Source organism: Haloarcula sp. H-GB5 (genome assembly GCF_054850705.1).
In genome coordinates this window covers 999,003-1,108,661 of sequence record NZ_JBTWBG010000001.1, presented here as the reverse complement: position 1 = coordinate 1,108,661, position 109,659 = coordinate 999,003, and the positions used below count along the sequence as shown (strand labels likewise).

The window sequence follows — 109,659 nt, the reverse complement described above, 5'->3', positions numbered from 1 at the left end:
CGCATGAACGCCCTGGCGGTGGAGTGTAGCTCCTCGATAGCACGTTCGCGCCGCGTGTTCTGTACGTGTTTGATGTCATCGACTGTCCGCTCGACGGCGTCGACGACGGTGTGTGCGAGTCGTGCGTACGGCTCGGCACCGCCGTCGACCCGGAGATAATCGGTGACACCGGCGGAAATCGCGTCGCTGGCGGCTGCTTCGTTCCCCTCGCTGGTGAACAGGATGAACGGAAGGTCCGGCGATCGCTTGCGGACCGCGTCGAGGAACTCGACGCCGGTCTGTTCCGGCAGGTCGTAGCCGGCGACGACACAGTCGAACGCTTCACTGTCGAGCCGTTCGATGCCGTCGGCAACGTTCGTCGCTGTCTCGACCGTGATGCCACAGTGCTCCTGTTCCAGAGCACTCGTGGCTGCTTCGACGACAGCCGGGTCGTCGTCGACGTGGAGAACGCGGATCCGGTCGGGCATTGGCTGCTAGCAGTGACAACTCCCCTATACACCTTCCGCCGTGAGTATCTCCGTTGAAAATCGGGTCGCGTCCGCTACTCGTCGTCCAGTTCGGCCTGCCACTCCTGTACTTTCGCCATCAGCTCGACCGGCGGCGTCTCGTTGACGTCTAATTCCGTCAGCTCCGACAGGACAGCCTCGGTCTCCGGGTCGAGCGACGCTGTTGCCTCGTCGCCCTCGGAGGCCCCAGCCACGGACTCGCCGGGCGCGTGTTCGGGGTCACCGTCGGTCGCAACCGGCCCAGCAGTCGAACCGGTCGACGTGCCCGCCGACTGGGCTGCACCGTCCCTGAACTGCCCCGAATCCAGATCGAAGACGGCCTGTGTCGTCCCGCCGTCGTCCCGCTCGCTACCCCGAATCTCGATAGCCTTGTCGTCGCGTAGCCGGTCGAGTACTTCCTGTGAGCGGTCGACGACTGGTTCGGGGACGCCGGCGAGGTCGGCGACGTGGACGCCGTAGGAGCGGTCGGTCGGCCCGTTCCGGACCGTTCGGAGGAACGTCACGTCGCCGTCGCCCTCCGCGGAGCGGGGCTCGCCGTCAACCGCGACGTGGACGTTCTCGACGGTCGGCAGCTCCTCGCCCAGCGCGGTCAGTTCGTGGTAGTGGGTCGCAAACAGCGTCTTCGACTGGATGGCGTTGACGATGTACTCCGTCGCCGCCCAGGCGATTGAAATGCCGTCGAAGGTAGCCGTCCCACGGCCGACTTCGTCCAGAATCACCAGCGACTCGTCGGTGGCCGAGTGGAGGATGTTCGACAGTTCCTGCATCTCGACCATGAACGTCGAGCGGCCCTGTGCCAGTTCGTCCAGCGCGCCGACGCGGGTGAAGATGCCGTCCACCAGTCCGACCGTCGCCGACCGCGCTGGGACGAAACTGCCCACCTGGGCAAGCAGCGTGATGAGCGCGGCCTGGCGCATGTACGTCGACTTCCCGCTCATGTTCGGCCCGGTGACGATGAGGAACTGCCGGTCGTCGTCCATGTAGAGGTCGTTCGGGACGAACTCCGTGGTCTGCTCGACGACTGGGTGGCGGCCGGCCTCAATAGACAGTTCGTTCCCGTCGACGACCGTCGGACGGGTCCAGTCGTTCTCGACGGCGTGGACCGCAAGCGACGCGAACGCATCCAGTTCCGCCAGCGTCCGGCCCACGTCCTGCAGCAGCGTCGCACGCTCGGCCACCCGCGCCCGGAGTTCTTGGAACCGGTCGTACTCCATGTCGTGGCGGCGCTCCTCCAGACGCAGCACATCCCGTTCTTTCTCGTCGAGTTCTGGCGTCGTGTACCGTTTTGAGTTCTTGAGCGTCTTGATGTGCTGGTACTTTTCAGGGACAGCGTCGGTCTCGCTCTTGCCGACCTGAATGTAGTAGCCGTCGGTCTTGTTCCGGTCGACCGAGAGGTGGGTGATGCCGGTCCGCTCCTTCTCGCGGTCCGGCAGCGTCTCCAGCCACTCCAGCGCGGCCTCGTGTTCGTCGATGACCTCGTCGAGGTCCTCGTCGTACCCCCGTTTGAACAGGCCGCCCTGACGCACCGTCCCCGGCGGGTCCGCGACCAGTGCGCTGTCCAACTCGGTGGCTAGCGAATCGGCCGCCTCGCGGTCGGCACCGTCGAGGGAATCAGCGAGGGGCGACCCGGCCAGCCGCTCGGTTTCGGTCACGGCGTCGGCGACCTGCCCCAACAGTGCCAGCGTCTCCTGCACTGCTCGCAGGTCTCGCGCGTCGGCGCTCCCCGACGTGGCCCGGGCCGCCAGCCGTTCGAGGTCGTACGCATCCGACAGTGTCTCCCGAATCCGCTCGCGGGCCATCGCCGCCTCCGACAGCGCCGCCACGCAGGACTGCCGGCGCTGGAGTTCGGCCCGGTTTCGCCGTGGTCGCTGGAGCCACTGTTGGAGCAGTCGCCCGCCAGCGGCCGTGACCGTGTGGTCGATAGTGTCGAACAGCGACCCCGAGCTGTCGCCCTGCATCGTCTCGGTGAGTTCGAGGTTCCGCTGGGTCGTCGCGTCGAGGTCGACGTGGTCGCGCTCGCCGTACGATTGCAGGCGCGTGACCGCTGCCAGCGTGCCGACACCGGTGTCCTCGACGTAGGACAGCACCGCGCCGGCGGCCCGCAGTGCCACGTCCTGATCGCCGATGCCGACGCTGTCGACCGTCTCACTACCGAACTGTTCGCGGACGGTGTGGCTCGCCCGCCCCGGCTCGAACGACGCCGAATCGTGGAGCGTCAGCGCCGCGTCAGTCCGCTCGCGCAGGCGGTCCAGGAATTCGTCGTCGTTCCGGAGTTCCGGGCCGGGGAGAATCTCGGCCGGCCCGAACGTGTACAGTTCGGTCAGCGCCTCGCCCGCGTCGGCGTCGTCCAGTTGCGTGACCTGAAACTGGCCCGTGGTCACGTCCGTCGCGGCGATACCGTAGGTGTCGCTGCTGTCCCGGCTGGTCTCCCGAACCACCGCGGCGAGGTACTGCGCCGACTCGTCGCCGGTTTCCAGATGGGTGCCGGGCGTGACGACCCGCGTTATTTCGCGAGCGTGGCCGTTTTCCGTCTCGTGCTGGTCGGCGATAGCGACCCGGTAGCCCCGTTCGACCAGCGCGGAGACGTACGGCGTCAGGTCGTCGACTGGAACCCCCGCCATCGGGTACGACGAGCCGTGCGAGGATTTCTGGCTCACCTTCAGGTCGAGTTCGTTGGCGACGATCTCGGCGTCCTCGGCGAAAAATTCGTAGAAGTCGCCACACTGCATCGCCAGCAAGTCCGCGTCGGTTCCCTCCTTGAGCGTGAGGAACTCCCCGACGATTCCCGTCGCCTCTGTCATACACGTCCGTGTGGCCGTCCGCGGCGTAAGGATTGCGGGTCGGGAGAGTGGCCGCCGGGCGTGGCCAGTGAAGGGGCCACAGGCCGTAGGGCCGAGTATGAACGCAGCAGAGACTATCGCGGCCTACTACGCCGCGCTCCGAGCCGGCGAGCCGCTCGGCCCCTTTTTCGCCGATGACGCAGACCGCTCGGTGGTCAAGTTCGGCATCTCTGAACAGCTGCTCGGGACCGACGCTGTCAGGACCGGACTGCGGGAACAGACCGAGACGACGGCCGACTGGACTGTCGAGAGCCATGCACTCCGGGTGACAGAACGCGAGGGCTACGCGTGGTTCAGCGACGACGTGGAACTGTGCTGGACCGACACCGAAAGCGGGGTCCGCCACGAGTACGACACCCGCTGGAGCGGGACGCTGGTGGCCACAGACGGGGCCCGCCCGTGGCAGTTCGTTGGGATGCACGTCAGCACTGCCGACGAGCTGGGGGAGTAGTGAGTTGCTACGCGTCGGCGAGCGTGGCGAAGACGAACTCACTATCGCTCCCGAGGGGGTCCGTCGCAGTAACTGTCTCCGTCTCAGTGAAGCCAGCGTCTGCCAGCTGGTCGAGCGTCGCCCGCCGACCCGGCGCTGAGAAGAACATCGACCCGCCCATCCAGCCGCGACGGACGGTCTCGAACTGGCCGCTCGGCAGCGTCATCAACACAGTGCCGCCCGGCCGGAGGACGCGGGCGAACTCCCGGTAGACGGCGGGGTGCTGGTCTCGCGGGACGTGAAAGACGGCGTGATAGGCCGTGATCGCGTCCACGCTGTCGGTTGCGATGGGGAGCGCCGTCATATCACCCTGCACGAGCCGGCTGTCCGGCACCGTCTCGGCGGCGAGGCGCAGGCCGACACGGGAGAAGTCCAGACCGACACTATTCGACGGAAGGTTTGCAAGTGTCCGCGCGCCGTCGCCACAGCCCACGTCGAGCACTGTCGGCGCTTCGGGGAGCCGTTCGAGCAAGTCATCGAGCAGGGCTGCGTCCGACCCGGTCGGGTCGCGCCGCTCGGCGTAGGCCTCGGAGACGCTGTCCCACGCACGGCGCACCTCGTTGCGGTCCATGTCTACACTATGTGTGCGAGCCGGATAGGCGTTCAGCTACCTCTCTACAGCCACCTCCCTATTTCGACTGCAACGCGGTATTCCGATGGTGTTCACTGATTCGTTGACCAACTGGTGTGTAATATAGGTGAACTTTTATTACTTATCCGGGGGAGGGACGAATCGATGTTTGAAGAAAGATCACAGCCCAAATCGAACCCGAGCCGCAGACAGTTCCTCGGTGGTGTCGGTTCGCTGCTTGCCGCGTCGGCGTTCTCGGTTTCCGTCTCCGACGACGCTGCCGCACAGGTGACAGACGGCAACGAATCGGCCACACAGACCGTCTCGTCACCCAACGGGGCAGTAACACTCACTGTCGATGTCAGCGACGGTGTAGCAACCTACGAGGTTGCACACGACGGGACGGCCCTCATCGAGAAGTCGGAACTGGGCTTCGAGTTCCAGAATCAGGACACGTTCCGCTCGGGTCTGGCAGTCACCGGGAGCGAGCGAACCGAGGTCGATATCACTTGGACGCCGGTCTGGGACCGCTACGACGAGATTGAGGAGCGGTACACGGAACTCCGGCTGGGGGTTGTGGAATCGACCGGGGCAGAGCGGTTCGGGACGCTCGTTTTCCGGGTGTTTGACGACGGCGTCGGCTTCCGGTTCGTCTTCGGGGAGCCGTTCGGCGACCAGTTCGTACTCACGTCTGAGCGGACCGAGTACAACTTCGCCGGGGACCACACTTCGTGGTGGATTCCCAACGACTACAACAACTTCGAGGTGGAGTACGAGGAGACGCCGCTGAGCGAGGTCGCCGGCAAACTGGACGGCACCGGCTTCGACGGCATCCACACGCCGCTGACGATGCGGACCAACGACGGCCGCTACCTTGCCGTCCACGAGGCCGACCTCACGGACTACGCCTCGCTCGCGCTCACGCCGTCGGACGCCGGCGATACAGTATTCGAGTCAACGCTCGCACCGCTACCCGACGGTACCAAGGTGTCAGCCTCGGCCCCGCACGTTACCCCGTGGCGAACGGTACAGGTCGGGACCAGCGCCGGCGACCTCATCGAGTCGAACCTCGTCGTCAATCTCAACGAGGACTACGACGAGGCGGTGTTCACGCAGGGTGTCGACTGGATTGAGCCACAGAAATTCATCGGGGTCTGGTGGCTGATGATTACCGGCCGAGCACAGTGGGAGTATCAGGGTCCACAGACCGGCAACCACGGCGCACAGACCGACCGCGCCACGCAGTACATGGACTTCGCCAGCGAGCACGACATCCCCGGCGTCCTCGTCGAGGGCTGGAACGAGGGCTGGTCGAGCTATCCGGGCGATGGCAGCAGTTTCGATTTCTCCACACCGTATCCGGACTTCGACCTAGCGGAAGTGACCGACTACGGCGCGAGCCTCGACCCGCCGACCCAGATGACGATGCACAACGAGACGGCTGGGGACTTCCGGAACTACGAATCACAGCTCGACGAGGCATTTTCCTTGTACGACGAGCTGGGTATTCGAACAATCAAGAGCGGCTATGTCTCCGACAGCGGTGACCTCGCGGGCGAGAGTTACAGCCACCACAACCAGATACTGGTCAACCACCACACGCTGGTCGCCGAGACAGCAGCAGCCAACCGCCAGATGCTCGACATACACGAGCCGATTCACCCGACTGGCCGTCGGCGAACCTACCCGAACCTGATGACCCGCGAGGGCGTTAAGGGCCAGGAGTACGACGCCTTCGGCGACGTGAGCCCCGAACACCACGTCACGTTCCCCTTCACACGGATGCTGGGCGGTCCAGTCGAGTACACGCCGGGCATCTTCGACATGGACTCGGGGTCGGGCGGCATTGAGACCACCCGTGCCAAGCAACTGGCGATGTATCCGACGTACTTCAGCGGCCTCCAGATGGCCGCCGACCTGCCCAGTTCCTATCTGGCCGACCAGCCGTCGACGACCGCTGTTGGCGAGGTCGCCCAGGCCGAGTGGGGTGACCTCGACGGGTTCTCGACGGCCGCCCGCTGGGCCAACGCCCAGGGCGAGCAGTACGTCGCCATCGACCCCAACAGCGCCGCGCCCGGCGCGACCGTCTCCTGGACCGTCGAGGACGCCAACGAGGGCGAGTACGACCTCCACTTCCGGTACGCCAGCGACGCCGAGGAGAACGCCGTCGGTCCGGATACTGACCGCACCGCAACGGTACTGGTCGACGGCAGCGAGGCCAGCCAGCTAACGTTCCCACCCACCGAGTACTGGGACATTTGGGAGAGCGTCTCGACGACCGTCTCGCTGTCCGGCGACGAGGACGAAATCGCGCTCTCGCTGACCGCCGAGGACACCGGCGGTTTCAACCTCGACTCGGTGGCCGTTACCGAGTCCGGCGAATCGATGCCCGAACCCGAGACGGCTCCCATCCGCGGCGAGACCGTCGACGCGTTCCAGTTCATCGAGGACGTGCCGGCCGCCGGCTGGGACGACACGCGCGTCATCGACGCCGAGATCGGCGACTACATGGTCACTGCACGGCAGAAAGACGACGAGTGGTACCTCGGCGCGATGACCGACGAAGATGGCCGTGCTATCGACGTGCCCTTGGAGTTCCTCTCGCCCGCCTCGGACAGCAACGGGCAGGGGCCGGGGAACGACAACGGCGAGAAGAACGGGACGAACGGGGCCAGCGGCAACGAGAAGGGTAACGATACCGGCCCCAACGGCCCGAAGTACGTTGCCGAAATCTACTCGGACGGCATCGACGCGGCCTACGACGAGAACCTGACCGACGTTCGCGTCGACGAGGCCATCGTCACACCGGGCACGACCCTGCTCGCGTCGATGGTCGGCAGCGGCGGGACGGCTGTCCGCTTCCGGCGCGCAACAGGTCAGGAGACCAACGACCTGCCGGAGTACGAGCGGCCCGAACAGAACGTCGATGTCGATATCAGCGACGAGGTGTTCATTCAGGAGCCGTTCATCCGGGCTACCGGGCGCAACGACGGGGCGTTCATCGGCGGGACTACGGTAACGCTCCGCGTCGACGGTGAGGCTGTCGGGACGGAGAACGTCCGCTTCCCGCCCAACGCCAGCGACGCCACCTACGACTTCGGCTACAGCATCGACGCAGCCGGCGACTACGACGTGTCAGTCGCGCTCCCGGACGGCACGACGCTCGCCAGCGGAACGGTGACGGTCAAGCCGCCGGCGACGGTGGCCGAACTCGCTGACCCGTCCGGCGACGACACCGGTCCCGGCGGCTACACGTATCCGACCAGCGGTGACTTCGAGGACGGCGCGTTCGACCTGGAGTCGCTGACGGTCGAACAGACGCCGAGCCTCCATCGCTTCACCTTCGAGGTGGCGACTCTCTACAACGCCTTCGGCAGCAGCCGCGGTTTCTCGCCGCAGTGGTTCGTCCTCTGGCTGCGCGACCCGACCGCCGACAGCGGGTCGACGAGTAGCCTCGACGACCTCGGCGCGAACGTCGACTTCGAGGACCCGTGGCAGTACCGCATCGAAATCAGCGGCTTCTCAAAGAGCGCGGTCGACGCCAGCGGCGCGGCGCTGACCGACGCCGACGGGGACGCGGTCTCACTCGGCGAGGCCGTCGACGTGGACGCTGGGACAGTCACACTCACCCTCGATAGGGAAGCCGTCGGCGGCACTGACGCGGAGGATCTGGAAGTCGTCGCGATGGTGCAGTCCGAGGACCGCGGGTCGCTGCGCCCCGTCGCCGAAGAAGCTGAGGGCTACGTCTTCGGCGGTGCGAAGCCGGACGCGGTCGAGAACGCTCCGCGTATCATGGACCTGACGACGCCTGAGGGCGTCAGCCAGTCTGACGCGCTAGCCTACAGCGCCGATTCGCAGGCGACGCTGCCGTTCGTCTCGCTCGATTAGTCCTCGGCGAGCGCGTCAATCGCCGCGTCGAGGGTAAAATTCCCCTCGTAGAGCGCGCTGCCGACGACCACAGCGGCGGCTCCGGCCGACCGAAGCGCGAGCACGTCGTCGATGGTCGCGACGCCGCCGCTGGCGATGACCGGGATGTCGACGCTGTCGACCAGCCGGCGGACCGGGTCGGTACGGACCCCTTCTAGCTGTCCCTCCACGTCCACGTCGGTAAACAGGATGCCGCCGGCCCCGAGGTCGGCGTAGCGCTCGGCGGCGTCGGCGGGGTCCAGACCGGTCCCTTCGGTCCACCCGGAGACGACCACCTCGCCGTCCTTCGCATCGAGGCTCACGAGTACACTGCCGGGGTGTTCATCGCTGATCTCGCCGACGATCTCCGGCGTCTCGACGGCAGCGGTCCCGAGGATGACGCGGTCAAGCCCGCGGTCTAACAGCGAGATAGCGTCCTCGGCGGTCCGGATGCCGCCGCCCAGTTGCACGTCCACGTCGGCACCCACCGCGTCGAGGACGGCGTCGATGGCCGCCGCGTTCTGTCGCTCGCCCTCGAACGCGCCGTCGAGGTCGACGAGATGGAGCGTCCGTGCACCGGCGTCTACCCACCGCTGTGCGGCCTCGATCGGGTCGCCGTAGGTTTTCTCCGTGCCGCGTTCACCGCCGACCAGCTGGACCACCTGTCCGTCCTGCATGTCGACCGCGGGGATGACCTCGAACTCGGGAAACATGGCCGGTGGTCCGGCGGCAGCCGTCGAAAGCGTGTCGGTCCGATACGTACAGGCGGCTGTCTGACCCAGTGTACCCCCATGCTTTTACGCCGTGATAGGAAAGGTCAGCTATGGTTCTGGCAACAGCTGTCCTCACACCGCTCGCCCGTCGGCTCGAAGCGATCATGTTTGGGCGGTACGAGCGCGAATACCAACTCTTCGAACAGGCCGTGCTGGTCGTCGCTGTCGGTCTGGCGCTGGCCTGGGGACTGGCCGCGTTCGGTGTTTTGCCGCTCGGTGCTGGCACGGAGTCACTACTTGCGACCGCTGCGAGCATCGCTATTTCAGCGTTCGTCGTTGTTGGCTTGCTGCAGTTCCTCGTCCTCGCGAACGTTCTCGAGCGGACAAACGAGGATGTCGCTACCAAAGCCGCTGAACTCGAAGAGGCAGCCGAGCAACTAGAGACGACTGCCGAGGAGCTAGAGACGACCGCCGACGAGGTTGAAAACGCCGCTGAAACGGTTGACGAGGCTGCAGAGGACGTCGAGCAGACAGCGGACGAAGTCGAGCAGACGGCCGACGAGGTGGAACAGACCGCGGGCGAGGTGGAAGAAACCGTCGACGAGGTCGAACAGACAGCCGAGGAGGTCGAGCAGACGGCCGACGAAGTCGAACAGACTGCGACCGAGACCGGCGACGAAGACGCCGCCGAGAAGGTCACCGAGGTCAAGGACAAGACGACCGAAGTCAAGGACAAGACAACGGAAGTCAAAGACAAGACGACTGAGGTCAAGGACAAGGCGACGGAAGCGAAAGACAGGACGACCGAAGTGAAAGACAAGACCACGGAGGTCAAGGACAAGACCAGCGACGCGAAACAGACCGCCGAATCCGTCACTGACGAGGTCGAAGCGGCCAAGGAAACGGCGAGCGAGGTCGAGGAGACCGCGGCGGAGGTCGAAGAGACGATGCCGGCCGACGACGAGCACCTTGCTGACGAGGCCGGCGAGGCCGACACCGACGACGAGGGCTCTGACGAGCCATCGCCGTAGCAGCAGCCGCTACGTGATGAATAACCTGTTCGGTACGTTTTAACCCAGTGAGGGACTGGCACCTGTATGGTCGAAGTCCTCTTTGCACTCGGTGTTCTGGTGGCCATCTTCGTCGGATTCAATATCGGGGGATCTTCGACGGGTGTCGCGTTCGGGCCTGCAGTCGGGTCAGATACGCTTTCGAAACTGTCCGCGGCGGCCCTGATGACTATCTTTGCCTTGGCTGGCGGACTCATCGTCGGGCCGGAAGTCGTCGAGAGCCTCGGCAGCGACCTCGTCGAGACTGCCTTCTCGCCGCTCATCAGCATCGTCGTCCTGTTTTTCATCGGCGTCGCGCTGTTTCTCTCGAACGTGGTCGGCGTTCCGGCGTCGACCTCGATGACGGCCGTCGGCGCAATCGCCGGTCTCGGACTCGCTCGTGGGACGCTAAACGCCGCCCTGATGCTCGAAATCGTCTCGTGGTGGCTTGTCTCCCCAATCATCGCCTTCTGGGTCAGCGGCGTCATCGGCCGGTACTTCTACCCGCGGCTCGTCGAGTGGTTCGCTGTCTCCCAGAGCGAGGGGTCGCTACTGGATGTCGACCGTTCGGGCGCGATACCTCGCCTCGGCCTCGGTGAGAACACGACACAGCGGGAGTTCGTCGGAACCGTCGTCGTCATCGGTATCGGCTGTTACATGGCCTTTTCTGCGGGCGCATCGAACGTCGCCAACGCCGTCGCCCCCCTCGTCGGGAACGGCTCGCTGGAAATGTACCCGGCTATCCTGCTCGGCGGCGGTGCCATCGGACTCGGTGCGTTTACAATCGCCCGCCGGACGATGGACACGGTCGGCAACGACCTGACCGACCTCCCGCTGGTCGCCGCAATCGTCGTCGCGGCAGTCGCCTCCACCATCGTCACCTTCCTCTCCGCGCTGGGTATCCCGGCGAGTTTCGTCATCATCGCCACGATGAGCATTGTCGGGCTCGGCTGGGGCCGTGCAACGCGAACGACGAGCCTCTCCGACACTGTGCAGGGTGAGGCACCCGTCGCATCTGTCGGCGCGCTGACCACCGACGCGGAGGCCGCGGATGCGCCAACCGTCGGCGGAAAAAAAGGGACGCCGAAGCCGGCCGAGACCGAACCCATCGGCGAGGAATCGCGGGAGGACATCCCGTCGGCGTCGGATCTATTCGAACCCGGGACCACTGCCAGAGTGATCTTCCTCCAGAATGTCGTCCCCTCGATTGCGACGCTCGCGGCCTATCTGGTGTTCAAGTTCCTGCCGATCGCCTGAGCAATAATCGGCCCCGAACAACTGCCGTCAGTTCTCGACGAATCCCCGCGTTGTCCCTCATTATTTTGCACGGCCTAAAACCGAAGGGCAAAGTCTAACAGGGCGGGGTTCGAACCAATCAGGTGATGCCCACGGTAGAGTACCTTAACTACGAAGTAGTGGACGATAACGGCTGGGACATGTACGACGACGACGTCTTCGGAGAGGCGTCGGATATGGACCTCGACGACGAGGACTACGGGTCCCTCGAGGTGAACGAAGGCGAGTACATCCTGGAAGCCGCCGAGGCACAGGGCTACGACTGGCCCTTCTCGTGTCGCGCCGGTGCCTGTGCGAACTGTGCCGCCATCGTTCTCGAAGGCGACATCGACATGGACATGCAGCAGATCCTCAGCGACGAGGAAGTCGAAGACAAGAACGTTCGCCTGACCTGTATCGGCAGCCCGGACGCCGACGAGGTCAAGATCGTCTACAACGCCAAGCACCTCGATTACCTGCAGAACCGCGTCATCTAACGCGGCTCCTGCAGCGCACTACACTTTCTTCTTCCAGCAGCGACTGCGTCAGACAGCCGTCGTACCGGAACCATTAGGGGTACCGCTGTACTGCGTATAGCCGTGCTCGGGTCGATACCGGACCTGCTTCGGCTGGTCGCCGTCCCGGTGTTCGGGTGGGCGGCCTACCGCGACGTGAAAACCCGCCGGGTGCCGAACCGGACCTGGACCCCGCTTGCCGTGCTGGCGGTCGTCCTCCTGCTGTGGGACGCCTACACCGTCTGGGCCGGCCCGACAGCGGTCGGCCAGCGGCTGTTCTTCATCAGAGTCGCGATCAGTCTCGGCTTCGTCATTCCGCTGTCGTACGGCTTCTGGCTCATCGGCGGCTTCGGCGGTGCTGACGCGAAGGCGTTCATGCTCGTCGCCGTCCTCTTTCCTGTCTATCCGGTGTACTATCTGCCCATGCCAAGCGCCGCCCTCCCGCTTCAGCAGACCGCTATCGGCGTCTTCTCGCTGACAGTGCTCTCGAACACCGTGCTTGCCGGCGTCGTCTACCCGCTAGCCGTCGCCGCCGGGAACCTCGCCCGGGGTCGTTTTTCACTGGCGATGTTCATCGGGCGCCCCGTCGCCGCCGCCAACGTCACCGAGGAGTACGGCCGGCTGCTCGAATCGCCCGCCGGGTTCGACCGCGGCGGCCTTGACCTCGACGCGCTCCGGATGTACCTCCAGTGGCGCGGCTGCTCGCTCGCTGACATCCGTGCCGACCCCGAACAGCATCGGCTCCCGACCTCGCTGCCGCGGGTCCCGAACGACCCCGGCGACGGCTCGCTGGCGACCGACGGCGGCGACCCGGTGGCCGGCGACGGGACAAGCGGTCGTGGTGACGATGCCACGACGGAAGCAGTGACTGACGCCACCGACCAGATCGACGATCCGTGGGGTGCCGAGCGGTTCCTCGCGGACATCGACCACTCGGCATACGGCACGTCGCCGGCTCAGCTCCGTGATGGGCTGGATGTGCTTGCCGAACAGGACGAGGTGTGGATTTCGCCGGGGATTCCGTTCCTCGTCCCGATGTTCGCCGGACTGGTCGTCTCGCTCACCTACGGCGACGTGCTGTTCTCGCTGTTGCAGGCGGTCGGGCTGGCCTGACTCCTGACAGCAGAAGACCTATTTTGCGGACACGCCTCGGCCCGAGTATGACCGATGTCGACCTCGCCTTCGACGAGCAGGAGTACATCCCGGCGGTCGCTCAGGACGCCGACTCCGGTGAGGTACTCATGCTCGCCTACGTCACCGAGGAAGCGCTTCGGAAGACCCGCGAGACGGGGGAAGCCCACTACTACTCGCGGAGCCGGGACGAACTCTGGCACAAGGGCGGGACGAGCGGCCATACACAGGCCGTCGAAGAAGTGCGGGTCGACTGCGACGGGGACGCGCTGCTGTATATTGTCGACCAGACCGGCGGCGCCTGCCACACCGGCTACGAGTCCTGCTTCCACCGGACTGTCGACGGCGAGACGGTCGGTGAGCAAGTGTTTGACCCCGACAATGTGTACTGATGGTGCGACCTGACACTGAGATCGAAAGCGGCGCGGGACCCCCCGACGCCGTGGAGCAACTCGAACAGGCCGCCGACGCGTACGCCCGGGCACAGGCACGCGTCGAGGAAATCGGCGCGGACGCACTCCGTGACTGCCGTGAGATCTACCGCGAACTGTGGAACCTGCTCGAAAGCTACGACGGCCGGGCGACCGGTGGTGGCGACTTCGAGGCGTTCATGGAGTTTCAGGGTCAGGTCGGGACGCTGACCGATGACCTCCCCGAGGAGTTGCCCGAACGGGAGACCTTCGAAGAAATCGACGATTTCCTCCAGCAACGGCGGCTCACCGAGGATGATTTCGAGCAGGCCCGCCAGATGCTCTCCCCCATCGGCGACCTCGTCGGGCGACTGGACGAACTCGACGACGCGCGTGAGCAGTACAAGAAAGCCCGGACCGTTGCGAACCGTCGGCGCGACGAACTGCGCGACCGCATCGACGACCTCGAACGCCTCCAGCGGCTCGGCGACGCCGACCTCGACGCGCCGGTCGAGCGTCTTCGTGAGCCAATCGAGCGCTACAACGACGCCGTCACCGAGGCGTTCACCGAGTTCAGGCGCAACACGCCGGCCAGAGACGTTCTGGCCGTCATCGAACGGGCGGACGCGTACCCGCTCGTCGAGTTCCAGTCCCCGCCCTCGGAGCTGCTGACATACGTCCGCGGCCACGACGCCGGGACCGAGCCGATTCCGAAACTACTGGAGTACGCCGACTACTCCGCCTCGAAACTGGACCACTACGTCGACGACGCCGCAGCGCTCCGGAGCGCCGTCGCCACCCGACAGACGTACCTTCGGCGGCTCGACGCCGAACCGGTGCGGATCGACTGGCCGCCGCCGGCGGCCGACGCCCTGCCGTGGTATTGCCGCGAGTACCGCTCGGTCGTCGCCCGGTTCGCCGACGAGTCGGTCGTCGCGGCACTCCGGGACGTGCGTGGACTCGCAGAGCGAGACGACTACGAGCGACTCCGGGAGAGCGCCGTCGCTCGCTCGGAACTCACAGAAACGGAGCGCGAACGACTCGCAAGCGGTGCTGTCGAGCAAGAACTGTCGGCTGCCCGTGAGGCCAGAGCAGCTATCGAGGACGCGCTGGAAACTTATTCGTCGCTGTAGGTATTCGTCTGCTGGGTCGCCCGGCTGACCATCGTCTCGGCGAGTTCTTCGGCGCGGTCGAGCGTGCGCGCTTCGGCGTAGACGCGGACGACGGGCTCCGTCCCGGACGGTCGGGCAAGTACCCAGCCGTCGCCGTAGTCGAGGCGGTAGCCGTCTGTCGTATCGAGGTCGGCCGTCGCCTCGTTCGCATGGGCCTCGATACCTTCGAGCATTGATTCGCGCTCTTCCTCGGTCTCGTATTCGAGGTTCCGACGGACGTTGTAGTAGTCGTCGTAGTCCGCAGCAACCTCGCTTGCAGGCCGGTCAGCGACGAGTTCGAGGAACTTCGCGGCGGTGAACGCGCCATCTCTGGCGATGCGGTAGTCGGGGAAGAGGATGCCGCCGTTGCCTTCGCCGGCAATCGCGACGTGGGTCCCCTCGTTTTGCAGTTTGCGGATGCGGCTGACGATGTACGTCGAGCCGATAGGCGTCAGTGAGAGGGTCGCGCCGGCGTCCTCGACCACGTCGACAAGTCGCTGGGAGGCGTTGACCGCCGAGACGACGCCGTCGCCGGACTCGATCTTCGCCGCCGCGAGCGCGGCCAGCGCGGCGTCGCCTTCGATGTGTGTGCCGGTCTCGTCGACGAACATCCCACGGTCGGCGTCGCCGTCGTGGGCGAATCCGAGGTCGGCGTCGGTCGCGCGAACGAACGCCCGCAGGTCTTCGAGGTTTTCGGCGACGGGTTCGGGGTCGCGGCCGGGGAAGTGACCGTCGGGCTGGCTGTTGACGGTGTGGACTTCACAGCCGAGCTCGCGGAACAGGTCGGGGCTCGTGAGGGAGCCGGCACCGTGGCCGGAGTCGACGACGATGGTGAGGTCGGCGTCGGCAATGCGGTCGCGGTCGACGGCGGCAAGCACCTGTTCGCGGTATCGGCGGCGAGCGCTGTCGATGGCGGTGTCGGACCCGACAGTCTCCCAGTCCGCGTAGTTTGGAGTGTCGTCTCGGAGCGACTGTTCGACGTGGTCGAGCGTACTCCGTGTCAGTTCGACACCGTCCGCGCCAATGAGCTTCACACCATTGTACGCGGCCGGATTGTGACTCGCGGTAATCATCACGCCCGGAACTCCCTCGCGCTCGCAGTAGGCCTGCAACCCAGGTGTCGGCACGACGCCGAGCCGGTCGACATCGAACCCAACGGTCGTCAGGCCGCTGGTCGCGGCGTTGATGAACGTCCGCCCGGTCGTCCGCGTGTCCCGGGCGATTGCCACGCGGTCGTGGTCGTCACGCCAGACGTCCCCGGCGGCCTGTGCAACCCGAAGGACGTACCGCGGTGTCAGCTCGTCGCCCGCGACACCCCGGACGCCACTCGACCCGAACACTTGCATTCGAGCGAGTGTCTGATGCGGAGGGGCTTAGGAATGTCGCTGTCCGAATTCAACAATCATTAGCCCCGTGACCGTGCAGTAAGCGTAATGGCAAACGACGAACTCATCACGGCGCTGCGAGACGCTGACGCCGTCAAATTCGGAGAGTTCGAACTCTCCCACGGTGGCACGTCGAACTACTACGTCGACAAGTACGTCTTCGAGACCAACCCCGACTGTCTGGACCTCATCGCCGGGGCCTTCGCCGAGCGCATCGCCGAGTGGGACACGGACGCCACGCTGGCCGGTGTCGCCCTCGGTGCAGTTCCGCTGGTCGCGGTCACCAGTGTCGAAACCGACATTCCATACGTCATCGCCCGCAAGCAGGCCAAGGAGTACGGAACGGGCAACCGAATCGAAGGGGACCTGACCGACGGTGAGGAGGTCATCATCCTCGAAGACATCGCGACGACCGGCCAGAGCGCGGTCGATGCCGCTGAGGCGCTCCGCGAGGCCGGCGCTGTCGTCAACCGCGTGCTCGTCGTCGTCGACCGCGAGGAAGGGGCCAGCGAGAACCTCGCCGACCACGACCTCGAACTGTCGTCGCTCGTGACCGCCTCTGACCTGCTCGCCGACGCGCCCGACGACATCGACGTGTAGCGCTGGCCGGAACGCTTTCGCCCCTGCGCAGCCGGGACACACCACCGATGTGTTCTTGACGCTGGCTCGCCTACACATGTGTGCAATGGCCAATCTCGAACTCTACGAACTCGAAGGCTGTCCGTACTGTGCAAAGGTAATCAAGAAACTCGACGAGCTGGGCCTCGACTACGAATCACACATGGTTCCGCGGTCCCACGGCGAGCGGACCGAAGTGAAGGAGGTTTCGGGCCAGACTGGCGTGCCGGTTCTCGTCGACAAGGACAACGGCGTCGACGGGATGCCCGAATCCGACGACATCGTCGAGTATCTCGAAGAGACATACGGGCAGTAAACCCGGCGCTTGCGGTGGTTCTCGTTTTCACTTGGCAGCAACGACGGTAAGCGACCGCTCAGGCGACCTCTTCGCGGTCCTCGCCACGCTCCATAATCAGGTCGCGCAGATCGATGGCGTCCTCAATGTTCTCCATCTCCTCTTTCTCGATGAGCGCGGTCCCTTCGACAGACTCTCGCCGAAGTTCGTCGACGACGTACACCGACCGGGTCCGGGTCACCTCGCCGACTGAGGACATGATTCGGGCCCGTTTCTCGGCCGTTTCGGTGAACGCCGAATGGCCGGCAAGGACCTGCCCGTGCTCGTCCTCGCTCTCGTTGACGCTCTTGAACGGCGCGCGGTCCGTCGGGTGGACCTCGAAGCCGATACGGGTGAACACCGTCACAATCGGCTCGTCCTCCGGTGCGACATCGGGGTCGTCTGGTGTCGGCTCGTCGTCTCGGACCTCTTCGGCGCCTTCGAGGACGCTCACCGGCGAGGTCAGCGGCGCGTCGAACAGGTCTTCGAGTTCGGCGGCCACCTCGACGGACGCGTCCATCCCGTCCTCGTATTTCGAGACTGTCCGCCGGGAGACGCCCAGTTCCTTCGCCAGGCGGCCCAGCGACCAGTCACGGTCCTCGCGCACGTCGGCGAGAATCTCGGAGTCGATGTTGACGTAGAGTCCACCCGGTGCGGCGTAGATGAGCGGCGGGACCTCCTCGACGAACAGGTCCATCGCGGTGTCGGGCGACAGCACGGGGACGCCGTGCCGGAAGTAGACGACACCGGGTTTCAGCTCCTCGTCGCGCGTTCGGAGGCCGATCACGATCGGGGTGGCATTCAGATACGTGCCCAGTCGCCGCATCTCGCCTCCGGTCTGTGCATCGAAGGCGTCGATGTTGCCCAGTATCTTCAGGAGCAACACGTCCTCACCGCGACGGGCAGCGATGTCGAAACTCTTCGGCCGAATCGCACAGCGGTCGCTGACGAGGAAGCCAGCGTCTTCGAGCATCGCCATGACGTTTTCCACCAGCGCCGACCGTGACATAGTACTCTGTACCTCTACTGAGTCTAGCCCGCTCACCCATTATATGTATTGCGCCGTCCGTTTCCTCTCAGGCTGAATCGAGGCTGGGCGTGACGAAAGGCGTTTGACTGCTTCGGGGCTACAGCGTAGCGTGACCGTCGTCGGCCTCGATGATACGGACTCGCGCGAACGAGGAATGTGCACGACCTACGCCGCCGCGACCCTCGCCGAGTCGATACGGAACGCTGGGGGGACCGTCGAGCGGCTGCTTCTCGTCCGGCTGAACCCCGCCGTCGAACACAAGACCCGCGGGAACGCGGCGCTGGCGGTGCATACGGACCTCGACGCCGACACAGTGCTTGGACTGGCCGAGGACACACTCGACATGGCTGAAACCGACGACCCACGGACCAACCCCGGCGCGATCGTCGCCGACTGCGACCCCGAAGACGTCCCGCCGCAGGTCGCAACGTTCTCTCGTGAGACAATCCAGTCGATACAGGACCCGATGGCCGCGACGACGTTAGCTGACGTGGTCGGGTTCGCCCGCTGCCAGCGGGGCAACGGCCGCGGACTCGTCGGCGCGCTCGCGGCGGTTGGAGCTTGGGCCGCGCTATCGGACTGGACGTACGAACACATCGCCTACCGGGAGCAAGACCGGTGGGGCACTGAGCGGTCGGTCGACGGCGAGAGCGTCCGCGCCGCGGCTGAGGAGTACTATCCGGACGTGTGGGACACTGTCGACCGAGAGTCGGGGTATCCGGTCTGTGTGCCGCGGACACCCTGTCCGATTCTCTACGGTATTCGCGGTGACGACCCCGACGCCTGTCGCGCCGTCGCGGATGCAATCAATAGCGAGCCCATCGCTCGCCGGGCGACGTTCGTGACGAACCAGGGGACCGACGTGCATCTACAGGACGCCGCTGTCGACGCAGTCACAGCCGACAGCGCTTACCGCGTCACCGGCGACGTGATCGAAACGCCGGAGACGCGGGCGGGGGGACACGTGTTTTTCACCCTCGAAGGCGACGGTGCGGCCCTCGACTGTGCGGCCTTCGAGCCGACGAAGGGCTTTCGCGACCGGGTCAGATCGCTCAGGGTCGGCGACCGAATCACCGCGTGTGGCGAAGTGAGCGACGGGACGCTCAAACTGGAGAAGTTCGCGGTTCGGGAACTCGTTCGGACGGAAGCCGTTACGCCGGACTGTCCGGGCTGTGGCCGGTCGATGAAATCCGCCGGCCGGAACCAGGGCTATCGGTGTCGGGACTGCGGGACCAGCGCTGACGGCAAGACTGAACAGTCCATTGAGCGGGGACTGGAACGCGGCTGGTACGAAGTGCCGCCGGTCGCGCGCCGCCACATCGCGAAGCCGCTGGTTCGCGGCGGGTTCGACGCACCTACCCACCCATCTCGTTGAGACGGAGCGGTTCGAACCGGCTACCGGTGAGTAAGCACCACGAATATTCCGGTAATACGGGGATATACCTCGATTTAGACTACGGATAACAATATTGATATGCCGTTATGTGTGGCCATGAGCACTGAGAGGTCGGATACCCAGCAGCGAAATACGGCAGACGGCGAAGTCGCCGAGAAGCTACTGACTATCGAACACGAACCGGCTGCGGGTGGCGGCCAGCGCTCGATCCTGTATCCGCCCGGCAGCACGGGCTCCGAACTGGAAGCGAACTGGCTGGCTGTTTCGTCGGACCTTCTCATCTCTCTCGACGACGTTCAGTAGTCCTTACGCCCGATAATCGACTGGTAACAATAATAACACCTGTCGTGAATCGGGACATGGACTCCGATACCCGGTCGACGAGCGAGGTGACGGCGGCGACTGACGCCGACGAGGGAACGCTGCCTGCCGTGGTACGCTCCCGTCCCGACGGCAGCGAGCGACTCATCTGCTACGCCCCGGATGTCGACACGGCAGACGTTGAGGAGCAGTGGCTCTCCGTCGATGCCGAGTTCCCGGTTTCGACGCTGCTAATGCGTTAGTCGTTTCGTCCGGTCAACGCGACAACTACGTCGTCACCGTCCTGGAGTTCTCCCCGCTCTCTGAACTGGGTCAGCGCCGCTGTCGCCGTCGCACACGTCGGTTCCACGTGAAACCCCGCTGCACCGAGCCGATCACGTTCCCGCGCCGTTGCCACCGCGGAGACGGCGACGGCGGCCCCATCGGTCTCATCGATAGCGTGCCGTATTTGCCGGCCGCGCGGCGGGTCCCGGATGTGAATCCCGTCGGCGAGGTCGTTGGCGGCAGCGTCGTCCGAACCACTCCCGTCCTCGTCGGCGATGGGACTGTACCCGACTGCCTGCGTTCCAAGTATGCGCGGGATGGTGTCTGTCCACCCGGCTTGCTCCAGTGCCCGGAATCCACGATAGAGGCCGAGAAACAGTGTCCCATGACCGAGCGGCGTCACGACGGCGTCCGGGACGGTCCAGTCACGCTGGGCGGCGATTTCGTAGGCGGCCGTCGCCGTCCCGGCGAAGAAGGCAGGGTTCCAGGCGTGGCTGGCGTACCAGCCCGCCCCGCTCTCCACGGCGTCGATACAGGCGTCGGTTACGGCCGCTCTGCTCCCCTCAACTGGGACCACGTCTGCGCCGGTCCGCTCGATGCGGCGAACTTTCGCGTCCTTCGCGCTCGCGGGGACGTATATCTCCGCGTCCAGACCTGCCCGTGCCGCGTAGGACGCGACTGCCAGCCCGGCGTTGCCCGAGGAGTCTTCGAGCACGCGGTCGGCCCCGACTTCGAGCGCTTCGGCGATGACCGTCGCCGCGCCGCGGTCCTTGAAGCTCCCCGTCGGGTGGAGATACTCTAGTTTGAAGCTGGCGTCCCACCCGGGTGCGTCGACCAGCGGCGTCCAGCCCTCACCGAGGCTGACTCGCTCGTCCATCGGGAGGAACTCATCGAAGTCCCAGACGCCGGTGGTCCGTGAGAACTGTTCCGGTCGGCTATCGGGCAGTGGCTGCGTGGCGTAATCGAGCGGTGCCCCGCAGGAACACCGCCAGGGCTTCTCACGCGGATACTCCCGGTCGCAGACGCTACAGGTGCGCATAGAGGTACTGGGGCACCGACCGTTCAAAAACCGGCGACATCTTCGGCCGCAGTCGTCGGTGTCTGCGGCCGCGGCGGAGCGCACGGCGGGCCGGGCGGCCGCTCCGTCGGCCGCCACGGGGAAAGGCAGGTCTGTGAGCGGGCATACGCGGCGCTTTGCGCCGCGTTTCACGGGACTGAGCGAAGCGAGGTCCCGCGTTTTTCCCAAGTTTTTGCGAGGGGGGGTGCCCACAGGCCGCATCGCGGCCGAGGACACCCTCCGAAGTAAAAAGTGGTTAGTAGGTATCGATGTTCGTCCCCACCGAGCAGACGTACTCGCCGGTTGCGACCTGCGGGAGCCGGCGGGCACGCCAGAACACGCCGCTTGAGTCGGCAGTGATTTCGGCCTTCGGCTCGCCGAACACGTCGGTCACTTCGAACAGCGTCTCGCCGCGGGCGACGCGGTCACCGAGGTCTGGCTTGAGGTCGATGAGGCCGCCGACGGGAGAGCCGTACTGTTCGAACCCGGTGGCGCGGGTCTGGGGGCGCGTATCGTGGTGGCCATCGAGGAAGCCGTAGTAGTGCAGTACGTTGAACACACCGTCGACGCCCCGCTGGATGGAGTCCTCGTCCCAGCCGACACAGCCGCCGAGTTCCGGGTCGATCGTCGGCACGCCCTCGTCGGGGGCGGCGCGGGCCAACTGCCCGTCGGGGCCTTTCTGATCGAGGATGTAGCCGCAGCCGAACACTTTCGCGAGCTCGAGACACTCCTCGTGGAGGCGATGGCGGGTGCCACACCGGACCCGCACCTCGTCGATCATCTGCGAGGTCGACCCCTGATGCAGGTCGAGGACGTAGTCGGCGCTGATGGCGGCGTTGAACGTCGCCGCGGCGATGCGCTCGCTCGATGTGCCTGTCTTGTCGCCCGGGTACGCCCGGTTCATCTTCGTGTCGTCGACCGGATTGCGGTGCTCGGCAACTTGGAACGCGTGGTAGTTGACGACGCCACAGACCAGAATCGTCCCGGACAGTTCCGTCGGGTCGAGTTGCGGGAGTGTCCGCTGGATGACGCCGACACCGTTCAGTTCGTCGCCGTCGCTGGCCGCCTGTATGTAGAGCGTCCGTCCGTCGTCGACACCGTTGACGACGGCGACCGGTAGCCCGAACGTCGACCCATCGCGGGTCTCACCGACCTCCAGCCGCCCCGTGTCTTTCTCACCGGGAGCGGCGGTCGCCGTACCGAAAGTAACCATTGTTCCCACGTTTGCCTTGGGAGCCTTTACTGGTTCGGATTTCGCCAACAGTTGCGCCGGACCGACGGCATCTTGGGGCCGCCGACCCTACCAGCCGGTGTGTCCCAGTCCGAGCCACAGAGCGGCAAAGCGGCGATGGTTGCGGCACTGAACGTGCCACGCAACGCGAAAATCGGTTTTGTACTCGCTGGCCTGTTCACCGCGGGGCTGTTCGCTCTGTTCGTCCTGCCGGGAGCGCAGCGGCCGATCGGATTCTACGTGGCGCTTTCGTTCGTCCTTGTGACATCGCTTGGCGGGCTGCTGACAGCGCTGTTCACTGCTGTATCGGCCGTGCGACTCGCAAGGCGGTAACAGACCGCTACGTGTCCTTAGCCAGGTCGGTAAGCCGGTCGCCGCCGGTTCGAGTCCCTTTTGCGATAAGCACGTCGCCCGTCTGGATCTGCGTTTCCGGACCCGGTGAGACGACCCAGTCGCCCCCTTCGCGTCCGGTCCGCTCGCTTTCTCCAGCGCCGCGCCGTATCGCGATGATCCGCATACCCGTCGCCGTTTTGACTTCTGCGTCACCGATGGTCGCCCCGGCGAGGTCGCTATCGGGGTACACCGTCGTTCGGACGATGATCTCGTCGGACTCCTGTACGGCCTCGGCGACGACCGGATGTGTCGATAGTCCCCGCAGGACACCCTCGCTCATCTCCAGTGCAGCGTCGGAGATGACCTCCGTCGACCGGGCCAGATGGACGAGGCCCCGAAGGGAGACTGGGTCGTCGATGTCGGCGGCGGCCCGGAGCGTCCAGGCCTCGAACCGTGACTGCAGCGCATCGACCTCGGCTTCGAGTTCGACGACTTCCTCGGCGACCTCCGTGCTGTCGAACAGGACCGCGCCGTAAGCTAGGTCGACAGCTAACTCACCCATGTCCTTCATCAGAACGATGGAGTCGACGGCCCGTTCGAGGTCGCGGACGCCACCTTCCCGGGGCTCCGGTGGTTCGTACACTTCGCCCGTCGCGTTCTGATACACTTCGGCGATACCGTCTTCGGGCCCCCGGAACAGCACCACGTCGCCCGCTTCGAGGCGCGTCTCCCGGTCGGGGTTGAGCAGCCAGTTCCCCTGCCGACGGATCGCCAGCGCCCGGACACCCGTCTCGGTTTCGAGATTCAGGCTCCCCAACGTCTCATCGGCTAGCGGAGAGCCTGAACCGATCGTCGCCCGCACGAGTGTTTCGACGGCCTCGGGCAGGGCCGCCCGCATCGTATCCGGTAGGCCGATGTCCTCTAGCACTATTTTGGCGATATCACCGGCCGCGTCGCTGATCTTCTCGGCGGCCCCGACCATCCCCAGGACTGGCGCGAGCGACTCCGCGTCCGCTGTCGACCGGCAGGCCATCAGGAGACTCATGCGTGCGCGCAACTGGAGCACGTCCATCTTCTCCTCTAATTCCAGCACCTCCGCGGCCACGTCGTCGCTACCCAGCAGAACGGCCGAGTACGAGAGGTCAATAAGCAACTCGGCGGTGTCTTTCATCTCGGCCAGCACCTGCTTGACGCTGACCGGTTCGTACTCGACCGTCCCTGTCGGGTCCATAGCCGCCGGTTCGATGGCCCCGAGCAAAAACGTTCCTCACCGTGTGGCGAGATAGCGCGGACCGCTAGCAGCCGTGATTGGCCGTTTGCATACCAGCGTGGGTGCTACGTTGGGATATAGACGCAGATAGACCGGTAATCAGCTGGACAGTCGTCCAATAACGGTTCCTGACATTGTGCCACACACGCTCAGAAAGAAAATGTTTTTCCCGGAAGGTAGGGAACTGATTGCGTATGTCCGACGACCTCAAGAAGGGACTCGAGGGTGTCATCGTCGCCGAGTCCGAACTCAGCGTTATCGACGGCGACGCTGGCAAACTCGTGTATCGGGGGTACACCATCGAGGACCTCGCGAAGGGTGCCAGCTACGAAGAGGTGCTGTACCTGCTCTGGCACGGCCACCTGCCGAACCGGGACGAACTCTCCGAGTTCAAGCAGGCGATGGTGGCGGCACGCGACGTAGACGACGACGTCATCTCGACCGTGCGACAGCTCGCCGAAGCGGACGAGGACCCGATGGCAGCGCTCCGGACTGCGGTGTCGATGCTTTCGGCGTTCGACCCTGCGCCCGAGGACGCCGAACCGACCGACGAGACGGTCAACCTCGAAACTGGGCGGCGGATCACGGCCAAGATCCCGACCATCATCGCGGCGTTCACTCGTATCCGCGACGGCAAGGAGCCCGTCGAACCCCGCAACGACCTCGACCACGCCGCGAACTTCCTGTATATGCTCAACGGCGAGGAACCGGACGACGTGCTCGCCGATGTGTTCGATCAGGCGCTCGTGCTCCACGCCGACCACGGCCTCAACGCCTCGACGTTCTCGGCTATCACGACGGCGTCGACGCTGTCGGACGTTCACAGCGCAGTCACCTCTGCCATCGGGACCCTGAAAGGGCCGCTCCACGGCGGGGCCAATCAGGATGTTATGGAGATGCTAAGGGAGGTCGACGACGCCGAATCCGACCCGCTCGACTGGGTCAAGAACGCCCTCGACGAGGGCCGCCGCGTCTCCGGCTTCGGCCACCGCGTCTACAACGTCAAGGACCCGCGCGCGAAGATTCTCGGCGAGCGCTCGAAGGAACTCGGCGAGGCCGCCGGGACGCTCAAATGGTACGAGATGTCGACCACCATCGAGGACTACCTCATGGAAGAGAAGGGACTGGCCCCGAACGTCGACTTCTACTCGGCGTCGACGTACTACCAGATGGGCATCCCCATCGACATCTACACCCCCATCTTCGCGATGTCCCGCGTCGGTGGCTGGGTCGCCCACGTCTTCGAGTACATCGAGGATAACCGTCTGATCCGCCCGCGCGCCCGCTACGTCGGCAAGAACACCGACGAGACGGAGTTCGTGCCGCTGGACGAGCGATAGCTGCCCGACCGCTGTCAGTCGTCCGTAGCCCGTGACTCCCGTGGCCGTGAGCGGTTTCACTGCGCGAACCGCCGTCAAAGAGCGCTCTGACGGGCCGCGTGAAAACCGAATATTTTCCGCATACTGGGGAGCGGCGACGCTACAAACGGTGGGTGTTAGAACGTCGACTTGAACCGCGTCACGCCGTCGTCGGTGCCGGCGATGACGAGCTTGTCAGTCGGTTCGATAGTCACGTCAGGGCCGAGGTCGGTGATGACGGCACCGTCGCGTTCGATAGCGACCACCGTACAGCCCGTCCGTGAACGGATATCGGCTTCGCCGATTGTCGTATTACCGAGGCCGTCGGCAGCGACGCGGATGACCTCGACCTGCTGGTCCATCGAGATGACGTCTTCGTCTTCGAGAATCGTGGAGGCGAGCATCCGGCCGCTGACCGTCGACAGCGCGAGGACGTAGTCCGCGCCCGCACGGTACATCTTCTGGACGTTCTCGCTTTCCTCGGCGCGGGCGATGATTTCGACGTCCGGGTTGAGGTCACGGATAACCAGCGTCGCGAATTCGGTGTCGGTATCCTCCGATAGGGCGAGAATAACCGTTCTGGCGGCGCTGACGCCAGCGTGTCGCAGATCGTCGGGCTCCGTGGCGTCGCCGACGACATCGACGCCGGTCCCGTCGGTTTGATCGAGCACCGTATGCGGTACCCCGGCGTTCGTGAGCGCCGACGTGATCGTCTGGCCGACCTCGCCGGCACCGATGATGACCGTCTCCCCGCGGCGAAAGCCACGCACGCTGGAGAGGGTCATCTCCTTGAGCCGCTCCAGTTGGCGTTCGGTTCCCGAGACCAGCAGGACCGTGCTGCCGTCGAGTTCGGCGTCGGGGTCTGGCGGACTCACGAACTGGCCGCGGAACCACGCGCCGATGACGTTGACGCCGGTTTCCTCGCGGATACCGCTGTCGGCCAGCGTCGTTCCGACGAGGTCGCTCCCGCGGTGGATCGGCAGTTCGGCGATGTCGAAGTCCTCACCGATCTCTATCGAGTCCCCGAGTGTCGTCGAGACGCCGGTCGTCACCTTGCTTGCGAGGCTCTCGCCGAGCAGGCCACGCGGCGACAGGACAGCGTCAGCTCCGGCAAGGTCGTGGTACTTCGCGCGGTCGGGCTCTTTGACGACGCTGACAGTCTGGACGGATTCGTCGACTTCGCGGGCGGTGAGGATGATACTGGTGTTCACTTGGTCGGACGCGTCGGCCACGACTGCCCGGGCGGACGACAGGTGGGCTCGTTCGAGCCCGTCGACGGACTGCGGGTCGGCGTGGATGACGTAGTACCCGTCTTCGTAGAGGTCGTTGGCCCGGTCCCGGTCAGGTTCGACGATGACGTAGTCGACGTCCCAGGTGTCGAGTTCGGTGACGAGCGTCTCACCGCGAGGGGAGAACTGACAGATGACGACGTGGTCGCTGAGGCTGTTCTCGACTGTGTTCGGGGCTTTCGTCGCCATCGCCTCTTCGAACAGCGGAAACAGCAACACCGGCAGCGCGAGGAAAATGAGCACGACGCCTGTGATATCCATCACGATGACGAGCAGCCGCATCTCCGTGGTACTCCATGGGGCGTCCGAGCCGTACCCGGTCGTGGTGAACGTTTCGACCACGACGCGAAGCGACCGCAGGAACGGTTGCGGGTCGTTTTCGAACGCCGCCATTCCGTAGTCGTATGCGAACGCATACCCCAGAATAATGCCGCCAAGCGCGACGATATACACTAGCGTCCGTCGCAGCCAGGTATCCATCTACTACGTTCTGGGATACCGAGTGTAAAACAGTTCTGTCCGGCTAGCCGACGGTCGCTTCCCGTGACGAGCAGTAGCGGTGCGCAACCCTGTCCGGTTGCTGTCTTGCACTTTCACTTTCACCGCGCTACGACGGGATTTAAGTCAATCGCGTTCGTTCTCCCGCGTGCAGTCACACGCTCCCCCTTTCCGTTTCAGGCCACTACCCGTGTAGTTGCGACTGTAACACCTGTCGAGACTGCATAGTCGGCCCACAGTATAACATGGTCCGGTGAATAGCCACTCCCATGCTCTCATTTGAGGATGTCCTCGCGGCACAGGACACCGTCTCCGAGACGGCCAGACATACACCGCTTGATTACTCGCACACGTTTTCGGCGATGACGGGCGCGGATATCCATCTCAAGCTCGAACTGTTCCAGCGCACGGGGTCGTTCAAAATACGGGGTGCGACCAACCGTATCGCGTCGCTTTCAGATGCTGAACGGGAGGCTGGTGTCGTCACTGCGAGCGCCGGCAACCACGCCCAGGGGGTCGCACTGGCCGCCACGCGAATCGGCGTCGATTCGAAGATCGTGATGCCGGAACGGGCCCCGGTCTCGAAAGTCAAGGCGACCCGAAGCTACGGTGGTGACGTGGTCCTCCACGGTCGAGACTACGACGCGGCCGCCGAACACGCCCACGAACTCGAGCGCGAGGAGGGCCGGACCTACGTCCACGCCTTCGACGACGAGAAAGTGATGGCGGGCCAGGGGACCATCGGACTGGAGATATACGAGGACCTCCCCGGCGTAGACACGGTCGTCGTCCCTATCGGCGGTGGCGGGCTCATCAGCGGCATCGCGACGGCGCTCAAAGGCAAGGACGAACGCATCCGCGTCATCGGCGTGCAGGCCGAGGGGGCGTCCAGCGTGGCGGAATCCCTGGAGAAGGGCCACCGCATCGAGCGCGACAGCGTCGAGACTATCGCCGACGGCATCGCCACTCGTACCACGGGCGAGCAGACGTTCGAGGTCATCAGCGAGCGCGTCGACGAGGTTGTGACGGTGTCGGATTCCGAAATCGCTGTCGCGCTGACGACGCTGTTAGAGCGCTCGAAAACGCTCGCCGAGGGCGCGGGGGCCGTCGCGCTGGCCGCCGTCATGGAGGAGAAGTTCGACTTCGAGGACGACGAGACGATCGTCCCCGCGCTGTGTGGCGGAAACATCGACCTGAACATGCTGACCAACGTCATCATGCGTGGCCTCGTCGAGACCGGCCGCTATCTCAAAATCCGAACCGTCCTTCAGGACCGCCCCGGCGCGCTGGAGGAACTCGTCGAGGTCCTGTCACGCGAGCAGGTCAACATCTACGGCATCGAGCACGACCGGACCAGTCGCGATGTGGCGATGAGTTCGGCCGAGGTCGAACTGGACCTGGAGACTCGCGGCCACGACCACGTCGATGAACTCATTGACGCGCTCACGGACGAGGGGTACGAGGTCGACGTACTCGTCTGACCCGAAGCAGCCGCGTCGCGGCTCTCCTGCTGTCAGCTTCCTCTTGATGCAGGCTCTCGCCATCGTCCTGCGCTGATTCCGGCGGGGTTTTAGCCGCGGCGGCCACCGCTTCGTGTATGGGACGGCCCGCACGGACAGTACCTGCCGAGACAACAGCACGGAGCGGAGGACGCTGATGGACCCACGAACAAAGGCCAGCCTCCTGTGGGGCGTTGTCGGGGGCCTCGCGTTTCTGGTTCTCATTCAGGGCTACGAACTGCTGGCCGGGGCACCGGTGTCGGTATCGGCCAAAACTGGTGTGGCTATGGCGGTCGGCGTCGGGGCGACACTCGCATCATACCGTATGCAACCCCGGCTGTTCGGAAACGAAAGCCCTTAATCGCCCGCCCTCACACTCTCGAAGTACGAGCCAGGATGGCCGAACGGTAAGGCGCACGCCTGGAAAGCGTGTTCCCTTTCGGGATTCTGGGTTCAAATCCCAGTCCTGGCGTTTTCTGTGACTGACTGTGAGTGAGGAGCGACAGCGACGACCGAGCCAGCAGTCGTGAAACGCTGACGACTGGGATTTGAGCACGGTAGTCGCAGCCCCGGAACGGCCGAACGAAGTGGAGGCCACACGCCCGGAACGTCTACCATCTGTTCAAATCCCAGTCCTGGCGTAGCGAGGTTCGAACGACGTGAGAACCTCGGAGAACGCGAACGGTGAACGAAGTGAGCCGTGAGCGGCGTCTTCTGCGACTGACTGCGAGTGAGGAGCGTCCACTTCTGGCACATTGGTGCGTCTCTCACCGCCGAACCACCGTACCGTTTTGCCGCCCCGGTACTGATACTCGGCCAATGGTCGAACAGCGCGACGGTGACGAGATAGACCTGCTGGACTCCTCGATTCGGACGACCAGCGGAGCGCTGGTATCAACGACGCTGTTCGTTCTCAGCGGCATCGTCTACGCGTTCGTTACGTCGCCTGCGGCGACCGGGACGTATTTTTTCATCGCCCTCTCTGTTTCGCTGGTCCTGCGTCCGATTCGAGGTATCAGCCAGGCGTTGAAGAAGGTCGGCAGCGAACGGGGGGAGCTCGTCGGCCCGTATCTCGGTCTGGCGGCGCTGTTTGCCCTCGGATATCTCCTCATCGTCGGTGTGATCGTGGCCGCGCTGGGCGGTATAATCGTCCGGAACACGGTGATTTCAACGGGGCTGCTCGCCCCAATCGGCCTGTTTGCGGTTTCGGTCGCGCTGTCGATGATTGTGTCGAGTCTGGTCGGTGCCATCGGCTATCCGAGCGTGGAGACATGGCTCACCAGTACGCAGAGCGCTATCCAACTCGTCATCTTGCTGGCGCTGGCCCCGACACTGGCGAGCGCCGTCGACCTGTTGCTGATCGTCGCCGGCGTCCGGCTGGCGGTGCTCGGTCCTGTCGCCGTCGCGCTGGGTGTCGTCCCGACCCTCCCGGACCGACACGCTGTCGAGCGCGCCTGGGACTTCGCCAAGTGGAGCATCCCGGACCAGATTTTCGACCGCCTGTCGTACAACATGCCGGTGTACGTGCTGGGCGTCGTCGCGACGCCAGCGGCCGTCGGTATCTACGAGGCCGCCGACCGGTTCGCCGACTTCGGCGCGACGATCTCCTGGCATCTCTCTTCCCCGCTGCTCACGAAGGTCAGCGGGGACTCCTCCGCCGGCGACACACAGCTCGCCTATCTCGACGGTGCAGTCACCGGCGGGACGGGCATCACCTTCGTGGTCTTTGGCTACTTGCTGGCTGCACACGACGTGGTCGCGCGGATCGCCTTCGCCGGCTCGGAGGGCGTCTTCTCGGCGACTGTCCTGCTCGTCGGGGGTGTGAACATCCTCCGTGGCTTCTGGACGCTTACATCACACGCCATAGAAGGTATCGGAAAACCAAGCGTGAGCTTCCGCACGAAGCTCTACGGACTGGCGTTCAGTGTTCCGGTCCCAGCGATATTCGGTGCGGAGTTCGGGGCCCTTGCTGGGGCCGCCGGGTACGGCGTGATGAACTTAGTCATCTTTGGGTACGTCCTCTATTACTCCCAGTCTGTCTTCGGACGGATTCCGCTCGAACCGCGGGTAGCAGCATCTCTCACTGTCGGCCTTGGCGTCTCGTTCGCACTCACGACCGGCGCGGTCGCCGGCCTCACGCGCACTGGCTTCTCCCCGATTGCCGTCGCCAGCGTGGCCGCTGTGACGTGTCTCGTCGGCTTCGGTGGCTTCCTCGTTGCCGTGTCAACACCGGCCAGGCTCGTCGCTGTTCGGACGGCAACGCTGTGGCGCAGTCGCGCCCGCTCTCTGTTCGGGTGAGCGCCGCTGTTCGTCGCTGCCGCCGCGGCTCAGAGCCAGCGGTAGAACTCCAGCGTGTACCCTTCGGGGTCCTCGACGAAGGCGGCGAAAGCGTCGGCGGCGTCGACTTCAGTTGGTTCGAGCACCGGCGCAGCGCCGGCGTCGATGGCCGTCTCGAAAGTTTTCTCGACATCGTCGACGGTGAACGCGATGTGGTCCACGTCGGCGCGGTTCGGCGCGACTGGGGTGGTCCGGTCGGGGTCGTGGCGCAGTTGCAGGTCACCGTCGCCGTCCCGACCGAGGTAGACGTTCTCGACGCCGTCGAGCGTGAATCGATTCGTCTCCTCGAAGCCCAGCGCATCGTAGAACGCCATCGCACGGTCGAGGTCCGAGACGCAGATAGCAGTGTGTGCGAGGTCCATGCCGCGGCGTTGTGGACGGGGCGAAATGAGTGTGCCGGTAACGCGGCTATCGCGGCCAGTTACAGGAGGTCGCCGCGAGCGACGGGAACGACACTGCCCCCGACCCGGACGCTGATATCCTCACCGCTGCCGTCAGTCGAGAGGTGTAGCAGTGACGGTCGCCCCATCTCGTAGCCCTGCTCGACGCGGGCCTCGACGGCGGGGCTTCCGAGCATCTCGTGGCGGGCGAGATACGCGGCCAGGCAGCCGTTCGAGGAGCCAGTCGCGGGGTCTTCCGGCACGTTGTAGAACGGCGCGAACACGCGGACGGCGAGGTCGTTGTCGTCGCTCCGCGGTTCTCGACAGACCGCCAGAACGTTCTTCGCGTCTCGGTCGCCGGTCACGGCGTCGTAGGCGTCCCGATCCAGATCGATGGCTTCCAGCGCATCGCGGTTGTCCATCGGGACGACAATCGTCGCCAGCCCGGTGGAGACGATTTCGACCGGCCAATCGTGGTCCAGTTGCGACGCCGATAAGCCAAGCACAGCGGCGAGGTCCTCGTGGGCCAACTGTTCGCCGAACTCCGGGGCCTGCTGTGTCATCCACAGGGTCTCGCGGCCGTCGCGCTCTCGCACTTCGACCGGGACTTCACCGACGGGCAAGTCCAGCGTCACCGTTTCAGGGTTCCCGCCGGCCAGGTGGTCCCGGATGACTTGTGCTGTCCCGAGGGTCGGGTGACCGGCGAAGGGTATCTCGGCGGCGGGGGTGAAGATGCGGACCGGCCACGTACCGTCGGTCGGCTCGCCGGTGACGAACGTCGTCTCGGAGTAGTTCATCTCGGCGGCGATGGCCTGCATTTCGTCCTCGTGGAGGTCGCCGGCGTCGGTCACGACGGCGAGTTGGTTCCCGGCGTATCGCTCCTGTGCGAACACGTCGACGATGTGGAACGGGTGGGACATACCTGTTCGCTCGGTGGCGTCCCCAAAGAACACTCCGGATACCTGTCGGATGGTATCGAGCCACGCACAATCACCGGGCTATTTGCCGCCGTCAGCCGTGTCGGGGGCATGGACACTGTCGCAATCGCTTGTTTCGACGGGTTCGACGAACTGGACGCCATCGGCCCCTACGAGGTGTTCGAGAACGCGGCGCGCTTTGGTGCGTCGTGGGATGTGACGCTCCGGTCGGTACGTGACTCGGATACGGTCACCGCGAGTCACGGGCTCCGGGTCGAACCGGACGGCCCGCTCGCCGACGTGACCCCGGACCTGCTTGTCGTGGCCGGCGGCGGGTGGAACGACCGGAGCGAAGCCGGCGTCTGGACGGAAACCGAACGCGGGGAGCTACCCGAGGCCGTCGCGGCGGCACACGACCGCGGCGCGACCGTCGCCGGCGTCTGTACCGGTGGCATGGTGCTCTCCCGGGCCGGCTTGCTCGATGGTCGGCCGGCGGTGACACACGGCGGCGCAATCGAGGACCTGCGGGCGACTGACGCGACGGTGGTCGACGCCCGGGTCGTCGACGACGGCGATGTTCTGACCTGTGGCGGTGTCACGTCCGGGCTGGACCTCGCCGTCCACCTCGTCGAACGCGAGTGGGGCGCGGACGTGGCCGCCGCTGTCTGTGAAGAGATGGAGTACGAGCCCCGCGGCGATATCTTCAGCGGCGACTCGGCATAAGAGCGCTCGGCGGACGGGCGTCTCAGGCGTTCGCGCGGGCGTCGTCGAGCAGCGCCTGCACATCGACGGCCTCGCCGGTCTCGCTGCTCTCAATGGCGGCGAAGACGATGGCCATCGACTGGAGGACGCTGTCGACGTTCGTCGGCATCGGCTCGCCGCCGTCGATCCAGTCACAGAACTGCTCGATGAGCCAGGCGTTTTTCCAGTGGGGCCGTTCGGCTAGCGGCACCGTTTCGCCGTCACCCTTACCGATGCTCTCGAAGTTCCCGGTGTCGTACGCGTCAGCGTGGAACCGCTCGACATCGCGGCGATCGAGAAGGACCGTCTGGTCCGAACACTCGGCGCGGAACTGCTCGTGCCCCCAGCCGTTCAGCGTCGTCGCGTTGGCGTAACTACCCTCGTACTGGGCGCGGGTCCCGTCGGCGAAATGCAGCGTCACGAGGCCGCTGCAGTCTCCGTCGTAGTCGGCCTCCTCGGGCGTCCACGTCTCGGCGTACACCCGCTCGCAGGGTGAATCAGCCAGCGATGCGAGGATGTCCAGGTGGTGGATTGCGCCGTCGAGCAGGAGCATATCGTCCATCTCGTAGACGTAGTCGGCGTAGAAGCCGCGTTCGCGGACGTTGCCCGTGTATCGGGCCGTCAGATAATCGATGTCGCCGGCTTCCTCGACGGCCCGTCGGAACGTCGCCTTGTCGCGGTCGAACCGGTGGCTCATCGTGACGCCCATCTTCTTGCCGGCCTCGTCGACCTTCTCGGCGACGCGGACCGACGCCTCGAGCGTGTCAGCAATCGGCTTTTCCGAGATGATATGCAGGTCGTGGGCGAGTGCCGTCTCCACGACGGCCTCGTGGGTCGACGGCGGCGTCACGATGGAACAGATGTCGGCCGGGCGCTCCGAGAGCGCGGTTTCGAGGTCGGTGTAGCACTCCTCGGGCGACAGGCCAAGTTCCTGCTCTGCCAGTTCGTGCCGTTCCGGGTCGGTATCGACTGCGGCGACGACCTCGATTCGGTCGTCGTGGACGTTCGGCGGAATCGCGTCTGTCGCCCAGGTAGAGCCCTGGCCACCCAGACCGACGTGGACTAATCGGTATGTCATGGCTCCGCTATTGCTTCAACGAATAAATGCTGCACTATCTCATCAGTACTCGTCCGCGTCCGGAAACTCCACGCGGCGCTCCATTCCGTCTTCCGCGAGCACCACTTCGCCGTCGAACGCGTCGCGGGCTTCGTCGACTAGCTGGTCGGCGCTCGCAGCGTAGCGCGTCGAGATGTGCGTCAGCGCCAGCGTCGACGCGCCGGCCTGTCGCGCTACGTCGGCGGCTTCCCGGGCAGTGGAGTGCGCTGTCGCCTTCGCCCGTTCCTTCCGGTCCTCGGCGAAGGTAGCGTCGTGAACGAGCAGGTCCGCGTTCTCACTCGCCTCGATGACGCTCTCCGTCGGCAGCGTATCGCCGGTGTAGACGAATCGCCGACCGGGGCGGGCCGGACCGACGACAGCTTCCGGCTGGATAGTCTCACCTTCGTGTTCGACGGCCTCACCGCGGTGGAGCTTGGAGTACTTTGGCCCCGGTGGGATGCCGAACTCCGCTTCAGCTTTCTCCCGGTCGAACTTCCCTTTCCGGTCGTCCTCGTCAAGGACGTACCCGACGCTGGCACAGCGATGGGCCGTCTCGATTGCCCGAACCTCGTACTCCGACCGGTCGAGGACTACGTCGCCGGCCGATACTTCGTTGATGCGGACGGGAAACGAGGGGGTCGTCCCGTTGGCCTGGATGAGCTGTTTGATGTTCCCGCGCGTGCCCGCCGGCGTGTGGACGGCGATCGGCCGCTCGCGTTCGTTGAAGTCCCACGTCTGGAGGAGTCCCGGAATCCCGAGTACGTGGTCGCCGTGGAGATGCGTGACGAACAGGTGGTCGATAGCGAAGCCGGTGCCGTAGCGCATCATCTGTCGCTGTGTGCCCTCGCCGCAGTCGAAGAGGAGGTAGTCGCCGTCGCGATTGACGAAGATGCTGCTCGTGTTGCGCTGGGTCGTCGGCACGGCCCCACTCGTCCCGAGAAACGTCACGCGCATAGTCATCGCATCCTCTACTGTCGACGGGTAAACCGGTGTCGAAAGGGCGTCGTCACAGTAGCACTCTTCGTCTGGTTTAGGCGGGTCGCTACGACGGTCTTTGTGTGTCTAGTAGTGACATGGCTATTCGTACTGGGCGGAAATAACGGCCGCTTTCCGACGTTTCTCGCCATCTCGCGCTCGTCTTTGCCGAGAGCTTAATCACCAGCAAAACAATTTAACAGCGAGTACGTATCGCTCAGTCTCACTTTCCTGATTCGGCGGTCACAGGGATCGGCTTAGCAAGTTATTATGTTTTTCTGAACTGTCTCGTCAGTTTATGTGTCGTTCACCCGTCCTATCGTTCGCATTGCCTGCCGATCACTGCATGACCAACTCATGATAAAAAATCGCACACTTGCCGTTTTCGCTGCGTTGCTCGTCGTTGGCGGCCTCACCGCACAGGTTGGGGCTGTACCGGGCGTGACAGCGCAACAGGAATCGCCGTCGGAACAGGCCGGGAACACAGGGATCGCTGTCGACTCCCTGACTGCTCCAGAGAGCGTCGCACCGAACTCGACTGCTGACGTAGCCGCAACGGTCACGAACAACGAGAACACCTCGGTGACTGAATCCGTGGCGTTCCGGTTCGATGGAGCTGTCGTCGACCGGACGCTCGTCACGCTTGAGCCCAACGAGACCACTACAGTCCAGTTCTCCACGGACACGACCGGCATTGAACCCGGTGACTACCGCCACGGTGTCTTCACTAGCGACGACGGACAGGTCGCCGCGATTACCGTCTCCGACTCGTTCACGCTGGAGAGCCTCAACGCACCGACGAGCGCCACCGCCGGTGACAACATCACCGTTGATGCAACCGTTGCCAACCCGAACGACTTCAACACGACCCAGACCGTCGAGTTCCGACTGGGTGGCCAGCCGCTGGCCTCCGAGTCTGTGACTCTTGACGCGAACGAATCCACTGACGTGACGTTCACCGCCGACACGACCGGTGTCGAGCCGGATACGTACATCCATAGCGTCTTCACGCGCGACGACGGTGCGTTCGTCGAGATCACCATCGAGTCTGCTACTGACACGCCTGAAGAGCCAACTGAAGACGAAACTGAGGAGCCGCCCGCAAACGAGACCGAGGAACCGACTGAAAACGAAACCGAAGAGCCGCCAGCGAACGAGACTGAAGAACCGACCGAAGGCGAGACTGAAGAGCCGCCAGCGAACGAGACCGAGGAACCGACTGAAAACGAAACCGAGGAGCCACCCGCAAACGGGACCGAAGAGCCGCCAGCGAACGAGACTGAAGACGAGACTGAAGAGCCGCCCGCAAACGAGACTGAAGAACCGACTGAAAACGAGACCGAAGAGCCACCAGCGAACGAAACTGAAGAGCCAACCGAAGACGAAACCGAGGAGCCACCCGCGAACGAGACCGAAGAACCGACTGAAGACGAGACTGAGGAGCCGCCAGCGGACGAAACTGAGGAGACTGACGAAAGCGACGAGACCGACGAAACGGACAACGCGACCGAAGAAGCCGGGACGACAGAAGGCTAACGCGCCACCCTGTCACCCGTTCACATTTTTAATGGTGGCCGTCGTACCGTAGTCCATGAAGTTCGTTATCGTTGGCTATGGCCGCGTCGGCATCCGGACCGCACGGATTCTGCAGAGCGAAGGGCACGAAGTCGTTATCATCGACAACGATCCTGTGAAAGTCGAACGGGCCAGAGAAACCGGGTTTGAGACGATCCAGGGTGACGGCAACGAGGAGAGCGTCCTTGTCGATGCCGGTATCGAAAGTGCGGACGCTATCGGCGGTCTCACGGGCGATCTGAATACGAACTTCACCGCCTGTATGATCGGCAAGGAGTTCGGCTGTCGAACCGTTCTGCGGATCGACGCCGACTACCGCGAGGAGATCTACGAGAAGTACGCCGCCGACGTGGACGAGATCATCTACCCCGAGCGGCTGGGCGCAGCCGGTGCGAAGACGGCGCTGCTGGGCGGTGACTTCAACGTCCTCGCCGATCTGACCGAACAGCTCTCGGTCGCGAGCATCCGTATTCCCGACGACTCACCGTTTGTCGGGAAACGGGTTGTTGAGGTGGAACTGCCCGGCGACGCACACATCTACGCACACGGCAAAGACCACGAACCGATGACGATTCCACTTCCACAGACCGAGATCGAACCCGGCGACAGCGTTGCGATCATGGCTGATCCCGGCGGGCTGGACGACATTCGAGCGACGCTCCGTGGCGACGCGCCAGCCTAAGATTCCGGGTATCCGGGCCGCTCTGTCGAAATATCTCTCAGACTGATAGTATCTGCTGTGTTCGACGAAAGCCGGGGGGAAGTAGGATATGAAAGGGAGGATCGCGGTGTCCGGGCGCGTCTGGGGAGGATAGGATGGCACGCAGTGGCACCGACATCCACTGCAGCCGTGGAAGCGCGCCCGTACCGGGTGGAATGCTACCGGTAGACATAAACACCCGTCAGACAGGTGGCCGACGGACGACAGACGACACGGCTTTTTGCCCGGCCAACCACTGCTTTCTGTTATGACATGGGCGACGCTGTTCGAACGTGCGGCGGACTACCAGACCACGGGCGAGGCCGTTTGTGCGGCGCTCGACGAGCACCGGACGGAGGACGAGGACGATGCATGAGCCGTCGCCAGCGCGTGTCGTCGCGGACGCCGATGTCCTCGCCGCCGACCTGTTGTGTGGGCCAGACAGTGACGCCCGTGACGCTCTCGACCACGTTCGCCGCCACTCGTGGGTCGTGCTCGTCGCGAGTGACCACCTGTTAGACGATGCTACTGCCGTCATCGCCGACCTCGCCGACGACGCCTTGGCGGCTGACTGGCGGGCGCGGATCGAACCCGACTGTGACATAGTCAACCACCCGGCCGGCGACCACCCCGCCCTGGCCTCGGCCTACCGGGGCGGCGCACAACATCTCCTTTCTTACGATGACGACCTGCGAAGCGCCCGGACCAGCGCGTCGCTCAACCGTCATATGTCTCTGAGTGTCAGACCGCCGGACGCCTTCGCTCGCCTGTTCGATCCGGAATCACTGTACACTGTCGTCGAGAACGGCGAATACCCCGGTCCTGACCGGGACCCGCGTGCGTAGCGAGTCCTCAGTCGTCAGCCGTCGTTACCGTGGTTGCAGAGACTGTCCCTGACGGCCCAGCCGCGTCCTCGGCAACCTCGAACGCCGCAAGTACCTCGCGCAGCTCGTCTGTCTGGGCTGCCATCTCCTGCACTTCGTTGGTCACTTCGGTAATTGTCGCGGTCTGTTCCTCGGTCGCGGCGGCGACGGCCTCGGACTCCTCGTTGGTCTGCTCGCTCACAGTCGCGACTTCGTCGACCATATCGACGACCTCCTGCGTGGTCTCCGCCTGCTCGGAGGTCGCTCCCGAGATCTCCTGAATCGAGGCGTTGACCTCGCCGAGCACGTCGACGATGTCTTCGAAGTCTCGGAGCGCCGACTCGATGGTCGCAGCGCTGTCGGTCACTTGCTGATTCGTCGCCTCTACGTCGCTGACGGTCTCGCTGGCCTCGTGCTGGACTGATTCGATGCGGTCCGACACGTCCGTCGCGGCGTCGCGGGTCTCTTCTGCGAGTGTCTTCACCTCGTCGGCGACGACAGCGAATCCGTCTCCGCTTGCGTCCGCGCGAGCCGCCTCGATAGAGGCGTTTAGCGCGAGCATGTTCGTCTGCTCGGCGATATCCGTGATGACCTCGACGATGTCGTCGATCTCGCTGATCTGGTCGACCAGACTTTCGACTGCGACGGCGATATCGTCGATACGAGCCTCCATCTCGTCGAGTTCGTCGATCGCCTGCTCAGCATCCGCGCGTCCCTCGCGCCCTCGCTGCGTCGCCTTTTCTGCGGTGTCGGCCGCGTTTTCGGCGGTGGCGGCGATCTCTTCGACGGTGGCAGATAGCGTGTTCATCTCCGAGGCGACGTCGTCGTGGCGCGACGCCTGCTGGCTGGCTCCAGCCGAGATCTCCTGAATCGACCGGGAAATCTCGTCGCTCGCATTGTCGATCTCTTCGACGCTCCGGGTGACGTGGTCGCTCGTCTCGTCGACGTCCTCGGCGAACGTGGCGACGGTTGCGACCGTCTCCCCCAGCGTCGTCACGAGGTCGTTGTAGTTCTCGACGACGGCGTCGAACTGCTCGTCGTCGGCCTGGAAGTCCTCGTCGATAGTGGCCGTCAGGTCCCCGTCTTTCGCCTGCTCGGCGGCGTCACCGAAGGCGACGACGAGGTCGTTGAGCGCCTGAGAGCGCCGTTCGAGGTCGCTGGTCATCTCCTGTAGTTCGGTCGTGTAATCGTCCATGCTGGCGGCCATCTTCTCCAGCGACTGGCCGAAGGTTCCGGGTACGTCTTCGTCGAGAACGTCGGCGTCGAACTCCTGCCGAGAGAGCGCGTCGGCCTGCCGGGACACCGTCAGCAGATAGGATTGCATCGAGCGAAACGACGAGAGCAGTTCGGCGACCTCGTCGTCGCGCTCGCTCTCGGGCAGTTCGACGTCGAGTTCACCAGCCGCGATATGGTCCGCACCCGCGGCCATCGCTGTGACGGGTTCGACGAAGTCTTCACGGGTGATGAACACCGTGTTGGCAAACGCGACGATAGCGCCAGCCAGCAACACGCCAGTGACGACGAACCGGACGGTCCCGCTGGCGACAAGCGAGACAACTGCCAGCGCGACCGAAGCGGCGAACTGCAGACCGACAGCTGCGAGTACCTTCCGTTCGACCGAACCGGAGACACCAAAAACATCGAGCGATCTACGTATCACCGACTTGTACTGTCCGACGGGGTCTGTGAGCATACGCACCTTTTTCTTACAGTGTATAATAAGGTTCGAGTCCGATTCTCGGAGATTGAAAAGGAGTCTGTGGACAAAAAATAGGCTGGAGACGAGACGGGCTCCTGAATCAATGGCAGTCTCGAAATTGATTCTCTACCTGTCCCGATTGACCAGTGCCGCAACGCGCCGGACGAGCCAGCGCGGTGTCACCCTGACAAGTCGGTCGATCAGCCGCATCGACCGCCGCGGAATGACGACAGTCTCCCCGGCGGCAGTCCCCTCGTAGGCCGCCGATGCGACTACGTCGGGCGTATTCGAGGTGACTGATCCGACTGTCGAGTCCGCCATTCCGGCCCGCTCCTGGAACGCCGTGTCGACCGGGCCGGGACAGACTACCGTCACGTCGACCGGTGTCCCTCGAAACTCCTCGGCGAGCGCCTCGCTGAAGCTGTTGATGTACGCTTTGCTCGCGTAGTAGCCTGCGAGGTTCGGCCCCGGCTGGAACCCGGCGACTGAACCCATGTTGATAACCGCGCCGCCCTCATCGAACTCGTCTATAAACAATCGCGTCAGCTCGACGGGGAGCATGACGTTCAGCTGCAGTTGCGTTCGCTCCGCGTCGAGGTCGCTTTCGGCGAACGGGCCGTAAGTCCCCACACCGACGTTATTGACGAGGATATCGATGTCCAGACCGCGCTCGGTCACCTCCTCGTACAGATCCTCGGCGGCCGTCGCATGGTCGAGGTCCATTGCGACGGGCGTCGCCGTGACTCCCCTCGTTTCGAGGTCGTCGGCCAGCCGCTTCAGTTTCTCCTCGCTCCGTGCGACCAGCACTACGTCGTGTCCGCGTGCGGCGAACTCGCGTGCCAACGCTTCGCCGATGCCCGCTGACGCACCGGTTATCAAAGCAGTGCCACCGGTCCCGACGACCGGTACGTCGCTACCGCTCACCGTACCACTCCGCGACCGTTGTCGCTTCGGGTTCCAGCGTCGTCGGTCCCTCGTCGCTGGAACTTCCGAGGGATGCGGCCCATCCCTCGACGGACGGTTCGCTACCGCTCACCGTACCACTCCGCGAACTTCGCCAGCGCCCGACCCCGGTGGGAGATGGCGTTCTTCTGCTCGGTGCTCATTTCTGCGAACGTCGTTCCGTCGTGCTCGAAGATAGGGTCGAAGCCGAACCCGCCTTCGCCGCGGGGCGCGACGATTTCGCCGTTCACGCGCCCCTCGAACAGCTTTACCGGCACCGCCTCGCTGCTCTTCTCCGCGCTCCCATCGTGAACCTGCTCGTCCGTCGTCGCCGTGCCGCGGTCGTCGGCCGCTAGGTCCTGTCCGCGCCGGTCCTCGCGGTCGATCCCGTCCGGATCCGGCGTCGCCTCGAACCCCCCACCGTCGCAGTAGGCGATGACTGTCTTGAACGCCGCGCCGCGGTCGGCCTCCGGCTCGGTCATGCGCCAGACGCGCTCAACCCCAACGGTATCCTCGACGTACGAGGAGTACGGTCCGGGGAACCCATCGAAGGCGTCGATGAACAGCCCCGCGTCGTCGACGATGACCGGCCCGTCTGCTGCTCGGTAGGCCGCCCGTGCTCCCTCGGCCGCGACCGTTTTCAGGTCGTCGGCCTGGATCTCCGGGTAGTCGAAGTCGAACTGTTCGACCTCGTCATCAAGATACTCGGTCGCCTCCCGGACTTTCCCGGGATTGGTCGTGACAAAATTGAGCATACCGGCACACGGCGACCGGCGATAAAAGAGCCGTCGAAACTCCGCTCGGGCGGACTGCTGTAGAGTATTTCCGGACCGTACCAGGGGCCGGCGCGGATAGCACCTCGCCGTCAGTCGACGACGACTTCGACCGGTTCGTCCTCGCTCTCGGAGTCGAACTCCTCGCTGCTGCCGCCGCGTTCGAGATACAGCATCACGCCGGCGACCGCCAGCACGACCCATGAGCGCCAGTTCGCCAGGTTCAGCGTGTAGCCGATGCCAAACGGCTTCTCCACTAGCATGTCTTCACCGGGCTTCCAATAGGCCGACACCAACCGCTTGAGGCTCGGTCGTTCGAAGTTGTACGGCACGCCGAACAACGTTCCCGACTGGGGTTTTTCTGCCATACTGCGTTCTACTCGGGCCGAGGTTAAACCATTTGTCCACCACCTTTTTGCTGCGAGGGGTGTCCTCGGCCGCGCTGCGGCCTGCGGGCACCCTCGCTTGCAAAAACGTGGGCGAAAAAGGCGCGAATCGCGGAGCGATTCGCGTGAAACCGCGGCCTCTGGCCGCGGTATGCTTGCTCCGCCGACCGGCACTCAGCACCTCCCTTAGCAGTTGTTGGCAATGTGATCTACTTTATTCAGTCTGACCGACCGGGACACTGCGGAATCCTTGCCGATCATTGCTCGTTTGTCAGACCTCCGACTTCGGCTTTACAATCTGTTTCTTGACGTTGGTTTCATCTGGAGTGACGGGTTTCACCAGAAACTCTCCGAAGCCGTACTTCGAGTGGTTCCCGACGCGCGTCAGTCCGGACATCGCGGTCTCCACCGGACGGTCGCCATCGTAGCCGACGACCACGCCGTGATCGACGGCCTCCAACTCGTAGACGTCGCCGCCCTCGATGACCTTCTCCAGTCGCTTCCGGAGTTACGCTCCATCGTCTACGCTCCACCACCAAGTATACTAATAACGCAAAAAGGGTTGGCTGATGGAACAACAAGGGTTTAGATGAATTGATATTTAATATCGAACATTCGTATGACTGACAAGAGCAGTTCTAGTGCCGAAGAGGACCTATTTGCGACAACTGCGGAGTATTACGCAGCCCACCGACCCGGGTACTCTACAAGAGTATTTGAGTATCTTGACGGGCGATTTACATTCAACAATTCAGACCGCGTTTTAGACCTTGGATGCGGTACCGGTGAAATAGGCGTGCCACTCGCTAATCGGGTTGGTGAAGTAGTTGCTATGGATCCAAATCCCGATATGTTGCGGCAAGTCGAACGGAAGGCTAACGAGCGTTCGAAGGGGGACGTCACGGTGCAGAAAGGATCAGATACTGATCTACCGGCGATAGATGGCCCGTTCAAAATGGTCGGGATGGGGCGATCGTTTCATTGGATGGATCAAGAACAGACGCTCAGTGAAATTTGGCGGATGCTCATTCCTGGTGGAGGGATTGCACTAATGGGGAATTCTGAATGGTTAAGACGAGGAACACAATCTTGGCAGGAAGGAATCTACAGAATCGTAATGGATTATTTAGATGATGTTCCGGAGAGGACCGGTCCTGTTGAATACGACGATCCATGGGATGATAAAATAGATGACTTTGGGTTTGAAAACATCGAGTCGTTAGAAATCCGTGTGAACCGGCCGTGGACTTCAGATGAAATTATCGGATACCTGTTCTCCTTATCATTCTGTTCTCCGAAGATCCTCGGTAAGCAGCAAGCCTCATTCGAAACCGAAGTCCGTGACTACCTTGCTGACCAAGACGAATCTGTTTTCATCCAGAGAGATACTGAGACAGTCATTTCTGGCGTCAAGTCTAGTTCAGAATAACATCCGCTGAAACATTGCTTTTATTTTGTTTATTCATATTATCCAATTCACAGGCAATCTCAACACTAAAACCCGGTTAAGTAGGTGTGTAAGATTACGCCAATATATATTATTACATTTAACTCACTCCAATCGAATTAGTCGTGGGCTTCCTTGCGCATACATAATAAATATTTCAATTAGTGATTGAGGTAGTATCTCAGGTCCATTGGCCCCAAATCTAAATCTCTCAGACGCTTACCTAGGCTGAATAACTTGGGTTAAATTGCCAACGACTGTTAGGATCCTCTCCTACTGATACCGGCCCCGTCCCTCGATATCGTCGAGGCTGGCGAACACCGCGTCGGCGTGGTCGCTCTCAGTCTGGTATGCGTCCTCGGCGGCCGACAGCAGCGTCTCGGGGTCGTCCGCGGTTCCGGCGAGCGACTGAGCGAAGACGTGGAGGTCCATCGCGTGGTCCTCAGCCTCCTGCGTGTAGTACCCGAGGCCGAAGTCGATGAGGAATGTTCGGTCCGCCTGTCCGCCGCGGCCACCCACCCGGACGTTCCGCGTCGTCGGGTCGCCGTGCACGAAGCCGGCGTCGTGGATGCGAGCGAGCCAGCAGCCCACGTCTGCGACGCGCGACTCGGACAGCCCTTCACGGAGGTCTGTGTCGCCTACGCGCTGGAAGACAATGCGCGATTCGTTGGGGTCGACATCCCGAACCAGCGGCGTCGGGACGCCGTTGCGGCGCGCCTCACTGGTGAGCCGGGCTTCCTGTCTGGTTCGTTCGATCCGCAGGCGCTCGTCCAGCGTCGGGTGGCGGTAGCTCCGCGGCACGCGCTCCTTGATCACCCGGTCACCGTCAAAGCGGACGGTCGCCTCCGCGCCCTGAACTTCGTTGCCTCCCATCCTGTAGCTGTCCACCGACTCCTCGGTACCGCGCCAGGTGACGGCTACCTCGTCGGGCCGGAAGTTCGAGTCGATGCGCGAGTCCTCGATGGCGACGGTGTCGCCGGCCGCGTACATCTTCGCGCCGAGCATCGCTATCATCCCGGCGTTGTCCCGCAGGAAGCGATGTTCGGGGGCGTAAAACGCTGCGCCGCGTTGCTCGCACATCTCGCCGAGCATCCGCTGGAGGCGGTCGTTCTGGCCGACGCCGCCGCCGAGCACCAGTTCGTCGGCCCCGGTCAGCGACAGCGCCCGCTCGGAGACTTCCGTCAACATCGCGAAGATGGTCTCCTCCATCCCGCGACAGACATCGTCCACTGGGACGCCATCATCGACGGCCTGCTTGGCGGCGCTCATGATGCCGGAAAACGAGAAGTCCATTCCCTTGACCACGTAGGGAAGCTCGTGGTACTCGCCGTCCTGTGCGTGCTGTTCGACCTTCGGCCCGCCGGGATGGGACCAGCCGATATGTCGCGTGAATTTGTCGATAGCGTTGCCGACGCCGGTGTCCATCGTCTCGCCCAGCACGCGGTACCGGCCGTTTCGATAGCCCAGGATGTGGGCGTTCGCGCCGGAGGCGTTCAGGCACACCGGCGAATCGAAGCCCGAGCGGTGGCGGCCCACTTCGAGGTGGGCGACCATGTGGTTCACACCGACGAGCGGCACGTCGAAGCGCTGGGCGACTGCCCGGGCGGCTGTGGCGACAATACGCAGACAGGGCCCAAGTCCCGGGCCGCGAGCGAAGGCGACGGCATCGATTGGCGCACCGGTTTCGCCGCTCCCGTCCGCCCCGCCAGCGGCCGCTCGCTCGTGTGCGTGTTCGATGGCCGTCTCGACGACGGTCGGGATGGCTTCGCCCATATGTTCGGCGGCCTCGCGCGGGTGGATGCCGCCGCTGTCTGGCGCGTACGCGTCAGTTTCGATGAAAACGTGGTCGTCGTCGGTTACCTGCGCTGGGTCCGGTGTTTCAAACACCGAAGCACTGGCTGCCCAGGCGGTACCTTCGATACCCAGAATACGCATCGGGTGGCCTTACTTCCACTCGGTGTAGCCGCACTTGCCGCAGTGCTGGCGGTCCTCGTGCTCGGCGAGGACGGTGTCACCGCACCGGGGGCAGGTCTCACGGTCGAGTTCGCCGTCGTCGCTGTAGTACTCGTTGTGTGGCATCTATGCTTCCTCCGCTTCCTCTTCGCCGTCGGCGACGATCTTGTTGCGTTCGAGCATGTGGTCCTGCTCGACGTCGCGGGCGTACTCGGGGTTGTCGTAGACCTTCGCGTAGCCGACCGTCTTCCGCATGCCGAACTTGGTGTCGAGCTTGTGGATGACGACTTCCTCGGCATCCTTGTTCAGCGTGGCCGCAAGAGAGTCGCGGACAGAGAGACGGGAGGGGGTAGCTTCATCGTGGACGACCTCGAACCGGACGTCCGTGCGGTGCAACATGGGATTCTCGTCTTCTTCGATGATGTCGATATCCATGGTTCGTTGTCCGTATCTACCCGCCGAAGCGCGTAAAAGGATTTCGAAGCGGCTGACGCCGTCTCCATCCGCGATTCCGTGTCGCCGTGCCGTGCAGCGATTCGGCGATGGGACGGGAACGTGCTGTAGCGGTTAGCTGTGCCCGGTACAGCACTTCCAGAGCAATAGCGGCTGGAACCTCCCTACTGCTCGCCCAGCTGTGCGAGGAGGTGTGAGAGATGTATTCGCTCGTTGGCCGCGTCGACGAGCGCCATATCCGTCTCGCCGGCCATCTTGTGGATCTCGGCCAGTCGGTCGCCGGAGTAGCGTGACCGGGCCACTGCCAGCATGTCGTCGAGGATGTCGGACGCGCCGTACCCCTCGTCGACGAGTAGGTCGTCGAGCGTCGACCGGGCATCGGTAAAGCGCCCCTCCTCGGCCGCGTCGATCATCTGCTCGATCTGGTCGTCGGCTTCGACGGCGTTCAGCGTCTCGAAGGCGGCGTCCATCGTCACCTCGCCCTCGGCTTCGGCGGTCGTCTGGGCGGCCAGCACTGCCGTCCGGAGGTCCCCCTCAGCGTAGCCGGCGACGTACTCGATGCCCTCCTCGTCATGATCGACGCTCTCCGCAGTGACGATGTCCTCAAGCACCGACGCCGTTTCCTCGTGGGTCGGCTCGCGCATCACGACCGGGAAACACCGCGAGCGGATCGGCGGGATGACCGCCGAAGGTTGACGCGTCGCGATGACGAACTGCGTCGCCTCGTAGTACTGCTCCATCACCCGACGCAGCGCCTGCTGGAAGTCCTCGCGCATCCCCTCGGCGTTGTCGAGCAGAATAGTCTTGTAGCTACCAGATACAGGCGAGTAGCTGGCGGACTCTTTGAGGACGTGGTTGATGAGGTCGGCCTTCGAAGACTTGCGCCGTCGCTTGCTGTCGATGAACGACGCGAACCGCGGGTCGTTGGCGACTTCCTTTTTTGTCATCCCGAACACGTCGGCCATGTTGAGTTCGGTGAAGTCCGCGTCGGGGTTCTCGTGGACCTCTCGGGCAAAGGCTCGGACGGCGGCCGTCTTCCCGCTCCCTTTTGGCCCGTGGACCAGGAGGTTCATCGGCTCCTCGATGGCTCCCTGCAGGTGCTCGCGGGCCTTCGGCTGGCGGATCTCCGACAACTCCGGGGCGTGTGTCTCCGTCCACAGCGGCGCGTCCATCTGTTGGCACTGGGTATGCCCGGCCCCGACAAGTATCCCGCGGTCCGCGGGCTCACACTACCCGCTGGTACCTATGGGACAATAGCGGCGCATTCGGTGACCCTTCTCACGACCGAGATCCAACAGCGACCGACACACTGAGACCGGCAGTCCTCGATCCTCGCTTAGGAGAGCAGACTGTCCTCGGCTGGCTGCCACCCGCATTCCACGCACTCGAACTCCTCGTCGTCCGTTTTGATTACCGGCTCGTCGCACTTCTTACATTCCCGGAAGGGATTCTGGGGCCGAGTGGATGGTCGCGTCATACGTTAACTCACTACACATTCTTTTCATATAACCGTTCGTTCTACGTACCTAGAATCATGTCGCCACGATCTGCGGTGCCGGAACTGTATGCCGCCTGTGAGAGGTGATTTCCGACTGCATTGACTGCTCGCGAATTCCTCGCAGCAAAATGCGCCGGCCGAGAGTGAGCGAACGCAGCGCGTTCGCGAACATCGGGCGGCAAACGACCGCAGGGAGTGCGCCGGCCGGGAATTGAACCCGGGCTATTGCCTTGGGAAGGCAATGTCCTACCACTGGACCACCGGCGCTCGTCGCAGTCACACCGTGGCTCGCGATTCCTGCGGAATCGCTCACCATCGGCGCGCTGTGGTAGACTGCAGGTCGGTCGGACCTGCGAACCCCGTACCGAACTGTCAACAGCGACTGCACTTGAACGTAGCGTTTTGACTGGACGCGTGTCCGAAAATATCACGTCGATAGATGGGTATTAGTTCCGTCCGTCCAACTAGAGAGTATGGCAACGGCCGAATCCATTGTCCGTGCCGATGAGCCGCTGAACCTGACGTTCTCCGAGGCTGAGTTGGAGGCGAACCGCGACCATATCACCTCGTTTATTCAGGAACAGGTCGACGCCGCCGGTGTCGACACGGTGGTCATGGGGCTCTCGGGCGGCATCGACAGTACGCTCGTCTCGCATCTGGCCGTCGAAGCGCTCGGCCGTGATGCCGTTCACGGGCTCGTAATGCCGAGCGAGGTCAACCGGGCTGACAACATGAGCGACGCCGAGCGGGTGGCCAACGACCTGCTCAGCATCGAATACGACGTCATCGAGATCAACCCGCTGGTCGACGCGTTCCTCGACGCCTACCCCGAGGCAGAGGGAGACCAGCTCGCCGTCGGCAACCTCCGGGTTCGCTGTCGGGCGGTACTGAACTACCTCGTTGGCAACCACGAGCAGGCGTTGGTTCTGGGCACCGGGAACCGCAGCGAGGCGCTGGTCGGCTACTACACGAAGTACGGCGACGGCGCAGTCGACTGCCACCCCATTGCGGCGCTGTACAAGCAGCAGGTCCGACAGCTTGCGAAACACGTCGGCGTCCCCGATGACCTCGCGGAGAAGACTGCCAGTGCCGAGATGTGGGCCGGCCAGACCGACGCCGACGAGATGGGGATGGACTACGACACGCTCGACTCCATCCTCGCCCTGCACATCGACGGTGGTGTTCCGGCAGCCGCGACAGCGGACCGGCTCGGTGTCCCGCTCGATGTCGTCGAGACTGTCCGCGAGATGTACGAATCAAGTGCCCACAAGCGAGCCATGCCCCCGGGTCCGGACCCGCTGTACTGAGTCTGTCTCTCGTTTCAGTCGCTAGCGAACCGGGTTCTCCGGGCCACGACCCAGATACTCCGAAAGGAACGCATGGACCGTTTCGGCGTCGTAGCTATCCATCAGTAGCTCGTGCTGCCACGCCGTCACGACGTAGGTCGCCCGCGGTTCGTCCTTGGGGTTTGGAACGGCAACGACGCTCCGCCAGGTGCCGGTATGAACACTGGAAAACTCTCGGAGGCTCTCTCTGGCTTCGGGCGAGATCTCCTCGGGGTCGTAGTAGACGATGACCGCGCCGTGTTCCAGCGTATGGACGAGTGAACCGAGCAGCGGCGTCGCCTCGTAGAAGCCTGCACTCACCGTTGACGCATAGTGTGTCCCGGAGAGTGGCGGGACTCGCTGGTAGTCGATAGCACTGCCTTCTTCGACATGGTTGTTCCCCCGGTCCGGGAACTGTTCCACACTGGACAGTCGGTCACTGTCGCCGGTCTCGTCCAGTGACGACGCTTCGACCCCGGTGGCCTCGACCGCGGAGAGCGGCTGTGCACCTGTCGTCCCGATCAGGTCCGCGTCACTTCCGCTGCCGCCGTCGCCACCGCTCAACTGAGTCACGTACACTGTGAGCCCAATAGCGAAGACCACGACGACGCCGATAACAATCGGCCCGACCGGGAGGGCGTTCCCATCTTCGCCACCGGTATGCTCCTCGACGCGCCGTCGATCAATCGCGCCCAGCTCGCCGTCGTGGGCGTCGGCGAGATGGTCAAGGTAGGCGTCGTCGCCGTCGAACGATTCCACGCAGTACTCACAGTCGACCATTGGCGGCTCGTATGCGAGGCGTCGTCTTGTACCCTTCCCTACTCCGTCTCCGCGCTGAGGTCGGCGAAGGCCTGCTGTTCGCGGCGCTCCTGTGTCTCCCTGTCGGCGTCGTCGCGTATCCGCGCTTTTAACATTCGAAGCGCGTCCGCGTCGACGGCCGCCAACTCCTCAGCGACGGCTCGAGGCTCTGTGGTCACCCGCGAAACCAGCCCCATCTGTTGTGCCGTCTCGGCGTCGAGCGTTCGGCCGGAGAGCGCGATGTCGAGCGCGTCGCCGGTCCCGACGATGTCGGGGAGCCGCGCTGTCCCGCCCCACGCACCAAAGAGGCCGAGTTTGACCCCTGTTTCGGCCAGCGTCGCATCTGGCGTCGCGACACGGATATCGCAGGCCAGCGCCAGTTCGACGCCGCCGCCCCGTACCGCGCCATCGATACCGGCGACGACCGCCCCGTCGTAGGATTCGAGCGTCCGGGCGACCCGCTGACCCAGCGCCGCAAACGTCTCGGCGCTCTCTGAATCGAGAGCCTTGACCTCATCTAGGTCCGCGCCGGCACAGAACGCCTCGCCAGCGCCGTGGAGATACAGCACTGGCTCGGTCGCAGACTCGACTGCCGCTTCGAGGTCACGCAGTGCCGTGCTGGTGAGCGCATTGCGCTGGTCGGGTCGGTCGAGCGTCAGGGTCCGGATACCATCGCCGCTCGTGGTCTGTACCATGGCTGCTGTGACTCTGCGGTTTCCAAAGGTCTTTGCCCTTCCCGTCGCTAGACCCTCATAATGGAGGAAGTGGCGGCAGTTCGCCGAGCGGCGTTGGCGGCGGTCGACGATGTCGAGCCTGACCGGCTTCACGAGCGGATCGACACTCGCCTTGACGACGCGTCGCTGGCGCCCGGCGTCCTGACGCTCGTCAGCGCGGGCGCAACCAGCGACCCACCGGTTGATCTGGCTGATGGCGTCGCTGACCGAGCCGCTGGCGTCCAACTCATCTACGAGGGGCTCTCGCTCACCCGGCAACTGGCCCACGACGACCCCTGGGTCAACGGCGACCGCGACACAGCCGACCTGGATATCCTCATCGCCGATATCCTCGTCTCGCGTGGGTTCTACCTGCTCGCCAGGACCGAAGCCGCCGACGCCGCTGTCTCTGTCGTCCGCTCGTTCGGCCACGACCAGACAGTCCGTCAGACGACTGACGACGAGAGCCTCGACACCGCGCTCGAAACTGACATTCTGGAGCTCGCCGTGGTCGCTGGTGTCACTGCCGCCGGCATCCGACCAACCCCGACGCTCCGCGAATACGCGACCGAACTGGCCGTTGATGGCCTCCCGTCGAACGCCGACCTGCTCGGTGAGGACGTCGCCGACGCCCTTCGGGCCCGCGCGGGAACTGAACAGCCATCCGGCGACGGGACCGAGGCCGCCGCCGACCACTGAGACTAATCGACACACCGGCCCTGAATCGAAACGACTTTAGACAATTGCCGGATACACACTGTTGCGTGCCTGGGTAGCTTAGCGGTAAAGCGCGTCCTTGGTAAGGACGAGACCCCGGATTCAAATTCCGGCCTAGGCTTCTCACGCGAACTATCTGCGCGGAGTTCCATCTCCGCGCGACTCCCGTGAGCGTGTGACACGGGAGCGGAATTTGAATCCCTGGAGACCACTGAGAGTCCTCTTCTGGTTCAAATTCCGGCCCATGCTTTCTGCGACGAACGAACTTCGCGGTGGTCCATCTCTGCGCAACCTCGCCGCGCGTGTCCCGCTGAGGCTTTTTAAGAGGAACCAACCGCGCAGGCTTCTGGCGGTTCGTCAGTAGATGGTGTGCCAGTGGCAGCTATAATCCCGAATATCGGTCTCCTATGAAGTTTTGAGGCCGTCAGTTCTGCTGACCCCTTGCAAAGGGATATACCGGAGTAGGCCCAACATTGCATGTGAGTACCACGCAGGGAGAGGTAGACGCGGCGTCGCAAGCGGAAAGCGACCGCCGCTCCGGCGTCCGTTGCGCTGGCGCTGTATTTCTACGCCGTCCGCGGCGACAAACAGTCGGGCCAGTTCATCGGTTTCTGGCCGACAACCGTCTTCGGCCTCCCTCACTTCGCACGGCGAAATCAAACGGCTGCTCCAAGCCGACGCTAACTGAGCAGGGGTTGCCGTCGATTCACAGCAGTGTAGCAAACGACGTGTAAGCACGGCCCGATCAGCCACTACCACATGAGCTCAACCTTCACACAGACCATCGCACGCATTGACCTCGACACACGAATCCAGTACGGCATGATGCTCCTCTTCGGAGGGCTCTGTCTGATAGCGGCGGCCTCTCCGCTTGGCACCCTCACCAAAGCTGTCGTCGTCTCCGCCCTGTTCGGATTTACCGGCGGACTCTGGGTATCGCATCTCGTACAGATCATTCAGGAGGCAGCGACGGCACAGTCTGAGGCCGACAATGAGTGAAGACGTCGTTGAGGAACAACAGCCACAGACGTCGGGCTTCCTCAATGGCCTCGAATTTCTCACCGGTGAGGACCCAAGCGCAGGCTCGTTTCTCCTGGTCGTCGGGATGGTCACCTGCGTATTTATCGCTGGCTTCCAGTTTCTGCTAAACCCACCGATTTCGACGCTTCTCACTGGGCTTGTTCTGGTCATCAGTGTCATCAGCTTCATCATGGGCGCGGTGCTGGATATGCTCGATTACTTTGAAACCCCGTAGCAGTCGCTACTTGACTACAGCGACCGGCAGCCAGTGGCCAAGCGGTGACGCTGTGCCACCAGTGTCCGCGAGCTACCGATTCGGCTCTTCTGCAAGTGCCGTTTCGCGCAACCGTTTGCACTCCTCGCTTTCGGCAGTCAGTTCGGGGACGGGCGTCGGTTTCCCGTCGTCGACGGCGACGAAGGTGGCGTACGCGCTGGTCGTCTCCTCAGTTTCGCCCGTGTGTGGCTCCTCGCGGGCGACCTCGATGCGGACCCGGACGCTGGTTCGACCCGTAGCGTAGGCGTAGGAGTCGATGAGTGCGGTGTCGCCGATGGGAATCGGGCGCTCGAAGTCGACGCGGGACATCTGTGCGGTCACGCAGGACTCCCTGGCGGCCCGCATGGCCGACATCGCGCCGATCTCGTCCATCCACTTCATGACGATCCCGCCGTGGGCGCTCTGATAGTTGTTCGCGTGAGTCGGCTGAACGCGCTCGCGGTTGACGATGTGCGTCTCGGCGATGGTCGGCATACCTCCTCGTAGAGCCTGTTCCGGCAAAACGGTGTGGTGCGCCCGTGGCAGGACTGACAGCGACCGCATGCGCTTATACTGTCGCCGTAGCGTGCAGTCGTCAGTCACACAGTCGAACTACGGCGTTATCCGGTGAACTGGTGGTATTCGAGGCCCTTGTGCTTCATCTCGTTGTGTTTGCGTTCGAGGAACGAGTAGACGGAGCCGTGTGGCGCGCCGTCCAGAATCATCTCAGCGGCTTCTCGCACGGCGTCGACCTGTTCGGGGCCGCCGATGATGCCAAGCGTCGACCCGTAGATGACCACGGCCGCGCCGGAGAGTTCCTGCATGAGTTCCCGCGTCCGGCCGCCCTCGCCGATGAGACGACCCTTCTGGCGACGGAAGTCGTTCTTGTTGCGGGAGGCGGCCTCGATGTCGATGAGTTCGAACATCATCATGTCGTCCTCGAGGAGCGCCAGCGCGTCGTCGGGCGCGAATCCGCGGCCGATGGCCTTCACGATGTCAGGGCCTTTCAGCGCCGTGACGGGGTCGCCGACGGACTCGACTTTCACCGTGCCGTCCTCGGAATCGATATCCAGCCGGACCTCTGCGCGCTCCTCGATCTCGCGCATGGTCTCACCGCCCTCGCCGATCAACACACCGATACGGTCCTGCGGAATCTTCACGTGTTGCATAAGTATACCTCTCTGTAGGAGGGTCTGCCTGTTTAAAACTTCGGCGTCCGGCGTATCCGGTACCGTGCCACACCCGTCGGCAGGTACGGACCGCATATCATAGTCGAGATGTGGCCGATCAGCCACCCAATACCGTGGTGAGAAACCAGATGAGGCCGAATATACTCCCGGCTGCACCGACCAGTTTCGTGAGCATGACGTTCCAGTCGGCGGGTTCGACCTCACTAGAACGGGTTGTGCTCCCGATGGCGTCCAGCTGTTCGTTGAACTTCGTGACGCCGTACGCATACCGGTACATGAGCGCCCCACCGATCGCGATGAGCGGACCCAAAAAGAGGCCGGACTGGGAGTCCTCGGACTCTCCGTCCTCGGGCCCGACATTGTAACTGAAGGTTTCCGGTGTCCCTGTTTCATCACTCTGCGCCGCTGAGGCTGTGGACTGGACGGGCGACGCTGCTGACTGTTCGCTGTCTTCGAGGTCAGCCTTTCCGGTGTCAGCCTCCTCGGTGGCAGTCGGCTCCGTGTCGTGGGACCCAACCGCGATTTCGTCGAGATACGCCCGGCCGTTGAGCTGGACCTGCCAGGAGGTGTTTTCTGCCTTGGTCGAGACCGTTCTGGTCACGCGTTGCTGGCGCTGCCGGTCAGTATCCCACAGCGCGACCTGTGCGGTCCCGTTTGGATACCACTGCATTTCGACCACGAAGAACCGACCGGTAGGAGCTGTGACGCGCTCGGATGTCACCACTGCGCCGCTCTCGTTCGTCGAAACGATGTCGACGCGATCGTTATTCTCTCGGCCGACATTCCGGATGGATACCGAAGCCGTGGTGTTTCCGTCAGGGCGCTCGACGACCCGAAACGCTCCGCCACGACCCACGTCGACGACGCCGGTCACAGTGCCCTGACTGGTGTTGACCGTCGTCGCGGTCAGTGTCGCGGTGTCGTTGGCACGGACGCCGAGCGAACAGTCCCCGTCTGCGCCGATACGCAGGGTTTCGCCGGTTGTCCAGTTGGTTGTCGACGTGGCTCCAAGCCCATCGAGGTAGTGGTACTCCGAGTCCGTCTCCGGTGGCTCGGGGCGCTCGTCTTGCACCGAACACGCTGGCTGTGGCGTCGCTGCCTCGGTTGTGGCGGCGTGGCTGTGTGTGGTACTCCCCGAGTGTGTTTCATCGGGTGCCGCGTTGCTGAAGCCGGCGGCGACTCCGGAGACGGCAACAAGGGCGGCTATCCCGAGCAGGGCAACGAGCGGCACTATCCGTCCGGTCGTGGGGGCTGGAGGGCGTCCCATAGGTGGATGGCGGAGGTCGTGTAGCTGTGGCGATCTCTCGTCGTTGGGCATCACTGCCCCATCGGTTATTGCTCTTCTGCTTCTATGGGACACTCACCCACGAGGAGCGCGCGGACGTGGACTCCCCTCTGCAATCGATGGGTGAGGCGAGAAATGGACGCTGTAACCGAGCAGGGCGCTGCCGACCCTGCTGTCAGCCCAGAAACTCGACACCGGTGACTTCGAACCGTGCCCCGCCCGTGTTGCTGTCGGTGACGAGGATGTCCCAGCCGTGTGCGCCCGCGATGGTCCGGACAATCGAGAGTCCGTAGCCACTCCCGTCCTCGGCAGTGGTGAAGCCGTGGTCGAACACATCGTCCTTGATTTCCGCTGGGATTCCCGGGCCGTCGTCTTCGACGTAGAAGCCGTTCTCAAGCGGACCGACGTGGACGATAACGGCCCCATCGCCGTGCCGAATGCTGTTCTGAAAGAGGTTCTCGAACAGTTCGATGAGGCGGTCGGCGTCTGCGCTCACTGCGCCGATGTCCGCGTAGTGGAGTGTGGCGCGCTCGGTGCTTTCGCCGCTCCCTTCCCAGGCAGTGTCAACAACGGCCCGTACGTTCGTTGTCTCCGGGTCGGTAACGACGTTTCCCTGTCGCGCGACGCGGAGCAGGTCCTCGACGAGACGGGCCATCCTGTCGCTCGTCTCTTCGAGGGCATCGAGGTGTTCTTTGTCACCTGTCTCGCGGGCCAGATCGACCCGCGAAGAGATGACGCTGAGCGGACTCTTCAAATCGTGGGCGAGGATATCGGTGAACTCCTTGAGCCGGTCGTTCTGGCGTTCGAGCATCTTGTCGTACTGGTGTTTTTCCGTCGTATCCTGGCTGACTGCGACGAACCCTTCGGGGTCCCCGTCTCCGAGCGGCGAGAGCGAGAGGGTCGCCCAGAACACTGACTCATCAGCCCGCCGATGCCAGTGCTGTGTCTCGACGGGGCCGTTCGCCGCCTCCGTCAGCAGTGATTCGACGGTCGTCTCCATCTCCTCGGGGTCGGCAAACAGCATGTCGACGTGGTGGCCGACCGTCGCGTCCCGGTCGTAGCTGTACAGCGACGCTGCCGGCTCGGGCCACGTCGTGATGATGCCATCTGTGTCGAGCATGAACACTGCATGCGAGGATAGCCCCTCGATGAGGCGCTCAGACACCGAGCTGTCACTGTGTGCTGTCTGCTGGTCCGAACTGCTGTCTGCTGGGTCGGTGTCCATCAGCCACACCTACTCGGGCCAGGCCAGTGCCGGCCCACACGGCACGAGAAACACTGTGACAGGTCACTCATACTGAGATATATTCAATCTAACAACTTACACACTGTGGTTTTCACGATCAAAACGAGTTGTGAGGAAGCGGGTAACAACGTCGGAGTGATGTGGTTTGTCTGCCGGAACTCAGTGCCATGGGTGAGAATGGCTACAATTCACATGTCTACGTAGCGACAAGGCACCCCCTCGCAAAACTCATCACGCGAACAGAACGCTGGTGGTTACTCGTCCTCACGACGGTCGGCTGGCGTCCCCTGCGGGACGGCGTCGTCGTCGCTGCCCGGCGCGGTGTCGGTCTTGTCTTTCGGCGTCGCGTACTCTCGGACGTACGCGAGCAGTTCCTCCGGCGTGGCGTCGACGCCCTGTCTGGCGAAGAAGTTCGCGACGTTGCGGCAGTCCCGCTCAAGAAAGTCGTCGGCGTTGGGATGGTGGATGGTCACCGCTTGCCCGAGGTCGATGATGTACAACTGCCCTTCGTGGAAGACGATGTTGTACTCAGAGAGGTCGCCGTGGACGAGGCCGGCGTCGTACAGCCGGCGGGTGTACTCTTTGACGACCTCGTAGGCCGTCTCGGGGTTCTCGATGTGAACCTCACTAAGACGCTTGCTACGGCCCTCCTCGGTCCCGAGATACTCCATCACGAGAACGTTCCGCTCGACGGCGATGGGCTCCGGCGTCCGGACGCCGGCCCGGCGGGCGCGCTTGAGATTCGACGACTCCTTGCGAACCCACGCGGTAACGACCTTCTTCTTGTCAGAGCCGATTCCCTCGAAGCGGGGGTCGCCGTCGAGATAGCTCCGCATATCCTTGAAATCGGAGGCGTTGATGCGGTACACCTTGACAGCGACCTCTGTCTCGCCCGACAGCGCCGTGTAGACGTTGGCCTCCTTGCCGGTCGATATCGGTCCGCCGAAGGCGTCGATATGGCCGTCTTGGACAAGCTTGTACAGCGCGCCGTAGGTGGCATCGTCGAAGACGCTGGCCTCGACCTTGAACTGGTCGGCGTCCTTGATGCGTTCGCGGAACTCGTTGAATTCGCGGTCCCGCTTGCGGGCGATGCGGTCGGCCTCCGTGTCGGAGACGTCGACCTCTTCCCACTCGTCACCGGGGGAGTCAACGTCGTCCGTATCGAGCAGGCCGAACTGCCCCTCTGTCACGCTTGCGCCTCCGTCGAGCGCGCGGCCAGATACATAATCGGGCTACTCCTGGATGTGTCCCTCCTCACGCAGTTGGTCGGCGTCCTGTTTCTCGTAGCGCCACGTGATGTCGGCTTTCTCGTCCTGCCAGTCCCATGGTTCGACGAGGACCACGTCGTCCTCGCGTATCCAGATGCGCTTTTGCATCTTGCCCGGAATCCGGGCTGTGCGCTCGACGCCGTCCATACAGCGTACCTTGACGCGGTTCGCGCCAAGCATGTCCATGACGACGGCGAACACCTCGTCCTCTTCCGGCATCCGCAGGTTCTTTCTGCTGTCGTTGTCGCTCATAGACGGTACTTCGACGGGGAGAGGTTTAAGGTTTGGAAAAGTTGGACCGTGAACCCGGTCCGTGGCCCCCGTCACGGTGTGGGACAGACGCTGGGGCCGTACGGAAAAACGCGGTCGCCGCGTCAGTCAGCGCCGAGGCAGCCGACCCACGAGCAGTCGGTGCAGGTCTCGATGCCTTTCGCCGTCGTCGTCTCGCCGCGACAGCGCGGACAGACGGACCCGACTTCCGGCGACTGGACGGACTTACTCATCGGTGATGATGTCCGCCGACAGACCCTGTGCCATCTCGATGTCCTTGGAGTTGTTCAGCGTCCAGGCGGTGCGCTCGGTGACGGCCTCGATGACCTCGCGGCCACTCGGGAGGCCGTTGCCGGACTTCTTGACGCCGCCGAAGGGCAGGTGGACCTCGGCGCCGATGCACGGGAGGTTCCCGTAAGCGAGGCCGATTTCGGCCTCGTCGCGGAACTGGTTGATCTGACGGTAGTCCTCGGAGATGATGGCCCCGGCGAGGCCGTAGTCGACGCTGTTGTGCATCTCCAGCGCCTCGTCGAAGTCACCCGAGTACTCAAGCAGCGCGACGTGGGGACCGAACACTTCCTCGTTGATGCAACGCAGGTCCTCGTCGTAGTCGATCTCGTAGACGAACGGACCGACCCAGTGGCCCTCGTCATGGCCCTCAGGGATCTCCTCGGCACCGAGGTCGGCGCGGTCGACGAGTACGTTTGCCCCCTCCTCACGGGCGAGGTCGTTGTAGCGCTTGAACTTCTCGACCTGATCGTCCTCGATGAGCGGCCCCATGAAGGTGTCTTCCTCCAGCGGGTCGCCGACGGCGATGTCTTCGGCGACGTCGACGAACCGTTCCTTGAACTCGTCGTAGAGGTCCTCGTGGACGATGAGGCGCTCCGAGGAGACACAGCGCTGGCCGGTCGTCTTGAAGCTAGACATCACTGCCGAGTGAACGGCGATGTCGAGGTCGGCTTCCTCCGTGACGATGACAGCGTTCTTCCCACCCATCTCGCAGGCAGCGATCTTCCCGGGCTCGCCACCGACCTTGGAGGCGATCTTGTGGCCGACTTCGGCGCTCCCGGTGAAGAGGACCGTCTCGACGCGGTCGTCTTCGACGATGGCGTTGCCGGCGTCGCCGTAGCCCTGGACGAGGTTGAACACGCCGTCCGGGATGCCCGAGTCCTCGAACATCTCGGCGATGATGTGGGCACACCACGGGGTCTGTTCGGCGGGCTTCCAGACGACCGTGTTGCCCTCGACCAGCGTCACTGCGAGGTGCCAGAACGGGATCGCGACCGGGAAGTTCCACGGGGTGATACAGCCGACGACGCCCTTCGGCTTGCGCCGCATATAGGCGTCCTTGCTGGCGATTTCCGACGGGACCACGTCGCCGTGGGGGTGGCGAGCGTTGCCGGCGGCCCACTCAACCATGTGCCAGGACTCGGTGACGTCGGCCAGCCCTTCGCTGATCTCCTTGCCACACTCCATGGTGACGATTTCGCCGAGTTCCTCGTGGCGGTCACGCAGCTCGTGGTAGATGTCCCAGAGGTATTCCGCGCGGTCGATGTGCGAGAGCGAGCGCCACTCGTCGTAGGCGTCCTCTGCTGCGGCCAGTGCGCGGTCGACATCGGCTTCTGTTCCGCGGTGGAACGAAGCGAGCGCCTCGCCCGTGGCGGGGTTCTGGCTTGTGAACGTTTCGTCGCCGGTGCCTGTCGTCCATTCACCGTCGATGTAGTGTCGTCGTGAGTCGTCTGTACTCATGGTAGGTACTGTACGCGTCCCCCACCAATATGTTCCACCGTCCATGGTCAGGGGGCCGGCAATAACCTGAGATATCCTCTACAACCCGACATTATCTACCATGGTCGGTGTTCCCCTTATGAACCGCACCTTTATTTGCGTCCATATCGTGACTATCCTTAGCACCCCTTCATACGGAGGGCGTCAAATATGAGTGAAGCACAAGTAGAACACGGGGGACTCCAGCTTACCCTGAGCATCTGGCATCCTGACTGCTGGACGCTCGAAGTGACCGACAAGACGGCGGCTGGTTTGCTGGCTCACGGCGTGTACAACACACAGAACGGCAGCGTGAAGGGTCTGTTCACCGCCTACGCAGACAGTATTAGTGACGTCGAGGACCTCATCGACGCGACTCGTGATTCGTCGCTGACCGACTCCGTGCTGGAGTTACGCGAGCGCCACGGCGCGACTGGTACAGGCTCGTCGCCGGGCAACACGACCCGGGAGCTGTTCGTCGAGTACGATCCGGACAACACCATCAGTGACAGCCTGCTTTCGCGCGGGTTCATCCACAACGATCCGGTTCGGGTCCGGCACGGTCGCGAGCACTGGCCGGTGTTTTTCCCGGACTCCCGCGACGAAGCCGAGTCGCTCCTCGACGAGATCCGCGAGGAGCAGTCGGCCGACATCGAAGTCACGCGAATCACGTCCGCCGGTGGCGGCAATCCGAAGCAACTCCGGCGGATGGACCGGCTCTCGGATAGCCAACGCGAAGCGTTCGAACTTGCCCGGCAGGAGGACTACTACGCGTGGCCGCGTGGTATCTCGACGCGCGAACTCGCCTCGAAACTCGGCGTTTCGAAGACGACGCTGCTCGAACACCTTCGGAAAGCAGAAGCGAAACTACTCGACCCGGACCAGTAGTTCAACTCAGGACGGCCCGGACGGCGAACAGCGCGTTTTCCTTGCGCTCACGGACGCGCCGATAGAAGTAGGAGAACCACTTGTCGCCGTAGGGAATGTACTGCCACATCGGGACGCCCTCGGCGGCGAGGTCGCGCTGTTCGTCGTCGCGGACCCCCATCAGCATCTGCACTTCGTAGTCGGTGCCGTACTCGTCGTGGAGCTCCTTCGCGTGGTCTATCATCGCCGGGTCGTGGCTGCCGACGGCGACGCCACCTTCGAACTCCTCGAACATCAGTTCGAGACAGTCCCGATAGGCCTCATTGACACGCTCTTTCTTCTTATAGGAGACCTCTTTGGGCTCGGAGTAGGCACCTTTGACAAGTCTGACTTTCCCGGGGAGGGGCGCGAGCCGTTCGAGGTCCTCGGGCGTCCGTTTGAGGTTTGCCTGCGTACAGACGCCGACGCCGCCCTCGTGTTCCGTAACGAGCCGCTCGTACGCGTCGAGGGTCACGTCGGTCGTGGTGTAGTCCTCCATATCGACCCAGACGAAGACATCGTGGTCGTCACCTGCCGCGACGATGCGTTCGAGGTTCTCGACGAACACGTCGTCGCCGACGTCGAGGCCGATCTGTGAGGGCTTGACTGAGATACAGCAGTCGAGCCCGCTCCTGTCGATCTCCTCTATCAACTCGATGTACTGGTCTGCGTCCTCGTCGGCTGGCTGGCGCTCGTCGTAGTGTTCGCCAAGCAGATTTAGGATACCCTTGACATCGTCGTCGTTGAGCGAAGCGACGTGGTCGAGCGCTCCCGGCGCTGTCTCCCCGGCGACGAAGTTGTTCGCTATCGGTGGAATCATTATCGAAACTACGCCACTATATGGGCCTAAACGCACCCCCTACCAAAAAAATCATCTTTCGAGGTCTGAAATCAAGCGAGCGTGAAACTGCCGAGCGTATCGTCGTCGGTCCGGTAAAACGTGTGCTCGCCCGTGATGTGCGCTGTGCCAGAAACGACCGGGCTGGTCACGGTGACACCGTTGTCGACGCTGGTGTCGCTGATGTACCCCTCGAACGCTGACCCGACCGGGCCAGTCACTTCGACACGCTCGCCGACGGCGAGGTCGCCGTCGACGTGATGGAGCGTCAATCGCGCACATGTGCCTGTTCCGCAGGGGGAGCGGTCGACGGAGCCGTCGGCAAACACCACACAGCTCCGGTCGCCGTCGCCGCTGGCGGTGAGCTCGACTGCAGAGACGGTCGCCGGCGCTCCGGTGATCGGGTCCTCGGGTGCGGCATCGTTGACTGCTCGCCGGAGGTCCAGTGCGGGGTCGATACACTGCGTGGCGTCCTCGCTGTCGAGCGTGACGCCGAGACTGTCAGCGTCGACGACGGCAAAGTAGTTGCCGGCGTAGACGATACGAGACTCGACCGGGACGCCGTCCTGTTCGACGGGAACCGTCTCACAGACGTAACTGTCGACGTTTTCGAACGCAACGCGGCGGACGACGCCATCAGCTATCTCGACTGTTACGTCGACCAGTCCGGCGGGAGTTTCGACGGTCAGTTCGGGCGATTCGGGAAGTTCGCCCCGTTCGATGAGGGCGGTCACGACGCCGATGAGGCCGTGGCCGCACATATCCAGATAGCCATCAGTGTCCATGAAGAACACCCCGAGGTCGGCCCGGTCGGTTGGCACCGGGACCGCCCCAAACATGTCCGCGTGGCCACGGGGCTCTTGCATGAGGAGTTGCCGGACGCCGTCAGCCGTGGCTTTGAACCGGTCGCGTCTCTCCCGGACGGTCGCTCCGGTGAGCGTGTCGGCTTCGATACCGTCGAGGACGATGCGCGTCGGTTCCCCGCCCGTATGCGTGTCTACCGTGGTAAACTCCGTTCGTTCCATAGCCGTAGCGATACTCTATACGGCAAACGCGTTCCAGAAGTATTAATTCACGGCTTCTCGTATGCTGTCCAGAACGTGGTGCCTACCATGGACGGTGACAGGGTTATACAGGGACTTACGAAAAAGGATATCAGTATACCATGAACGACCATGACACGCGTTCGATTGACAGGCGAAGCGTAATCAAAGCCGCTGCGAGTGCCGGACTCGTCGGTCTCGCCGGCTGTTCCGGTGGTGCTCCCGACGAAGGTGACGGGGGCGACGGTGGTGACGGCAGTGACGGCGGTGACGACGAATCGACGGATGCCTCGACAGACTCGGGCTCCGAAACCTACACCATCGGGATGGTTGACAGCCTCTCCGGTTCACTGTCGGCGTTCGGTCAGCGGAACCAGCGCGGCAAGGAAATCGCGCTTGACGATATCAACTCCGTCGGTGTCAGTGGCGGCGAACTGGCGATCTCACAGCAGGACGACCAGAGTACGAGCCAGGGTGGAGTCAGTGCAGCCCAGACACTCGTCAATCAGGAAGAGGTTCCGCTGCTCATCGGTACTGTCGGGAGCGGCGTCAGCACAGCTATCCACGAAAGCGTCGTCCAGAACACGGACGTCGTCCAGATCAGTCAGAACAGCACTAGCCCGAACCTGACGAACTTCCCGGACCTGCTCCGGATGCCGCCGGCCGGCAAGGCACAGGCGGAGGCAATTTCGTCGCTCCTCAACGAGGACGGCAACGAGTCCGCCGCGCTGGCCTGGATCAACAACGACTACGGCCAGTCCGTCGGCGAGGCCTTCATCGAGGCCTACGACGGGGAGATCGTCTACAATGAACCCCACGATCAGGGCCAGTCCTCCTACAGCAGCACCATCTCCTCGATGTCAGACACCGACGCTGACGCGTGGGTGTTCATCACCTACCAGCCGGAGTTCGCGACGATGTCTCAGGAAGCGTTCGATCTCGGCGTCACCGACCAAGCCGCTTGGTACGGTGGTGACAGCGTCAAGGGCCCGAAAGTCCTCGAATCAGCTCCCGAGGGCAGTCTCGACGGAATGAAGGCCGTGGTTCCGAGCGTCCCGCAGGACGCCGAGAACTACCAGGCGTTCGTCTCGGAGTTCGAAGAGCGCTTCGGCGAGGAACCCACGTCGTGGTCGGCCTACGCCTACGACGCTGTGGTCGTCAGCGCGCTCGCTATCGAAGCCGCCGATGAATTCACCGGCTCGGCGCTCATGGAAGTCGTCCGGGACGTGACCCGTCCCGAGGGTGAGGAAGCGACCAGCTACGAGGAAGCGCACGAAATTCTGGCAAACGGTGGCTCGCCGTCGGACGTGGATTACACCGGCGTGAGCGGCCCAATCGACCTCGACGAGAACGGTGACCCCGTCGGGTTGCTGCAGGTGTTCGAAGTCGTAGACCACGCGTACGAATCCGCCGGCTTCATCGAGGGCTAACGCAGCCACAACCCTTTCCCATTTTTACCAATGGCGCAGATATTACAGTACCTGGCAAACGGGCTCGTTTTCAGTAGTATCATCATCCTCGGGAGTATCGGGCTCTCGCTGGTCTACAGCATCGCCGACTTCGCGAATTTCGCACACGGCGATACGATGACGCTTGGTGCCTACGGAGCGTTCGTCGCGTTCGGCGTGTTCGGTGGTCTCGGCGGCACTGTTCTCGGTCTCCCGGTCGGGTTCTTTCTGGCCCTTGCGGTCGGGATGGCGCTCGCAGCGATCGTCGCCGTCCTCACTCATATTCTCGTGTACAAGCCCCTCGATACGGACTCGATCGGGCTGCTCATCACGAGCATCGGCGTGGCGTTTGTCTACCGCGCGGTGCTACAGGCGACCTTCGGAACGGACTTCCTGCAGTACGATATCAGCCGCAGCGGTCCGATTCCACTGCTGCTGGACACGCTCGATGTCGCAGTGACACAGCGGGACGTGGCGATCATCGTCAGCGCGGCGGTGCTCGTCGCCGGCCTGCACCTCCTGCTCCAGCGGACGACGCTTGGTCGAAAGATGCGCGCGACGGCTGACAACCCCGACCTCGCACGCGTGAGCGGTATCCGAACTGACCGCGTCATTCTCGTCATGTGGGTCGTCGGAAGTGCGCTGGCCGCCGCTGGCGGCGTCTTCCTCGCGCTGTACAGCCAGCTCGACCCCCGTATCGGCTTCAACATTCTGCTGGTCGTGTTCGCCGCGGTCATCCTCGGCGGCATCGGCTCGGTGTACGGGGCGATGCTCGGTGGCCTTCTCATCGGGATGATCCACGAGCTGACGCCGCTGCTCAGTGATGTCGGCCTTCCGATCAGCAACGCCTACGCGCCGGCTGTCGCGTTCGTCATCATGGTCGCGGTCCTGCTTGTCAGGCCCCGCGGCATCGCAGGTGATATGACATGAGCACGCTCGATGTCGGTGCGTACTCGCCCCGCGAAAAGGGCGTCGTGGGACTGCTCGGCGCGCTTGGCGCACTCCTGCTCATTGCGGTCGTCACCGGCTTCCTCGCCCCGGCGTACCTGCTGTATCTCGTCGGGCTGTCGGCGATGTACATGCTCCTCTCGATGGGGCTGAACGTCCAGTGGGGGTACGGCGGCATGATCAACTTCAGCGTCGCGGCGTTCTTCGGCCTCGGGGCGTACGGGACCGCATTGCTGACGGCGTCCGGCTCGCCGATCTCCGGCGGCGTCAGTCCCGTCATCGCACTGTTCGGCGGTCTCGCCCTCGCTGCGGTGCTCGCGGTCATCATCGGCTATCCGACGCTGAAGCTCCGCGACGACTACCTCGCAATCGCGTCGCTGGGCCTTGCAGAGGTCGTCCGTATCTTCATCCTCAACGAATCACAGTGGACGGCGGGCAGCGCCGGTCTGACCGGCATCCCGCTGTTTTTCTCCGACTGGCCCGTGCTCGGCGACCTGACCTACCCATACGTCTTCTACGCGGGTGGAACGCCGGTGTTCAACATGAGCCAATCGGTCGTCACCAGTTTCCTGAACGTCGTCCTCGTCACGGTCATCGTCGCGGCGGTCTACCTGTTCCTCCGGCGCATTCACCAGTCGCCGTGGGGCCGCGTCCTGCGGACGATCCGGACCGACGAGGACCTTGCGGAGACGCTTGGCAAGAACACGTTCGCGTTCAAGATGCAGGCCTTCGTTATCGGGAGCCTCATCATGGCGCTCGCGGGCGTGTTCTACTCCCACCTCGTGTTGTTCGTCAGCCCACAGGACCTCCAGCCGATCACGACGTTCTACGTCTGGGTCGCCGTCATCCTCGGCGGCACCGGCAGCGACCGCGGCGCGATGCTGGGCGGGTTCACCATCGTCGCCATCCAGCAGGGAACCCGGTTCATGACCGACACCGGCGCGCTGCCCATCGGTGCCGCACCGCTCCGACTCATGCTGGTCGGCCTGCTCATCATCTTCATCGTCAGGCTCCGCCCGGAGGGCATCCTCCCGCCGGAGCGCGAGCTTATCTGGCCCGACTCGCTGGGCGGTGGTCGCGATGAGTGAGCAGTCGCTCGTCTCCGACGGCCCCATTCTGGGGAAGGACGATCCGGTGCTTCGGGCTGAAGGACTGGAGAAACGCTTCGGCGGCCTCGTGGCGACGGACGACGCGTCCATCGAGGTCGAACGCGGCACGATTACGGGCCTCATCGGCCCGAACGGAGCCGGCAAATCGACGCTGTTCAACCTCGTCTCGGGCTTCTACGAGCCCGATGCCGGCTACGTCTCGGTCAACGGCGTCGACGTGACCGGCCAGAAGCCCCACGAAATCGCCGATCAGGGGATGATCCGGACGTTCCAGACGCCGCGCAAACCGGAGGGGATGACCGTTCGGGAGGCGCTACTGGTGGGACCACACAACCAGACCGGGGAATCGATCATCCCGCTGTTCACCTCGCCGGACACCGTCGAACAGGAGGAACGGCGCTCGCTGGAACAGGCCCAGCAGATGCTCGAACGGTTCGAGATCGGCGACCTGGCGACCCAGCCCGCGACGGACCTCTCGGGCGGGCAGATGAAGCTGGTCGAACTGGCCCGCGGGATGATGGCCGAGCCCGACCTGCTCCTGCTCGACGAACCCGTCGCCGGCGTCAATCCCGTGCTGGCCGATAAACTGGCCGGGTTCATCGAGGAACTCAACGAGGAGGGCATCACCTTCCTCATCATCGAACACGACATGAACTTCATCATGCGGCTCGCCGACCCGATCATCGTCCTCAATCAGGGAAGTGTCCTCGTCGAAGGGCCGCCCGAGGCGGTCCGGAGTGACGAGCGCGTCATCGACGCCTATCTCGGAGGGCCGTCGGAATGACCGACCCTATCCTCACCGTCGACGGCGTCGACAGCGGCTACGGTGAAGTGCAGGTGCTCGACGACCTCTCGCTGACACTCGGCGAGGGAGAGATCGCCTGCCTCGTCGGTCCGAACGGGGCCGGCAAATCCACCGTCCTCAAGACGGTGTTCGGGATGCTGGAGCCCTGGACCGGCTCGGTCCGTCTGGGCGACCGCGAGATCGGCGGGATGGCGCCAGAAGATATCGTCCGTATCGGCGTCGGCTACGTCCCACAGACCGAGAACGTGTTCGGCTCGCTGACCATCGACGAGAACCTCCGGATGGGCGGGGTCGCCCGCGAGGGCGGCCTCGACGAGGTCGTGGCCGAACTGTACGACCGCTTCCCCATCCTCGACGACAAACGCACCGCGAACGCGAAGACGCTATCGGGCGGCCAGCGGCAGGTGCTGGCCTTCGCCCGTGCGCTCGTGATGGAACCCGACGTGTTGCTCATCGACGAGCCAAGCGCCGGACTGGCACCGAACACAGCAAAGGAAGTGTTCGACGACGTAGAGACGGTCAACGAACTGGGCACGTCCATCCTGATGGTCGAGCAGAACGCCCGCGAGGGACTGGGCATCTCAGACCGTGGGTTCGTCCTCGACCAGGGGACGGTCAAGTTCGAGGGCGAGGCCGACTCGCTGCTCGACGACCCCGAGGTGTCTCGGCTGTATCTCGGCGGCGAATCGCGCCGCTGAGGACCTCAATTCGCTGTTTTCCTCGCACTCGGCGCGGAGCCACAGCGACGATTTCCCGGGTGTTGCACTCGAAAGGACAAGGCAACACAGAAAAGCCCCCCTTGCATACCGCCTGTCAATGACTGTGACGCTGCCGACGGAAGCCGATGACTGGGCTGCGGCGTGGCGCGACCGGATCAACGAGCGGGCCGCGTTCGCTGACAGCGCCGACGGCTTCACTGCCGCGTTCTGTTTCGAAATCCGTGCCGACGACGCCTACGCCGGCGAACCGATACAGTTCTCTGTCGTCATCGAAGACGGCGTCTGTACGGCTGCTGGAACGGTCGCGGACCCCGAGTACGACTTCGCGTTCCGTGGCCCCTACAGCCAGTGGGTCACGATGCTGCAGGGCGATCTGGACATCTCCGCCGCCGCGATGGACGGAACCTTTGACGTCGAGGGCGACACGATGCGGCTGCTTCGCCGGCAGGACACCATCGCGGAGATGGTCGCGGCAGCACAGAACGTCGACACCGAGTTCGAGCACTGACCGACGGGCTTTTGTCCGCCCGCTTGGCCTACACGGGTATGCTCGACAAACTCGGTGCGGTTGGTATCGGCGGCATCGTCGTGTTGCTCGCCGGCATCGGTCTGGTCGCGTGGAAGGCACCTATCGTCGCCGTCGGTATCGCTCTGGTCGTCGGCGGTCTCGGACTGGTCGTCTACGGGCTCGTCACGAGCCTGCTCGGCGCGTTCGGCCTCGGTGGCGGCATGGGCGGGATGGGTGGCGGCGGCATGGGCGGTGGCGGCATGGGTGGCGACGGGATGCCCTGAGACGAGGACAACTAACAGGCGGTGTCCGCATCGATATCGAATTCGAACCGTGCACCGCCGTGATCTCCTGCTGTGGCACGTACTGTCCAGCCGTGGGCTTCGGCGATCGTCCTGACGATGTAGAGGCCGAACCCGGTCCCGTCAGCCGCCTGTGACGCGCCCGGTTCGAACACCCACTCCCGTTCGTCGGGGTCGATCCCCCGTCCGTCGTCTTCGACAGCGAAGCCGTCAGCCGTCGGCACGACACGAACTGTGATGTCGGCAGTGCTCGCTTCGCGCTCCTCGTCAGATACGCGCTTGCCGCCTCCAAGGCCGTGTATGATAGCGTTGACGAAGATGTTCTCGAACAGTCGGAGCAGGCGCTTCGGGTCAGCCTCGACCAGTATCGGCGGCGGCGGTTCCAGCACTGCGTTGTCGGTTTCGACGTGGGTCCACGCCGTCGTCGCCACGTCGGCGATATCGACCGCCTGCTCGTCGGTTGCCAGTGCCCCCTCCCTGGTCGCGGTCCGCATATCGTCAATAATCGCTTCTAACCGCCGGACCCCGTCTCGGGCGGCGTCGATACGCTCGGCTGACAGCTCTTGGGCAGCGAGTTCGAGGTGGCCGCTGGTGACGGCAAGCGGCGTCCGGAGGTCGTGGGCCAGGAGGTCGGCGAACTCGGTGAGCCGCTCGTTCTGTCGCTGGAGATGCCACTCGCGCTCGCGCCGGTCAGTGATGTCGCGGCCGACACCGCTGAACCCCTGAACTGTACCGTCGTCCCCTGTGAGAAGTCGACCACTGAGTTCGAAGGTCACCACTCCCTCGGTCGTCTCAGCCCGCGCTTCGACGGTTGTTTGACCCGACTCGAACACCTCCTCGATGGCTGCTTCAACGGCCGGACGGTCGTCAGCGACGAAGAACTCGGTCGGGTCCGAACCCGACAGTTCACTGTCCGTCCGGCCAAACAGTTCGTTCAGCCGAGCGTTCCAGTAGGCCAGCCGGCCGTCCGCGTCGTAGACGTAGAAGACATCATCGAGGGTCTCGACCGCGGCCGCCAGAACACGACACCGGTCTTCCATGCGAGACAGACGCACCCGAAGAACATAACTACGCAGTACAGGTAGCGCGCTATCGGAGCAGTGTCACACCGGCGATGGGTCGGCTAGCTACTGTCAGCCGACAATCCGGACAGCACTTAGTTCTCGCTTGTCGGCCGGTCCGCCCGATGTTCGCTGATGATCTGGTCGACCATCTCCGCGTTCTGCTCCTTCCGGCGGTCGGCGGCCCGCTCCTCCCAGTCCTCGATTGCCGCCTCGATTTCGCCTTCACGGGCGACGGCCAGTTCGTCCACTTCCTGCACAGTGACCATCTCCGCTGGCGCGACGGGGATCTCGTTGTCGAACAGCACCTGATCGGCGATGTCAGAGAGGTTCCCGTTCCGGAGCACGACTTTCGGGTCGATGTCAGCTAGCTGCTGGGCGGTCGACCGGCCCGCGCCCGAGGCGTCCCGGAACATGACGATGTCGTCTTCGACGAGCCCGAACCGCTCGTCGGCGTCGGCGATGGCGTCCTTGGTGAACTGTTCGACCACCTTGACCGGGGTCAGCCCCTCCTGCTTCTCCGAGACATCGGCGAAGTTCGAGTGATCGAGCTTCCACAGCGCCTTCAGCCGGTCGAGCTTGTCGGCCAGCGCCTCGCGTTTCTCCTCTTCCTCCTCGACCTTCCGTTCGAGGGCCTCGTTGCGTCGCTGGAGCCGCGTCACCTCGCGGTCTTTTCTGACCTCGCGCCGGCCCTCGCTACGAGCCTTTTCGAGTTGTTTGTCCTTCTCCGAGAGCTGGTCGTCCTTGCGCTTGATCGTCTCTTTGAGATCGTCGACGTGTGATTCGAGCCGTTCGATGCGGGCGTTCAGACGCTTGATCTCCTTCTCGTCGTCAGTGAGTTCCCGCGGCTCGTGCGCGGTGGTGTCCTCGTCCTCACTATCGTCGTCTTCGAGGTCCCGTAACACTGTCTCGACACTCTCCTCGCCAGCGACGACCCGGTCGATGACTGGCCCCACGTCGTACTGTGGTGGGACCTTGCCCGCGACGCGCTCGAACTGGTCGGCGTGGTTGTCGAAGGCGTAGAGGGCGGCGGCCATCGCGTCCCGCTCGTGGTCGTTGTTGTAGGCCTCCTCCCGGGTCCGGTGTTTCTTTTCGTCGACCGGGAGGTCGGTGTCGGGCTCCCAGCCCGCGGCGCTAAAGGAGCGCCGGAGCTTCTCGACCGTTTCTGGCATCGGCGTCACGTCGGCGGCGACGATGACGGGCCGCCCGCGCTCGATGATCCACTCTGTCGTCGCGGCGGCGTCGTCGGTGCGCGAAGAGTACACGTCCAGCACAGTGCCGTCGAGGGAGACGATGGCAACGGCCGTCGTCGTTCCAGGGTCGACGCCGACAACGACGTGATCGCGCCGCTTTGCCAGTGGCTTGAACTCGATACCGTCCCGCCGCTGGCGCTCGATTTCGACGCGCGTATCGCCCGACCGGGCTCTCGATACCGGGATATCCTGTGGCCGGGCCGAGACTTGGAACACGGCGTTGGAGAACCCGCCGTACTTCTCGGTCACGTCCCGTTCGTACTCAAGACCGGCAGCGTCGAGTTCGGACTCGATTTCGCGCGCTCGCTTCCGGACTGCGCCGTGGATGCGCCGGGTGTAGCGGTCCTCTGACCACCCGCCTTTGCCGGTCGAGCGGCCCCGCGAGACCTTCACCTCTGTCGTGTCGGTGAAGGCGGACACCTCCTGCCCGACGTTGGCGGCGGCCAGTCGAGCCGCGGCCTCTGCTTCCTCCATCGGATCCTTGCCGTAGGGGACGCCGTGACGTTTGGCGACCCTGGAGAGCGGTTCGGGCCGCTCGTCGCCGGTCACCTGCACCAGTTTCGTTTCGTCGGGGAGGGACCCGAGGACGTGGATCAGGGCGTCCTTGTCCTCGGCGAGTTCGTACATATTGTCCGTCGCGACGATGGCCGGCTCCTCGTTTTCGATGCGCCGGCGGAGCTTCCGCCACGAGACCACGTCTCGCTCGACTGATTCCCCGTCGAAGACCACCAGTGCGTACGACGGTGCGTCACCGCGCACGTCGCCGCTCTGGATGTCGACACCGAAGACGACTGCGTCGAGCGCTGCCGTGCGGTTCACGAACCATGGTAGGCGACGGTCAATTATAAATCCGTTCCGGGCTCGAACCCGATTTCCGGTCCGGTTTCCGATAGCCAACCGCAACGTCTCTTAGCCGGGCAGGTCAATCGCAAGACATGATCGCACAGCGATACCGCGATAGCCGCATCCCGGAGGCTGGTCGGCATGCCCTCTGAGAAAGAGAAGATGCTCGCTGGCGAGCGCTACGACGCGAGCGATCCGGAACTCGTCGCCGCCCGTGAGCGTGCGAACGAACTTACCCGGGAGTACAACCGGACCGACCCGTCGGAGGCCGACACCAGACAGGCGCTCATCGCGGACCTGTTCGGCTCGGTCGGCCCGGACTGCCACGTCGAACCGCCCTTCCGGTGTGACTACGGCGACAACATCCACGTCGGCGAGGGGTTCTACGCGAACTTCGACTGCGTCGTGTTGGACGTCTGCCGGGTCGATATCGGAGATGATTGCCTGCTCGGACCAGGCGTCCACATCTACACCGCGACGCACCCGCTTGACCCGGATGAACGACGTAGCGGCGTCGAGTACGGGAAGCCGGTGACTATCGGCGACAACGTCTGGGTCGGCGGTCAGGCGGTCATCAACCCGGGCGTCACCGTCGGTGACGACGCTGTCATCGGGTCTGGCGCGGTCGTCACTGACGACGTTCCCGCTGGCGTCGTCGTTCAGGGGAACCCCGCATCGGTCGTCCGTGAAATCGAGGACTGACGGCCCCGGACAGCAGCCACAGCCGAACAGGCGTGACTCGTCGCGGGGTTCTTCGCGCTGTGGCACGTACTGCCCCCATGGACACGAAAACGGAACACAGCGTTCAGACGGTCGAAACACGGGACGAACTCGACGACGTACTGGCGACGGATGACCGCGTGCTGGTGATGGTCCGAACGACTGGCTGTACTATCTGCAAGTCGATGGAGCCAATACTCGATATCGCTGCGAAGGCCACTGACGCCACAGTGGTCGTGTTCAATCCGAAACACGACCTCGATGCTGTCGAGGCGTTCGATGTCCGGAGTGTCCCGACGCTCCTGCTGTTTGCCGACGGGGACCTGATTCACCGCCGTGCCGACGGGTTCGTCCCGGCGGAGGAACTTATCGAGTTCGTCGAGCGCGGGTCGGAATCGGACGTGTGAACTGGGTTGTAGTGTCACACTGAGGCAACACTTTTGTCCGTAGTTGTCGAAGCGGTCCGACGATGGCCCTCCAAATCGGCTCCGCCCTCGAAGAGGCGGGGTACCGGCTGTTCAGTCGTACCGGCGGGATACTACTCGCAGCGTTTTTAGCCCTGATAGTTAGCTTGCAGGCACTGCTAAACACTATTCTGGCGACGACCGTCACCAGAATGGGGTACGGCGAGGTTACCGCAGCCATGCCGCTCACCTTCGACATCCCGCTTACTGTCGCTGGTGCCGGTATCGCTGTCAGCTCCGTGATCTCACTGTATCTCACTATCGTGTCCTTCCGAACGTTTGTCGCTGGGGCACGCACTAGCTTCCCCAAGGGAGCGTTCACACGGAATGTCCCACTCGCGATGGTGAACGTGCTGGTCGGCGGACTCGTCTACGGTCTGCTGGTGTTCCTCGGGTCGATATTGCTCATTATCCCCGGTATCTTCGCGTACGTCGCGTTCATCTTCATGGCACCGTACATCATCGTCGAAGATCGGAATTTCATCGCGGCGCTCAAAGAGAGCTACCGGCTCACCGAGGGCGACCGGATAGCGCTGTTTGGGCTGCTGTTCATCGTCGTTGTTGCTGCGGGGCTCCTCGGTGGAGTTATCGGACTCCTAAGCCCATTGGTGCTTTCGGGACCGGCCTCGCAGTTACCGACTGTCGTCCTCCAACCGCTGCTGTCGCTGTACAGCACTGCGGTTATCGCAGTCGCGTTTGAGCAACTCCGCGAGAGTGATGGGCGGCCACCGTCGGCCCCGAGCGAGGACGACACAACGATGACGGCTCTCTAACCGCTGTCGTCTCCATTCGGGACGATACGGTTATTTGTCGGACCGTGACTGTCTTACCCGTCCAGTTTCCTATCGGGAGCAATGCGACGGCATCGGGTTGGAACGAGCCTGTACGCTGGCGTGCTGTTCGTCGTCCTCGGGATACTCGCGTGGGTGACCGGCCAACCGTTCATATTCCCGAGTCTCGGCCCGTCTGCGTTCATGCTCGCGTTTCAGCGGGACCGCGACCGGACGGGACTGGTCCGCGTCGTCGTGAGCCATCTCATCGGCGGTCTCGCGGGGCTTGTCGCGTACGTTCTGCTCGCAACAGGCGTCTCACTGGTCGCGGACCCGGCGGCGTTCTCGATGGCCGGGCTCCGCCTCGTTGCGAGCGCGACGCTCTCGCTCGTCGTGACGAGCTGGGGGATGATTGCAACCGATACGGTTCACGCACCGGCCTGTGCGACGACACTCATCGTCTCGCTGGGACTGCTCTCGACGCCGCGCCAAGTCGCGACCATCGTGGCCGGTGTCGGCGTCCTCGTCGCGTTCCATGCGCTCGTGCTATCCGCGTACCACCGAGCGACTGATTCGGCCCGGCCAGGGCTGGTCGATGGCTGATGCGGTCACACAGACCGGTGTACCGTACTCACTCGTCCGATAGCTGGACGGTCAGCACTGGGACCGGCGATTCGCGGACAACCGTCTCCGCGACGCTGCCGATGAGATAGTGGTCCAGTCCGGTCCGGCCGTGGGTTCCCATCACGACGAGGTCCGCCGGAACGTCCGTGACCGCGTCGACGATCTCCGTCTTCGGGACGCCCTCTCGCCGCGTGGTCTCGACCGAAACGCTGTCGGGTAGCTCGGCGACGGTTGCTTCGATGGCCGCCTCGGCGCGGTCGCGCTCTGCTTCGACCCATGCGTCAGCCGAGAGGCCGCTCGACGGACTCTCGAACCGGTTTCGGGTGTCGACGACCGAGAGCACGTGGACCGTCGCGTCGAACCGGTCCGCAATCGTGCCCGCATGTCTCGCGGCCGTACCGATACCGTCGCTGCCATCGGTCGGGAGGAGAATCGTGTCGTACATCGGTTCAGACACCACCCGCCGCCATCAGAAACAGCGCGGCGGAGACGATTGCGAACAGCCCGCCGACGAACTTCTTGATGGTCCCGGTATCCAGTGCGGTCGAGACGTACGGTGCGATCTGGCCGCCGGTGACGGTCGCAGGCACGGTCCAGACGACCATGTTCCACGGCGTCGACGCGAGATCGATAGAGTGTGCGCCCGGGACGAGGCCGCCCCCGAAGACGTGGACTAGCGAGGCCAGAACCGCCGTCAGCGCCACGACGATGTGGTTCGTACCGATGGCAACTCGGACCGGAACCTCGGTTCGGAGCATCGAGATAATACCCAGTTCGCCGACGCCGAAGCCGGCCAGTCCCTGGAAGGCACCCCCGATGCTGTAGTTCGCGAAGCGTTCGAGATAGCCGCTACGCGTGTAGCCGTAGTCGTTGCCGTCGCGGTCGACTCGCGTCACGGTACCGTTGTCGGCCGTTTCGACGCCGGCCGGCCCGAGTTTGTTGGCGTCGTCGGGGAGCGTCGCGTCGCCACCGTCAGCCGACACCTCGGGGTCACTGTCGCCCGCCTCGCCCGGTTCCTCGTGGCCGAGGTCAGCCTTGAAAAGCAGGTATGACGCGGCCAGCAGGGCGATACCGAGCAACGCGTGAAACACCGGCTCCGGGATGACAAACGACAGTAGCGCGCCGGCAACGACGAAGGGCACGCTCCCGAGGACGAGGCTCAGTGCGAGCCGTCGGTCGACGAGCCCGTACTGGATGAACGCGAGTGCTGAACTTGAGAGACCGAACGATTCGCTGATGAGTCCGACCTTCACCAGTGTCTCCGGTGTCAGCGTCTCCCCGGCGAGTAACGGGAAAATGAAGATGAGAAACGGGACGAACAGCGCCGACCCGCTGATACCGACCGTGTTGACGATGGTAGCACCCGTAACGAAGGCGATACAGAGCCACCAGTACTCGAACCAGTAGCCGGTGCCCGCGTCAGCGGGCGTCGGTGCGGCGGTGTATACACCGACGACGAACAGCAGCGGTGCCAGAAACACGAAAACGTGCTGGTACTTGAGAAACCCCTTCTGGAGTCGACTGGACGGTGACGACGTGGTCATTGACGCGTGACGCCAGCATTGTGAACTATCGCTTAAATCCCTTGTTGTCTGTACTTGTTTCAAAAATGATGGCAAAAAGTCAGCGAAGACGGCAAAAACGCATGGCACCGCCGGTTCCCTAATATCCCTAATATTTATTTCACACCCCGTGGTAACATGTATCGTTATGAGTTTCCCAGAGGGACCAATGGAGTCAGGCGGTCGGTCGAGTTACGACGAAGACGCTCCTGCCGACGCCGCGGACACAGACGGACTCTTTGGACCCCTGCGTCGGTTCTCGAAGCGGTGGTCCCGCCGCTACATCGAGATGCGTGTCGACGCGCTCGATAGCCGCTGGGACTGACCGGCTCGACACCTCGCTCCGTTCCGGAAAAGGACTATACTGTCCCCGCCGCAGGGACGGATATGGATATCGCCAGAGTCGCTGTCCATGAGTCGGTCGCAAAGGCCTGTCCGCTGGAGGCGATGGTCGCCGCGTTACAGGGGTCCGAGATTCCCGTCGAGATTGTCGCCGACGACGCCTCATTCGATGCCGGTGATTGCGTCGTCACCTTCTCCCCACAGGACGGGTTTCTGGACGCCGCCTGGGTCCACGGTATCCGGGCGGGCTACGACGAGTTCGACGTGGCTGCCTACGAGGCCGCTGGGACCGCATTGACGAACAGCACCGGCATCCACGGCGACACCGTCCCGGAGACTGTTGTCGGCTACATGACGGCGTTTGCCCGCCGTCTCCACATCTATCGGGACCACCAGGGCGACGGCGACTGGACGCAGGAACCGTACGACGCGCCGTTCACGCTGACCGGCGAGCAGGTGTGCATGGTTGGACTGGGCACTATCGGTCAGGGCGTCGCTGAACGGGCCGATGCGCTGGGGATGGACGTCGTCGGCGTTCGCCGTTCCGGTGACCCTGTTGAGAACGTTGAGCGCGTATACACGCCTGACAAACTGGATACCGCCGTCGCCGACGCGCGCTTCGTCGTGCTGTGTTGTCCGCTCACCGAGGAGACTGAAGGCATGGTCGACGCCGCTCGCCTTGCGCAGATGCGAACCGACAGCTACCTCGTCAACGTCGCTCGGGGACCGGTTGTCGTTGAGGACGCGCTGCTGAGGGCCCTTGATGACGAGACGATTGCGGGGGCGGCCCTCGACGCCCACTGGAAGGAACCGCTCCCGGAGGAGCATCCGCTCTGGGACCACGAATCAGCCATCGTGACGCCACACGTCGCCGCGTTCACGAACCGGTACCACGAGGACATCGCCGCCCTCGTTCAGGAAAACGTCGAACGAGCCACACGCGGCGAGTCACTACGGAACCGCGTTGCGTGAGGACGGGCTGTCTGGGGAAAGCCTCTAGCCGCGCCGCTCAGGAACCTTCGACCAGCCGTTCGAGCTGCTCGGGCGGCACCGCGCCGCGGGCGGCGTGGCCATCGTAGGCGAACGTCGGGACGCCGGTGATGCCCTGACGCTGTGCCGTGGTGAATTTCTCGCGGACCTCCGACCGGAGAGCGTCGTCTCCGAGTGCCGACCGGATTTCGCCGCCGTCGACGCCCGCGTCCTCGGCCAGATCGACCAGCAGGTCTTCGTCGCCGATGTCCTGTCCGTCCTGCCACAGCGCCTCGAAAACCGCCACGTCGAAGGCCAGCCACGTCTCGTAGTCGTAGTGCTCTTTGACGTAGTACGAGGCGATCTGGGCGGGCAGCGAGTCGATGTCGGTGGCGATGTCCAGATCCATCTCGACATCGTATTTCGCCTGCAGCCGGCGGACGCTCTCTTTGGCCTGCTCGTAGTAGTCCTCGTCTTTGCCGTCGTCGACGGAGTGATCGATGGAGCCGTCCGGATTGCGCTTCCCGCTCCGGAGGTCGAAGGGATGCCAGTCGATCTCCAGTTCGTCCTCGCGCGTCGACTGGTACTGCCTGAGCGATTCGCGTCCGAGATAACAGAACGGGCAGACGTAGTCCGAGAAGACTGTGATCTGCTCGCTCGACTGTGTCTCACTCATACGTCCGGGTATGCGTTGCTCGCGGTTAAACGCGGCCACCGTCTGTGCTGGACCAACGCACGACCGACTGACTGGCTACACGCTGTCCTCGATGGTCCCGTGGATGGTTTCCACACGCGAGACGAGGTCGTCGGCGCTTTCTGCGAGCAACGTCACGCGCTCGCCGACACCGACGCCTTCGCGGCCGACGACGGCGACCGGTGTTCCCTTGCTGGTCTCGAAGGCCTGACCGACGCCCCACGCCGTAGCGTCGTCGGAAACTGCGTCCGGGCGCTTGTCAGGGTCGTACTCAGTGACGGGCCCGTCCAGCGACGCCAGCGCGTCCTCGACAGCGTCGGTCAGCCGGCAGTCGACTGCGAACCGGACCGCTGGGTCGTGCTCTCGGGCGGCAAGCAGGGCGCGAGCCACTGTCGTGGATGCGCCGAAGCGGACGCCGCGGTTCGGCCGGACGCCGTCCATCGTCCGGGTGATCCGGCCCTCGACGGCAGCGACTGCGTCCGGCCGCTCGGCGTACGGCGTCGCGCCGGCGACGGTCATCCCTCGCTCAGGGACCAGCGCTGACACGTCCGCATCGACGAGGGCAGATACAGCCCGCTCGACGGCCTCGCTCGTCGGATGGCGCGCGACATCATTGCGCGTCTGGACGAGGTGGTGGACCGCACCGGGCCCCTCCCCGACGTCGACGTTGTACCGGACCGCGCTCGCAAGCAGGTCGATACTGCTGCCGACCGCCGTCGGCAGGTCGTCACCGTGAGCCAACTGCGTCGCGATGGCCGAGGACAACGTACAGCCGGAGCCGTGGGTGGCCTCGGTTTCGATGCGGTCGTGGCGGAACGTCGTCACCCCGTCTTCGGTCACAAGGGTGTCGACGACCGCGTCGCCCGGGACGTGGCCCCCCTTCACGAGCGCGCTGTCGGCCCCCATCTCGACGAGGTCGCGGCCCGCCTGTTCCGCGGCCGCAGGGTCGTCGACATCGCGCCCGGTCAGGACGGCGGCTTCATCAGCGTTCGGCGTGACGACCGACGCTTCGGCGATGAGGGTCTCGTAGGCGTCTTCGGCCTCGGCGGCCAGGAGCCGGTCGCCCGAGGCCGCTACCATCACCGGGTCGACGACGAGGTTCGGCAGGTCGGTGGCGTGGTCCACAACCAGATTGATGACCTCGCTCGTTGCGAGCATACCCGTTTTGACTGCGGCCACGTCGAGATCTCCCGTCACCGCCTCGATCTGGGCCTCGATCTGTTCGATCGGGAGCAGATGCTGGCCCTGTACGCCCGTGGTGTTCTGTGCCGTCACGCTCGTGATCGCGCTGGTCCCGAAGCCGCCACAGGCTTCGATGGTCTTGAGGTCGGCCTGGATGCCGGCCCCACCACCGGAGTCGCTGCCAGCGACGGTCAGCACGACTGGCGGCGTTACTGGGGCGTCCGTTCGTGTCATATCTGATGCCTTTGCCGGTGGCCACATATCGGTGCTGGTCTCTCAGTAGGACTCTGTTATGTGGCAAAATCCTAGTATGCTAATAATACTTCATACTACATCTGAGAAACATTTATGTAGCGCTGTGTCGGATGTGCCCTTGTACCACAATGGAACCAGCGTCGCGCGATACTACCGACTCCGACGAGCAGTACGGCAGCTTCACTACTGGCGGCGGCGACGTCGTCGTCTACGACACCGAGAACCCGACCGCGTGGCTTCAATCGAGCTATGCGGTACAGGTTGGCTGCTCCTCGGAACGAAAGTCGGCCTGACTGTTTTACCCGACCGATATCATTGCGATACCGACGATCGCCAGCCCCGCAGCGGCCAGGCGTGCCCGGAACTGCGCTTCATCGAGCACAATCGCACCCAGAATAACGGCGACGATAGCCTGCCCGTTGACGATGGGCGAGACGATACTCGCCGGGAGCAACTGGAAGGACAGTAACACGATGTGGTTCGCGTAGGCGACGAACATCGCCGCGACGACGAACTTCGGGAGGTCCCCTCGCCACCCCGGTGGGACCTGATACCGGAACGCGAGCGGCGTCATCAAAACAGCGATGCCGACGGCCATTACCGGGATGTAGGTCGTCGGTTCGATAGCCAGTTCCTGCATCAGTACCCGCTTGCTTACATCGACGAGCGCGAACGCCGCAGCCGACAGTAAGGCCAGTTGCGCAGGCCGGGACTTCCGGGCCCGCTTGAGCGGGGCCAATAACGCTGTGCCCTGCCAGTTCGCGACGTAGACGGCGGCGGTCGCGACGACGACACCACCGACCTGCAGCGCCGAGAGGTGCTGGCCCAGCAGGCCGACTTCCAGCGGCAGGACGAACACGGGAACGATTTTGCTGATCGGCGAGACGTAGGAGACTTCGCCGACGCGGATCGCCCGAAAGAGGGTGAGCAGTCCCACTGCCGTCACCGCCGTCACAGCGAGTATCGACGAGAGGACATTGACGCGGTTTCCCGCCGGGAGGAAGGGCTCGTTGCTGACAAAGACGATCGGGAGGTAGACGATGGGGACGAGGCTGTAGGTAAGCAACAGGAACACCGGCGACGGATACTCCGTGAACCATCGCTTCATCACGAACAGGTACACCCCGAACACCAGCGCCGACAGGACGGCGTACGCGATTCCGACGTTCACGGTTGACAACGGCTAGCCGACTGCAATAACTGTTCCCTTCGGGCTCGTGTCAAGAACTGTAATGGCGGCCGAGCAGCGCCACAAGCACCACTGCGAGACCGGTCACGAGCGCAGTAAAGCCGTTGCCCTCGCCGGCTGTCGTCTGTGTGTCTGTGAGCATCGCCGTCGGAGTCGACGTTGATACCGCCGTTTCCGTCGAAACGACCACGTCGACCATCGTCGTGGTCTGTCCGTCACCTGCCGACAGCGACACCGTTCCGGGCTCGCCGAGGGTGACTGGCCGGGCGACCGTTGTCGTCGTCTGTGGCGGGAGATACAGCCGCTGCTCGGCGAACACGACACCGTTGCGGCGGAACGTGACCGCTGCTGTTCCCGGAATCTCGTTGTCGTTAACGACAGTGGCGGTCACGTCGACCTTGTCACCCTGCCTGACTTCTCTCGGACTCGCGGTGACGTCGGTCACGCTGGCGGCTGCCGGCTCCGTCACCACGACAGTGACGGTGTCGCCGTCGACGCTGAGTACGTATCGGCCGGGGTCGGCAAACGCGTGTGTCAGTTCGACCTCTGTCCGCACCCCCGGTTCGATCTGGCCCTGTTTTGCGGCGACGACGGTCTCGTTGACCCCGAGCGTCACGTTGTACGCCCCCGCCTCGCCGCCGGCGTTCTCGACGACTGTGTCGACCGCGAGCGTCTCGTTGGTCACCAGCCGGATCGGTTCGCTCCCGCCGACTGGTGCATCCGACCGGTAGAGACTGTCTGCGCGGTAGTCGTCCGCGCGGTCGATCGGTGGGAGGCTGTAGCCAATACGGGCGGGAATCGCACCGAACAACCGCTGCTGTGTCGCCTCGTTCCACATCGCCACCGTCGCTGTCGTTTCGGTCTCCGTCGCGGTCGTGTTCCGGACGCTTGCCCCGCCAGCGGCCTCGACCTCGGTGAGGAACTGCGATTGCGTGACCGGGTCACGGTAGCCGTTTAGCGACTGGAACACAGTCTGGAGTGTCTTGTTGCGGTCCGTGGCCGAGCGGATATGGACGTCAGTCCGTCCGGCGACGAGCGCGCCCTTCCGGTAGTTCGCGTCGTTCGTCCAACTCGACCTGTCGGCCAACGCCACGTCGCTGTAGACCGGTTGCTCGCCCGCTGCGAGTTGCGCTTGGAACTCGTCGAACCCGATCCGGTCCTGTTCAAGCGTCAGGATAGCGGCGTAGTACGTCGCCCAGCCCTCGACCGTCCACCGCGTCTCCCGTGTCGTCTCGTAGGCCTGCCGGCTGTGGACGTACTCGTGGATCCAGACGTTGTTGGCGGCATCCAGCGACCGTTGGGACTGGACCCACATATCTGCGTCACCGATCTGATACCCCTCGACACCCCAGTTGACGGCCCCAGATGGTGCAGCGACGACGAACACCTGCTCGTCACGGTCGCCGACTCGGAGGGCGTTCGACGCGTTCGCCATCGAGTCGAGGACCGAAATCGGCGAGGCCGTCATCGTCGCCCGCTCCGGCACAGCCAGCGTGAATGTCTGGTTGTGCGCCGTCTCTTCGAAGGTCGCCACTTCGCCGAGGTACACGATCTCCTCGCCCGCCGCACCCGGGCCCGCCGTCCGGAGCGTGCGGTTGTACCTGACGGGCTCCTGACCAGTGTAGCGCCAGCGCGTCGGCGTCAGTGATCGTGTGAGTAGCGCCCACTCTCCCGTATCGACGCTGAGATACCGTCCCTCGGCACCCTCGGGCCCGCTCTTCTCGATGGTCCGGTTCGGATTGATGTGGTAGCTGATCGTCGCCGTATCCGTCGATTCGTCCCACTCGTACACGGACTCGTTGACGCGCTCGAATCCGTCGGTGTCGGTCATTGTCGCCTCCGCTGGGACGTGTGCTTCGAGGTCGACGACCCGGTCCGGGACCTCGTAGGTCAGTGTTACCGCGACTTCGCCCGGCTCCTCCGGTACGCGCGCGTAGGTCTGTGTCTGCTGAATCACGTCACCGTCGCTGGTCTGTGTTGCACCCGACGTGACTGTCCCCACCTCCATGCTGGCCGCTGCTGTGGCTGTCGTTCCGGCTGTGTCTCCGCCCTGTCCTCGCGGCTGCCGTCGATGCGTGTCGGCGCTTCTCGTTCGGACTCTCGAGCCATTTGACTCGCTAGTGGCTGCCGACGACTGCACCGCCTCAACTGCCTGTCCACGCTGAGCCGACGCAGTCTCGGGTTTGTATGTGCAGTTCTCACCGACGCCAGCCGCTGTTCCGTCGCTAGCCCCGGTCACCGCCCCATGGTCAGTCGCCGCCACCGGGAGCGACGCGATTCCCCCACCAAGGAGAAGGACCACGAGTCCGACGGCCACCACCCGCCGGGGTACACCGAACATTGCAAACAGTTACCCTCCCATGGTTGAAATAGTTGACCGCCGAATTCGAGTGTTGGTATCATGCACCAATCCTGCCTCGACCGGCCGCTCCCACGACGGAAAAAACGGCCAGACCTGAACCAGTCGTAGCCGACCGCAGCGAACACTCGCGAGCAGACTGAGCTGAAAAGCTGGCGAGCAGGTCATACCAGCGGCTTGCCACGGCGCTTTCACGAGAACCGCTGGCAGTCAGGAGTTCAGGCGACGTTGAAACCTTTGTCGCGGAGGAAATCCTCGACGCGGCCCGTGTGATTGCCCTGGAGCTCTATCTGCCCGTCCTCGACAGTGCCACCGCAGGCGAACTTCGATTTGAGGTCTGAGGACAGCGAGTCCATGTCGACGTCTTTCGGGTCGAATCCCTCGATAATCGTTACCTCCTTCCCGTAACGGCGCTCGTCGATGCGGATGTTAATCTCCTGGGACTCCTTAGCGACGTCTTCACAGACGCAGAGCTCCTCAGGCAGCCCGCACGTCGAGCAGACTTCCGACATTACAATCGCGCCTACGAACACGACCTATTAAACACTGTCGGGGACTAGTGCTCGGAGACGATTTCGTCGGCAATCTCAACGGCTTCGTCGGCCATCGCCTCGCTCACTTCGCCGCCGTACCGGAGTCGCTCCCGTAGCGTCGCGAGCCGCTGGACCCGGTCGTCGGCCCCTATCGCGTCGAGATACGCCCGTACCGTCTCACCGCTCTTGCGGCTCCGGTGTTCCATCGCAAGGACGTGCATGGCCCGCTGGAACGCCCGCTCGACATCGGTCTCGGGGTCCACGCGGCGCTGGTAGCGTAGCCATACCGCGCGGTAGGCTCGCTCGCTGAGGCCGGACCGACGCGCGCCCGCTGCGATGCCGAGCAACGCGACGACGCCCAGCGTCACCTCCTCGCGCGACGGGAGTTCCGGCAGGCGCAGCCCCCTTCCCTCGTCCGTGTCCGACGCCCCTGCTGTGCCGGTGGACGTGTCGGTTTCCGTGGCCGTTGGTGTCTCCGTCGGCCCGGTCTCGGTTCCGTCGGTCTCGGTCAGCGGGGCGGGTGTCGACGTGTCGGATGGCGTGTACTGCTCTACCGGGTTCCCGTCGCCGACGGTGGGCGACGATTCGTCCGAACTCGCGTCCTCGATACGTTGCTGTCTGACCGCCTCACGCGGTCCGGACGGCGTCGGGTCGAACTGTACCCAGCCCTGATCGGGGAAGTACACCTCGACCCAAGCGTGGGAGTTGAGCCCGCGCACGACCCACTGGTTCTCGTCGATTCGCTGGCCGGACGTGTACCCGACGGTCATGCGCGCCGGGATGCCTTGGGTCCGGAGCATCGTCACCATCGTCGTCGCGAAGTAGACGCAGTACCCCTCGTCCATCTCGAAGAGGAAGGCGTCCGCGACGTTGAAATCGGGGCGGTCGACATCGAGTGAGTAGCCCTTGCTGTCCTGCAGCCACCGCTCGACGACCAGCGCCGTCTCGTAGGGGTTCTCGGCGTTCGCGGTGAGAATCGCTGTCCGTTCCGCGACCCGGTTCGGCGTGCTGTCGGGGAGCTGGGTGTACAGCTCGATAGTCGCGTCGTCGTAGTCAGTGCCGGCCGCACGCAGCCCGTCCGGGGTCGCCACGAGCAGCTCGCTCCTGACCTCGTAGCTGTCGCCCGTCGACAGCGTGCCGTCTGGCTGGAACCCGCCCTCGCTGGAGACCGATACCGACGGCTCCCCCGAGTAGCGGACGGGCTTCCAGGCGGCCGGGACGGTCCCGATGGTCGATTCCGCCCGGAACTCCTGTCGGAGCGTCCGTGTCTCTCCTTCAGGTGAGTCGAGGCGCTGGTCGTCGTACGGGGTGGGGTTCCCTGTCCGCACCCACCCGTTGCCGGTGTAGCGGTCGTAGGAGGTGACCCGCCAGTAGCGCGGTTCCTCGCTTTCGACCGTGTACCGGATCTCCGGCGTCAACGAGATGCTCCCCTGTACTGAGAGAGATTCCCCGGCGTCGAAGAGGCTCCCTTCGACGGTCTGGCCGTCTGACCCGTCATCGTACGACAGCAAACTATCGCGGGTAATCGGGACCTGCGAGAGCGCCGCCGGGACGACGATTATCGCCGCCAGCTGTTCGAGGACGGCACGCCGCCCGGCGTCGATGCCGTCGTTGTCACCGCCCGCGCGCTCCGTACCGTCACTGTCGGTCATCGCGTCCGGTCGCTTCGTCAGGTCCGTCGGCTCGTCCGCCGACAGCGTATCGAGCGTCCCGAAGCCGATCGTCGCCGCGATGCCGACGACGCCAAGCAGGGTCGTCACCACACCGGCGTCGGTCGTCAGGGCGAAAAACGCGAGCGCCGTCCCGGCCGCCAGCGTCGCCGTCACGTACCAGCGCCGCAGCGCGAAGTACCACGTCAGAAACACCGGTGCCGGCGCGAACGACAGCACCCACAGCCTGACCTTGGCGATCTGGAGCAGCGACCGCCCGGTCAGCAGGGCGGCGGTGTCGCCCAGCAGTTCCGTTATCGCCGGATTCGTCGAGAGGTTCAGTATGTACGCGCCGAGCCCGCCGGCAAACAGCACTGCGCCGACACCGACCGCGAGGGGCGGTCTGAGCACGCGGGCCAGCAGTGTCGCGCCGACGAGTGAGAGCGCGGTAAGCGCCAGAAACAGGGTCGGGTCGCCGACTACGTCGCTGAGATAGTACATCGTCCGCAGCGGCGCGCCGATGGCCAGCGCCACCGCAAGCAACGCCAGCATTCTCGACTGGCTCCACGGGACTCGGCGTCGGACTCGTTCCACGACGCCGCTCATCCGTTTACCTCCCCTGCGATAGGGTTGTCCCGGCTGGCGGTCACGTCGGCGAAGGACCGGCGGCGGCCATCGACCGACACCGTGACACCGTCACCGGTGGCCGTGACGACCACGTCAGCGTCGTCCACACGGCCGGTCTGGCCCGCGTCGGCCCGGGCCAGCAGTTCGAGCAGCCGCGTCCGGTGAGTGTCGCCGTATCCCTGCTCGACTGCGCCGTTCGGGACGGCGAGTTCGACCGCGAGACCGCTCTCCAGCGCGGCCATCGTGATCGTCGCCGCGGCGGCGGCCATTTCGTCGGCATGGCCTTCGCGGGCCTCCGCAGCGACGAGCAGGGTCCTGTCGCTCCGGCTGTCGGCGAACTCCTTGACCAGCAGGTCCTCGCGCTTGGCGCTGGATTTCCAGTGCACGTCCCGTAGCGAGTCGCCGCTGACGTACTCCCGCAGTCGGTCGAACGACTGCCGGTCCTCGCTCTCCGGCGTGAACGTTCGCGCGAACGCGTCTGCTCCGCCCAGCCGATAGACGGGTGGATACACCAGCACGTCGGTTTCACTCTCGACAGTGTACCGCTCCGTGACGAGTCCCAGCGCGTCAGTTACCGTCACGTCGACCGGGCCGACCCGTTGCTCGCCCCGGTCCGTGTAGGTGACCCGGTAGGTCACTGTCGCCGGCAGGGACTTCCTGACTGTCGTCTCCCCATCGAGGCCCTCGGACAGCCGGTCGGTGATCGTCACGATGCCGCTGCCGTCGACGTGGAACTCGACGGGCTTCGTCTCGCCGGGAAAGCCACGGCGGAGCCGGCTCCGTTCGACGGTCGGCGCGCCGCCCCAGCGGACTTGGACGGCGGCGGCGAACACGCCGACGAACAGCGGGCCGGCGACGGCCGTAAGCCCGGGCTGGCCGAATCTGGCGCTGAGTAGAAGGGCGGCAACGGCGACGGCGAGGGCGGCGAAACCGCGGCGTGTCGGTCTCATTCGACGTAGACGGTGTCGAGCGCCTCCACGACGAGTTCCCGGGCGTCCTGCTCGCTGCTCTCGGTGCGGATACGGTGTGGCAGGACGACCGGCGCTTCCGTCTGGATGTCGTCGGGGATGACGTAACTGCGGCCATCGAGGACGGCACGGGCCTGTGCCGCCCGGAGCAGTGAGATGCTCCCCCGTGGGCTGACGCCCAGTTGCGCGTTCTCCCGCGTGTACCGCGCCAGCCGGGTCGCGTACGAGCGGATCGGCTCCTCGACGGTCACGTCTGCCACCGTCTCTCGGGCGGCGGACAGTGCATCGAGGGTGGCGACCGACGTGAGTTCCTCGATGGGATGGTGGCCCACCACGTCACCCAGCATTTCCGTCTCCGCCGCCTCGTTCGGATAGCCGAGATGCAGCTTCATCATGAACCGGTCGAGTTCGGCCATCGGCAGGTCGTAGGCCCGGTTCTGTTCGACCGTGTTCTGCGTGGCGATAACGGTGAACGGCTGTGGCACTGGGTGTGTGGTTCCGTCGACCGAGACCTGCTGTTCCTCCATGGCTTCCAGCAGCGCTGACTGCGTTTTCGGCGGGGCACGGTTGATTTCGTCGCCGAGGACGACGTTGGCGAAGATCGGACCCGGCCGAAATTCGAACTCCTGGGTCTTCTGGTTGTAGATGTTGACGCCGGTCACGTCGGTCGGGAGGAGGTCCGGCGTGAACTGGACGCGTTTGAATTCGCCGTCGAAAGACGCCGCGACCGAACGGGCCAGCATCGTCTTGCCGACACCGGGGACGTCTTCGAGTAGGACGTGGCCGCGGCCTAGGAGTGCGATGACGATGTGTTCGATGGCGTCGTGTTGCCCGACAATGACCTGTTCGACGTTTTCGATCACCTGATTGGCGACGCGTGTGGCGTCGCGGAGGGGGCTGTCCGACTGTTGACTGCGTGAGGTGTCAGTGTCTGTCATAGTCGCGATCTCGTGGGACGACGCCTCGGCACGGGGACTGGTAGCATAGTCTGCCCTGTCGACCAGTAAGTGTCTTGTGTGGGGTACCACATCCTCCGGGCCGTTCAGTTGTAGCCGCGTCTATGGTGTGCGCGTATGTAACTCTGTGGATGGGTGAGAACAACACACATCCGATTCACGGCCGGTAGCGCCGTTCACCAGGACTTACACGCACCACAGACGAGGTGTCCGTCCTGTGTCCACCGCCGCTCGACGACCTCACCACACTCGGCACAGGCCGCACCGTCGGGCGACCAGGCGTACGTCGTCACGGCCGGGTCGACCGCGTCGGTCGAGGCTTCGGTGTCGGGGGCGTCGCTTTCGGTCTCTGTCGTATCGTCTTCCGCAGACGTACCGCTCTCTCCCTCGTCCTCGCTCTCGTCGCCAGCGTCGAGAAAGTCCTCCAGCGAGGTGTCTTCGGCCATACACGTTGGTTTTGCCCGCGACCACAAAATACCCTGTCGGTCGTTCCGCCTTCGATCTGCGTCTCGACTGGCTATCGGCGGTTATTCGGTAGCGACGCCGACGGTCAGCAACGTTCCCAGTTCGCGGTAGCGCTCGACCATCGCCTCGCGCGTCTCGAACTCGTCCGTGGGGAACGCGTCCGCCGGCGGGATCTCTACCTCGCGGTCGGGGATTGTGTCCTGTGACGCTACGGCCAGGCCCGCTTCGCGGAAGGCCGCGCGGTACTCGTCGGCGCTCCAGCGGGTCATCTCGATGTCGATGAACTCCTGCCACTCGTGGGAGTGGACGTTCTCCTCGTAGTAGTTCACCGCGATGTGGGCGGTCCCGCCCGGTCGCAGCACCCGCGCGATTTCTTCGAGCGTGTGTGGCGGGTCGCTGGCGTAGTAGAACGCCTCCATCGAGAACACGTGGTCGATGCTGTCGGTCGCGAACGGCAGGGCGTCGAAGTCCCCACGCAGGAACCCGATGCTGTCGTCGTCCGTGTACTCCCGGGCGTTCCGGAGCATCTCCGGTGACCCGTCGAGGCCATAGCAGGGATCGGCGTCGTTGGTGTCACGGAGCGCGCGGAGCGCATAGCCCGACCCCGTCCCGAGATCGAGGACCGTGTCGCCCGGTTCGACCGGCATCCGGGCGAGAACGTGCTTGGCGGTGTGCCAGTGCCGGTCCTCCATCCCTCTGTCTTTACCTTCGGCCGCCCACGCGTCGAATTCCTCGCGAACGCTCATACGTCCCTCCAGCAGTTGTGGCCTCAAAATGCCCGCTATTTCGGCCTGCCAGAAACACCTGTCCACCGATAGCCGTACTCGTCTGGTGATGGACATCTGAGCCCACCGCTGTACACAAAATATCAGGTGGGGAATAAGTCGGTCGGCGTACTGCGACACAGCATGCGCTCGTACAAGGCCAAATCGGTAACCTCGATACAGCTTCCGCCCCGTGAGCGACGTGAGACCGCGCTCGCCGAGGCCAGACACAACGTCTTCAACCTCGCTGCGGATGACGTCTTTATCGACTTGCTGACCGATTCGGGAACTGGAGCGATGAGTGACGACCAGTGGGCGGACGTGGTTCGAGGTGACGAAGCGTACGCCGGGTCGCGCTCGTTCAAACGCTTCAGTGAGGCAGTCGCCGACGTGATGGGGTTCGATCGCGTGGTCCCGACACATCAGGGCCGTGGCGCAGAGAACGTCCTGTTCGGGGCGCTACTGGACGACGGTGATGTCGTTCTCAACAACACGCATTTTGATACCACCCGCGCACACGTGACGTATCAGGGTGCGACCGCGGTCGACTGTCCGGCGGAGACGGATCTGACCACTGATAGCGTCGGGACGTTTGCCGGAAACTTCTCCACAGATCGTGGGTGGAACGCCGTCGAGGAGTACGGGCAGGACGCTGTTTCGGCCGTCGTCCTGACGATCACGAACAACTCCGCCGCCGGCCAGCCGGTGTCGATGGCGAACATCCGCGAGACAGCCGCCTTCGCCACGGAGATTGATGCAACGTTCGTCATCGACGCCTGTCGGTTCGCCGAAAACGCACAGTTCATCAAGCAACGGGACCCCGAATACGCCGACACGCCCCTCAGTGAAATCGCTCGCGAGCAGTTACGTCCCGCCGACGCAATCACGATGAGTGGGAAAAAGGACGCACTCGCAAACATCGGCGGGTTCACAGCCGTTCGCGACGCTGCCCTGTTCGAACAGTGCAAACAGCGTGCAATCCTGTACGAAGGGTTCCCGACCTACGGTGGCCTCGCGGGTCGTGACCTCGAAGCGATGGCCACCGGTCTGCAGGAAGCGGTCCAACCGCCGTACGTCGCCGAGCGGATCGAACAGGTCGCGACCCTCGGCGACCTTCTGCGTGAGCGCGATATCCCGATCGTCACGCCGACCGGCGGTCACGCCGTCTACATTGATGCGGCCACCCTGCTCCCGGACATTCCTGCCGACCAGTTCCCCGGACAGCGGCTCGTCTGCGAACTCTACCGCGAGGGCGGCGTCCGGACAGTCGAACTCGGCTCCTTTGCCTTCCCCGGGACCGACCGTCCGGAACTCGTCCGTCTCGCCCTTCCTCGCCGAACGTACTGGCGCGAACACCTCGAACACATCGCGGAAACCGCTGCACGTGTTCGTGACCGTCGTGAGGAGTACACCGGTCTGGAAATCGTCTGGGAGCCACCGATGGAAGAACTCAGGCACTTCTCAGCCGAACTCGAACCCGTTGCGTAAGATTGCTCGCTCCTGACTCCGGACGACAGCGACTCCCGGGCGTCCACGAGGTGACCGGGAACGCAAACGCAAAGTAGGGCCACGCGAACGTTCAAGTAATGCAAGGACTGCTGTCGGAACTGCTCCAGAGCATCATCGACATGCCCGGCTGGTTCCTCGACGTGGCACTGAACGACCCGCTGGCGGCACTCATGCTCGCCGTCGGTGCCGTCATCACGACCGTCTCGGTCGTCTTCTTCGGGTACCTGTCGCTGGGGGCCGTCCTTTCGCTGTTCAGCGGCTCCGGCGGTCGAGGACCGCCCCAAGCAAATCGATAGCCGTCTCGACGTCCGGCCCGAGCGGCGACGCGAACACCACGCTATCAGCGTGTTCTTCTAACGCCGCCGTGCGCTCGGCCACCGTCTCCGGCGTCCCGGCGATACAGAATGCGTCCAGCATCGCCTCGGTTACGCCCTCGAACGCGGCCGAGAACTCCCCGGCCGAAATTGCCTGTCCGATGTCGTCGGCGGCCTCGTGGTCGATGCCGTGGCGGTCGAGCACCGGTGGCGGCGACCCCGCGGCGACGAACGCGACCGGTGGCCGGGCGGCCTCCCGTGCCTCGGCCTCGTCCTCGGCGATCGAGACGCTGGCGTAGGCTGCGAGGTCGAACTCGCCATACTCCTCGGGCCGCTCGTCGGCCATCTCTTCTACCTGCTCGCGTGCCCACGCGAGGTCTTTCGGGTGTGCCCCGTTGTACAGCGCACCGTCGGCGTGTTTCGCCGCCATCCGGGTCATATGCGGCCCCTGTGCGCCGACGTACACCGGAATATCGCCGACCTCGTAGTTCAGCCCGGCATCGACCGCTTCGAACGTCCCGTCGTGGTCGACTCGCTCGCCATTCCAGAGCTTCCGCGCGGTCGTGAACGTCTCGAGTACGCGCCGCAACGCGTCGTCGTGGCCGAAGCCGAGGTTGCTGAGCGTCGACTTATCGCCCGGCCCGATACCGAAGACGGCTCGCCCGTCGCTCAGTTCCTCAAGCGTCGCCACCCGCGAGGCCAGCGTCACTGGGTGCGTCTCGTAGGGGTTGGCGATACCGGGACCGAGCAGCACCTCATCGGTCCGCTCGGCCATCGCAGTCAGCGCCATGAACTGATCGCGGTTGTTGTAGTGATGGCTGACGTAGACGGCGTCGAGCGCGTTCGATTCGGCCTGTTCGGCAAACGAGGCGAGCTGTGCGACCGGGTGTTCCGGGGTAATTTCAATCGCGTACATGGGACCACTCTCTGAGTGCTTGTCTGACTACGTCTTTCTCCGGGTCGCGGAACAGTTGCTCGCTGCCCGCGTGGTCGCCGAAGTCGAAATCGCGGACGACTGCGGCGGGTGTTCCGCCGTCGCCTTCGCCGGTGACGAGGTTGGCCGCGGCGGCGAGTTCGTCGACGACGGCCTGAACGGTGGCTTCGAGTTCGCGGCCGTCGCGGTCGTGCTCGCCCCGCCAGTCTCGCGAGGCAGAGAGCCCGGCCCAACCCAGTGCGACGCCGCGCTGGCCGAGGCGGAACGGTCGCCCCGACGTGTCGGTAACGATGACGCTGGGTTCGACGCCCGTCCGCTCGCGGATGCCATCGCGGATCGCTTCGGCCTCCGCTGTCGGGTCTTCGGGGAGCAAGAGGAGGTCCGCGCCGGGCACGTTCGAGCGATCGATGCCCGCGTTGACGGTGATGTGCCCGAACTCCGTCACGCCGAGGATGAAGGGGGCTTCGACCAGCACCTCCTCACACTCGTCGAGAATCGCCTGGGCCATCCGCGGGTCCTTCTCCTCGTTGGCGATGTCCTCGATGGTCGCTGCGATGCGCTCGGCACGCTCGCTTGGCTCGTACGATGACAGCGACCGCCCGCGTCCGTTGGCCTTGGAAACGATAGTGCTGGCGACACAGACCACGTCGTCGTCCCGCAGGTCGGCCTGTCTGACGAGTAGCTCGGCCACGTCGTCGCCAGGGCGGACCTCGGGCAGCCCCTCGACCGCGAAGACTTCCATACCACTTGTGCGGTCTCTGCCCGAAAAAGACCCGCGTTCGCTGCAAAGCCGGACAACAGTGGCAACAGCTGCCGGTACATCGCGGTCGCGACGGCGCTCACTAACCGTGCTACAGTTGGTACTGGGCCACGTCAATCGAGCCGTCCTCGACTGTCGCGGTCAGCATCGTCGGACGGTCTGCCGGCGATGCGCCCGTGACGCTGCCGGGGTTCAGGAGTCGCACACCCTCGTAGACGGTGTCCACACGTTCGTGGGTGTGGCCGGCGACGCCGACGGCGCTGCTGTCGGCTTCCTCGCGGACCGCAGCGGCGACACGGTCCGCCCAGCCCTGCGGCGATCCGGTGCCGTGTGTCACGACGAACGTGACGCCGCCGAGTTCGACTGTCGCCCGCTCCGGTAACCCTATCTGTGGGTCGATGTTGCCCGAGACGGCGGTCAGTGCCGTCGCCATGTGGCGGATATCAGCAAGCGCCCCTTTGCTGTCGAAGTCACCGGCGTGGATGACGTGGTCGGCGACCTCGATGCGTTCCCGGAACGACGGCGGAATCTCGTGTTCCCGGGAGGGGATGTGCGAATCGCTGATGAGAGCGACATCCATACCGACCCATCACGTCGGCGTTCGAAAAGGGTTACTGCCACGGAAACGGGTCCCGACTGCTCGTCCCGGCGGCGCTACTCTGTGGACGAAAACACGTCTCGCAGCCCGTCCAGCTGTTCGACCAGCCGGTCGATGCCGCCGTTGATCGTTGCGACCCGCTCGTCGATGTTGTCGACCGGGATCGCGCCCTGTGGCGTCGGCTCGATGAGCTCGTCGTCTTCCAGCATCCGTAGCGAGTACCGTACCTTGTGTTTCGGGACCCCTGTCTCCTCGGCGAGCCGAACGATACCGATCGGCCCGTTTTCGATGACGGCTTCGAGGATCGACAGGTCCCGCCCCTCCTTTTCGACTTGGTCTTCTAGTCGGTCCATTCCCATAGCAAATCGTATCTGTGCATTTAGGGTCGTGACACATAAACGCCTCAGTTGCGGCACTTCGACGCGGGTTGTCCTTCTGTACCGTTCTACGAATCCGTCTCTGAACTGTCAGTCGCTACTCGTCCGAAACTGGCGTGCGACGAAGTTCGTCGAGCTGGTCCCGGAGCTTACTCAGCTCGGTTTCCAGTTCCTCGCGGCGGTCGATAAGCGCACTCAGCTCCTCCGTGTTGACCGAGTAGTCGTTGTCCATCGCCACGTCCAGCGCGTCGGTCGTTGCGCTCGTGAGGTCGGACGCCACCCGCAACACCTCGCTTGGTGTCCCGCGAGATTCGTACAGCTCCTGTTCGCCCGACAGCGGGCTGTAGGTCACCATCGGCGACTCGACGCCGCGGTGGTAGCTCACGGCGTAGCTCGTGTCCGTCACCGGATTGAGGCGGTCGTCCGCCCGCTCCGTCCGGACGATATTGAACGGCTCGGCCAGCGCCGGAAACGTGTCGGCGAGGTCCCGAAGCCGGTCCGCGGCGGTCACGTCCAGTTGTGCCTCTACGTCCCCGAAGAACTGCCGCGAGTTGGTGAGGCTGAACGCCACGGTGTAAAACACTGACTCGTCGCTGTCCGCCAGATTGCGAACCCGGTCGCGCACCTCCTCGTGGCGGCCTTCGATAGTGAGCTTCTCCAGTTCCTCAAGCAGCGCCCGGACGCCCTCCTCGCGTTCGAGGAACGCCTCGACGATCGCGCCGGGCATCTCCTCGCCATCCACGTCCTCCATGGCCCTTCTTTTGCGGGGCCTCGTAAACAGTTTGTCGCTGGCAGCCGCTAATCGGCACGCCTTACAACCAACACAAAATATATGCCGCACCGCGTGAAGTGATAGCACGTCCGACCCCGGTGGACGGACACTATGACAGGCCAAGGGGAACATTTCCCCGGACGTCTGCTATTGTGCCGGGTGTGTGATATCAGTATATGCCGTCTTATCGACCAGTAGGCGGTGTTTACTGCCTACTTGATGGTTACTAAAGTGTGTTCTGGGGTGAGATGTAGAGCGATCGCGACGCGATGAAACGCGTCGCTTGTCGAGTTGATTTCAGAGGAACGCCCGGAGCGGGATTTGAACCAGAGCAAGACGTGCTCGCTCACTGCGTTCGCTGTGCACGACTAACAGGGTTCAAATCCGCCTATTACGGATTTACGGCTCACGAGTTTGTTCGCCGCAAAAGTACGCCCGGAGCGGGATTTGAACCCGCGTCACGACCGTGACAGGGTCGTATGATGGGCCACTACACCATCCGGGCAGCCTACGAGCACACACTGCATGGTGCTCGTCAGTTGGGTCGCAATAGGAACGCCCGGAGCGGGATTTGAACCCGCGTCACGACCGTGACAGGGTCGTATGATGGGCCACTACACCATCCGGGCCTTCGTTGCATTTCTTCGTACCTTGGTGTCGGTATTAAGACTTTCCAAAGCGACCCGCCTCGGGATGAATGCACATGACGAGACCCAAAGTTCTATGTCCGGTCTGCTTCATGTGGTTGATAGGAGCAACCACGCCCGCAGGCCGTGAGGGTGGGCGGGTCCGATAGCCACGGCAGAGCGACTTGGCAAGTGTTATATGAACCCCGACAGTATGACCCTGTAGTATCTCGTGACAGCCACCTTCTCCAGCAGCAGGCCAAACGCACACGCACACACATGGTAGATGTAAGTCAACATGACCTCGTCCCAGACCACAGTGTCGTCGACGAGGACGACCTCGAAGCAGTACTCACCGAGTATGAAATCAAGAAGACGGACCTTCCGAAGATCAAGCGTACCGACAAGGCGCTGCCCGATGATGCCGAAGTCGGTGACGTGGTTCGGATCGTCCGCGACTCCAGAACGACGGATGAAGCCGTCGTGTACCGACTGGTGGTAGAATAATGGACACACAAGATCGCCGCGCTATATCGCGTGAATATTTCGCCAAGGAACGGCTCGCCGAACATCACTTCCGCTCGTTCAACGCGTTCCTCGACCGGGGGATGCAGCAGGTCGTCGACGAGAAAGAGACCATCGAGACTGACATCGGTGATAAGGAAGGGCAGGAACCGGTGTGGGTCGAACTGGGCGACGTCCGCGTCGTCACCCCACGGGTCCGCGAAGCTGACGGTAGCGAGGAACTGCTGTACCCGCAGGAAGCCCGTCTCCGGAACATCACCTACTCTGCGCCGGTGTTCATGGAGATGGCCATCGTCCGTGGTGGCGAGGAAGAACCGGAGGAAGTCGTCGACCGGACCGAGACCAAGATCGGGCGAATGCCCATCATGGTCGGGTCGAACAAGTGTAACATCGCGGGCTTCACCGACGAGGAGCTCATCGACATCGGCGAGGACCCAGCAGACCCCGGTGGCTACTTCTGTGTCAACGGCTCCGAGCGGGTGCTGATGACCAGCGAGGACCTCGCCCCGAACAAGATTCTGGCCGAGTACGACACCAAGTACGGCGACGAGGTGCAGGTCGCCAAGACGTTCTCCCAGCGCCGTGGCTACCGCGCGCTGGTGCTGTGTGAACGAACGCGGGACGGACTGCTGGAAGTCTCGTTCCCGTCCGTCTCGGGCAGTATCGACTTCGTCACGCTGGTCCGCGCGCTGGGGCTGGAATCGGACGAGGAGATCGTCCACCGCGTCAGCGAGGACCCGGAGATCGTGAAGTTCATGCTGGAGAACCTGGAGGAGGCCGAGGTCCAGACGACCGAGGAAGCCATCGAGACGCTGGGCAAGCGTGTCGCTTCCGGGCAGGGCAAGAACTACCAACTCAAGCGGGCGAACTACGTCATCGATCGCTATCTCCTCCCGCATCTGCACGAGGAAGGCGTCGAAGAAGAAGAGGTCCGCATCAACAAGGCATTCTACCTCTGCCGGATGGCCGAGGCGTGTTTCGAACTGGCACTGGGCCGCCGCGAATCCGACGACAAGGACCACTACGCCAACAAGCGCCTGAAGGTCAGCGGCGACCTGATGACCGACCTGTTCCGGACGGCGCTGAACAAGCTTGCCCGGGACGTGAAGTACCAGCTCGAACGGGCCAACATGCGGAACCGCCAGCTGTCCGTCTCGACGGTCGTTCGCTCGGACGTGCTGACCGAGCGGCTCGAACACCCGATCGCGACGGGGAACTGGGTCGGCGGCCGCTCCGGCGTGAGCCAGCTGGTCGACCGGACTGACTTCATGGGGGTTCTGTCACACCTCCGCCGACTGCGCTCGCCGCTCAGTCGCTCCCAGCCACACTTCGAGGCACGGGACCTGCACGCGACCCAGTGGGGTCGCATCTGTCCCTCCGAGACGCCGGAGGGCCCCAACTGTGGGCTGGTGAAGAACTTCGCCCAGGCGATGGAGCTGTCACAGGACGTATCGGACCCACAGGGTCTCAAACAGGAACTCGCAGAGATGGGGGTCCAGGGCATCCCCGGTATCGAGTCGATCGAACAGCAGCCTGCGGACGATTAACATGAGTCAGGGACGCGAAGCCAAAGTATACGTAAACGGTAGTCTGGTTGGGACACATCCCGACCCGGAACAGCTCGCAGAACAGGTACGACAGGCGCGACGACGGGGGGATGTCTCCCAGATGGTCAACGTCTCGGTCAAGAACCGGACCGGGGAAGTCATCATCAACGCCGACGCTGGCCGTGCCCGACGCCCGCTGCTCGTTGTCGAGGACGGCGAGCCGCTGATGACCGACGAGGAAGTCGAGCAGGTCAAAGAGGGCGAGCTCGAATTCGAGGAGCTCGTCGAGCGCGGCCTCGTCGAGTTCATCGACGCCGAAGAAGAGGAGGACATCCTCGTCGGCGTCGACGAGGACGAACTCACCGAAAACCACACACACCTGGAAGTCGACCCGCAGCTAATGTTCGGTATCGGGGCCGGGATGATTCCTTACCCCGAACACAACGCCTCGCCCCGGATTACGATGGGGTCGGGGATGATCAAACAGTCGCTTGGCCTGCCGTCGGCGAACTACCGTATTCGTCCGGACACTCGCCAGCACCTGCTGCACTACCCGCAGCTGTCGATGGTCAAGACCCAGACCACCGAACAGATCGGCTACGACGACCGCCCCGCGGCACAGAACTTCGTCGTCGCCGTGATGAGCTACGAGGGGTTCAACATCGAGGACGCACTCGTGATGAACCAGGGGTCAGTCGACCGCGCGCTCGCCCGCTCGCACTTCTTCCGTACGTACGAGGGCGAGGAACGGCGCTACCCCGGTGGTCAGGAGGACCGCTTCGAGATTCCCGACGACGAGGTACGGGGCGCACGCGGCGAGGAAGCGTACACGCACCTCGACGACGACGGCCTCGTCAACCCCGAGACGAAGGTCGGCGAGAACGCCGTCCTGCTGGGCAAGACGAGCCCGCCTCGGTTCCTCGAAGAACCGGACGACATGGGCGGTCTCTCACCGCAGAAACGCCGGGAGACGAGCGTGACGATGCGCTCGGGCGAATCCGGCGTCGTGGACACGGTGACGCTGATGGAAGGCGAGGACGGCTCGAAGCTCTCGAAGGTTTCTGTGCGTGACGAGCGCATCCCCGAACTCGGGGACAAGTTCGCGTCACGGCACGGCCAGAAGGGTGTCGTTGGCCACATCGCTCCCCAAGAGGACATGCCATTCACCGAGGAGGGCGTCGTCCCGGACCTCATCATCAATCCGCACGCACTACCGTCGCGGATGACCGTCGGCCACATCCTCGAGATGATCGGCGGGAAGGTCGGTGCGCTCGAAGGCCGCCGCGTCGACGGCACCGCCTTCACCGGCGAGGACGAGGAGGAACTCCGTGGCTCGCTCGAAGAGCACGGCTTCGACTCCAGCGGTAAGGAGACGATGTACTCCGGTGTCACCGGTGAGAAGATCGACGCGGAGATCTTCGTCGGCGACATTTTCTACCAGAAGCTGTACCACATGGTCTCGAACAAGCTGCACGCCCGCTCGCGCGGGCCGGTGCAGGTCCTCACCCGCCAGCCGACCGAAGGGCGCGCCCGCGAAGGTGGCCTCCGTGTGGGTGAGATGGAACGGGACGTGCTCATCGGGCACGGTGCGGCGATGGCGCTCAAGGAACGCCTGCTCGATGAGTCCGACCGCGAGTGGATCAACGTCTGCGGGCAGTGCGGGATGACCGCTGTCGAGAACGTCGAGCAACGGCGCATCTACTGTCCGAACTGTGAGGAGGAGACCGACATCCACGAGGTCGAGATGTCCTACGCGTTCAAGCTCCTGCTCGACGAGATGAAGGCGCTCGGAATCGCCCCGCGGATCGAACTGGAGGACGCAGTATGAGCTCACAACAGACACCCCAGGAAATCGGTCAGCTCAGCTTCGGGCTGATGGACCCAGAGGAGTACCGAGAGATGTCGGCCACGAAAGTGATCACGGCCGACACGTACGACGACGACGGCTTCCCCATCGACATGGGGCTGATGGACCCACGGCTCGGGGTCATCGACCCCGGACTGGAGTGTAAGACCTGCGGGAAACACAGTGGGTCGTGTAACGGCCACTTCGGCCACATCGAACTCGCTGCGCCCGTCATCCACGTCGGCTTCGCGAAGCTCATCCGCCGGCTCCTGCGCGGGACCTGTCGGGAGTGCTCCCGGCTCTGTCTCGACGAGCACGAGCGCGACGAGTTCGCCGACCGACTGACACGGACCCAGGACCTCGGTCGCGACCTCAACGACGTGACGAAGGCCGCCATCCGGCAGGCCCGAAAGAAGGACCGCTGTCCGTTCTGTGGCGAGAAGCAGTACGACATCAAACACGAGAAGCCGACCACGTACTACGAGGTGCAGGACGTGCTGGCCTCGGACTACCCCGAGCGGATCGCCGCCGCGATGGAGGAGTCCGAGGACCCGATTTCGCCCATCGAGCTCTCTGAGGAGACTGGCATCGACAGCAGCCGCGTTCAGGAGATCCTCAGCGGCGAGTTCCGACCGCGTCAGGAGGACCGCCGCGCACTGGAGAAGGCGCTGTCGGTCGACCTGACCGAGGAGGACATGAACAAGCTGATGCCCAGCGACATCCGGGACTGGTTCGAAGACATCCCGGACGAGGACATCGAAGTGCTGGGGATGAAGCCGGCCCGTTCCCGACCGGAGTGGATGATTCTGACGGTGCTGCCGGTGCCGCCGGTCACCGCTCGCCCCTCGATTACGCTGGACAACGGCCAGCGATCCGAGGACGACCTCACCCACAAGCTCGTGGACATCATCCGCATCAATCAGCGGTTCATGGAGAACCGCGAGGCGGGTGCGCCACAGCTGATTATCGAGGACCTCTGGGAACTGCTACAGTACCACGTCACTACGTTCATGGACAACGAGATCTCGGGCACGCCGCCGGCGCGACACCGCTCCGGCCGGCCGCTGAAGACCCTCTCCCAGCGCCTGAAAGGCAAGGAGGGCCGATTCCGTGGCTCGCTGTCCGGGAAACGCGTGAACTTCTCGGCTCGTACCGTCATCTCGCCGGACCCGACGCTCTCGCTGAACGAGGTCGGTGTGCCGGACCGGGTCGCCAAGGAGATGACCCAGACGATGAACGTCACCGAGCGCAACTTGGAGGAAGCGCGACGGTACGTCTCCAACGGGCCTGAAGCCCACCCTGGCGCTAACTACGTCAAGCGGCCGGACGGCCGCCGGCTGAAGGTGACCGAGAAGAACTGCGAGGAACTCGCGGAGAAGGTCGAAGCGGAGTGGGAAGTGTCCCGCCATCTGGTCGACGGTGACATCATCATCTTCAACCGCCAGCCGTCGCTGCACCGGATGTCCATCATGGCCCACGAGGTCGTCGTGATGCCGTACAAGACGTTCCGGCTGAACACGACGGTCTGTCCGCCGTACAACGCTGACTTCGACGGGGACGAGATGAACATGCACGCCCTGCAAAACGAGGAAGCCCGGGCCGAGGCCCGCGTCCTCATGCGCGTGCAGGAACAGATGCTCTCCCCGCGCTTCGGCGAGAACATCATCGGCGCGATTCAGGACCACATCAGCGGGACCTACCTGCTGACCCACACGAATCCGAAGTTCAACGAGACACAGGCGCTGGACCTGCTCCGGGCGACGCGTATCGACGAACTGCCCGAGGCCGACGGCGTCGACGAGAACGGCGAGGAGTACTGGACCGGCCGCTCGCTGTTCTCAGAACTGCTGCCAGACGACCTGAACCTAGAGTTCACGTCCTCCGCCGGCGACACCGTCATCGTCGAGGACGGCCAGATGACTGGCGGCACCATCGACGAGGACGCCGTCGGCGCCTTCGGCGGCGAAATCGTCGACACCATCGCCAAGGACTACTCGCGGACCCGTGCCCGGATTCTCGTCAACGAGGTCTCGGCGCTGGCGATGCGGTCGATCATGCACTTCGGGTTCTCCATCAGCATCGACGACGAGTCCATCCCGCGAGAGGCCGAAGAGCAGATCAACGACGCCATCGACAGCGCGTACGACCGCGTCGAGGAGCTCATCGAGACCTACGACCGCGGCGAGCTCGAATCGCTGCCGGGTCGGACCGTCGACGAGACGCTCGAGATGAAGATCATGCAGACGCTGGGCAAGGCACGTGACTCCGCCGGTGACATCGCCGAGGACCACTTCGGCGAGGACAACCCGGCCGTCATCATGGCCGAGTCCGGTGCGCGTGGGTCGATGCTGAACCTGACCCAGATGGCCGGCTGTGTCGGCCAGCAGGCAGTTCGTGGCGAGCGGATCAACCGCGGCTACGAGAACCGCACCCTCTCACACTTCGAGGAGAACGACCTCTCGGCGGACGCCCACGGCTTCGTGGAGGCCTCCTACCGCTCCGGGCTCGGCCCGAAGGAGTTCTTCTTCCACGCGATGGGTGGCCGCGAGGGTCTGGTCGATACGGCTGTCCGGACGTCGAAGTCCGGATACCTGCAGCGCCGTCTCATCAACGCCCTGTCTGAACTCGAAACGCAGTACGACGGGACCGTCCGGGACACCTCGGACACTATCGTCCAGTTCGAATTCGGCGAGGACGGGACGTCGCCTGTCGACGTGTCCTCGAATCAGGACGGCGACATCGTCGACGTTGAGCAGATCGCCGACAGCGTCCTCGACGAGGAGTTCGAGAGCGAGAAGCAGAAAGAGAGCTTCCTCGGGACCCGCACCGAGCGGACCAACCTCTCGGAGCACGCGGACGACTGGTGGATGGCCGAGGGTGACGACTAACAATGACAGCACACGACGTATCAGCAGACATCGAGGCCGTCGTCGAGGACACTGAGCTGCCGCGACGGCTGAAAGACGAAGTGTACAGCACTATCGAGGAACGCGGCGTCGGCGTCGACGACGCCGATCGCATCGCCAAAGCCGTCGAGACGCGCTACCTCGACACGCGTGTCGACCCGCTGGACCCGGTCGGGACCGTCTCGGCCCAGTCCATCGGTGAACCGGGAACGCAGATGACGATGAACACGTTCCACTATGCGGGGGTCGCCGAGATCGACGTGACACAGGGCCTGCCACGGCTCATCGAGCTGGTGGACGCCCGGAAGACGCCGGACACGCCGATGATGACGGTCCACTTAGACGAGGAGTACGCCGAGGACCGCGAGCGTGCCCACGAGGTCGTCTGGAAGATCGAGGCGACGCGCATCCTCGCGCTGGGCGACATCTCGACGAACGTCGCGGATATGCTCGTTGAGATCGACCTCAATGAGGACACGCTGCTGGAGCGGTGGCCGACGGTCAACGACACGGACGCCATCGCCGAGGAGATCGCCGAGACGATCGAGTCGAACCTCGGCGTCTCGACCCGGCAGGCCGGCACGGTCATCGAGTTCGGCCCGGAGGAACCCAGCTACCGCGACCTGCTGCAGCTGGTCGAGGAGCTACGGGAGATCGTCTTCAAGGGCATCGAAGAGATTACCCGCGTCGTCATCCGCAAGGAGGAGACCGACAACGGCGAGGAGTTCGTCCTCTACACTGAGGGGTCGGACTTCGGCGAAGTGCTGGACATCGAGGGCGTCGACGCCTCCCGAACCACGTGTAACAACATCCACGAGATCTACCGGGAACTCGGCGTCGAAGCGGCCCGCGAGACGCTCATCAACGAGACGATGAACACGCTCGAAGAGCAGGGGCTCGACGACGTGAACGTCCGGCACCTGATGCTCGTGGCCGACATCATGACCAACGAGGGGACTATCGAGTCCATCGGCCGCCACGGCATCTCGGGGTCGAAAGACTCCGTGCTCGCCCGTGCAGCGTTCGAGGTGACGGTCAATCACCTGCTCGACGCCGCCATCCACGGCGAGGTCGACGAACTCGACGGCGTCACGGAGAACGTCATCGTCGGGAAGCCGATCAAACTCGGCACCGGTGACGTCAACCTCCGGATGGGTACGACCCAGGACTGATGCGGGTCGAACTCTCGGACGAAGCACGTCGACTGGTCGCCCTCTTCGAGGACGAGGCAGCCGTCACCGTCCGGGATTGCATCGTCGACGAAGACCACGACCAGGTGGTGTATCTGGTCAAACGCGGGGAGATGGCTGACGCCATCGGCCCGGGCGGCCAGACGGTCGAGCGCGTCGAGGAGCGTCTGGGCCGCGAGGTCAAACTCGTCGAAGCCGCCGAGACAGCCGAGGACTTCGTGGCCAACGCGCTCGCGCCGGCCGCGGTGTACAACGTCACCGTCTCGGAGAACGACGACACCGTCGCCTACGTCGAAGTGGCACAGGAAGACCGCGGGGCTGCAATCGGCCGTGAAGGGCGGAATATCGATGCCGCTCGGCAACTGGCGAAGCGACACTTCGAGATCGACGGTATCGAACTGACCTGAGTGGGGCGGTCCCGCTCGTATCGTCTTTTTCTAAAGCTTACCGGAAAGCGACTGCGTTCAGTCGTCGCCCACTGAGACATCCGACGCGTCGTGCTCGTACACGTCGGTATCACTGTGTGTGGTTCCGCTCTCGACATCGAACGTCTGCAGGAGTTCACTGAGGTCGCCGGCCTGGTCCGACAGGGATTCGATACCGCTGGTGACCTCGTTGATCGTCGCGGTCTGTTCCTCCGCCGCGGCGGCGACGTTCTCGGCGCTTGACGCGGTTTCCTCGCTGATCGTCCCGACCTCGTCGGTCATCGCCACGACTTCCTCCGTCGTCGCGGCCTGTTCGTCGGTAGCGTCGCTGATGGACTGAATGCCGTTGTTTACCTCTTCGACGCGGTCGACGATGGCCTCAAGCGATTCGATGGCGTCGTCGACGGTCTCGATACCATCAGTGACGGAGTCGCCCATCTGTCTGATATCAGTCACCGCATCACCGGTAGTGTCCTGCACGTCTTCGATAACCGTCGAGACTTCCTCGGTGGCTTCGGTCGTCTCCTGTGCGAGACCCTTGATCTCGTCGGCGACGACGGCGAACCCTTCACCCGCTTCCCCGGCGCGGGCGGCTTCGATGGAGGCATTCAGTGCGAGCATGTTCGTCTGTTCGGCGATATCATCGATGAGGTCGACGATGTCGCCGATCTGTTCCATCTCCTCGTCGAGTGACTCGACGCGGTCGATTGTTTCGTCTGCTCGTGCCTCGATATCGTTCATCACCTCGATAGCCTCCGATGCGCGCTCACTGCCGGTTTCGCCGATCTCGGCGGCCTCGTTCGACGTGGCCGCAACCTCGTCGGCCTGTGCTGCGACCTCCTCGACCGTCGCGGAGAGGCCCGACATCTCGTCGACCGTTTCTTCGATGTTCTCGTACTGCGTCTCTGCGCCGTCAGCGATCTCTTGGACGGATTCGCTGACCTCCTCGCTGGCACTACGGACCTCAGTAGCGCTTGCGGTGATCTGGTCGGCGGAGCCGTCGACGTCGTCGGCGAACTCCCGGATACGCATGACTGTCTGGCCGAGCTGGGCGAGCATATCGTTGAACGCCGCGGCGATATCGGCCATCGCATCGTTGTCCGTGTCGGTATCCAGCCGCTGAGTGAGGTCGCCGTCGGCTGCTTTCCGCATCACGGCCGAGAACTCCTCGGCCTGCTGTTCGAGCGTGCCTGCTATCTCTTCAGCCTCCGCTTTGGATTCCTCGGCCTCCTCCTGGGCCTGTTCGAGGTCGCTGATGAACGATTCGAGGTTCCCGTGCATGTTCGACAGCGACGTTCCGAGTTGGCCGGGGACATCCTCGTCGAGTGCGGGGTCGTCGAACGCCTGTCTGGAGAGCGCGTCCGCCTGTGCGGCGACGGTGTCGAGATACGTCTTCATATCGTAGAAGGCGTTCTGGACGTCGCCGACCTCGTCGAGGCGGTCAGACTGTTCGATGTCGGTGTCGAAGTTCCCAACCGCGAGGGCTTCCGCCTGTGTCGAGAGCCGTCTGAGTGACTGCATGATGCCGCGACCGACAAGAACGCCGATAAGGGCAAACCCAGCCAGCGAGACGCCGATGATGGCAATGAAGCTCCCTTGAATACTGTCACGTAGTGCGAAGGCGGTCGATTTCGGGGCCTGCTTGATGACAATCCATGGCGTGTCGTCGACGGACTCCGCGGCGACCAGATACGACCCGCTCCGGGCCACGCCGCTGTCTTCCGCTGTGAGTGCGGTCAGGTTGGCGGAGACGTTGTACTGCGTGCCGATGGTCGAGGCGTCCTCGGCAAACTGGACCGTCCCGTCCTGTCGGATGATCCGCGTTTCACCGCCCTCGATGGAGTTGCGGAACTGGGCCGTCCGCGCGGTCACGTTGTGGACAACGACGACCAGTTTGTCGCTTCGGGCGACCGGGCTCGCGAAGGCGATGTACTTCCCCCCATCGTAGGTGTACACTTTCGACATATCGACCGAGTTCGACCCGGTGACCGAGAGGCTCCCGCCTTCCCACGCGAAGTCGTCCGTCCGGAGCGACGTCTCCCGTCGGTCGCTCAGCGACGATTCTCTGATTTCCAGAGTCTCTTCATTGACGTAGTGGATGGCGTACACCGAGTCCGGCTGGTAGAACGCTTGCCGCTGTAACGCGCCACGGATCATCGTCGGACTCCCCTCCTGAACGTCGGACAGCGTCGAGAGGGTTCGCGCGGCGTTTCGCTGGCTCCGAACCCAGTCAGCCGTTGTCGTGGCCGTCTGGACGGCTCCGGTCTGCAGTTCGTTCTCGCGCTGTTCTGTCAGTTCGTCTGCAACCGTCCGCTCCGCGGTGACGCTAACACCTGCAACGAGCAGGGCGATACAGAGAATGATAAGCGCCAGCTTCCGGAGATACGTTTGCCGGACGACATCTGGGAGACGTTGTTCAAGTTTCATAGCTACTACGGCAGGTCTGTCTGAATAACTCAAGCGCCGGTACTAGAAACCACCTGCCCAGTTATCACACCTGATTCCGTACGCGCGTGCTGTCCCCTCCGTTTGACGGGCTGTGGCACCGTGACCTGTGGCTTCTGGCGTGCAGACTGTTGGCTATGCGGCTGTGAATTGCCTTGTCAATTCAGGCTATCTCTCCATCGAAGTGGTTACCGCCGATAGTATCAGTCGACTCCGACACGCGGACGAGGTTGTAGAGAGCAGGTTCCCGACGGACGGCGGGAGTACTACGTGACACCTCATCCCGGCTGAAACACCGTGCTGACCGTTTCTCTCCCGCTGTCGTGGTCCGCTGCTCGCGTTATTCACCGCACTTTTCACTCGTCTATGCCACAGAACGCCACACACGCCGACGCTACCGGCTGAGTCCGAAAGAGGAGTCTTAAGTACCTCCGAAAGGTACCAGTGCCTACTATGGCGAACGGCAAGTACGCCGCGCGCAAGCTCAAGAAGGACCGCCAGAAACACCGGTGGTCCGACACTGACTACGCGCGTCGCGAACGCGGCCTGGGCAAGAAGTCCGACCCACTCGAGGGTGCGCCCCAGGGACGAGGTATCGTACTGGAGAAAGTCGGAATCGAGGCCAAGCAGCCTAACTCCGCTATCCGGAAGTGTGTCCGCGTCCAGCTCATCAAGAACGGTAAGCAGGTCACCGCGTTCTGTCCCGGTGACGGCGCTATCTCTTTCATTGACGAGCACGACGAGGTCACGATCGCGGGTATCGGCGGGGCGAAGGGCCGCGCGATGGGCGACCTCTCCGGTGTCAACTACAAGGTCGAGAAGGTCAACGGTGTCTCTCTCATCGAACTCGTTCGCGGGAACGCGGAGAAACCGGTCCGATAACCATGAGTGCAGAAGATACACCCGAGGCTGACGCTGACGCGGCTGAGGAAGGCGAGTCGGAGACGGCTCGCGCGAAGCTGTTCGGCGAGTGGGAGATCACGGACATCGAGTACTCCGACCCCTCGACCGAGCGCTACATCACTGTCACGCCGATCGCCCACACGATGGGGCGTCACGCGGACAAGCAGTTCAAGAAAAGCGAGATCAGCATCGTCGAACGGCTCATCAACCGCCTGATGCAGACCGACGAGAACACGGGCAAGAAGCAGCTCGCGACCTCAATCGTCACTGAGGCGTTCGAAATCGTTCACGAACGCACCGACGAGAACCCGATTCAGGTGCTCGTCAGTGCTGTCGAGAACAGCGCCCCACGAGAGGAGACCGTCCGCCTGAAATACGGTGGCATCTCGGTCCCGAAGGCTGTCGACGTCGCGCCACAGCGCCGTGTCGACCAGGCCCTGAAGTTCATCGCCGAGGGCGTGTACGGTGGCTCGTTCAAGACCACCACGAGTGCCGCCGAGGCGCTCGCACAGCAGCTCATCGGTGCTGCTAACGACGACGTTCAGGCCTACGCGGTTAACCAGAAAGAAGAAAAAGAACGCGTCGCGGCTGCCGCTCGCTAATCCGGCTGTCTCCGACATCTTTATTCTTCTTTGTTCTGCAGTGAAATCTCTGCGAAAACCGTGCCGGGATGCCCGGTCTCGCCCCAAGTATCTTCGCGTGCTCGCTGGTACCGGGGCCACTGGGCTGGCCGGCTGTCGCGGTGAGTCCGGGACACAGGACGAGTCCTCGGACTCGACACCGACGGCAGGCTCGGCACGGGCGGTCGGCGGAAACGCGCTCTGTGAACCACTGGCTATATTTCGGTTGACGAGAGAGGGAGACCCATGGCAACAGAGCAATCCGTCGACCTTGTCGACGACGAGACTGTGGGTTTGTTCACGAAGGCGGTGCTGCTTGCGGCGCTGACTGCGGCGCTCGCACAGATATCGATCCCGCTCCCGGGGACGCTGCCGCCGTTCTCGCTGCAGCCCTTCGGGATGTTCTTCGCCGGCCTACTGCTGGGGCCGCTGTGGGGCGGCGTCGCCCTGCTGTTGTACGTCCTTGTCGGTATCGCCGGCGCGCCGGTGTTCTCGAACGCGAACGCGGGCCTTGGCTACGTCATCGCCGGGCAGGGGACCGGCGGCTTCCTCGTCGGCTTCCTGGTCGGTGCGGTCGTCGCCGGCGCTATCGCGCACCGGCGCATAGCACCGAAACCGATCGCCGACCTCTCTGTCCCGGTACAGGTCGTCGCACTCGTCGCAGCAGTCGCCGTTGTCTACGCTATCGGCATCCCGTGGCTGGCAGTAGTCACCGGGCTGCCGTTCGCCCGCGCCGCGGCTACCATGGCTCCGTTCATTCCATTCGACCTCCTGAAGCTCGGTATCGCGATCGCCATCGTGCAGGGTGGGTATCTCGCCGGTCGATGATCGAGGTCAGCGACCTGCGCTATCGGTACGGCGATGTCGATGTCCTCGATGGGGTCACACTGTCGATACCTGATGGCCAGTACTGTCTGCTCGTCGGGCCGAACGGGAGCGGCAAGACGACGCTCGTCCGGCATCTCAACGCCCTGCTGACGCCCGACGCCGGAACGGTCACCGTCGACGGGACCGACGTGACGGACGACCCCGTCGTCGCCCGGACACGTATCGGGATGGTGTTTCAGCACCCCCGCGACCAGTTCGTCGCTGCGACCGTGGCGGCTGACGTGGCCTTCGGCCCGGAGAACCTCGGGCTCGACAGGGCTGAGATCGATCGCCGGGTCGACACGGCACTCGACGCTGTCGACCTCGGTGACGCCGCCGAGAGCCGTATCGACGCTCTCTCGGGCGGCGAACAGGCCCGCGTCGCCATCGCCGGGGCACTCGCCATGGAACCGGACTACCTCGTGCTCGACGAACCGCTCGTCGGACTGGACTGGCCGGCGAGGCAGTCAGTACTCGACCACCTCGACGCGCTCGCCGCTGATGGCACGGGTGTCATTGTCGTCACGCACGACCTCCGGGACCTCCACGAGCGGGCCGACCGCCTCGTCGCACTGCACGAGGGGCAGGTCGTTCTCGATGCGCCGCCAGCCGAGGCGCTCGATACCCTTCCGGACCTCGGCATCAGAGACCCACGATGTTGAGCTACCGACCCGGCTCGACGGTCGCACATCGGCTGGACCCGCGGTCGAAGCTCCTATTTCAGTTCGGGTTCGCTATCGCTGCGGTCGCTCATCCAACGCTCCTGTGGCTCGTCGGGACGACCGCGTTCGCGCTGTGTGCGCTCGCGGCGGCCCGGCTCTCGCCGCTGGCCGTTCTGCGCTCGTATCGGATCGTCCTTGCCGTGCTGGCGCTGGCCCCGTTCGTCGCCGGTGTGGCGCTTGGCCCACCGTGGTTTCGGGTCGACCCGGCGCTCCGCTCGGCGCTGCACGTCGGACGTATCCTCCCGGTGTTGCTCGTCAGTGCCGCCTATCTCACGTCGACGCCGGTTCGGGACACACGGGCGGCGGTCCAGCGTCTGATACCCGGGAAGCCGGGTCAGATTCTCGGCATCGGGATGGCGCTCGTCGTCCGGTTGTTCCCGCTGGTGCTCGCTGACGTTCGGGAGGTGCGTGACGCCATCCACGCTCGTGGCGGCGAGGCCCGCCCGCTCCGAGATCGCGTTCGGTTGCTCGCCGTCCGGTCGCTGGAACGGACGCTCGACCGCTCGGACCGGCTTTCGGTCGCCCTGCGGGCCCGCTGTTTCGCGTGGAACCCGACGCTGCCGCCGCTTGCCTTCGACCGTCGTGACTACCCGGTGCTCGCTGTCGGTATCGCGTTGGCGGTATCGCCGCTCGTCTCGGTTTAGCCGGTCGCCTGCGTTGACTCGGCGTTTGTCTCACTTTCTCGGGGCTGTTGTTCGAGGGCAGTCTCCACCCACTCCGGACGCGTGACCGTCTCCGGGTCGGTGTTGAACCGAACAGTGCTGTTGGCGACAGCCGGCGCGCCGTCCCGCATCCCGGCGTAACGTACCGATGCGCGCTTGAGAACCCCCGTCCCGATGACGACCGCTCGGATGCGACTCGTTTCGACACGGTCCAGATCCGTGCTCGTTCCCAACTCCTCACTCAGGTTCCGTGATTCAAGTGCGTACGTCGGCGGGTCGGCGTCGGTGTCGCTGGCGACGATGGCCGCGTTCTCGTCCGATAACGTCCTCGCGACGTTGTACGCGGTCCGCCGGTACGGATACCGCCGGTGGGACTCCCCGACTCTGTACCGCGTCGTCCCGTTTGCATACTGAAGACGGAGAACGTGAACAGACTCGTTAGTCCACGCGCGTCTGCTGACGATAGCGTCACCGCCGCCCCGGTCAGGCTCTGTCCGGTGACGCCACGAGAGAATCACGCCGTCGGCTCCCACCATCCGACCCTGCTCCAGCCGTCGCACTATCGTCCCGTTGGCGAACTGGACGGTTCGGGCGACCGTGACAGTGTAGCTCCTGTTCGTCAGCCGCCGCTCGTGGGCGCTGCCGAGCCGCTCGGGGTCGCTGATGCTGTTGGCAGTGACACCTGGCGGCAGGCTCGGGTCCGGCGTGGGGACCGGGGCGGGCGTCACGGTCCGCTCGCCGCCGTTTGGGCTGGCAGTGCTGAAGGCAGTACAGCCTCCAAGGACGACGAGCGAAACCAGAGCGATTCCGACAACGAGTGAGCGGGGTTGCACGAGCGGGCCTTCGAACGCTTGGTTGAATTGGTCTTCGGCGGTCAACTACGGGCCAGAACGAACACGCGCCGGTCTGTCACTCCACGATATCGACGCCGGTAATCTCGAACCGTGCGCCGCCCTCGCTCCCCTCGTCGATAGTCACCGTCCAGTCGTGAGCGTCGGCGATTTCCGCGACGATCCAGAGCCCGAACCCCGTCCCGGCGTCTGATGTCGAGTATCCCGTTTCGAACACGCGCGACCGGTTCGCCTCGTCGATACCCTCGCCGTCGTCTTCGACGTAGAAGCCGTCGTCAAGCTCTCCGATGGTGACTACCACGTCGTCACCGCCGTGTTCGACGCTGTTGCTGAACAGGTTCTCGAGCAGCTGTTCCAA

At 63.9% G+C, this 109,659-nt stretch carries 114 protein-coding genes and 5 tRNA genes (2 of these 119 running past the window's edge); 57 read left to right on the top strand and 62 right to left on the bottom strand.

What is annotated here, in order from left to right; genetic code table 11:
* Both ACYJ11_RS05795 and mutS read right to left on the bottom strand, forming a co-directional pair.
* Window positions 1–467: the 5' end (the start) of a sensor histidine kinase gene (locus tag ACYJ11_RS05795; protein ID WP_461647055.1), read on the bottom strand. The gene continues 1,474 nt to the left of window position 1, outside the view; the window shows 467 of its 1,941 coding nt (coding positions 1–467); its start codon is at window positions 465–467; its stop codon lies off the left edge, out of view.
* A gap of 74 nt (window positions 468–541) precedes the next feature.
* Window positions 542–3,307, bottom strand: coding sequence for a DNA mismatch repair protein MutS (gene mutS / locus ACYJ11_RS05790; RefSeq protein ID WP_461647054.1), 2,766 nt, complete (start codon window positions 3,305–3,307; stop codon window positions 542–544).
* A gap of 97 nt (window positions 3,308–3,404) precedes the next feature.
* Between mutS and ACYJ11_RS05785 the strand changes: the two genes are divergently transcribed.
* Window positions 3,405–3,797: a nuclear transport factor 2 family protein gene (locus tag ACYJ11_RS05785; RefSeq protein ID WP_461647053.1), complete on the top strand. Its 393-nt coding sequence runs from the start codon at window positions 3,405–3,407 to the stop codon at window positions 3,795–3,797.
* A 7-nt stretch (window positions 3,798–3,804) separates the two neighbouring features.
* On the opposite strand, the gene ACYJ11_RS05780 is transcribed toward ACYJ11_RS05785, so the two are convergent.
* A complete protein-coding gene (locus ACYJ11_RS05780) occupies window positions 3,805–4,407 on the bottom strand; it encodes a class I SAM-dependent methyltransferase (RefSeq protein WP_461647052.1) in 603 nt (200 codons plus the stop codon).
* Between the two features lie 165 nt (window positions 4,408–4,572).
* Between ACYJ11_RS05780 and ACYJ11_RS05775 the strand changes: the two genes are divergently transcribed.
* Complete coding sequence (locus ACYJ11_RS05775) at window positions 4,573–8,295, top strand: glycoside hydrolase family 97 catalytic domain-containing protein (protein ID WP_461647051.1); 3,723 nt, start codon at window positions 4,573–4,575, stop codon at window positions 8,293–8,295.
* Here ACYJ11_RS05775 and hisA read toward each other — a convergent pair.
* The gene (hisA, locus tag ACYJ11_RS05770) at window positions 8,292–9,026 is read right to left on the bottom strand and encodes a 1-(5-phosphoribosyl)-5-[(5-phosphoribosylamino)methylideneamino]imidazole-4-carboxamide isomerase (protein WP_461647050.1); all 735 of its coding nucleotides are present in this window, start codon (window positions 9,024–9,026) and stop codon (window positions 8,292–8,294) included. The genes ACYJ11_RS05775 and hisA overlap by 4 nt on opposite strands.
* 110 nt (window positions 9,027–9,136) lie before the next feature.
* On the opposite strand from hisA, the gene ACYJ11_RS05765 reads away from it, so the two are divergent.
* The 6 genes from ACYJ11_RS05765 (at window position 9,137) to ACYJ11_RS05740 (ending at window position 14,539) form a co-directional block, all read left to right on the top strand.
* On the top strand, window positions 9,137–10,057 hold the full coding sequence (locus ACYJ11_RS05765) for a hypothetical protein (protein WP_461647049.1): 921 nt from the start codon (window positions 9,137–9,139) through the stop codon (window positions 10,055–10,057).
* 66 nt (window positions 10,058–10,123) lie between these two features.
* Window positions 10,124–11,332, top strand: a complete 1,209-nt coding sequence (locus ACYJ11_RS05760) for an inorganic phosphate transporter (RefSeq protein WP_461647048.1) — start codon at window positions 10,124–10,126, stop codon at window positions 11,330–11,332.
* A gap of 125 nt (window positions 11,333–11,457) precedes the next feature.
* A complete protein-coding gene (fer1, locus tag ACYJ11_RS05755; RefSeq protein WP_004959486.1) occupies window positions 11,458–11,847 on the top strand; it encodes a ferredoxin Fer1 in 390 nt (129 codons plus the stop codon).
* 102 nt (window positions 11,848–11,949) lie between these two features.
* Window positions 11,950–12,978, top strand: coding sequence for an A24 family peptidase (locus ACYJ11_RS05750; protein WP_461647047.1), 1,029 nt, complete (start codon window positions 11,950–11,952; stop codon window positions 12,976–12,978).
* A gap of 47 nt (window positions 12,979–13,025) precedes the next feature.
* On the top strand, window positions 13,026–13,388 hold the full coding sequence (gene hisI / locus ACYJ11_RS05745; RefSeq protein WP_005537018.1) for a phosphoribosyl-AMP cyclohydrolase: 363 nt from the start codon (window positions 13,026–13,028) through the stop codon (window positions 13,386–13,388).
* Window positions 13,388–14,539 (top strand): DUF7118 family protein, encoded by a 1,152-nt coding sequence (locus ACYJ11_RS05740; protein WP_461647046.1) that lies wholly within the window; start codon window positions 13,388–13,390, stop codon window positions 14,537–14,539. Before hisI ends, ACYJ11_RS05740 begins: the two co-directional genes overlap by 1 nt.
* On the opposite strand, the gene glmM is transcribed toward ACYJ11_RS05740, so the two are convergent.
* Window positions 14,524–15,903, bottom strand: coding sequence for a phosphoglucosamine mutase (gene glmM, locus ACYJ11_RS05735; RefSeq protein WP_461647045.1), 1,380 nt, complete (start codon window positions 15,901–15,903; stop codon window positions 14,524–14,526). The two genes, ACYJ11_RS05740 and glmM, sit on opposite strands and share 16 nt — an antisense overlap.
* Window positions 15,904–15,990: 87 nt before the next feature.
* Here glmM and pyrE point away from each other — a divergent pair, with 87 nt between their 5' ends.
* On the top strand, window positions 15,991–16,542 hold the full coding sequence (gene pyrE / locus ACYJ11_RS05730; RefSeq protein ID WP_461647044.1) for an orotate phosphoribosyltransferase: 552 nt from the start codon (window positions 15,991–15,993) through the stop codon (window positions 16,540–16,542).
* An 85-nt stretch (window positions 16,543–16,627) separates the two neighbouring features.
* Window positions 16,628–16,876 (top strand): glutathione S-transferase N-terminal domain-containing protein, encoded by a 249-nt coding sequence (locus tag ACYJ11_RS05725; protein ID WP_004590529.1) that lies wholly within the window; start codon window positions 16,628–16,630, stop codon window positions 16,874–16,876.
* Window positions 16,877–16,934: 58 nt separating this feature from the next.
* Here ACYJ11_RS05725 and ACYJ11_RS05720 read toward each other — a convergent pair whose 3' ends face one another.
* Window positions 16,935–17,903 carry a transcriptional regulator gene (locus tag ACYJ11_RS05720; protein WP_170096730.1) on the bottom strand — a complete coding sequence of 323 codons (969 nt, stop codon included), beginning with the start codon at window positions 17,901–17,903 and terminating at the stop codon, window positions 16,935–16,937.
* Window positions 17,904–18,033: 130 nt separating this feature from the next.
* On the opposite strand from ACYJ11_RS05720, the gene ACYJ11_RS05715 reads away from it, so the two are divergent.
* From ACYJ11_RS05715 to ACYJ11_RS05705, 3 genes are all read left to right on the top strand, one after another.
* Window positions 18,034–19,299 carry a TiaS agmantine-binding domain-containing protein gene (locus ACYJ11_RS05715; RefSeq protein WP_461647043.1) on the top strand — a complete coding sequence of 422 codons (1,266 nt, stop codon included), beginning with the start codon at window positions 18,034–18,036 and terminating at the stop codon, window positions 19,297–19,299.
* 117 nt (window positions 19,300–19,416) lie between these two features.
* Window positions 19,417–19,623, top strand: a complete 207-nt coding sequence (locus ACYJ11_RS05710) for a hypothetical protein (RefSeq protein ID WP_461647042.1) — start codon at window positions 19,417–19,419, stop codon at window positions 19,621–19,623.
* Window positions 19,624–19,679: 56 nt separating this feature from the next.
* On the top strand, window positions 19,680–19,883 hold the full coding sequence (locus tag ACYJ11_RS05705) for a hypothetical protein (RefSeq protein ID WP_188975463.1): 204 nt from the start codon (window positions 19,680–19,682) through the stop codon (window positions 19,881–19,883).
* Here ACYJ11_RS05705 and ACYJ11_RS05700 read toward each other — a convergent pair.
* Window positions 19,880–20,944 (bottom strand): pyridoxal-phosphate dependent enzyme, encoded by a 1,065-nt coding sequence (locus tag ACYJ11_RS05700; RefSeq protein WP_461647041.1) that lies wholly within the window; start codon window positions 20,942–20,944, stop codon window positions 19,880–19,882. The genes ACYJ11_RS05705 and ACYJ11_RS05700 overlap by 4 nt on opposite strands.
* Before the next feature lie 274 nt (window positions 20,945–21,218).
* A complete protein-coding gene (locus tag ACYJ11_RS05695) occupies window positions 21,219–22,175 on the bottom strand; it encodes a succinylglutamate desuccinylase/aspartoacylase family protein (RefSeq protein ID WP_005537033.1) in 957 nt (318 codons plus the stop codon).
* Between the two features lie 99 nt (window positions 22,176–22,274).
* On the opposite strand from ACYJ11_RS05695, the gene ACYJ11_RS05690 reads away from it, so the two are divergent.
* Complete coding sequence (locus ACYJ11_RS05690) at window positions 22,275–22,526, top strand: DUF7536 family protein (protein WP_461647040.1); 252 nt, start codon at window positions 22,275–22,277, stop codon at window positions 22,524–22,526.
* 7 nt (window positions 22,527–22,533) lie between these two features.
* On the opposite strand, the gene ACYJ11_RS05685 is transcribed toward ACYJ11_RS05690, so the two are convergent.
* Window positions 22,534–23,757 (bottom strand): potassium channel family protein, encoded by a 1,224-nt coding sequence (locus ACYJ11_RS05685; RefSeq protein WP_461647039.1) that lies wholly within the window; start codon window positions 23,755–23,757, stop codon window positions 22,534–22,536.
* Window positions 23,758–23,990: 233 nt separating this feature from the next.
* On the opposite strand from ACYJ11_RS05685, the gene citZ reads away from it, so the two are divergent.
* Window positions 23,991–25,136, top strand: a complete 1,146-nt coding sequence (citZ, locus tag ACYJ11_RS05680; protein WP_461647038.1) for a citrate synthase — start codon at window positions 23,991–23,993, stop codon at window positions 25,134–25,136.
* A gap of 155 nt (window positions 25,137–25,291) precedes the next feature.
* On the opposite strand, the gene ACYJ11_RS05675 is transcribed toward citZ, so the two are convergent.
* A complete protein-coding gene (locus ACYJ11_RS05675; protein ID WP_461647037.1) occupies window positions 25,292–26,923 on the bottom strand; it encodes a potassium channel family protein in 1,632 nt (543 codons plus the stop codon).
* A gap of 287 nt (window positions 26,924–27,210) precedes the next feature.
* On the opposite strand from ACYJ11_RS05675, the gene ilvA reads away from it, so the two are divergent.
* The 4 genes from ilvA to ACYJ11_RS05655 all read left to right on the top strand — a co-directional run bounded on the left by ilvA (window position 27,211) and on the right by ACYJ11_RS05655 (window position 30,738).
* Entirely contained in the window at window positions 27,211–28,422 is a 1,212-nt protein-coding gene (ilvA, locus tag ACYJ11_RS05670; protein WP_005537038.1) for a threonine ammonia-lyase, read from the top strand.
* Between the two features lie 175 nt (window positions 28,423–28,597).
* Complete coding sequence (locus tag ACYJ11_RS05665) at window positions 28,598–28,801, top strand: hypothetical protein (RefSeq protein ID WP_461647036.1); 204 nt, start codon at window positions 28,598–28,600, stop codon at window positions 28,799–28,801.
* A gap of 29 nt (window positions 28,802–28,830) precedes the next feature.
* A tRNA-Ser gene (locus ACYJ11_RS05660) sits at window positions 28,831–28,912 on the top strand.
* Window positions 28,913–29,259: 347 nt separating this feature from the next.
* Complete coding sequence (locus tag ACYJ11_RS05655; protein ID WP_461647035.1) at window positions 29,260–30,738, top strand: polysaccharide biosynthesis protein; 1,479 nt, start codon at window positions 29,260–29,262, stop codon at window positions 30,736–30,738.
* 29 nt (window positions 30,739–30,767) lie between these two features.
* On the opposite strand, the gene ACYJ11_RS05650 is transcribed toward ACYJ11_RS05655, so the two are convergent.
* Both ACYJ11_RS05650 and ACYJ11_RS05645 read right to left on the bottom strand, forming a co-directional pair.
* Entirely contained in the window at window positions 30,768–31,139 is a 372-nt protein-coding gene (locus ACYJ11_RS05650; RefSeq protein WP_461647034.1) for a VOC family protein, read from the bottom strand.
* A 59-nt stretch (window positions 31,140–31,198) separates the two neighbouring features.
* Entirely contained in the window at window positions 31,199–32,077 is an 879-nt protein-coding gene (locus ACYJ11_RS05645) for a PhzF family phenazine biosynthesis protein (protein ID WP_461647033.1), read from the bottom strand.
* A 108-nt stretch (window positions 32,078–32,185) separates the two neighbouring features.
* Here ACYJ11_RS05645 and ACYJ11_RS05640 point away from each other — a divergent pair, with 108 nt between their 5' ends.
* Complete coding sequence (locus ACYJ11_RS05640; protein WP_461647032.1) at window positions 32,186–32,797, top strand: DJ-1/PfpI family protein; 612 nt, start codon at window positions 32,186–32,188, stop codon at window positions 32,795–32,797.
* 22 nt (window positions 32,798–32,819) lie between these two features.
* On the opposite strand, the gene ACYJ11_RS05635 is transcribed toward ACYJ11_RS05640, so the two are convergent.
* The gene (locus ACYJ11_RS05635; RefSeq protein ID WP_461647031.1) at window positions 32,820–33,893 is read right to left on the bottom strand and encodes a Gfo/Idh/MocA family protein; all 1,074 of its coding nucleotides are present in this window, start codon (window positions 33,891–33,893) and stop codon (window positions 32,820–32,822) included.
* Window positions 33,894–33,935: 42 nt separating this feature from the next.
* Entirely contained in the window at window positions 33,936–34,871 is a 936-nt protein-coding gene (gene rnz / locus ACYJ11_RS05630) for a ribonuclease Z (protein WP_461647030.1), read from the bottom strand.
* 372 nt (window positions 34,872–35,243) lie between these two features.
* Between rnz and ACYJ11_RS05625 the strand changes: the two genes are divergently transcribed.
* The 3 genes from ACYJ11_RS05625 to ACYJ11_RS05615 all read left to right on the top strand — a co-directional run bounded on the left by ACYJ11_RS05625 (window position 35,244) and on the right by ACYJ11_RS05615 (window position 38,006).
* Entirely contained in the window at window positions 35,244–36,422 is a 1,179-nt protein-coding gene (locus ACYJ11_RS05625; RefSeq protein ID WP_461647029.1) for a hypothetical protein, read from the top strand.
* Between the two features lie 55 nt (window positions 36,423–36,477).
* Entirely contained in the window at window positions 36,478–37,143 is a 666-nt protein-coding gene (locus ACYJ11_RS05620) for a potassium channel family protein (RefSeq protein WP_461647028.1), read from the top strand.
* Between the two features lie 386 nt (window positions 37,144–37,529).
* A complete protein-coding gene (locus ACYJ11_RS05615) occupies window positions 37,530–38,006 on the top strand; it encodes a DUF7384 family protein (protein ID WP_461647027.1) in 477 nt (158 codons plus the stop codon).
* 7 nt (window positions 38,007–38,013) lie between these two features.
* Here the strand turns inward: ACYJ11_RS05615 and ACYJ11_RS05610 are convergent, their stop codons facing one another.
* The 6 genes from ACYJ11_RS05610 to ACYJ11_RS05585 all read right to left on the bottom strand — a co-directional run bounded on the left by ACYJ11_RS05610 (window position 38,014) and on the right by ACYJ11_RS05585 (window position 42,284).
* Window positions 38,014–39,717: a methyl-accepting chemotaxis protein gene (locus tag ACYJ11_RS05610; protein ID WP_461647026.1), complete on the bottom strand. Its 1,704-nt coding sequence runs from the start codon at window positions 39,715–39,717 to the stop codon at window positions 38,014–38,016.
* A gap of 132 nt (window positions 39,718–39,849) precedes the next feature.
* Complete coding sequence (locus tag ACYJ11_RS05605; protein WP_461647025.1) at window positions 39,850–40,647, bottom strand: SDR family NAD(P)-dependent oxidoreductase; 798 nt, start codon at window positions 40,645–40,647, stop codon at window positions 39,850–39,852.
* Entirely contained in the window at window positions 40,637–40,759 is a 123-nt protein-coding gene (locus ACYJ11_RS05600) for a hypothetical protein (protein ID WP_461647024.1), read from the bottom strand. Before ACYJ11_RS05600 ends, ACYJ11_RS05605 begins: the two co-directional genes overlap by 11 nt.
* Complete coding sequence (locus tag ACYJ11_RS05595) at window positions 40,749–41,420, bottom strand: non-canonical purine NTP pyrophosphatase (protein WP_461647023.1); 672 nt, start codon at window positions 41,418–41,420, stop codon at window positions 40,749–40,751. Before ACYJ11_RS05595 ends, ACYJ11_RS05600 begins: the two co-directional genes overlap by 11 nt.
* Window positions 41,421–41,530: 110 nt before the next feature.
* The gene (locus tag ACYJ11_RS05590; protein WP_461647022.1) at window positions 41,531–41,806 is read right to left on the bottom strand and encodes a DUF5808 domain-containing protein; all 276 of its coding nucleotides are present in this window, start codon (window positions 41,804–41,806) and stop codon (window positions 41,531–41,533) included.
* Window positions 41,807–42,095: 289 nt separating this feature from the next.
* Window positions 42,096–42,284 (bottom strand): hypothetical protein, encoded by a 189-nt coding sequence (locus tag ACYJ11_RS05585; protein WP_461647021.1) that lies wholly within the window; start codon window positions 42,282–42,284, stop codon window positions 42,096–42,098.
* A gap of 159 nt (window positions 42,285–42,443) precedes the next feature.
* On the opposite strand from ACYJ11_RS05585, the gene ACYJ11_RS05580 reads away from it, so the two are divergent.
* A complete protein-coding gene (locus ACYJ11_RS05580; RefSeq protein ID WP_461647020.1) occupies window positions 42,444–43,253 on the top strand; it encodes a class I SAM-dependent methyltransferase in 810 nt (269 codons plus the stop codon).
* A gap of 291 nt (window positions 43,254–43,544) precedes the next feature.
* On the opposite strand, the gene ACYJ11_RS05575 is transcribed toward ACYJ11_RS05580, so the two are convergent.
* The 6 genes from ACYJ11_RS05575 to ACYJ11_RS05550 form a co-directional block, all read right to left on the bottom strand.
* Complete coding sequence (locus tag ACYJ11_RS05575) at window positions 43,545–45,206, bottom strand: bifunctional N(6)-L-threonylcarbamoyladenine synthase/serine/threonine protein kinase (protein WP_461647019.1); 1,662 nt, start codon at window positions 45,204–45,206, stop codon at window positions 43,545–43,547.
* A gap of 9 nt (window positions 45,207–45,215) precedes the next feature.
* On the bottom strand, window positions 45,216–45,350 hold the full coding sequence (locus tag ACYJ11_RS05570) for a 30S ribosomal protein S27ae (protein ID WP_004590578.1): 135 nt from the start codon (window positions 45,348–45,350) through the stop codon (window positions 45,216–45,218).
* Complete coding sequence (locus ACYJ11_RS05565) at window positions 45,351–45,659, bottom strand: 30S ribosomal protein S24e (RefSeq protein WP_004516108.1); 309 nt, start codon at window positions 45,657–45,659, stop codon at window positions 45,351–45,353.
* A gap of 182 nt (window positions 45,660–45,841) precedes the next feature.
* Window positions 45,842–46,849: an AAA family ATPase gene (locus ACYJ11_RS05560; RefSeq protein WP_461647018.1), complete on the bottom strand. Its 1,008-nt coding sequence runs from the start codon at window positions 46,847–46,849 to the stop codon at window positions 45,842–45,844.
* A gap of 164 nt (window positions 46,850–47,013) precedes the next feature.
* Window positions 47,014–47,154, bottom strand: coding sequence for a hypothetical protein (locus ACYJ11_RS05555; protein WP_461647017.1), 141 nt, complete (start codon window positions 47,152–47,154; stop codon window positions 47,014–47,016).
* Between the two features lie 217 nt (window positions 47,155–47,371).
* Window positions 47,372–47,442, bottom strand: a tRNA-Gly gene (locus ACYJ11_RS05550).
* Between the two features lie 206 nt (window positions 47,443–47,648).
* Here ACYJ11_RS05550 and ACYJ11_RS05545 point away from each other — a divergent pair.
* Window positions 47,649–48,482 carry an NAD+ synthase gene (locus ACYJ11_RS05545; RefSeq protein WP_461647016.1) on the top strand — a complete coding sequence of 278 codons (834 nt, stop codon included), beginning with the start codon at window positions 47,649–47,651 and terminating at the stop codon, window positions 48,480–48,482.
* Window positions 48,483–48,503: 21 nt separating this feature from the next.
* Here the strand turns inward: ACYJ11_RS05545 and ACYJ11_RS05540 are convergent, their stop codons facing one another.
* Together ACYJ11_RS05540 and ACYJ11_RS05535 are read right to left on the bottom strand one after the other, a co-directional pair.
* Complete coding sequence (locus ACYJ11_RS05540; RefSeq protein WP_461647015.1) at window positions 48,504–49,280, bottom strand: DUF3105 domain-containing protein; 777 nt, start codon at window positions 49,278–49,280, stop codon at window positions 48,504–48,506.
* A 38-nt stretch (window positions 49,281–49,318) separates the two neighbouring features.
* Window positions 49,319–49,993 carry an enoyl-CoA hydratase/isomerase family protein gene (locus ACYJ11_RS05535; RefSeq protein ID WP_461647014.1) on the bottom strand — a complete coding sequence of 225 codons (675 nt, stop codon included), beginning with the start codon at window positions 49,991–49,993 and terminating at the stop codon, window positions 49,319–49,321.
* 60 nt (window positions 49,994–50,053) lie between these two features.
* Here ACYJ11_RS05535 and ACYJ11_RS05530 point away from each other — a divergent pair, with 60 nt between their 5' ends.
* From ACYJ11_RS05530 to ACYJ11_RS05515, 4 genes are all read left to right on the top strand, one after another.
* On the top strand, window positions 50,054–50,710 hold the full coding sequence (locus tag ACYJ11_RS05530) for a DUF7114 family protein (protein WP_188975421.1): 657 nt from the start codon (window positions 50,054–50,056) through the stop codon (window positions 50,708–50,710).
* Window positions 50,711–50,777: 67 nt separating this feature from the next.
* Window positions 50,778–50,849: transfer RNA gene (locus ACYJ11_RS05525), tRNA-Thr, on the top strand.
* 638 nt (window positions 50,850–51,487) lie between these two features.
* Window positions 51,488–51,727, top strand: coding sequence for a hypothetical protein (locus ACYJ11_RS05520; RefSeq protein WP_004959240.1), 240 nt, complete (start codon window positions 51,488–51,490; stop codon window positions 51,725–51,727).
* The gene (locus tag ACYJ11_RS05515) at window positions 51,720–51,983 is read left to right on the top strand and encodes a hypothetical protein (RefSeq protein WP_004959237.1); all 264 of its coding nucleotides are present in this window, start codon (window positions 51,720–51,722) and stop codon (window positions 51,981–51,983) included. The genes ACYJ11_RS05520 and ACYJ11_RS05515 overlap by 8 nt, the downstream gene beginning before the upstream one ends.
* A gap of 72 nt (window positions 51,984–52,055) precedes the next feature.
* Here ACYJ11_RS05515 and ACYJ11_RS05510 read toward each other — a convergent pair whose 3' ends face one another.
* The 8 genes from ACYJ11_RS05510 to ACYJ11_RS05475 form a co-directional block, all read right to left on the bottom strand.
* Window positions 52,056–52,496, bottom strand: coding sequence for an acyl-CoA thioesterase (locus tag ACYJ11_RS05510; RefSeq protein WP_461647013.1), 441 nt, complete (start codon window positions 52,494–52,496; stop codon window positions 52,056–52,058).
* Window positions 52,497–52,621: 125 nt separating this feature from the next.
* Window positions 52,622–53,170: a KH domain-containing protein gene (locus ACYJ11_RS05505; RefSeq protein WP_004590591.1), complete on the bottom strand. Its 549-nt coding sequence runs from the start codon at window positions 53,168–53,170 to the stop codon at window positions 52,622–52,624.
* Between the two features lie 118 nt (window positions 53,171–53,288).
* Window positions 53,289–54,422 (bottom strand): hypothetical protein, encoded by a 1,134-nt coding sequence (locus ACYJ11_RS05500; RefSeq protein ID WP_461647012.1) that lies wholly within the window; start codon window positions 54,420–54,422, stop codon window positions 53,289–53,291.
* 229 nt (window positions 54,423–54,651) lie between these two features.
* Window positions 54,652–55,701 (bottom strand): ATP-binding protein, encoded by a 1,050-nt coding sequence (locus ACYJ11_RS05495; protein ID WP_461647011.1) that lies wholly within the window; start codon window positions 55,699–55,701, stop codon window positions 54,652–54,654.
* Window positions 55,702–55,976: 275 nt separating this feature from the next.
* Window positions 55,977–56,912, bottom strand: a complete 936-nt coding sequence (gene rio1, locus ACYJ11_RS05490; RefSeq protein WP_170096793.1) for a serine/threonine-protein kinase Rio1 — start codon at window positions 56,910–56,912, stop codon at window positions 55,977–55,979.
* A 42-nt stretch (window positions 56,913–56,954) separates the two neighbouring features.
* Window positions 56,955–57,242 carry a translation initiation factor eIF-1A gene (eif1A, locus tag ACYJ11_RS05485; protein ID WP_004516096.1) on the bottom strand — a complete coding sequence of 96 codons (288 nt, stop codon included), beginning with the start codon at window positions 57,240–57,242 and terminating at the stop codon, window positions 56,955–56,957.
* Window positions 57,243–57,364: 122 nt separating this feature from the next.
* Window positions 57,365–57,493 (bottom strand): hypothetical protein, encoded by a 129-nt coding sequence (locus ACYJ11_RS05480; RefSeq protein WP_007189436.1) that lies wholly within the window; start codon window positions 57,491–57,493, stop codon window positions 57,365–57,367.
* Window positions 57,486–59,009, bottom strand: a complete 1,524-nt coding sequence (locus tag ACYJ11_RS05475) for an aldehyde dehydrogenase family protein (RefSeq protein WP_461647010.1) — start codon at window positions 59,007–59,009, stop codon at window positions 57,486–57,488. Before ACYJ11_RS05475 ends, ACYJ11_RS05480 begins: the two co-directional genes overlap by 8 nt.
* Before the next feature lie 189 nt (window positions 59,010–59,198).
* Here ACYJ11_RS05475 and ACYJ11_RS05470 point away from each other — a divergent pair, with 189 nt between their 5' ends.
* Entirely contained in the window at window positions 59,199–59,915 is a 717-nt protein-coding gene (locus ACYJ11_RS05470; protein ID WP_170096795.1) for a helix-turn-helix domain-containing protein, read from the top strand.
* Window position 59,916: 1 nt separating this feature from the next.
* On the opposite strand, the gene ACYJ11_RS05465 is transcribed toward ACYJ11_RS05470, so the two are convergent.
* The gene (locus ACYJ11_RS05465) at window positions 59,917–60,753 is read right to left on the bottom strand and encodes a proline dehydrogenase family protein (RefSeq protein ID WP_461647009.1); all 837 of its coding nucleotides are present in this window, start codon (window positions 60,751–60,753) and stop codon (window positions 59,917–59,919) included.
* Between the two features lie 71 nt (window positions 60,754–60,824).
* Window positions 60,825–61,796: a proline racemase family protein gene (locus tag ACYJ11_RS05460; protein ID WP_461647008.1), complete on the bottom strand. Its 972-nt coding sequence runs from the start codon at window positions 61,794–61,796 to the stop codon at window positions 60,825–60,827.
* Window positions 61,797–61,936: 140 nt separating this feature from the next.
* Here ACYJ11_RS05460 and ACYJ11_RS05455 point away from each other — a divergent pair, with 140 nt between their 5' ends.
* From ACYJ11_RS05455 to ACYJ11_RS05425, 7 genes are all read left to right on the top strand, one after another.
* On the top strand, window positions 61,937–63,244 hold the full coding sequence (locus tag ACYJ11_RS05455; RefSeq protein WP_461647007.1) for an ABC transporter substrate-binding protein: 1,308 nt from the start codon (window positions 61,937–61,939) through the stop codon (window positions 63,242–63,244).
* Between the two features lie 30 nt (window positions 63,245–63,274).
* Window positions 63,275–64,192: a branched-chain amino acid ABC transporter permease gene (locus tag ACYJ11_RS05450; protein WP_461647006.1), complete on the top strand. Its 918-nt coding sequence runs from the start codon at window positions 63,275–63,277 to the stop codon at window positions 64,190–64,192.
* Window positions 64,189–65,298, top strand: coding sequence for a branched-chain amino acid ABC transporter permease (locus ACYJ11_RS05445; RefSeq protein ID WP_005537088.1), 1,110 nt, complete (start codon window positions 64,189–64,191; stop codon window positions 65,296–65,298). Before ACYJ11_RS05450 ends, ACYJ11_RS05445 begins: the two co-directional genes overlap by 4 nt.
* Window positions 65,291–66,103: an ABC transporter ATP-binding protein gene (locus ACYJ11_RS05440; RefSeq protein ID WP_461647005.1), complete on the top strand. Its 813-nt coding sequence runs from the start codon at window positions 65,291–65,293 to the stop codon at window positions 66,101–66,103. Before ACYJ11_RS05445 ends, ACYJ11_RS05440 begins: the two co-directional genes overlap by 8 nt.
* Window positions 66,100–66,822: an ABC transporter ATP-binding protein gene (locus tag ACYJ11_RS05435; protein ID WP_461647004.1), complete on the top strand. Its 723-nt coding sequence runs from the start codon at window positions 66,100–66,102 to the stop codon at window positions 66,820–66,822. Before ACYJ11_RS05440 ends, ACYJ11_RS05435 begins: the two co-directional genes overlap by 4 nt.
* Window positions 66,823–66,940: 118 nt before the next feature.
* Window positions 66,941–67,351, top strand: coding sequence for an SCP2 sterol-binding domain-containing protein (locus ACYJ11_RS05430; protein ID WP_461647003.1), 411 nt, complete (start codon window positions 66,941–66,943; stop codon window positions 67,349–67,351).
* A gap of 38 nt (window positions 67,352–67,389) precedes the next feature.
* Window positions 67,390–67,635 carry a DUF7470 family protein gene (locus ACYJ11_RS05425; protein WP_004590621.1) on the top strand — a complete coding sequence of 82 codons (246 nt, stop codon included), beginning with the start codon at window positions 67,390–67,392 and terminating at the stop codon, window positions 67,633–67,635.
* A gap of 11 nt (window positions 67,636–67,646) precedes the next feature.
* Here ACYJ11_RS05425 and ACYJ11_RS05420 read toward each other — a convergent pair whose 3' ends face one another.
* Window positions 67,647–68,693 (bottom strand): sensor histidine kinase, encoded by a 1,047-nt coding sequence (locus ACYJ11_RS05420; RefSeq protein ID WP_461647002.1) that lies wholly within the window; start codon window positions 68,691–68,693, stop codon window positions 67,647–67,649.
* A gap of 116 nt (window positions 68,694–68,809) precedes the next feature.
* A complete protein-coding gene (locus tag ACYJ11_RS05415) occupies window positions 68,810–70,786 on the bottom strand; it encodes a DUF460 domain-containing protein (protein ID WP_461647001.1) in 1,977 nt (658 codons plus the stop codon).
* A 165-nt stretch (window positions 70,787–70,951) separates the two neighbouring features.
* On the opposite strand from ACYJ11_RS05415, the gene ACYJ11_RS05410 reads away from it, so the two are divergent.
* From ACYJ11_RS05410 to ACYJ11_RS05395, 4 genes are all read left to right on the top strand, one after another.
* Window positions 70,952–71,512, top strand: a complete 561-nt coding sequence (locus ACYJ11_RS05410) for a sugar O-acetyltransferase (protein ID WP_461647000.1) — start codon at window positions 70,952–70,954, stop codon at window positions 71,510–71,512.
* A gap of 77 nt (window positions 71,513–71,589) precedes the next feature.
* On the top strand, window positions 71,590–71,937 hold the full coding sequence (locus ACYJ11_RS05405) for a thioredoxin family protein (protein ID WP_170096806.1): 348 nt from the start codon (window positions 71,590–71,592) through the stop codon (window positions 71,935–71,937).
* 62 nt (window positions 71,938–71,999) lie between these two features.
* Entirely contained in the window at window positions 72,000–72,767 is a 768-nt protein-coding gene (locus ACYJ11_RS05400; RefSeq protein ID WP_461646999.1) for a hypothetical protein, read from the top strand.
* A gap of 81 nt (window positions 72,768–72,848) precedes the next feature.
* Window positions 72,849–73,367, top strand: coding sequence for an HPP family protein (locus tag ACYJ11_RS05395; protein ID WP_461646998.1), 519 nt, complete (start codon window positions 72,849–72,851; stop codon window positions 73,365–73,367).
* 28 nt (window positions 73,368–73,395) lie between these two features.
* On the opposite strand, the gene ACYJ11_RS05390 is transcribed toward ACYJ11_RS05395, so the two are convergent.
* Both ACYJ11_RS05390 and ACYJ11_RS05385 read right to left on the bottom strand, forming a co-directional pair.
* On the bottom strand, window positions 73,396–73,833 hold the full coding sequence (locus ACYJ11_RS05390; protein WP_461646997.1) for a universal stress protein: 438 nt from the start codon (window positions 73,831–73,833) through the stop codon (window positions 73,396–73,398).
* 4 nt (window positions 73,834–73,837) lie between these two features.
* On the bottom strand, window positions 73,838–74,932 hold the full coding sequence (locus ACYJ11_RS05385) for a sulfite exporter TauE/SafE family protein (protein WP_188975387.1): 1,095 nt from the start codon (window positions 74,930–74,932) through the stop codon (window positions 73,838–73,840).
* 166 nt (window positions 74,933–75,098) lie between these two features.
* On the opposite strand from ACYJ11_RS05385, the gene ACYJ11_RS05380 reads away from it, so the two are divergent.
* The gene (locus ACYJ11_RS05380) at window positions 75,099–75,275 is read left to right on the top strand and encodes a hypothetical protein (RefSeq protein ID WP_160163355.1); all 177 of its coding nucleotides are present in this window, start codon (window positions 75,099–75,101) and stop codon (window positions 75,273–75,275) included.
* A gap of 62 nt (window positions 75,276–75,337) precedes the next feature.
* Complete coding sequence (gene ddh / locus ACYJ11_RS05375) at window positions 75,338–76,264, top strand: D-2-hydroxyacid dehydrogenase (protein ID WP_461646996.1); 927 nt, start codon at window positions 75,338–75,340, stop codon at window positions 76,262–76,264.
* A 37-nt stretch (window positions 76,265–76,301) separates the two neighbouring features.
* On the opposite strand, the gene ACYJ11_RS05370 is transcribed toward ddh, so the two are convergent.
* On the bottom strand, window positions 76,302–76,937 hold the full coding sequence (locus tag ACYJ11_RS05370) for a DsbA family oxidoreductase (protein WP_188975383.1): 636 nt from the start codon (window positions 76,935–76,937) through the stop codon (window positions 76,302–76,304).
* 75 nt (window positions 76,938–77,012) lie between these two features.
* A complete protein-coding gene (gene thiD, locus ACYJ11_RS05365; RefSeq protein WP_461646995.1) occupies window positions 77,013–78,398 on the bottom strand; it encodes a bifunctional hydroxymethylpyrimidine kinase/phosphomethylpyrimidine kinase in 1,386 nt (461 codons plus the stop codon).
* A gap of 122 nt (window positions 78,399–78,520) precedes the next feature.
* Between thiD and ACYJ11_RS05360 the strand changes: the two genes are divergently transcribed.
* Window positions 78,521–78,685, top strand: coding sequence for a DUF7331 family protein (locus tag ACYJ11_RS05360; RefSeq protein WP_004590650.1), 165 nt, complete (start codon window positions 78,521–78,523; stop codon window positions 78,683–78,685).
* Between the two features lie 5 nt (window positions 78,686–78,690).
* Here the strand turns inward: ACYJ11_RS05360 and ACYJ11_RS05355 are convergent, their stop codons facing one another.
* From ACYJ11_RS05355 to ACYJ11_RS05320, 8 genes are all read right to left on the bottom strand, one after another.
* A complete protein-coding gene (locus tag ACYJ11_RS05355) occupies window positions 78,691–79,572 on the bottom strand; it encodes an EamA family transporter (protein ID WP_461646994.1) in 882 nt (293 codons plus the stop codon).
* A 40-nt stretch (window positions 79,573–79,612) separates the two neighbouring features.
* A complete protein-coding gene (locus ACYJ11_RS05350; RefSeq protein ID WP_461646993.1) occupies window positions 79,613–81,922 on the bottom strand; it encodes a peptidase in 2,310 nt (769 codons plus the stop codon).
* A gap of 236 nt (window positions 81,923–82,158) precedes the next feature.
* Window positions 82,159–82,452 (bottom strand): stress response translation initiation inhibitor YciH, encoded by a 294-nt coding sequence (gene yciH, locus ACYJ11_RS05345; RefSeq protein WP_004516073.1) that lies wholly within the window; start codon window positions 82,450–82,452, stop codon window positions 82,159–82,161.
* A gap of 44 nt (window positions 82,453–82,496) precedes the next feature.
* A complete protein-coding gene (locus tag ACYJ11_RS05340) occupies window positions 82,497–84,728 on the bottom strand; it encodes a transglutaminase TgpA family protein (protein WP_461646992.1) in 2,232 nt (743 codons plus the stop codon).
* A complete protein-coding gene (locus ACYJ11_RS05335; RefSeq protein WP_461646991.1) occupies window positions 84,725–85,699 on the bottom strand; it encodes a DUF58 domain-containing protein in 975 nt (324 codons plus the stop codon). The genes ACYJ11_RS05340 and ACYJ11_RS05335 overlap by 4 nt, the downstream gene beginning before the upstream one ends.
* Entirely contained in the window at window positions 85,696–86,655 is a 960-nt protein-coding gene (locus tag ACYJ11_RS05330; protein ID WP_461646990.1) for an AAA family ATPase, read from the bottom strand. Before ACYJ11_RS05330 ends, ACYJ11_RS05335 begins: the two co-directional genes overlap by 4 nt.
* A 194-nt stretch (window positions 86,656–86,849) precedes the next feature.
* Window positions 86,850–87,119, bottom strand: coding sequence for a DUF7573 domain-containing protein (locus tag ACYJ11_RS05325; RefSeq protein ID WP_461646989.1), 270 nt, complete (start codon window positions 87,117–87,119; stop codon window positions 86,850–86,852).
* Between the two features lie 81 nt (window positions 87,120–87,200).
* Window positions 87,201–87,884, bottom strand: coding sequence for a class I SAM-dependent methyltransferase (locus tag ACYJ11_RS05320; protein ID WP_461646988.1), 684 nt, complete (start codon window positions 87,882–87,884; stop codon window positions 87,201–87,203).
* Between the two features lie 162 nt (window positions 87,885–88,046).
* On the opposite strand from ACYJ11_RS05320, the gene ACYJ11_RS05315 reads away from it, so the two are divergent.
* Together ACYJ11_RS05315 and ACYJ11_RS05310 are read left to right on the top strand one after the other, a co-directional pair.
* Window positions 88,047–89,390 carry a tryptophanase gene (locus tag ACYJ11_RS05315; protein ID WP_461646987.1) on the top strand — a complete coding sequence of 448 codons (1,344 nt, stop codon included), beginning with the start codon at window positions 88,047–88,049 and terminating at the stop codon, window positions 89,388–89,390.
* A gap of 98 nt (window positions 89,391–89,488) precedes the next feature.
* Window positions 89,489–89,707, top strand: coding sequence for a hypothetical protein (locus ACYJ11_RS05310; RefSeq protein WP_004590669.1), 219 nt, complete (start codon window positions 89,489–89,491; stop codon window positions 89,705–89,707).
* On the opposite strand, the gene ACYJ11_RS05305 is transcribed toward ACYJ11_RS05310, so the two are convergent.
* The 7 genes from ACYJ11_RS05305 to ACYJ11_RS05275 all read right to left on the bottom strand — a co-directional run bounded on the left by ACYJ11_RS05305 (window position 89,664) and on the right by ACYJ11_RS05275 (window position 93,795).
* Entirely contained in the window at window positions 89,664–90,641 is a 978-nt protein-coding gene (locus ACYJ11_RS05305; RefSeq protein WP_461646986.1) for a 5,10-methylenetetrahydromethanopterin reductase, read from the bottom strand. The genes ACYJ11_RS05310 and ACYJ11_RS05305 overlap by 44 nt on opposite strands.
* Window positions 90,628–91,401, bottom strand: a complete 774-nt coding sequence (locus ACYJ11_RS05300) for a coenzyme F420-0:L-glutamate ligase (protein WP_461646985.1) — start codon at window positions 91,399–91,401, stop codon at window positions 90,628–90,630. Before ACYJ11_RS05300 ends, ACYJ11_RS05305 begins: the two co-directional genes overlap by 14 nt.
* Window positions 91,402–91,510: 109 nt before the next feature.
* Entirely contained in the window at window positions 91,511–91,999 is a 489-nt protein-coding gene (locus ACYJ11_RS05295) for a metallophosphoesterase family protein (RefSeq protein WP_461646984.1), read from the bottom strand.
* 74 nt (window positions 92,000–92,073) lie between these two features.
* A complete protein-coding gene (locus tag ACYJ11_RS05290; RefSeq protein ID WP_170832126.1) occupies window positions 92,074–92,370 on the bottom strand; it encodes a winged helix-turn-helix transcriptional regulator in 297 nt (98 codons plus the stop codon).
* 121 nt (window positions 92,371–92,491) lie between these two features.
* Window positions 92,492–93,145 (bottom strand): hypothetical protein, encoded by a 654-nt coding sequence (locus tag ACYJ11_RS05285; protein ID WP_005537126.1) that lies wholly within the window; start codon window positions 93,143–93,145, stop codon window positions 92,492–92,494.
* 453 nt (window positions 93,146–93,598) lie between these two features.
* Window positions 93,599–93,671 (bottom strand) — tRNA-Asp (locus ACYJ11_RS05280).
* A gap of 51 nt (window positions 93,672–93,722) precedes the next feature.
* Window positions 93,723–93,795 (bottom strand) — tRNA-Asp (locus tag ACYJ11_RS05275).
* A gap of 276 nt (window positions 93,796–94,071) precedes the next feature.
* Here ACYJ11_RS05275 and ACYJ11_RS05270 point away from each other — a divergent pair.
* From ACYJ11_RS05270 to ACYJ11_RS05245, 6 genes are read left to right on the top strand one after another with little or no spacing between them, the layout of a single operon-like run.
* Entirely contained in the window at window positions 94,072–94,299 is a 228-nt protein-coding gene (locus tag ACYJ11_RS05270) for a DNA-directed RNA polymerase subunit H (RefSeq protein WP_004959115.1), read from the top strand.
* Entirely contained in the window at window positions 94,299–95,864 is a 1,566-nt protein-coding gene (locus ACYJ11_RS05265; protein WP_004959113.1) for a DNA-directed RNA polymerase subunit B'', read from the top strand. Before ACYJ11_RS05270 ends, ACYJ11_RS05265 begins: the two co-directional genes overlap by 1 nt.
* Before the next feature lies 1 nt (window position 95,865).
* On the top strand, window positions 95,866–97,692 hold the full coding sequence (rpoB, locus tag ACYJ11_RS05260) for a DNA-directed RNA polymerase subunit B (RefSeq protein WP_004515445.1): 1,827 nt from the start codon (window positions 95,866–95,868) through the stop codon (window positions 97,690–97,692).
* Complete coding sequence (locus tag ACYJ11_RS05255) at window positions 97,689–100,598, top strand: DNA-directed RNA polymerase subunit A' (RefSeq protein WP_461646983.1); 2,910 nt, start codon at window positions 97,689–97,691, stop codon at window positions 100,596–100,598. Before rpoB ends, ACYJ11_RS05255 begins: the two co-directional genes overlap by 4 nt.
* 2 nt (window positions 100,599–100,600) lie before the next feature.
* Entirely contained in the window at window positions 100,601–101,788 is a 1,188-nt protein-coding gene (gene rpoA2 / locus ACYJ11_RS05250; RefSeq protein WP_188975357.1) for a DNA-directed RNA polymerase subunit A'', read from the top strand.
* Window positions 101,788–102,213, top strand: a complete 426-nt coding sequence (locus ACYJ11_RS05245) for a NusA-like transcription termination signal-binding factor (RefSeq protein WP_005537133.1) — start codon at window positions 101,788–101,790, stop codon at window positions 102,211–102,213. Before rpoA2 ends, ACYJ11_RS05245 begins: the two co-directional genes overlap by 1 nt.
* Window positions 102,214–102,270: 57 nt before the next feature.
* On the opposite strand, the gene ACYJ11_RS05240 is transcribed toward ACYJ11_RS05245, so the two are convergent.
* Window positions 102,271–104,658, bottom strand: coding sequence for a methyl-accepting chemotaxis protein (locus ACYJ11_RS05240; protein WP_461646982.1), 2,388 nt, complete (start codon window positions 104,656–104,658; stop codon window positions 102,271–102,273).
* A 471-nt stretch (window positions 104,659–105,129) separates the two neighbouring features.
* Between ACYJ11_RS05240 and ACYJ11_RS05235 the strand changes: the two genes are divergently transcribed.
* From ACYJ11_RS05235 to ACYJ11_RS05215, 5 genes are all read left to right on the top strand, one after another.
* Window positions 105,130–105,558 (top strand): 30S ribosomal protein S12, encoded by a 429-nt coding sequence (locus ACYJ11_RS05235; protein WP_004515440.1) that lies wholly within the window; start codon window positions 105,130–105,132, stop codon window positions 105,556–105,558.
* Window positions 105,559–105,560: 2 nt separating this feature from the next.
* The gene (locus ACYJ11_RS05230; RefSeq protein ID WP_170096830.1) at window positions 105,561–106,181 is read left to right on the top strand and encodes a 30S ribosomal protein S7; all 621 of its coding nucleotides are present in this window, start codon (window positions 105,561–105,563) and stop codon (window positions 106,179–106,181) included.
* A 264-nt stretch (window positions 106,182–106,445) separates the two neighbouring features.
* Window positions 106,446–107,027: a biotin transporter BioY gene (locus ACYJ11_RS05225; protein ID WP_461646981.1), complete on the top strand. Its 582-nt coding sequence runs from the start codon at window positions 106,446–106,448 to the stop codon at window positions 107,025–107,027.
* The gene (locus tag ACYJ11_RS05220) at window positions 107,024–107,728 is read left to right on the top strand and encodes an energy-coupling factor ABC transporter ATP-binding protein (RefSeq protein WP_461646980.1); all 705 of its coding nucleotides are present in this window, start codon (window positions 107,024–107,026) and stop codon (window positions 107,726–107,728) included. The genes ACYJ11_RS05225 and ACYJ11_RS05220 overlap by 4 nt, the downstream gene beginning before the upstream one ends.
* Complete coding sequence (locus ACYJ11_RS05215) at window positions 107,722–108,432, top strand: energy-coupling factor transporter transmembrane component T family protein (protein ID WP_461646979.1); 711 nt, start codon at window positions 107,722–107,724, stop codon at window positions 108,430–108,432. Before ACYJ11_RS05220 ends, ACYJ11_RS05215 begins: the two co-directional genes overlap by 7 nt.
* On the opposite strand, the gene ACYJ11_RS05210 is transcribed toward ACYJ11_RS05215, so the two are convergent.
* On the bottom strand, window positions 108,429–109,328 hold the full coding sequence (locus tag ACYJ11_RS05210) for a hypothetical protein (RefSeq protein WP_461646978.1): 900 nt from the start codon (window positions 109,326–109,328) through the stop codon (window positions 108,429–108,431). The two genes, ACYJ11_RS05215 and ACYJ11_RS05210, sit on opposite strands and share 4 nt — an antisense overlap.
* A 31-nt stretch (window positions 109,329–109,359) precedes the next feature.
* A protein-coding gene (locus ACYJ11_RS05205; protein WP_461646977.1) for a PAS domain S-box protein crosses the window boundary here: on the bottom strand, window positions 109,360–109,659 show its 3' portion. 2,799 nt of this gene lie beyond the right edge of the window; only the last 300 of its 3,099 coding nucleotides appear in the window; its start codon lies off the right edge, out of view; the stop codon is at window positions 109,360–109,362.

Excerpts from the sequence above, each read along its gene's own strand:
- rpoA2 (WP_188975357.1), top strand. The coding sequence starts at position 100,601 with ATGACAGCACACGACGTATCAGCAGACATCGAGGCCGTCGTCGAGGAC.
- ACYJ11_RS05430 (WP_461647003.1), top strand. The coding sequence starts at position 66,941 with ATGACTGTGACGCTGCCGACGGAAGCCGATGACTGGGCTGCGGCGTGG.
- ACYJ11_RS05480 (WP_007189436.1), bottom strand. The coding sequence starts at position 57,493 with ATGAGTAAGTCCGTCCAGTCGCCGGAAGTCGGGTCCGTCTGTCCGCGC.
- ACYJ11_RS05545 (WP_461647016.1), top strand. The coding sequence starts at position 47,649 with ATGGCAACGGCCGAATCCATTGTCCGTGCCGATGAGCCGCTGAACCTG.
- citZ (WP_461647038.1), top strand. The coding sequence starts at position 23,991 with ATGTCCGACGACCTCAAGAAGGGACTCGAGGGTGTCATCGTCGCCGAG.
- ACYJ11_RS05710 (WP_461647042.1), top strand. The coding sequence starts at position 19,417 with ATGAGCACTGAGAGGTCGGATACCCAGCAGCGAAATACGGCAGACGGC.
- ACYJ11_RS05610 (WP_461647026.1), bottom strand. The coding sequence starts at position 39,717 with ATGCTCACAGACCCCGTCGGACAGTACAAGTCGGTGATACGTAGATCG.
- ACYJ11_RS05235 (WP_004515440.1), top strand. The coding sequence starts at position 105,130 with ATGGCGAACGGCAAGTACGCCGCGCGCAAGCTCAAGAAGGACCGCCAG.
- ACYJ11_RS05320 (WP_461646988.1), bottom strand. The coding sequence starts at position 87,884 with ATGAGCGTTCGCGAGGAATTCGACGCGTGGGCGGCCGAAGGTAAAGAC.
- ACYJ11_RS05385 (WP_188975387.1), bottom strand. The coding sequence starts at position 74,932 with ATGACCACGTCGTCACCGTCCAGTCGACTCCAGAAGGGGTTTCTCAAG.
- ACYJ11_RS05515 (WP_004959237.1), top strand. The coding sequence starts at position 51,720 with ATGAGTGAAGACGTCGTTGAGGAACAACAGCCACAGACGTCGGGCTTC.
- ACYJ11_RS05435 (WP_461647004.1), top strand. The coding sequence starts at position 66,100 with ATGACCGACCCTATCCTCACCGTCGACGGCGTCGACAGCGGCTACGGT.
- ACYJ11_RS05590 (WP_461647022.1), bottom strand. The coding sequence starts at position 41,806 with ATGGCAGAAAAACCCCAGTCGGGAACGTTGTTCGGCGTGCCGTACAAC.
- ACYJ11_RS05310 (WP_004590669.1), top strand. The coding sequence starts at position 89,489 with ATGCAAGGACTGCTGTCGGAACTGCTCCAGAGCATCATCGACATGCCC.
- ACYJ11_RS05245 (WP_005537133.1), top strand. The coding sequence starts at position 101,788 with ATGCGGGTCGAACTCTCGGACGAAGCACGTCGACTGGTCGCCCTCTTC.
- ddh (WP_461646996.1), top strand. The coding sequence starts at position 75,338 with ATGGATATCGCCAGAGTCGCTGTCCATGAGTCGGTCGCAAAGGCCTGT.
- ACYJ11_RS05580 (WP_461647020.1), top strand. The coding sequence starts at position 42,444 with ATGACTGACAAGAGCAGTTCTAGTGCCGAAGAGGACCTATTTGCGACA.
- ACYJ11_RS05635 (WP_461647031.1), bottom strand. The coding sequence starts at position 33,893 with ATGACATACCGATTAGTCCACGTCGGTCTGGGTGGCCAGGGCTCTACC.
- rnz (WP_461647030.1), bottom strand. The coding sequence starts at position 34,871 with ATGACTATGCGCGTGACGTTTCTCGGGACGAGTGGGGCCGTGCCGACG.
- ACYJ11_RS05595 (WP_461647023.1), bottom strand. The coding sequence starts at position 41,420 with ATGCTCAATTTTGTCACGACCAATCCCGGGAAAGTCCGGGAGGCGACC.
- ACYJ11_RS05520 (WP_004959240.1), top strand. The coding sequence starts at position 51,488 with ATGAGCTCAACCTTCACACAGACCATCGCACGCATTGACCTCGACACA.
- hisI (WP_005537018.1), top strand. The coding sequence starts at position 13,026 with ATGACCGATGTCGACCTCGCCTTCGACGAGCAGGAGTACATCCCGGCG.
- ACYJ11_RS05425 (WP_004590621.1), top strand. The coding sequence starts at position 67,390 with ATGCTCGACAAACTCGGTGCGGTTGGTATCGGCGGCATCGTCGTGTTG.
- ACYJ11_RS05220 (WP_461646980.1), top strand. The coding sequence starts at position 107,024 with ATGATCGAGGTCAGCGACCTGCGCTATCGGTACGGCGATGTCGATGTC.
- ACYJ11_RS05740 (WP_461647046.1), top strand. The coding sequence starts at position 13,388 with ATGGTGCGACCTGACACTGAGATCGAAAGCGGCGCGGGACCCCCCGAC.
- ACYJ11_RS05625 (WP_461647029.1), top strand. The coding sequence starts at position 35,244 with ATGATAAAAAATCGCACACTTGCCGTTTTCGCTGCGTTGCTCGTCGTT.
- ACYJ11_RS05350 (WP_461646993.1), bottom strand. The coding sequence starts at position 81,922 with ATGTTCGGTGTACCCCGGCGGGTGGTGGCCGTCGGACTCGTGGTCCTT.
- ACYJ11_RS05395 (WP_461646998.1), top strand. The coding sequence starts at position 72,849 with ATGCGACGGCATCGGGTTGGAACGAGCCTGTACGCTGGCGTGCTGTTC.
- ACYJ11_RS05510 (WP_461647013.1), bottom strand. The coding sequence starts at position 52,496 with ATGCCGACCATCGCCGAGACGCACATCGTCAACCGCGAGCGCGTTCAG.
- ACYJ11_RS05400 (WP_461646999.1), top strand. The coding sequence starts at position 72,000 with ATGGCCCTCCAAATCGGCTCCGCCCTCGAAGAGGCGGGGTACCGGCTG.
- glmM (WP_461647045.1), bottom strand. The coding sequence starts at position 15,903 with ATGCAAGTGTTCGGGTCGAGTGGCGTCCGGGGTGTCGCGGGCGACGAG.
- ACYJ11_RS05305 (WP_461646986.1), bottom strand. The coding sequence starts at position 90,641 with ATGTACGCGATTGAAATTACCCCGGAACACCCGGTCGCACAGCTCGCC.
- hisA (WP_461647050.1), bottom strand. The coding sequence starts at position 9,026 with ATGTTTCCCGAGTTCGAGGTCATCCCCGCGGTCGACATGCAGGACGGA.
- ACYJ11_RS05295 (WP_461646984.1), bottom strand. The coding sequence starts at position 91,999 with ATGGATGTCGCTCTCATCAGCGATTCGCACATCCCCTCCCGGGAACAC.
- ACYJ11_RS05470 (WP_170096795.1), top strand. The coding sequence starts at position 59,199 with ATGAGTGAAGCACAAGTAGAACACGGGGGACTCCAGCTTACCCTGAGC.
- ACYJ11_RS05785 (WP_461647053.1), top strand. The coding sequence starts at position 3,405 with ATGAACGCAGCAGAGACTATCGCGGCCTACTACGCCGCGCTCCGAGCC.
- ACYJ11_RS05340 (WP_461646992.1), bottom strand. The coding sequence starts at position 84,728 with ATGAGCGGCGTCGTGGAACGAGTCCGACGCCGAGTCCCGTGGAGCCAG.
- ACYJ11_RS05645 (WP_461647033.1), bottom strand. The coding sequence starts at position 32,077 with ATGTCCCACCCGTTCCACATCGTCGACGTGTTCGCACAGGAGCGATAC.
- yciH (WP_004516073.1), bottom strand. The coding sequence starts at position 82,452 with ATGTCGGAAGTCTGCTCGACGTGCGGGCTGCCTGAGGAGCTCTGCGTC.
- ACYJ11_RS05775 (WP_461647051.1), top strand. The coding sequence starts at position 4,573 with ATGTTTGAAGAAAGATCACAGCCCAAATCGAACCCGAGCCGCAGACAG.
- rpoB (WP_004515445.1), top strand. The coding sequence starts at position 95,866 with ATGAGTCAGGGACGCGAAGCCAAAGTATACGTAAACGGTAGTCTGGTT.
- ACYJ11_RS05700 (WP_461647041.1), bottom strand. The coding sequence starts at position 20,944 with ATGCGCACCTGTAGCGTCTGCGACCGGGAGTATCCGCGTGAGAAGCCC.
- ACYJ11_RS05370 (WP_188975383.1), bottom strand. The coding sequence starts at position 76,937 with ATGAGTGAGACACAGTCGAGCGAGCAGATCACAGTCTTCTCGGACTAC.
- ACYJ11_RS05560 (WP_461647018.1), bottom strand. The coding sequence starts at position 46,849 with ATGGACGCGCCGCTGTGGACGGAGACACACGCCCCGGAGTTGTCGGAG.
- ACYJ11_RS05570 (WP_004590578.1), bottom strand. The coding sequence starts at position 45,350 with ATGCCACACAACGAGTACTACAGCGACGACGGCGAACTCGACCGTGAG.
- thiD (WP_461646995.1), bottom strand. The coding sequence starts at position 78,398 with ATGTGGCCACCGGCAAAGGCATCAGATATGACACGAACGGACGCCCCA.
- ACYJ11_RS05725 (WP_004590529.1), top strand. The coding sequence starts at position 16,628 with ATGGCCAATCTCGAACTCTACGAACTCGAAGGCTGTCCGTACTGTGCA.
- ACYJ11_RS05455 (WP_461647007.1), top strand. The coding sequence starts at position 61,937 with ATGAACGACCATGACACGCGTTCGATTGACAGGCGAAGCGTAATCAAA.
- ACYJ11_RS05695 (WP_005537033.1), bottom strand. The coding sequence starts at position 22,175 with ATGGTTACTTTCGGTACGGCGACCGCCGCTCCCGGTGAGAAAGACACG.
- ACYJ11_RS05665 (WP_461647036.1), top strand. The coding sequence starts at position 28,598 with ATGGACCCACGAACAAAGGCCAGCCTCCTGTGGGGCGTTGTCGGGGGC.
- ACYJ11_RS05640 (WP_461647032.1), top strand. The coding sequence starts at position 32,186 with ATGGACACTGTCGCAATCGCTTGTTTCGACGGGTTCGACGAACTGGAC.
- ACYJ11_RS05215 (WP_461646979.1), top strand. The coding sequence starts at position 107,722 with ATGTTGAGCTACCGACCCGGCTCGACGGTCGCACATCGGCTGGACCCG.
- ACYJ11_RS05440 (WP_461647005.1), top strand. The coding sequence starts at position 65,291 with ATGAGTGAGCAGTCGCTCGTCTCCGACGGCCCCATTCTGGGGAAGGAC.
- ACYJ11_RS05675 (WP_461647037.1), bottom strand. The coding sequence starts at position 26,923 with ATGGATACCTGGCTGCGACGGACGCTAGTGTATATCGTCGCGCTTGGC.
- ACYJ11_RS05290 (WP_170832126.1), bottom strand. The coding sequence starts at position 92,370 with ATGGACCGACTAGAAGACCAAGTCGAAAAGGAGGGGCGGGACCTGTCG.
- ACYJ11_RS05540 (WP_461647015.1), bottom strand. The coding sequence starts at position 49,280 with ATGGTCGACTGTGAGTACTGCGTGGAATCGTTCGACGGCGACGACGCC.
- ACYJ11_RS05465 (WP_461647009.1), bottom strand. The coding sequence starts at position 60,753 with ATGATTCCACCGATAGCGAACAACTTCGTCGCCGGGGAGACAGCGCCG.
- ACYJ11_RS05575 (WP_461647019.1), bottom strand. The coding sequence starts at position 45,206 with ATGCGTATTCTGGGTATCGAAGGTACCGCCTGGGCAGCCAGTGCTTCG.
- ACYJ11_RS05780 (WP_461647052.1), bottom strand. The coding sequence starts at position 4,407 with ATGGACCGCAACGAGGTGCGCCGTGCGTGGGACAGCGTCTCCGAGGCC.
- pyrE (WP_461647044.1), top strand. The coding sequence starts at position 15,991 with ATGGCAAACGACGAACTCATCACGGCGCTGCGAGACGCTGACGCCGTC.
- ACYJ11_RS05410 (WP_461647000.1), top strand. The coding sequence starts at position 70,952 with ATGCCCTCTGAGAAAGAGAAGATGCTCGCTGGCGAGCGCTACGACGCG.
- ACYJ11_RS05325 (WP_461646989.1), bottom strand. The coding sequence starts at position 87,119 with ATGGCCGAAGACACCTCGCTGGAGGACTTTCTCGACGCTGGCGACGAG.
- ACYJ11_RS05685 (WP_461647039.1), bottom strand. The coding sequence starts at position 23,757 with ATGGACCCGACAGGGACGGTCGAGTACGAACCGGTCAGCGTCAAGCAG.
- ACYJ11_RS05230 (WP_170096830.1), top strand. The coding sequence starts at position 105,561 with ATGAGTGCAGAAGATACACCCGAGGCTGACGCTGACGCGGCTGAGGAA.
- ACYJ11_RS05225 (WP_461646981.1), top strand. The coding sequence starts at position 106,446 with ATGGCAACAGAGCAATCCGTCGACCTTGTCGACGACGAGACTGTGGGT.
- ACYJ11_RS05615 (WP_461647027.1), top strand. The coding sequence starts at position 37,530 with ATGCATGAGCCGTCGCCAGCGCGTGTCGTCGCGGACGCCGATGTCCTC.
- ACYJ11_RS05705 (WP_188975463.1), top strand. The coding sequence starts at position 19,680 with ATGGACTCCGATACCCGGTCGACGAGCGAGGTGACGGCGGCGACTGAC.
- ACYJ11_RS05650 (WP_461647034.1), bottom strand. The coding sequence starts at position 31,139 with ATGGACCTCGCACACACTGCTATCTGCGTCTCGGACCTCGACCGTGCG.
- ACYJ11_RS05420 (WP_461647002.1), bottom strand. The coding sequence starts at position 68,693 with ATGGAAGACCGGTGTCGTGTTCTGGCGGCCGCGGTCGAGACCCTCGAT.
- ACYJ11_RS05270 (WP_004959115.1), top strand. The coding sequence starts at position 94,072 with ATGGTAGATGTAAGTCAACATGACCTCGTCCCAGACCACAGTGTCGTC.
- ACYJ11_RS05445 (WP_005537088.1), top strand. The coding sequence starts at position 64,189 with ATGAGCACGCTCGATGTCGGTGCGTACTCGCCCCGCGAAAAGGGCGTC.
- mutS (WP_461647054.1), bottom strand. The coding sequence starts at position 3,307 with ATGACAGAGGCGACGGGAATCGTCGGGGAGTTCCTCACGCTCAAGGAG.
- ACYJ11_RS05335 (WP_461646991.1), bottom strand. The coding sequence starts at position 85,699 with ATGAGACCGACACGCCGCGGTTTCGCCGCCCTCGCCGTCGCCGTTGCC.
- ilvA (WP_005537038.1), top strand. The coding sequence starts at position 27,211 with ATGCTCTCATTTGAGGATGTCCTCGCGGCACAGGACACCGTCTCCGAG.
- ACYJ11_RS05505 (WP_004590591.1), bottom strand. The coding sequence starts at position 53,170 with ATGCAACACGTGAAGATTCCGCAGGACCGTATCGGTGTGTTGATCGGC.
- ACYJ11_RS05360 (WP_004590650.1), top strand. The coding sequence starts at position 78,521 with ATGGAACCAGCGTCGCGCGATACTACCGACTCCGACGAGCAGTACGGC.
- ACYJ11_RS05565 (WP_004516108.1), bottom strand. The coding sequence starts at position 45,659 with ATGGATATCGACATCATCGAAGAAGACGAGAATCCCATGTTGCACCGC.
- ACYJ11_RS05255 (WP_461646983.1), top strand. The coding sequence starts at position 97,689 with ATGAGCTCACAACAGACACCCCAGGAAATCGGTCAGCTCAGCTTCGGG.
- ACYJ11_RS05240 (WP_461646982.1), bottom strand. The coding sequence starts at position 104,658 with ATGAAACTTGAACAACGTCTCCCAGATGTCGTCCGGCAAACGTATCTC.
- ACYJ11_RS05450 (WP_461647006.1), top strand. The coding sequence starts at position 63,275 with ATGGCGCAGATATTACAGTACCTGGCAAACGGGCTCGTTTTCAGTAGT.
- ACYJ11_RS05285 (WP_005537126.1), bottom strand. The coding sequence starts at position 93,145 with ATGGAGGACGTGGATGGCGAGGAGATGCCCGGCGCGATCGTCGAGGCG.
- ACYJ11_RS05760 (WP_461647048.1), top strand. The coding sequence starts at position 10,124 with ATGGTCGAAGTCCTCTTTGCACTCGGTGTTCTGGTGGCCATCTTCGTC.
- ACYJ11_RS05765 (WP_461647049.1), top strand. The coding sequence starts at position 9,137 with ATGGTTCTGGCAACAGCTGTCCTCACACCGCTCGCCCGTCGGCTCGAA.
- ACYJ11_RS05495 (WP_461647011.1), bottom strand. The coding sequence starts at position 55,701 with ATGGACACCGACCCAGCAGACAGCAGTTCGGACCAGCAGACAGCACAC.
- ACYJ11_RS05620 (WP_461647028.1), top strand. The coding sequence starts at position 36,478 with ATGAAGTTCGTTATCGTTGGCTATGGCCGCGTCGGCATCCGGACCGCA.
- ACYJ11_RS05655 (WP_461647035.1), top strand. The coding sequence starts at position 29,260 with ATGGTCGAACAGCGCGACGGTGACGAGATAGACCTGCTGGACTCCTCG.
- ACYJ11_RS05330 (WP_461646990.1), bottom strand. The coding sequence starts at position 86,655 with ATGACAGACACTGACACCTCACGCAGTCAACAGTCGGACAGCCCCCTC.
- ACYJ11_RS05265 (WP_004959113.1), top strand. The coding sequence starts at position 94,299 with ATGGACACACAAGATCGCCGCGCTATATCGCGTGAATATTTCGCCAAG.
- ACYJ11_RS05390 (WP_461646997.1), bottom strand. The coding sequence starts at position 73,833 with ATGTACGACACGATTCTCCTCCCGACCGATGGCAGCGACGGTATCGGT.
- ACYJ11_RS05530 (WP_188975421.1), top strand. The coding sequence starts at position 50,054 with ATGGAGGAAGTGGCGGCAGTTCGCCGAGCGGCGTTGGCGGCGGTCGAC.
- ACYJ11_RS05535 (WP_461647014.1), bottom strand. The coding sequence starts at position 49,993 with ATGGTACAGACCACGAGCGGCGATGGTATCCGGACCCTGACGCTCGAC.
- ACYJ11_RS05300 (WP_461646985.1), bottom strand. The coding sequence starts at position 91,401 with ATGGAAGTCTTCGCGGTCGAGGGGCTGCCCGAGGTCCGCCCTGGCGAC.
- ACYJ11_RS05460 (WP_461647008.1), bottom strand. The coding sequence starts at position 61,796 with ATGGAACGAACGGAGTTTACCACGGTAGACACGCATACGGGCGGGGAA.
- ACYJ11_RS05475 (WP_461647010.1), bottom strand. The coding sequence starts at position 59,009 with ATGAGTACAGACGACTCACGACGACACTACATCGACGGTGAATGGACG.
- fer1 (WP_004959486.1), top strand. The coding sequence starts at position 11,458 with ATGCCCACGGTAGAGTACCTTAACTACGAAGTAGTGGACGATAACGGC.
- ACYJ11_RS05720 (WP_170096730.1), bottom strand. The coding sequence starts at position 17,903 with ATGTCACGGTCGGCGCTGGTGGAAAACGTCATGGCGATGCTCGAAGAC.
- ACYJ11_RS05315 (WP_461646987.1), top strand. The coding sequence starts at position 88,047 with ATGCGCTCGTACAAGGCCAAATCGGTAACCTCGATACAGCTTCCGCCC.
- eif1A (WP_004516096.1), bottom strand. The coding sequence starts at position 57,242 with ATGAGCGACAACGACAGCAGAAAGAACCTGCGGATGCCGGAAGAGGAC.
- ACYJ11_RS05405 (WP_170096806.1), top strand. The coding sequence starts at position 71,590 with ATGGACACGAAAACGGAACACAGCGTTCAGACGGTCGAAACACGGGAC.
- ACYJ11_RS05380 (WP_160163355.1), top strand. The coding sequence starts at position 75,099 with ATGAGTTTCCCAGAGGGACCAATGGAGTCAGGCGGTCGGTCGAGTTAC.
- ACYJ11_RS05555 (WP_461647017.1), bottom strand. The coding sequence starts at position 47,154 with ATGACGCGACCATCCACTCGGCCCCAGAATCCCTTCCGGGAATGTAAG.